The organism is Kocuria salina, assembly GCF_013368965.1.
GTDB classification, from domain to species: domain Bacteria; phylum Actinomycetota; class Actinomycetes; order Actinomycetales; family Micrococcaceae; genus Kocuria; species Kocuria rosea.
In genome coordinates this window covers 445,909-549,497 of sequence record NZ_SSSF01000002.1, presented here as the reverse complement: position 1 = coordinate 549,497, position 103,589 = coordinate 445,909, and the positions used below count along the sequence as shown (strand labels likewise).

97 protein-coding genes, 1 tRNA gene and 1 riboswitch (1 of these 99 running past the window's edge) are annotated in these 103,589 nt (G+C 73.0%); of the genes, 48 read left to right on the top strand and 50 right to left on the bottom strand.

Going from position 1 to position 103,589, the window contains the following annotated elements:
• Positions 1 to 302 precede the first annotated feature (302 nt).
• Positions 303 to 1,973 (top strand): L-lactate permease, encoded by a 1,671-nt coding sequence (locus E7Z53_RS06685; RefSeq protein ID WP_031282543.1) that lies wholly within the window; start codon positions 303 to 305, stop codon positions 1,971 to 1,973.
• An 89-nt stretch (positions 1,974 to 2,062) separates the two neighbouring features.
• Positions 2,063 to 2,782 carry a FadR/GntR family transcriptional regulator gene (locus E7Z53_RS06680; RefSeq protein ID WP_176337442.1) on the top strand — a complete coding sequence of 240 codons (720 nt, stop codon included), beginning with the start codon at positions 2,063 to 2,065 and terminating at the stop codon, positions 2,780 to 2,782.
• A gap of 444 nt (positions 2,783 to 3,226) precedes the next feature.
• On the opposite strand, the gene E7Z53_RS06675 is transcribed toward E7Z53_RS06680, so the two are convergent.
• Positions 3,227 to 3,910, bottom strand: coding sequence for a response regulator (locus E7Z53_RS06675; protein WP_176337423.1), 684 nt, complete (start codon positions 3,908 to 3,910; stop codon positions 3,227 to 3,229).
• A gap of 220 nt (positions 3,911 to 4,130) precedes the next feature.
• Between E7Z53_RS06675 and E7Z53_RS06670 the strand changes: the two genes are divergently transcribed.
• The 3 genes from E7Z53_RS06670 to E7Z53_RS06660 are packed head-to-tail and all read left to right on the top strand — an operon-like array spanning position 4,131 to position 5,875.
• Positions 4,131 to 4,289 (top strand): hypothetical protein, encoded by a 159-nt coding sequence (locus tag E7Z53_RS06670; RefSeq protein WP_172604378.1) that lies wholly within the window; start codon positions 4,131 to 4,133, stop codon positions 4,287 to 4,289.
• A 36-nt stretch (positions 4,290 to 4,325) separates the two neighbouring features.
• Positions 4,326 to 5,537 carry a sensor histidine kinase gene (locus tag E7Z53_RS06665; protein ID WP_176337422.1) on the top strand — a complete coding sequence of 404 codons (1,212 nt, stop codon included), beginning with the start codon at positions 4,326 to 4,328 and terminating at the stop codon, positions 5,535 to 5,537.
• Entirely contained in the window at positions 5,534 to 5,875 is a 342-nt protein-coding gene (locus tag E7Z53_RS06660; protein WP_176337421.1) for an MGMT family protein, read from the top strand. Before E7Z53_RS06665 ends, E7Z53_RS06660 begins: the two co-directional genes overlap by 4 nt.
• A 21-nt stretch (positions 5,876 to 5,896) precedes the next feature.
• Here E7Z53_RS06660 and E7Z53_RS06655 read toward each other — a convergent pair whose 3' ends face one another.
• On the bottom strand, positions 5,897 to 6,877 hold the full coding sequence (locus E7Z53_RS06655; RefSeq protein ID WP_176337420.1) for a phosphoribosylaminoimidazolesuccinocarboxamide synthase: 981 nt from the start codon (positions 6,875 to 6,877) through the stop codon (positions 5,897 to 5,899).
• The gene (gene purD, locus E7Z53_RS06650) at positions 6,874 to 8,196 is read right to left on the bottom strand and encodes a phosphoribosylamine--glycine ligase (RefSeq protein ID WP_126350354.1); all 1,323 of its coding nucleotides are present in this window, start codon (positions 8,194 to 8,196) and stop codon (positions 6,874 to 6,876) included. Before purD ends, E7Z53_RS06655 begins: the two co-directional genes overlap by 4 nt.
• Positions 8,197 to 8,302: 106 nt before the next feature.
• On the opposite strand from purD, the gene E7Z53_RS06645 reads away from it, so the two are divergent.
• From E7Z53_RS06645 to purM, 5 genes are read left to right on the top strand one after another with little or no spacing between them, the layout of a single operon-like run.
• Positions 8,303 to 9,334, top strand: coding sequence for an asparaginase (locus E7Z53_RS06645; protein WP_017832570.1), 1,032 nt, complete (start codon positions 8,303 to 8,305; stop codon positions 9,332 to 9,334).
• A gap of 3 nt (positions 9,335 to 9,337) precedes the next feature.
• Entirely contained in the window at positions 9,338 to 9,703 is a 366-nt protein-coding gene (locus tag E7Z53_RS06640; RefSeq protein WP_017832571.1) for a sterol carrier family protein, read from the top strand.
• Between the two features lie 10 nt (positions 9,704 to 9,713).
• Positions 9,714 to 10,148: a hypothetical protein gene (locus E7Z53_RS06635; RefSeq protein WP_176337419.1), complete on the top strand. Its 435-nt coding sequence runs from the start codon at positions 9,714 to 9,716 to the stop codon at positions 10,146 to 10,148.
• Between the two features lie 5 nt (positions 10,149 to 10,153).
• The gene (gene purF / locus E7Z53_RS06630) at positions 10,154 to 11,935 is read left to right on the top strand and encodes an amidophosphoribosyltransferase (RefSeq protein WP_052133019.1); all 1,782 of its coding nucleotides are present in this window, start codon (positions 10,154 to 10,156) and stop codon (positions 11,933 to 11,935) included.
• 1 nt (position 11,936) lies between these two features.
• Positions 11,937 to 13,097 (top strand): phosphoribosylformylglycinamidine cyclo-ligase, encoded by a 1,161-nt coding sequence (purM, locus tag E7Z53_RS06625; RefSeq protein ID WP_035928308.1) that lies wholly within the window; start codon positions 11,937 to 11,939, stop codon positions 13,095 to 13,097.
• 144 nt (positions 13,098 to 13,241) lie between these two features.
• Here the strand turns inward: purM and E7Z53_RS06620 are convergent, their stop codons facing one another.
• From E7Z53_RS06620 to E7Z53_RS06610, 3 genes are all read right to left on the bottom strand, one after another.
• A complete protein-coding gene (locus E7Z53_RS06620) occupies positions 13,242 to 13,466 on the bottom strand; it encodes a DUF3073 domain-containing protein (RefSeq protein ID WP_031282554.1) in 225 nt (74 codons plus the stop codon).
• 254 nt (positions 13,467 to 13,720) lie between these two features.
• The gene (gene clpB / locus E7Z53_RS06615) at positions 13,721 to 16,336 is read right to left on the bottom strand and encodes an ATP-dependent chaperone ClpB (RefSeq protein ID WP_176337418.1); all 2,616 of its coding nucleotides are present in this window, start codon (positions 16,334 to 16,336) and stop codon (positions 13,721 to 13,723) included.
• Positions 16,337 to 16,597: 261 nt separating this feature from the next.
• A complete protein-coding gene (locus E7Z53_RS06610; RefSeq protein ID WP_176337417.1) occupies positions 16,598 to 17,173 on the bottom strand; it encodes a hemerythrin domain-containing protein in 576 nt (191 codons plus the stop codon).
• Between the two features lie 225 nt (positions 17,174 to 17,398).
• Here E7Z53_RS06610 and E7Z53_RS06605 point away from each other — a divergent pair, with 225 nt between their 5' ends.
• The 9 genes from E7Z53_RS06605 (at position 17,399) to ppgK (ending at position 28,105) form a co-directional block, all read left to right on the top strand.
• Positions 17,399 to 18,751, top strand: a complete 1,353-nt coding sequence (locus tag E7Z53_RS06605) for an MFS transporter (protein ID WP_043738673.1) — start codon at positions 17,399 to 17,401, stop codon at positions 18,749 to 18,751.
• 147 nt (positions 18,752 to 18,898) lie between these two features.
• Positions 18,899 to 19,870 (top strand): CapA family protein, encoded by a 972-nt coding sequence (locus tag E7Z53_RS06600; RefSeq protein WP_176337416.1) that lies wholly within the window; start codon positions 18,899 to 18,901, stop codon positions 19,868 to 19,870.
• A gap of 276 nt (positions 19,871 to 20,146) precedes the next feature.
• A complete protein-coding gene (locus tag E7Z53_RS06595; protein WP_095650384.1) occupies positions 20,147 to 21,832 on the top strand; it encodes a ribonuclease J in 1,686 nt (561 codons plus the stop codon).
• A 91-nt stretch (positions 21,833 to 21,923) separates the two neighbouring features.
• The gene (locus E7Z53_RS06590; RefSeq protein ID WP_017832581.1) at positions 21,924 to 22,292 is read left to right on the top strand and encodes a MerR family transcriptional regulator; all 369 of its coding nucleotides are present in this window, start codon (positions 21,924 to 21,926) and stop codon (positions 22,290 to 22,292) included.
• Complete coding sequence (locus E7Z53_RS06585; protein ID WP_176337415.1) at positions 22,289 to 23,860, top strand: acyltransferase family protein; 1,572 nt, start codon at positions 22,289 to 22,291, stop codon at positions 23,858 to 23,860. The genes E7Z53_RS06590 and E7Z53_RS06585 overlap by 4 nt, the downstream gene beginning before the upstream one ends.
• A gap of 3 nt (positions 23,861 to 23,863) precedes the next feature.
• Positions 23,864 to 24,406, top strand: a complete 543-nt coding sequence (locus tag E7Z53_RS06580; protein ID WP_176337414.1) for an SGNH hydrolase domain-containing protein — start codon at positions 23,864 to 23,866, stop codon at positions 24,404 to 24,406.
• Positions 24,407 to 24,609: 203 nt separating this feature from the next.
• Positions 24,610 to 26,133 (top strand): SulP family inorganic anion transporter, encoded by a 1,524-nt coding sequence (locus tag E7Z53_RS06575; protein WP_176337413.1) that lies wholly within the window; start codon positions 24,610 to 24,612, stop codon positions 26,131 to 26,133.
• 602 nt (positions 26,134 to 26,735) lie between these two features.
• On the top strand, positions 26,736 to 27,059 hold the full coding sequence (locus tag E7Z53_RS06570; protein WP_051063728.1) for a hypothetical protein: 324 nt from the start codon (positions 26,736 to 26,738) through the stop codon (positions 27,057 to 27,059).
• A 209-nt stretch (positions 27,060 to 27,268) separates the two neighbouring features.
• A complete protein-coding gene (gene ppgK / locus E7Z53_RS06565) occupies positions 27,269 to 28,105 on the top strand; it encodes a polyphosphate--glucose phosphotransferase (RefSeq protein WP_255219444.1) in 837 nt (278 codons plus the stop codon).
• Here the strand turns inward: ppgK and E7Z53_RS06560 are convergent.
• Positions 28,075 to 28,683 carry a CDP-alcohol phosphatidyltransferase family protein gene (locus tag E7Z53_RS06560; RefSeq protein ID WP_176337412.1) on the bottom strand — a complete coding sequence of 203 codons (609 nt, stop codon included), beginning with the start codon at positions 28,681 to 28,683 and terminating at the stop codon, positions 28,075 to 28,077. The genes ppgK and E7Z53_RS06560 overlap by 31 nt on opposite strands.
• A gap of 342 nt (positions 28,684 to 29,025) precedes the next feature.
• Between E7Z53_RS06560 and E7Z53_RS20735 the strand changes: the two genes are divergently transcribed.
• Complete coding sequence (locus E7Z53_RS20735; RefSeq protein WP_017832587.1) at positions 29,026 to 29,442, top strand: VOC family protein; 417 nt, start codon at positions 29,026 to 29,028, stop codon at positions 29,440 to 29,442.
• Positions 29,443 to 29,490: 48 nt separating this feature from the next.
• Here E7Z53_RS20735 and E7Z53_RS06550 read toward each other — a convergent pair whose 3' ends face one another.
• Both E7Z53_RS06550 and E7Z53_RS06545 read right to left on the bottom strand, forming a co-directional pair.
• Positions 29,491 to 30,042: a DinB family protein gene (locus tag E7Z53_RS06550; protein ID WP_176337411.1), complete on the bottom strand. Its 552-nt coding sequence runs from the start codon at positions 30,040 to 30,042 to the stop codon at positions 29,491 to 29,493.
• Between the two features lie 67 nt (positions 30,043 to 30,109).
• Positions 30,110 to 30,643, bottom strand: a complete 534-nt coding sequence (locus tag E7Z53_RS06545) for a hypothetical protein (protein ID WP_146200261.1) — start codon at positions 30,641 to 30,643, stop codon at positions 30,110 to 30,112.
• A 68-nt stretch (positions 30,644 to 30,711) separates the two neighbouring features.
• Between E7Z53_RS06545 and E7Z53_RS06540 the strand changes: the two genes are divergently transcribed.
• On the top strand, positions 30,712 to 31,425 hold the full coding sequence (locus E7Z53_RS06540; protein WP_095650380.1) for an HAD family hydrolase: 714 nt from the start codon (positions 30,712 to 30,714) through the stop codon (positions 31,423 to 31,425).
• A complete protein-coding gene (locus tag E7Z53_RS06535; RefSeq protein WP_176337410.1) occupies positions 31,422 to 32,081 on the top strand; it encodes an HAD family hydrolase in 660 nt (219 codons plus the stop codon). The genes E7Z53_RS06540 and E7Z53_RS06535 overlap by 4 nt, the downstream gene beginning before the upstream one ends.
• Positions 32,082 to 32,171: 90 nt before the next feature.
• Here E7Z53_RS06535 and E7Z53_RS06530 read toward each other — a convergent pair whose 3' ends face one another.
• From E7Z53_RS06530 to E7Z53_RS06520, 3 genes are all read right to left on the bottom strand, one after another.
• Positions 32,172 to 33,698, bottom strand: a complete 1,527-nt coding sequence (locus E7Z53_RS06530; RefSeq protein WP_052133012.1) for a DEAD/DEAH box helicase — start codon at positions 33,696 to 33,698, stop codon at positions 32,172 to 32,174.
• 362 nt (positions 33,699 to 34,060) lie between these two features.
• Positions 34,061 to 34,813 carry an SDR family NAD(P)-dependent oxidoreductase gene (locus E7Z53_RS06525; protein ID WP_017832593.1) on the bottom strand — a complete coding sequence of 251 codons (753 nt, stop codon included), beginning with the start codon at positions 34,811 to 34,813 and terminating at the stop codon, positions 34,061 to 34,063.
• A 133-nt stretch (positions 34,814 to 34,946) separates the two neighbouring features.
• On the bottom strand, positions 34,947 to 35,723 hold the full coding sequence (locus E7Z53_RS06520; protein WP_017832594.1) for a type 1 glutamine amidotransferase domain-containing protein: 777 nt from the start codon (positions 35,721 to 35,723) through the stop codon (positions 34,947 to 34,949).
• Positions 35,724 to 35,911: 188 nt separating this feature from the next.
• On the opposite strand from E7Z53_RS06520, the gene E7Z53_RS06515 reads away from it, so the two are divergent.
• Together E7Z53_RS06515 and E7Z53_RS06510 are read left to right on the top strand one after the other, a co-directional pair.
• Positions 35,912 to 36,307 (top strand): hypothetical protein, encoded by a 396-nt coding sequence (locus tag E7Z53_RS06515; RefSeq protein ID WP_017832595.1) that lies wholly within the window; start codon positions 35,912 to 35,914, stop codon positions 36,305 to 36,307.
• A 134-nt stretch (positions 36,308 to 36,441) separates the two neighbouring features.
• A complete protein-coding gene (locus E7Z53_RS06510; protein ID WP_176337409.1) occupies positions 36,442 to 38,100 on the top strand; it encodes an HNH endonuclease signature motif containing protein in 1,659 nt (552 codons plus the stop codon).
• Positions 38,101 to 38,230: 130 nt separating this feature from the next.
• Here E7Z53_RS06510 and E7Z53_RS06505 read toward each other — a convergent pair whose 3' ends face one another.
• From E7Z53_RS06505 to E7Z53_RS06495, 3 genes are all read right to left on the bottom strand, one after another.
• The gene (locus E7Z53_RS06505) at positions 38,231 to 39,106 is read right to left on the bottom strand and encodes a D-hexose-6-phosphate mutarotase (RefSeq protein ID WP_176337408.1); all 876 of its coding nucleotides are present in this window, start codon (positions 39,104 to 39,106) and stop codon (positions 38,231 to 38,233) included.
• 66 nt (positions 39,107 to 39,172) lie between these two features.
• Positions 39,173 to 40,618 carry an alanine/glycine:cation symporter family protein gene (locus E7Z53_RS06500; RefSeq protein ID WP_017832598.1) on the bottom strand — a complete coding sequence of 482 codons (1,446 nt, stop codon included), beginning with the start codon at positions 40,616 to 40,618 and terminating at the stop codon, positions 39,173 to 39,175.
• Between the two features lie 155 nt (positions 40,619 to 40,773).
• Complete coding sequence (locus E7Z53_RS06495; protein ID WP_229587879.1) at positions 40,774 to 42,039, bottom strand: multidrug effflux MFS transporter; 1,266 nt, start codon at positions 42,037 to 42,039, stop codon at positions 40,774 to 40,776.
• Positions 42,040 to 42,191: 152 nt separating this feature from the next.
• Between E7Z53_RS06495 and E7Z53_RS06490 the strand changes: the two genes are divergently transcribed.
• Genes E7Z53_RS06490 through E7Z53_RS06480 form a run of 3 tightly spaced genes read left to right on the top strand, consistent with a single transcriptional unit; the run spans position 42,192 to position 44,126 of the window.
• Complete coding sequence (locus tag E7Z53_RS06490) at positions 42,192 to 42,806, top strand: TIGR00730 family Rossman fold protein (protein ID WP_109221893.1); 615 nt, start codon at positions 42,192 to 42,194, stop codon at positions 42,804 to 42,806.
• 4 nt (positions 42,807 to 42,810) lie between these two features.
• Positions 42,811 to 43,602: a tRNA (guanosine(46)-N7)-methyltransferase TrmB gene (gene trmB / locus E7Z53_RS06485; protein ID WP_176337407.1), complete on the top strand. Its 792-nt coding sequence runs from the start codon at positions 42,811 to 42,813 to the stop codon at positions 43,600 to 43,602.
• A complete protein-coding gene (locus E7Z53_RS06480) occupies positions 43,599 to 44,126 on the top strand; it encodes a GNAT family N-acetyltransferase (RefSeq protein WP_369597959.1) in 528 nt (175 codons plus the stop codon). Before trmB ends, E7Z53_RS06480 begins: the two co-directional genes overlap by 4 nt.
• A 26-nt stretch (positions 44,127 to 44,152) precedes the next feature.
• On the opposite strand, the gene E7Z53_RS06475 is transcribed toward E7Z53_RS06480, so the two are convergent.
• The 4 genes from E7Z53_RS06475 to dnaK all read right to left on the bottom strand — a co-directional run bounded on the left by E7Z53_RS06475 (position 44,153) and on the right by dnaK (position 48,300).
• Complete coding sequence (locus tag E7Z53_RS06475; RefSeq protein ID WP_017832603.1) at positions 44,153 to 44,593, bottom strand: heat shock protein transcriptional repressor HspR; 441 nt, start codon at positions 44,591 to 44,593, stop codon at positions 44,153 to 44,155.
• 1 nt (position 44,594) lies between these two features.
• Positions 44,595 to 45,620 (bottom strand): DnaJ C-terminal domain-containing protein, encoded by a 1,026-nt coding sequence (locus E7Z53_RS06470; protein ID WP_109221681.1) that lies wholly within the window; start codon positions 45,618 to 45,620, stop codon positions 44,595 to 44,597.
• A gap of 164 nt (positions 45,621 to 45,784) precedes the next feature.
• On the bottom strand, positions 45,785 to 46,447 hold the full coding sequence (locus tag E7Z53_RS06465; RefSeq protein WP_176337406.1) for a nucleotide exchange factor GrpE: 663 nt from the start codon (positions 46,445 to 46,447) through the stop codon (positions 45,785 to 45,787).
• Positions 46,444 to 48,300, bottom strand: a complete 1,857-nt coding sequence (dnaK, locus tag E7Z53_RS06460; protein ID WP_031282565.1) for a molecular chaperone DnaK — start codon at positions 48,298 to 48,300, stop codon at positions 46,444 to 46,446. Before dnaK ends, E7Z53_RS06465 begins: the two co-directional genes overlap by 4 nt.
• A gap of 325 nt (positions 48,301 to 48,625) precedes the next feature.
• On the opposite strand from dnaK, the gene E7Z53_RS06455 reads away from it, so the two are divergent.
• The 4 genes from E7Z53_RS06455 to E7Z53_RS06440 all read left to right on the top strand — a co-directional run bounded on the left by E7Z53_RS06455 (position 48,626) and on the right by E7Z53_RS06440 (position 52,712).
• Positions 48,626 to 50,599 (top strand): BCCT family transporter, encoded by a 1,974-nt coding sequence (locus E7Z53_RS06455; RefSeq protein WP_241482885.1) that lies wholly within the window; start codon positions 48,626 to 48,628, stop codon positions 50,597 to 50,599.
• A gap of 84 nt (positions 50,600 to 50,683) precedes the next feature.
• Positions 50,684 to 51,211: a low molecular weight protein-tyrosine-phosphatase gene (locus tag E7Z53_RS06450; protein ID WP_035928265.1), complete on the top strand. Its 528-nt coding sequence runs from the start codon at positions 50,684 to 50,686 to the stop codon at positions 51,209 to 51,211.
• Positions 51,208 to 51,801 (top strand): uridine kinase family protein, encoded by a 594-nt coding sequence (locus tag E7Z53_RS06445; RefSeq protein WP_035928261.1) that lies wholly within the window; start codon positions 51,208 to 51,210, stop codon positions 51,799 to 51,801. Before E7Z53_RS06450 ends, E7Z53_RS06445 begins: the two co-directional genes overlap by 4 nt.
• Positions 51,802 to 51,830: 29 nt before the next feature.
• Positions 51,831 to 52,712 carry an aminotransferase class IV gene (locus E7Z53_RS06440; protein ID WP_035928258.1) on the top strand — a complete coding sequence of 294 codons (882 nt, stop codon included), beginning with the start codon at positions 51,831 to 51,833 and terminating at the stop codon, positions 52,710 to 52,712.
• Positions 52,713 to 52,720: 8 nt separating this feature from the next.
• Here E7Z53_RS06440 and E7Z53_RS06435 read toward each other — a convergent pair whose 3' ends face one another.
• The 10 genes from E7Z53_RS06435 to E7Z53_RS06390 all read right to left on the bottom strand — a co-directional run bounded on the left by E7Z53_RS06435 (position 52,721) and on the right by E7Z53_RS06390 (position 63,284).
• Positions 52,721 to 53,518 carry an energy-coupling factor transporter transmembrane component T family protein gene (locus E7Z53_RS06435; protein ID WP_017832611.1) on the bottom strand — a complete coding sequence of 266 codons (798 nt, stop codon included), beginning with the start codon at positions 53,516 to 53,518 and terminating at the stop codon, positions 52,721 to 52,723.
• Positions 53,515 to 55,305: an ABC transporter ATP-binding protein gene (locus E7Z53_RS06430; RefSeq protein WP_217905476.1), complete on the bottom strand. Its 1,791-nt coding sequence runs from the start codon at positions 55,303 to 55,305 to the stop codon at positions 53,515 to 53,517. The genes E7Z53_RS06435 and E7Z53_RS06430 overlap by 4 nt, the downstream gene beginning before the upstream one ends.
• Positions 55,302 to 55,922: an ECF transporter S component gene (locus E7Z53_RS06425; protein ID WP_035928249.1), complete on the bottom strand. Its 621-nt coding sequence runs from the start codon at positions 55,920 to 55,922 to the stop codon at positions 55,302 to 55,304. Before E7Z53_RS06425 ends, E7Z53_RS06430 begins: the two co-directional genes overlap by 4 nt.
• 90 nt (positions 55,923 to 56,012) lie before the next feature.
• A riboswitch (TPP riboswitch) is annotated at positions 56,013 to 56,132 on the bottom strand.
• Between the two features lie 137 nt (positions 56,133 to 56,269).
• On the bottom strand, positions 56,270 to 56,548 hold the full coding sequence (locus tag E7Z53_RS06420) for a DUF4235 domain-containing protein (RefSeq protein WP_176337405.1): 279 nt from the start codon (positions 56,546 to 56,548) through the stop codon (positions 56,270 to 56,272).
• A 60-nt stretch (positions 56,549 to 56,608) separates the two neighbouring features.
• Positions 56,609 to 57,076: a monovalent cation/H(+) antiporter subunit G gene (mnhG, locus tag E7Z53_RS06415; protein WP_017832615.1), complete on the bottom strand. Its 468-nt coding sequence runs from the start codon at positions 57,074 to 57,076 to the stop codon at positions 56,609 to 56,611.
• Positions 57,073 to 57,342, bottom strand: a complete 270-nt coding sequence (locus E7Z53_RS06410; RefSeq protein WP_172604427.1) for a monovalent cation/H+ antiporter complex subunit F — start codon at positions 57,340 to 57,342, stop codon at positions 57,073 to 57,075. Before E7Z53_RS06410 ends, mnhG begins: the two co-directional genes overlap by 4 nt.
• Positions 57,342 to 58,049 carry a Na+/H+ antiporter subunit E gene (locus E7Z53_RS06405; RefSeq protein ID WP_035928246.1) on the bottom strand — a complete coding sequence of 236 codons (708 nt, stop codon included), beginning with the start codon at positions 58,047 to 58,049 and terminating at the stop codon, positions 57,342 to 57,344. Before E7Z53_RS06405 ends, E7Z53_RS06410 begins: the two co-directional genes overlap by 1 nt.
• A complete protein-coding gene (locus E7Z53_RS06400) occupies positions 58,046 to 59,686 on the bottom strand; it encodes a Na+/H+ antiporter subunit D (RefSeq protein ID WP_176337404.1) in 1,641 nt (546 codons plus the stop codon). Before E7Z53_RS06400 ends, E7Z53_RS06405 begins: the two co-directional genes overlap by 4 nt.
• Positions 59,683 to 60,177: a Na(+)/H(+) antiporter subunit C gene (locus E7Z53_RS06395; RefSeq protein ID WP_017832622.1), complete on the bottom strand. Its 495-nt coding sequence runs from the start codon at positions 60,175 to 60,177 to the stop codon at positions 59,683 to 59,685. The genes E7Z53_RS06400 and E7Z53_RS06395 overlap by 4 nt, the downstream gene beginning before the upstream one ends.
• Positions 60,174 to 63,284: a Na+/H+ antiporter subunit A gene (locus E7Z53_RS06390; RefSeq protein ID WP_109268221.1), complete on the bottom strand. Its 3,111-nt coding sequence runs from the start codon at positions 63,282 to 63,284 to the stop codon at positions 60,174 to 60,176. The genes E7Z53_RS06395 and E7Z53_RS06390 overlap by 4 nt, the downstream gene beginning before the upstream one ends.
• Before the next feature lie 265 nt (positions 63,285 to 63,549).
• On the opposite strand from E7Z53_RS06390, the gene E7Z53_RS06385 reads away from it, so the two are divergent.
• Positions 63,550 to 64,893 carry an MFS transporter gene (locus E7Z53_RS06385; protein ID WP_035928236.1) on the top strand — a complete coding sequence of 448 codons (1,344 nt, stop codon included), beginning with the start codon at positions 63,550 to 63,552 and terminating at the stop codon, positions 64,891 to 64,893.
• A gap of 79 nt (positions 64,894 to 64,972) precedes the next feature.
• Here the strand turns inward: E7Z53_RS06385 and dcd are convergent, their stop codons facing one another.
• The gene (gene dcd / locus E7Z53_RS06380; protein ID WP_017832625.1) at positions 64,973 to 65,548 is read right to left on the bottom strand and encodes a dCTP deaminase; all 576 of its coding nucleotides are present in this window, start codon (positions 65,546 to 65,548) and stop codon (positions 64,973 to 64,975) included.
• Between the two features lie 133 nt (positions 65,549 to 65,681).
• Here dcd and E7Z53_RS06375 point away from each other — a divergent pair.
• The 7 genes from E7Z53_RS06375 to E7Z53_RS06345 all read left to right on the top strand — a co-directional run bounded on the left by E7Z53_RS06375 (position 65,682) and on the right by E7Z53_RS06345 (position 72,125).
• Positions 65,682 to 65,752, top strand: a tRNA-Gly gene (locus tag E7Z53_RS06375).
• Positions 65,753 to 65,916: 164 nt separating this feature from the next.
• Positions 65,917 to 66,363, top strand: a complete 447-nt coding sequence (gene panD / locus E7Z53_RS06370; protein ID WP_017832626.1) for an aspartate 1-decarboxylase — start codon at positions 65,917 to 65,919, stop codon at positions 66,361 to 66,363.
• A 92-nt stretch (positions 66,364 to 66,455) separates the two neighbouring features.
• Positions 66,456 to 67,382, top strand: coding sequence for an AEC family transporter (locus E7Z53_RS06365; protein WP_109221685.1), 927 nt, complete (start codon positions 66,456 to 66,458; stop codon positions 67,380 to 67,382).
• A gap of 283 nt (positions 67,383 to 67,665) precedes the next feature.
• The gene (locus tag E7Z53_RS06360) at positions 67,666 to 68,988 is read left to right on the top strand and encodes an extracellular solute-binding protein (RefSeq protein WP_109221686.1); all 1,323 of its coding nucleotides are present in this window, start codon (positions 67,666 to 67,668) and stop codon (positions 68,986 to 68,988) included.
• Positions 68,985 to 69,977, top strand: coding sequence for a carbohydrate ABC transporter permease (locus E7Z53_RS06355; protein WP_109221687.1), 993 nt, complete (start codon positions 68,985 to 68,987; stop codon positions 69,975 to 69,977). The genes E7Z53_RS06360 and E7Z53_RS06355 overlap by 4 nt, the downstream gene beginning before the upstream one ends.
• A gap of 3 nt (positions 69,978 to 69,980) precedes the next feature.
• Positions 69,981 to 70,814 (top strand): carbohydrate ABC transporter permease, encoded by an 834-nt coding sequence (locus E7Z53_RS06350; protein WP_017832630.1) that lies wholly within the window; start codon positions 69,981 to 69,983, stop codon positions 70,812 to 70,814.
• Between the two features lie 51 nt (positions 70,815 to 70,865).
• A complete protein-coding gene (locus E7Z53_RS06345; protein WP_017832631.1) occupies positions 70,866 to 72,125 on the top strand; it encodes an ABC transporter ATP-binding protein in 1,260 nt (419 codons plus the stop codon).
• Between the two features lie 132 nt (positions 72,126 to 72,257).
• Here E7Z53_RS06345 and E7Z53_RS06340 read toward each other — a convergent pair whose 3' ends face one another.
• Positions 72,258 to 72,908 carry a hypothetical protein gene (locus tag E7Z53_RS06340; protein ID WP_035928227.1) on the bottom strand — a complete coding sequence of 217 codons (651 nt, stop codon included), beginning with the start codon at positions 72,906 to 72,908 and terminating at the stop codon, positions 72,258 to 72,260.
• Positions 72,909 to 73,055: 147 nt separating this feature from the next.
• On the opposite strand from E7Z53_RS06340, the gene E7Z53_RS06335 reads away from it, so the two are divergent.
• The gene (locus tag E7Z53_RS06335) at positions 73,056 to 74,039 is read left to right on the top strand and encodes a hypothetical protein (RefSeq protein ID WP_176337403.1); all 984 of its coding nucleotides are present in this window, start codon (positions 73,056 to 73,058) and stop codon (positions 74,037 to 74,039) included.
• Between the two features lie 6 nt (positions 74,040 to 74,045).
• Here E7Z53_RS06335 and E7Z53_RS06330 read toward each other — a convergent pair whose 3' ends face one another.
• The 14 genes from E7Z53_RS06330 to E7Z53_RS06265 form a co-directional block, all read right to left on the bottom strand.
• A complete protein-coding gene (locus E7Z53_RS06330; protein WP_095650362.1) occupies positions 74,046 to 75,938 on the bottom strand; it encodes an NHL domain-containing thioredoxin family protein in 1,893 nt (630 codons plus the stop codon).
• A 74-nt stretch (positions 75,939 to 76,012) separates the two neighbouring features.
• A complete protein-coding gene (locus E7Z53_RS06325) occupies positions 76,013 to 78,169 on the bottom strand; it encodes a cytochrome c oxidase assembly protein (protein WP_176337402.1) in 2,157 nt (718 codons plus the stop codon).
• A gap of 107 nt (positions 78,170 to 78,276) precedes the next feature.
• Positions 78,277 to 79,545 carry a Dyp-type peroxidase gene (locus E7Z53_RS06320; protein ID WP_176337401.1) on the bottom strand — a complete coding sequence of 423 codons (1,269 nt, stop codon included), beginning with the start codon at positions 79,543 to 79,545 and terminating at the stop codon, positions 78,277 to 78,279.
• Positions 79,538 to 80,326, bottom strand: a complete 789-nt coding sequence (locus tag E7Z53_RS06315; RefSeq protein WP_176337400.1) for a copper chaperone PCu(A)C — start codon at positions 80,324 to 80,326, stop codon at positions 79,538 to 79,540. Before E7Z53_RS06315 ends, E7Z53_RS06320 begins: the two co-directional genes overlap by 8 nt.
• A 147-nt stretch (positions 80,327 to 80,473) precedes the next feature.
• A complete protein-coding gene (locus E7Z53_RS06310) occupies positions 80,474 to 81,034 on the bottom strand; it encodes a copper resistance CopC family protein (RefSeq protein ID WP_176337399.1) in 561 nt (186 codons plus the stop codon).
• A gap of 127 nt (positions 81,035 to 81,161) precedes the next feature.
• Complete coding sequence (locus E7Z53_RS06305; RefSeq protein WP_176337398.1) at positions 81,162 to 81,836, bottom strand: hypothetical protein; 675 nt, start codon at positions 81,834 to 81,836, stop codon at positions 81,162 to 81,164.
• A 213-nt stretch (positions 81,837 to 82,049) separates the two neighbouring features.
• A complete protein-coding gene (locus E7Z53_RS06300) occupies positions 82,050 to 82,334 on the bottom strand; it encodes an HU family DNA-binding protein (protein WP_031282576.1) in 285 nt (94 codons plus the stop codon).
• 73 nt (positions 82,335 to 82,407) lie between these two features.
• A complete protein-coding gene (gene rpsN, locus E7Z53_RS06295; RefSeq protein ID WP_017832641.1) occupies positions 82,408 to 82,713 on the bottom strand; it encodes a 30S ribosomal protein S14 in 306 nt (101 codons plus the stop codon).
• 4 nt (positions 82,714 to 82,717) lie between these two features.
• Positions 82,718 to 82,885: a 50S ribosomal protein L33 gene (rpmG, locus tag E7Z53_RS06290; RefSeq protein ID WP_017832642.1), complete on the bottom strand. Its 168-nt coding sequence runs from the start codon at positions 82,883 to 82,885 to the stop codon at positions 82,718 to 82,720.
• A gap of 1 nt (position 82,886) precedes the next feature.
• Positions 82,887 to 83,123, bottom strand: coding sequence for a 50S ribosomal protein L28 (rpmB, locus tag E7Z53_RS06285; RefSeq protein WP_017832643.1), 237 nt, complete (start codon positions 83,121 to 83,123; stop codon positions 82,887 to 82,889).
• A 325-nt stretch (positions 83,124 to 83,448) separates the two neighbouring features.
• On the bottom strand, positions 83,449 to 84,318 hold the full coding sequence (locus tag E7Z53_RS06280) for an SGNH/GDSL hydrolase family protein (protein WP_176337397.1): 870 nt from the start codon (positions 84,316 to 84,318) through the stop codon (positions 83,449 to 83,451).
• 58 nt (positions 84,319 to 84,376) lie between these two features.
• Complete coding sequence (gene malQ, locus E7Z53_RS06275) at positions 84,377 to 86,587, bottom strand: 4-alpha-glucanotransferase (RefSeq protein WP_109221692.1); 2,211 nt, start codon at positions 86,585 to 86,587, stop codon at positions 84,377 to 84,379.
• A 58-nt stretch (positions 86,588 to 86,645) separates the two neighbouring features.
• Positions 86,646 to 87,692, bottom strand: a complete 1,047-nt coding sequence (locus tag E7Z53_RS06270) for an NAD(P)-dependent alcohol dehydrogenase (RefSeq protein ID WP_115163015.1) — start codon at positions 87,690 to 87,692, stop codon at positions 86,646 to 86,648.
• Between the two features lie 109 nt (positions 87,693 to 87,801).
• Complete coding sequence (locus tag E7Z53_RS06265; RefSeq protein WP_017832647.1) at positions 87,802 to 88,794, bottom strand: LLM class flavin-dependent oxidoreductase; 993 nt, start codon at positions 88,792 to 88,794, stop codon at positions 87,802 to 87,804.
• 147 nt (positions 88,795 to 88,941) lie between these two features.
• On the opposite strand from E7Z53_RS06265, the gene E7Z53_RS06260 reads away from it, so the two are divergent.
• Positions 88,942 to 89,658 (top strand): HAD family hydrolase, encoded by a 717-nt coding sequence (locus E7Z53_RS06260; protein ID WP_017832648.1) that lies wholly within the window; start codon positions 88,942 to 88,944, stop codon positions 89,656 to 89,658.
• An 18-nt stretch (positions 89,659 to 89,676) separates the two neighbouring features.
• On the opposite strand, the gene E7Z53_RS06255 is transcribed toward E7Z53_RS06260, so the two are convergent.
• Both E7Z53_RS06255 and E7Z53_RS06250 read right to left on the bottom strand, forming a co-directional pair.
• Positions 89,677 to 90,522, bottom strand: a complete 846-nt coding sequence (locus E7Z53_RS06255; protein ID WP_017832649.1) for an HpcH/HpaI aldolase/citrate lyase family protein — start codon at positions 90,520 to 90,522, stop codon at positions 89,677 to 89,679.
• 122 nt (positions 90,523 to 90,644) lie between these two features.
• Entirely contained in the window at positions 90,645 to 91,721 is a 1,077-nt protein-coding gene (locus E7Z53_RS06250) for a glutathione S-transferase family protein (protein ID WP_017832650.1), read from the bottom strand.
• A 194-nt stretch (positions 91,722 to 91,915) separates the two neighbouring features.
• Here E7Z53_RS06250 and E7Z53_RS06245 point away from each other — a divergent pair, with 194 nt between their 5' ends.
• The gene (locus E7Z53_RS06245; RefSeq protein ID WP_176337396.1) at positions 91,916 to 92,611 is read left to right on the top strand and encodes a hypothetical protein; all 696 of its coding nucleotides are present in this window, start codon (positions 91,916 to 91,918) and stop codon (positions 92,609 to 92,611) included.
• A 59-nt stretch (positions 92,612 to 92,670) separates the two neighbouring features.
• A complete protein-coding gene (locus tag E7Z53_RS06240) occupies positions 92,671 to 93,153 on the top strand; it encodes a MarR family winged helix-turn-helix transcriptional regulator (protein ID WP_017832652.1) in 483 nt (160 codons plus the stop codon).
• 400 nt (positions 93,154 to 93,553) lie between these two features.
• Here E7Z53_RS06240 and catA read toward each other — a convergent pair whose 3' ends face one another.
• Positions 93,554 to 94,438, bottom strand: a complete 885-nt coding sequence (catA, locus tag E7Z53_RS06235) for a catechol 1,2-dioxygenase (RefSeq protein ID WP_176337395.1) — start codon at positions 94,436 to 94,438, stop codon at positions 93,554 to 93,556.
• Positions 94,439 to 94,818: 380 nt separating this feature from the next.
• On the opposite strand from catA, the gene benA reads away from it, so the two are divergent.
• The 5 genes from benA to E7Z53_RS20620 all read left to right on the top strand — a co-directional run bounded on the left by benA (position 94,819) and on the right by E7Z53_RS20620 (position 102,196).
• Positions 94,819 to 96,201, top strand: coding sequence for a benzoate 1,2-dioxygenase large subunit (benA, locus tag E7Z53_RS06230; RefSeq protein WP_017832654.1), 1,383 nt, complete (start codon positions 94,819 to 94,821; stop codon positions 96,199 to 96,201).
• Positions 96,202 to 96,239: 38 nt separating this feature from the next.
• A complete protein-coding gene (gene benB / locus E7Z53_RS06225) occupies positions 96,240 to 96,776 on the top strand; it encodes a benzoate 1,2-dioxygenase small subunit (RefSeq protein ID WP_017832655.1) in 537 nt (178 codons plus the stop codon).
• 124 nt (positions 96,777 to 96,900) lie between these two features.
• Positions 96,901 to 98,475, top strand: a complete 1,575-nt coding sequence (gene benC / locus E7Z53_RS06220; RefSeq protein ID WP_176337394.1) for a benzoate 1,2-dioxygenase electron transfer component BenC — start codon at positions 96,901 to 96,903, stop codon at positions 98,473 to 98,475.
• Positions 98,475 to 99,302: a 1,6-dihydroxycyclohexa-2,4-diene-1-carboxylate dehydrogenase gene (locus tag E7Z53_RS06215; RefSeq protein WP_109221697.1), complete on the top strand. Its 828-nt coding sequence runs from the start codon at positions 98,475 to 98,477 to the stop codon at positions 99,300 to 99,302. The genes benC and E7Z53_RS06215 overlap by 1 nt, the downstream gene beginning before the upstream one ends.
• Positions 99,303 to 99,364: 62 nt before the next feature.
• On the top strand, positions 99,365 to 102,196 hold the full coding sequence (locus E7Z53_RS20620) for an AAA family ATPase (RefSeq protein ID WP_109268231.1): 2,832 nt from the start codon (positions 99,365 to 99,367) through the stop codon (positions 102,194 to 102,196).
• A gap of 89 nt (positions 102,197 to 102,285) precedes the next feature.
• On the opposite strand, the gene catC is transcribed toward E7Z53_RS20620, so the two are convergent.
• Positions 102,286 to 102,564: a muconolactone Delta-isomerase gene (catC, locus tag E7Z53_RS06205; protein WP_017832659.1), complete on the bottom strand. Its 279-nt coding sequence runs from the start codon at positions 102,562 to 102,564 to the stop codon at positions 102,286 to 102,288.
• A gap of 78 nt (positions 102,565 to 102,642) precedes the next feature.
• Positions 102,643 to 103,589, bottom strand: partial view of a mandelate racemase/muconate lactonizing enzyme family protein gene (locus E7Z53_RS06200; protein ID WP_035928199.1) — the 3' portion only. Its footprint extends 157 nt past the window's final position; 947 of the gene's 1,104 nt are visible here — the last part of the coding sequence; its start codon lies beyond the right edge, outside the window; it ends in the stop codon at positions 102,643 to 102,645.

The following is a 103,589-nucleotide window of genomic DNA, read 5'->3' as shown; positions in this document are numbered from 1 at the left end:
CCGCGGATACATCGCGTCCACGATGCACGTGGCGAACAGGGCGATTCTCATGCGACCTCCGGAGTCGGGAGCGGGAAGACGGGACGACGACGCCGGGCCGCCTGTGGTCTGACCATGCTAGACCGGTGAACCCCGTCACACAATCAACCGGCGCAACGATCGCGCCACCTCGGGAGAGCGGTTGGCCGTGTGACGTGGCTCATGTACTCTTCGTGGTCAGACCATTGTGGTCCGACCATAGCCGTGACGCGTTCCCCGTCGGCCACGCACCGTTCCGTCCGTCCCCGTCCCTGGGAGTCCGAGTGACCACCTTTACCGCGATGACCGATGCCGTCGGCGGGAGCGTCGCGCTCTCCGCCCTCGTCGGCACCATCCCTCTGCTCACGTTTTTCGTCATGCTGCTGGGCGTCAAGGCCCGCGCCCACGTCTCGGGCGCCACCGCGCTGCTGGCGGCGATCGTCGTCGCCGTCCTGGCCTTCGGCATGCCGCTCTCCCTCACACTGCTCTCCGCCACCCAGGGCGCGGTCTACGGCCTGTTCCCCATCGTGTGGATCGTGGTCATGGCGCTGTGGTTCTACCAGGTGACCGTCCTCAGCGGCCGCTTCGAGGACCTGCGGACCATCTTCGACACCATCGGCGGCGGGGACCTGCGCATCCAGGCCGTGCTCATCGCGTTCTGCTTCGGCGGCCTGCTCGAGGCCCTCGCCGGCTTCGGCGCGCCCGTCGCGATCACCGCGACCATGATCCTGGCGCTGGGGCTCAAGCCCCTGAAGACGGCCACCGTGGTGCTCATCGCCAACACCGCGCCCGTGGCGTTCGGCGCGATCGCCATCCCGATCACCACCGCCGGCGTGCTGACCGGTCTGGACCCCGCGCGGATCGGCGCGGTCGTCGGCCACCAGGCGCCGTTCTTCGCGGTCATGGTGCCGTTCATCCTGCTGTTCATCATCGACGGCGTGCGCGGGCTCAAGGAGGCGTGGCTGGCCGCGCTGGTCATCGGCGTCTCCTTCGCGGTCGCCCAGTGGTGGTGCGCCACGTACTTCTCCTACGAGCTCACCGACGTGGTTGCCTCCCTCACCGGCCTGGCCGCCGCGGTGATCCTCCTGCGCTTCTGGCGCCCCAAGGGCGCCGACGCCGTCCGCACCCGCCTCGGCGTGGAGAAGCCTCCCGCGCCCGAGGGGCTGACCCCGGCACGCGTGTGGATGGCCGTGCTGCCCTACGTCCTGGTGGTCGCGGTCTTCGGCCTGGCCAAGCTGTGGACCCTCGGCGTGAGCATCCCGGGGGCCCTGGCCGCCACCGACATCTCCATCCCCTGGCCGGGCCTGCACGGACACCTCCTCAACGCAGCCGGCGAGCCGGTCACGAGCACCATCTACAAGTTCCAGTGGCTCTCCAGCCCGGGCACGCTGCTGCTGATCACAGGCCTGCTCGTCGCCGTCATCTACTCGGTGTTCCACGGCAACGGCCGCTTCCGGCTCTCGGTGGGCAACGCCGTGGCGGAGATCGGGCGCTCGTTCTGGAAGATGCGCTTCTCCGCCCTGACCATCATGAGCGTGCTCTCCCTGGCCTACGTCATGAACACGTCCGGCCAGACCATCTCGATCGGCACCTGGGTGGCCGGTCTGGGCGCGGCCTTCGCGTTCCTCTCCCCCGTGCTCGGCTGGCTGGGCACCGCGGTCACCGGCTCCGACACCTCCGCCAACGCGCTGTTCTCCAACCTCCAGAAGACCGCCGCCGAGGGCACCGGCCTCGATCCGCACCTCATGACGGCGGCGAACACCTCCGGCGGCGTGGTGGGCAAGATGATCTCGCCGCAGTCCCTGGCCATCGCCGCGACCGCGGTGGGCATGGAGGGCAAGGAGTCCGCCATCTTCCGCTCGGTCATCTGGTGGTCCCTCGGCCTGCTCCTGCTGCTGTGCACCCTGGTGTTCCTGCAGTCCAACGTGCTGGCCTGGATGCTCCCGACCTCGTGAGCACAACGCCCCGGGGCCCCGCCGCCTCCCTAGACTGGTCCGCGTCCCGCGCACCCCCTGAGGAGCCCCCCGTGCCCGCAGCCGCACGCATGTACACCGTCGTCCTCGACTGGCTCGAGGAGCGCCTGCGCTCGGGCGAGATCTCGGTGGGCGACAAGCTGCCCGGGGAACGCCACCTGGCCGAGGAGTTCGGCATCTCCCGCGCCTCGGTGCGGGAGGCGATCCGGATCCTCGACGCCATGGGACTGGTCCGCTCGTCGACCGGGTCCGGGCCGAACGCGGGGGCGATCGTCATCGCGGAGCCCTCGGCCGCGCTCGGGTGGGCGCTGCGGATGCACGTGGCCAACCGGTCGCTGCCGGTGCGGGACCTGGTGCAGACCCGGCTGCTGCTCGAGACCCAGTCCGCCCGCGAGGCGGCCGCCGCGGCGGAGACCCCGGGGCGGGCGGCGGTGCTCGGGCGCGCCGCGGAGCTCGTGGCCGCCATGGAGGACCCGGACCTGCCGGACGAGCGCTTCCACGCCCACGACGCGCAGTTCCACATCCTGCTCGCCTCCCTGGCCAGCAACGTGGTGGTCGAGACGATCATGGCCTCGCTGCGCCAGGCCACCATCGGGTACGTGCAGGAGACCGTCGCCGGCCTGGACGACTGGCCGCAGGTGCGCCGCACCCTGCAGGAGCAGCACCGCGAGATCCTGCGCGCCTTCCAGGAGCGCCGGGGCGAGGACGCCGCCGCCGCGCTGCGGGAGCACATCACCTGGTTCTTCGGCCACAGCGCCGCCGCTCAGGAGGGGCAGGACCGGCGGGCGTGACCGGACGACCCTGAGGGCTCGGGCCCCGGGCCCGGCCGGACGATCCGGCAGAGGCGCCGGACGCACGAGAACGGCCCCACCGGTTCCGGTGGGGCCGTTCTCGTCTGCGAGGTCCGCGGAGCAGATGTTGCACGGTAGGGGGCCATCGGCCGAGGGGGGGGTGCAAGGTGATCCAGGCCTTGCGCGGCCACATCCCGGGTCCAGGGGGGACTGTCCCGGGGCGGCCCCCTACCGTGAGCAGGTCGGTGGACCATCCGGTCCGGGGTACGGCCTCATGGGGGGTTGGGCCGTGCGCCGTGGGGATGTCTCTCACTCATCCACCGACTTTTCTTCTCTGCTCGCACTGATCACTATGCCGGGTTTGCTAATGCAGATGAATGCACTTTCGTCTACAACTTTCCTGGACTTCCGTCCGGCCCTGGGACCGCAGACGGGGCCAGGGACTCAGAGATCGCGCAGCTGCGGATCGACGAGTCCGCTCTGGTACGCCTTGATCAGCGCCTGCACCCGGTCGCGGACGCCGAACTTCTCACAGACCCGCCCGAGATAGGCCTTCACGCTGCCCTCGGAGACGTGCATCTGCTCGGCGATCTCCCGGTTGCTCAGCCCCTGGGCCAGGAGCGTCACGGTCTCCATCTCCCGGTCGGTCAGGAGGGAGCGCAGGCCGGTGTCCGCCGACCGCGCCGGCTGCTGCTGGTCCGGCACGGAGATGACGTTGTCCGCGAGCGCCCGGGCGATCGCCGGGGAGAGGGCGATCTCGTTGTTGAGCACCTGGTGCACGGCGTCGATGATCTCGTCCGGCCGGGCGTCCTTGACCAGATAGCCGGCCGCGCCGGCCCGCAGGGCCGGCACCACGAACTCCAGCGTGGAGAACGTGGTGAGGGCCAGCACCTTGGACCGGGGGCTCCGCGAGGTGATCTCCCGGGTGGCCTCGATCCCGTCCATCACGGGCATCTTCATGTCCATCAGCACCACGTCCGGGTCGATCGCCAGACATCGGTCCACGGCCTCCCGGCCGTTGGACGCCGTCCCGATCACCTCGAACCCGGGCTCAGCGGAGAAGAAGGACTTCAAGGCCTCCAGCATCAACGGCTGGTCGTCCACGACGAGCACTCTGCATTCAGTCACTCGCACAGTCTATTTTTCGATGTCCCCCAAAGTGCAACACGTCATATTCGACAAAAGTCACAAATGATCTGGACAAAGGTCGATAGGTTCGTTCGGTTAACGTTGGCAAAATGGAATGTACCAGGGCAGCACACCCCCCTGGCAGCCGGGAGATCTCTCCCCCCACCCCGGCCGCCACCCCCCGATCCGGTGCTGTTCTCGTGATCCAAGGAGCCACCCCATGTCCAAGAAGAAGCTTGCCACCGCCGTTGCCTCTGCCGCCCTCGCCGCGTCCTTCATCGTCGGCCCCGTGGCCCCCGCGAACGCCGGCGCGATGGTCCAGACCCCCCAGTTCAGCCGTTACGTGTGGTGCAACTGGTGGTCCTCCTTCTGCCGGTGAGCTAGACCTGTGGGTGTGACTGATGTAATTGCACCCATGCGCCGACCACCACGCACCACCGGACCCACGTCGTTCTTCGACGCCGAGCCTGTCGCTCGCTGGTTGTGCGTGGTGATCATTCTTTGCGCGGTGGTCTGGTTCGCCGCGGACATCAGAGCCCTGGCCGAACAGTTCCGAGAGGGCGAACTGGTCGACGTCTGGTACGCGGTGAACGCGATCCTGACGTACGGCGCGCTCGCGATGGTCGCCTGGCGGAGCACCTGGGCGTCGATCTTCTCCGGAAGCTGTCTCCTGCTGTCCTTGATCCTGGGCGACTACGGCTCGGTCAACACAGCGGTGGTCGTGGTGACCATCGCCGTCCTGGCCACCGCCACGACAGCCTTCGTGAAGGCTCACCTGATCATCTACGCGGTGTGGGTCCTGATGGCCTGGTGGCGACGTCCGGATCAGCCCTCGGTCTTCTGGGGGCTGGTTGCCGTCCTGCTCGTCTCCTTCCTCGTCGGCGCGGCCCTCCGCTACTTCAGCCAGCAGCGGCGGCGCAACGAGCAGCAGGTCCGGGACCTCGAGATTCTCAATGAGCGGCTCCGGGAGGCCGAGCGGAGGGCGCTGGCGCGCGACCTGCACGACGTCGTCGCCCACGAGCTCACCCTCATCACCATGCAGACCATGAGCCGGCGCCGCTCCGGGAACGTCGGCGAGCTGCACCGAGTTCTCGAGACCGTGGAGGACGCCGCCCGCTCGGCACTGCACGAGCTGCGCGTGATGCTCCGATTGCTGCGCGACGAGAACGACGGGGAGCACCCCCGGGACGTCACGGGCGCCGGCCTGGCCATCGGCAGCCTGGAGCACGTGGTCACGTCCCTCGCGGCCAGCCTGCGGGACCTGCGCTTCGAGCCGGAGGTGGTCATTACGGGCGACCTCGAGGCCATGCCCACCACCGTGCGCGGCACGGCCGCCCGCATCCTGCAGGAGGCGGTCACGAACATCATCAAATACGCCCCGGCCGGGTCCCGCTGCCGGATCGAGGTGACGGCGGACGAGCACGAGCTGTGCCTGCGCGTGGCGAATCCCCTGCCGCGCAGCACCCAGCGCACGGGCGCCCACTCCTCGGAGATGTCCTCGGGACTCGGCCTGCGCGGCATCGCGGAGCGCGTCTCCCTGCTGGGCGGCCACGCCGAGAGCGGTTCCGCGGACGGACAGTGGGTCCTCGACGTGTGCCTGCCGGTGGACGGCCGGGACGCCCTGTGAGCCGCCGGGCCGCGCCGGACCCCGGCCTGGCACGGCGCGTGGCGGACGTCGTGGCCGCCATCCCCCCGGGCCGGGTGCTGTCCTACCGGGACGTCGCGGAGCTCGCGGAGTGCCGCTCCGCACGCCTGGTAGGCACGCTCATGGCACGCAACCCCACCGGCGAGGACCTCCCGTGGTGGCGGGTGGTCACCGTGCAGGGCACCCTCGCCGACCACCTGCAGGCCGAGGCCCGGGACCGGTACCGCGAGGAGGGCACTCCCCTGCGGGAGGACGACCGGCACCTCGTGCGCGTGGCCATGGGCCGCGCCCTGTGGACGCCCGACTCCCCCGGCGCCTGACGCCGCCCGGTGCCCCCGCCGTCAGTACTCGAGCGGGCCGGCCACCTCGAAGAAGTTGCCGTCCGGGTCGAAGGTGCGGCCGGTGAGCCGCTCGAACGCTTCGACGTAGCGCGCGCGGGTCCGCTCCACCACCTGCTCCGGCAGCGGGGGCACGGGGCCGGTCCCGTTCCAGCCGGACTCGTCCGAGCGCAGCCAGTCCCGCACGTACTGCTTGTCGAACGAGGGCTGGGCCTTGCCGGGCTCGTACGTCTCGGCGTCCCAGAAGCGGGAGGAGTCCGGGGTGAGGACCTCGTCCCCGAGGGTGATCGCCCCGCGGTAGGAGTCCAGGCCGAACTCCACCTTGGTGTCCGCCACGATGATCCCCCGCTCGCGGGCGATCCGCTCGGCGGCGGTGTAGATCTCCAGGGTCAGCTCGCGCAGCCGGTCCGCCACCGCGTGGCCCACCCCGTCGGCCATCTCCTGGAAGGTGATGGGGAGGTCGTGCTCGCCCACCTCCGCCTTGCCGGTCGGGGTGAAGATCGGCTCGGCGAGCCGGGAGCCGTCCACGAGCCCCGGGGGCAGCTCGATCCCGCAGACCTCACCGGTCTCGCGATAGTCCTTGAGGCCGGAACCGGTCAGGTAGCCGCGGGCGATGCACTCGACGGGGAACATCGACAGGTTCTTGCAGACGATGGCCCGCCCCCGGACGGACTCGTGCACGTCGGTCGACAGGACGTGGTTGGGCACGGCCGCGAGCTGCTCGAACCACCACAGGGACAGCTGCGTCAGGATCTTGCCCTTGTCCGGGATCTCCGTGGGGAGGATCTCGTCGAAGGCGCTGATCCGGTCGGTGGCCAGCACCAGGACCGAGCCGGCCCGGTACTCGGCGTCGTCGTAGATGGCCACGCCCGTGGCCCGCAGCCGCGACTCGTCGGGGACGTAGAGCTCCCGGACCTTGCCCGAGTAGATGTGCCTCCACCCGGGGATCTCGGGTGGGGTGGTGACGGTGCCCTGCTCGCTCATGCCTGCTCCTGACGGGGACGGGGGGCGGAGGCGCCGGGAACGGTGACCAGCCCCCGGGCGGCCTTCAGCGCGATGTCGGTGCGGTGCTGCGAGCCCTCGAGCGCCACGAGCCCCACGCCCCGGTAGGCGCGCTCGCGGGCGTCGTCGAGGTCCGCGCCGAGGGCGACGACGGCGAGCACCCGCCCGCCGGCGGAGACGATCCGCCCGGCGTGCTCGCCCTCCGGGGCCACCGCGGTGCCGGCGTGGACCACGTGCACGCCCTCGAGCGCCTCGGCGTCCTCCAGCCCGCCGATCGGGTCGCCCTTCCGGGGGCTGTCCGGGTAGTCCTGCGCGGCGACGACCACCGCGACGGCCGTCTCGGGTCGCCAGCGCAGCCGCTCGGCCTCGTCGAGGCGCCCGGCGGCGGCGGCGTGCAGCAGCCGCCCGAGCGGGGTGGTGAGCCGGGCCAGCACGGCCTGGGTCTCGGGGTCCCCGAACCGGGCGTTGAACTCGATGACCCGCAGACCGCGGGTCGTCACGGCCAGCCCGCAGTACAGCACGCCCACGAACGGGGTGCCGCGGCGGCGCATCTCGTCGACCGTGGGGCGGGCCACGCGCTCCACGACCTCCTCCACGAAGCCCTGCGGCAGCCACGGCAGCGGCGTGTAGGCGCCCATCCCGCCGGTGTTGGGGCCCTCGTCGTCGTCGTGGATCCGCTTGAAGTCCTGCGCGGGGCTCAGGGGGATCACGCGGGAGCCGTCGGTCAGCACGAACAGGGACACCTCGGGCCCGTCGAGGAACTCCTCGATCACCACGCTGCCGCCCGCGGCGAAGCAGGCGGCGGCGTGCTCGAGCGCCTCCGCGCGGTCGGCGGTGACGACCACGCCCTTGCCGGCGGCGAGCCCGTCGTCCTTGACCACGTAGGGGGCGCCGAAGGTGTCGAGGGCGTCGGCGGCCTCCTCCTCCGTGGTCGCGACCCGCGCCATCGCGGTGGGCACCCCCGCGGAGGCCATGACCTCCTTGGCGAACGCCTTGGAGCCCTCGAGCCGCGCCGCGGCCCGCGAGGGACCGAAGACGAGGAAGCCGGCCTCGCGCAGGGCGTCGGCCACCCCGGCCACCAGTGGGGCCTCGGGGCCGACGACGACGAGGTCCACCGCGAGCTCGCGCGCCAGCGCGGTGGCCGCGGCGGGGTCGTCGGCGTCCACGGCGTGCACCGGGACGAGCTGCGCGATCCCGGCGTTGCCCGGCGCGCAGTGCACCTGCTCGACCTCGGGATCTGCCAGCAGTGCGCGGATGATTGCGTGTTCGCGGCCTCCGGGGCCCAGTACCAGAACCTTCACGCCCTCAGGCTAGTTGGCGGCACCGGGAAGTGGCACATCGTTCCCGGCATGCGGGCACGGCCTCGGACCCGCCGGGAATTCCCGTCCCCGCTGACATACTGGGGCGATGCAGACCTTCACCTCGGACCGTGCCGTGGACCTCGCCGTGCTCGAGCGCAGCGGCTTCGTCGAGTCCCGCCACCGCGGCTCCGCCGTGGTCCTGGACCCGGACGGGGCCGTGGCCGTCGAACTCGGCGACATCGGCACCCCGATCTTCCCCCGCTCCACGCTCAAGCCGTTCCAGACCATCGCCGCCATGAAGGCCGGCGTCCCGCTGCGCGGGGCCCAGGTGGCCATCGCCTCCGCGTCCCACATCGGCTCCTTCGAGCAGCTCGACGCCGTGAGCTCGATCCTGACGGCCGCCGGTCTGACCGAGGACGCGCTCCAGTGCCCGCCCGACTGGCCCGAGGACGAGGAGGTCCGCACGGAGCTCGTGCGGGCCGGCCGCGGCAAGAGCCGGATCTGCATGAACTGCTCCGGCAAGCACGCCGCGTTCCTGTGGGCCTGCACCGAGAACGACTGGCCCACGGACAGCTACCTGGACCCCGAGCACCCCCTGCAGCGGACCGTGCTGGAGACCGTCGAGGAGTTCTCCGGCGAGCGCGTGGCCCACGTGGGCGTGGACGGGTGCGGCGCCCCCCTCGCGGCGATCTCCCTGACCGGCCTCGCCCGGGCGTACTCGACGCTGGGCCGGGCCGCGGGCAACCTCGACGCCGACGCCCGCGCCGCCACGGTCTCCCAGTGCATGCTCGACTACCCGGAGCTCGTGCACGGGCGGGGCAGGTACAACACCGTGGTCATGGAGGAGCTGGACGTCGTGGCGAAGCTCGGCGCGGAGGGCGTGCTCGCGCTCGGCACCCGCACCGGGTGGTCCGTGGCGCTCAAGGTCCTCGACGGCGGGTCCCGCGCCAACGCGCTCATCGGCCTCGCCCTGCTCGCCCACGCCGGGGCCGTGCCCGCCGCGGCGGCCGCCGCGGTGATCGGGCAGGTGGTGCGCCCGGTCATGGGCGGGTCCCGCCCCGTGGGCCGGCTGCGCCTGGCGGACCCCCTCCTGGAGCTGCTCGGCCCGGAGCTGGTCCGGGCGCTCGGGCAGGACTAGGCCGTGGCCCGCCGCCGCGTCGACCCCGCGGACGGGACCCTGGCCCTGAGCGCCTGGCGCGCGGACCCGGACGGCACCCCCCGCCGGACCGTGGCCACCGCCGTGCGCTACACCCTCGAGGAGCTCGCCGAGCGGGTGCCCGGCAACAGCGTGGAGGTGCGCGTCCCGCCCTTCGGCGTGACCCAGTGCGTGGCCGGTCCCCGGCACACCCGCGGGACCCCGCCCAACGTCGTCGAGACCGACGCCCGCACGTGGCTCGGCCTGGTGACGGGGGCCGTGACCTGGCCGGAGGCCGTCGCCTCGGGCGCCGCTGTGGCCTCGGGCACAAGGACCGATCTCGCGGACGCCCTCCCCCTGTTTCCCCGGTAGCCTTGAGGGCATGAGCTCCACTCCCTCCTCCCCCTCCGCGCGCCCGTCCCCGCGGAAGCTCCCGCGCCGGCGCCGCCGGGTGCGGACGGCCGTGCCGCTGGCCGCCTCCGGCAGCCAGCAGATGACCCTGCGCCGCGCCCCGAACATCTGGGCGTTCGTCCTGCTCGGCGGCGTCCTCGGCGCCGTGGTGGGCGTGCTCGTGGGGCTGTCCGGCGGAGGGAGCGCGGAGTTCACCCAGGGGGCCGTGACCCTGTTCATGGTCTCCGTCTGCACGGTCCTGGGCCTGGCGGCCGGCGCCGTCCTGGCCCTCGTGCTGGACCGGGTCTCCGTGGCCCGGGCGCGGGCCGTCACCACCGAGGTCGTGGACGGGGACGACGACGCCCCGTCCGGGGCGTCGGGCGACGCGCCCCGGCCCACCGACCCCCGAAGCTCGAGAGAAGGCTGATCGACGTGGTTCGCCCTGATGGACAACTCAGCCACGACCTGCTCCCCGGAGAGAAGGGCCCCCAGGACGCGTGCGGCGTGTTCGGCGTGTGGGCCCCCGGCGAGGAGGTCGCGAAACTGGCCTACTACGGCCTCTACGCCCTGCAGCACCGCGGCCAGGAGTCGGCCGGCATCGCCGCGAGCGACGGCAACCGCATCGCGGTGTACAAGGACATGGGCCTCGTCTCGCAGGTCTTCGACGAGGCAACCCTCACCACCCTGACCGGTCACCTGGCCGTGGGCCACTGCCGGTACTCCACCACGGGCGGGTCCCACTGGGCCAACGCCCAGCCCACGCTGGGCGCCACCCCGCACGGGACCGTGGCGCTCGCGCACAACGGCAACCTCACCAACTCGGCGGAGCTCTACGAGAAGCTGATCGACAAGTCCGGGTTCCCCTCCCAGGGGGAGATGGCCCAGGGCAACACCACGGACACCGCGCTGGTCACCGCGCTGCTGGCCGAGCACCCGCACGGCTCCCTCGAGGACGCGGCCATGCACCTGCTCCCCCAGCTCGTGGGCTCCTTCTGCCTGGCGTTCATGGACGAGAACGCCCTCTACGCCGCCCGCGACCCGCAGGGCATCCGGCCGCTGGTCCTCGGCCGGCTCGAGCGCGGCTGGGTGGTGGCCTCCGAGACCGCGGCGCTGGACATCGTGGGCGCGTCCCTGGTCCGGGAGATCGAGCCCGGCGAGTTCGTGGTGATCGACGAGCACGGCCTGCGCTCCCAGCGCTTCGCCGAGACCCGCCGCGCCGCGTGCGTGTTCGAGTACGTCTACCTGGCCCGCCCGGACACCACCATCAACGGCCGCTCCGTGTACGAGTCCCGCGTGGAGATGGGCCGCCGGCTCGCCCGGGAGCACGGCATCGACGCGGACCTGGTCATGCCCACCCCGGAGTCCGGGACCCCCGCGGCCATCGGCTACGCGGAGGAGTCCGGCATCCCGTTCGGCAACGGCCTGGTCAAGAACGCCTATGTGGGACGAACGTTCATCCAGCCCTCGGACACCATCCGCCAGCTGGGCATCCGGCTCAAGCTCAACCCCCTGAAGTCCGTGGTGGCGGGCAAGCGGCTCGTGGTCATCGACGACTCGATCGTGCGCGGGAACACCCAGCGGGCCCTCATCCGGATGCTGCGGGAGGCCGGGGCCGCCGAGATCCACGTGCGGATCTCCTCCCCGCCCATCAAGTGGCCGTGCTTCTACGGCATCGACTTCGCCTCCCGCGCGGAGCTGATCGCCAACGGGCTCGGGGTCGAGGAGATCAGGGCGTCCCTGGGCGCCGACTCCCTCGGCTACATCTCCGAGGACGGAATGATCGCGGCCACCCTGCAGGAGCGCGGCGAGCTGTGCACCGCGTGCTTCTCCGGGACGTACCCCACCCGGCTGCCGGACGCCGACAAGCTGGGCAAGAACGTCTTCGAGGTCCGCACGCCCGTGGACTCCTCGCCCCGCCGCGCCCCGGGCGGATCCGCCGTGGCGCAGCGGCCGGAGCACGCCTCCGCCGTGTCCATCGACACCCGCCCCTCGGCCACAGACGGCCTCTCCCGCCGGCCCGCCGAGCGCACCAGCATCTCCGACGAGGACCCCGGCGTCCAGGAGACCTCCACCGGGTGCGACCCCGGGCCCGACGCCGACCTCGAGGACCTCATCCTGCCGGAGGACCGGGTCCCCGCCGCCCGCACCACCACGGGGCCCGCCGGGCCCGGATCCCAGCACGCCGCCCAGCCCGAGACCGCGAAGGACGCCTGACATGGCCCAGCCCCCCTCCTCCACGAACCGCACCGTCACCTACGCCAGCGCGGGCGTGGACGTCGAGGCGGGAGACCGCGCCGTCGAGCTCATGAAGAGCGCGGTCAAGGCCACGCACACCCCCAACGTGATCGGCGGGGTCGGCGGGTTCGCGGGACTGTTCGACGTCTCGGAGCTGCTCACCTACCGCAAGCCCTACCTCGCCACCTCGACCGACGGGGTGGGCACCAAGGTGGCGATCGCCCAGACCCTCGACGTGCACGACACGATCGGCTTCGACCTCGTGGGCATGGTCGTGGACGACATCGTGGTGGTCGGCGCCAAGCCCCTGTTCATGACCGACTACATCGCCACGGGCCGCGTGGTGCCCGAGCGGATCGCGGACATCGTGCGCGGCATCGCCGCGGCCTGCGAGCAGGCCGGCACCGCCCTGGTCGGCGGCGAGACCGCCGAGCACCCGGGCCTGCTGGCCCCGGACGAGTACGACGTGGCGGGGGCCGCCACCGGTGCGGTCGAGGCCGACGAGCTGCTGGGCCCGGACCGCGTGCGCGCCGGCGACGTGGTCATCGGCATGGCCTCCTCCGGCCTGCACTCCAACGGGTACTCCCTGGTCCGCAAGGTCATCAACGTGGCCGGGTGGTCGCTGGACCGGCAGGTCTCGGAGCTCGGCCGCACCCTGGGCGAGGAGCTGCTGGAGCCCACCCGCGTCTACGCCGCCGACGTCCTCGACCTCGCCGCCGCCTTCCCCGTCAACGGCGCGGACCGGACCACGGGCCGCGGTGTCCGCGGCTTCAGCCACGTGACCGGCGGCGGCCTCGCCGCGAACCTCGCCCGGGTGCTCCCCGCCGGGCTCGAAGCCACGGTGGACCGCAGCACCTGGGAGCTGCCCGCGATCTTCCAGCTGATCAGCCAGCTCGGCAACGTCCCCCTCCCCGACCTCGAGCGGACCCTCAACCTCGGCGTGGGCATGGTCGCGATCGTCGACCCGTCGGCGGCCGACGCCGCCGTGGCCCACCTCACGGCCCGGGGCCTGCCCTCGTGGGTCATGGGCACCGTGGACGGGATCGACCCGGACGCGGACCACGGCGGGCCCGACTGGGTGCAGGGCGCCAAGGGCGTGGACGGCGGCGCGGTGCGCATGGTCAACGCCTACACGGGCTGATCCGGCCTGCAGAGCCCCGGAGGAACAGCGAACGCCCCGCCGGCCGGCGGGGCGTTCGATGTTCGCGGGGACGCGAAGAAGGTGCTCGTCCTGGACGGGCACCTTGTTGCGTCGTGCGGTGGAGACGAGCGGAGTTCCCGGTGGCTACCGGCGGAAGTCCTCGTCGTAGTCGTCGGCGTACTTGTCGACGTAGGCCGAGTAGTCGTCCTCGTCCTCCTCGACGGTCTCCTGGACCGGCTCCCGCAACGGGGGCATCTGCTCGCTGCCGCGCAGTTCCCGCTGGAGTGCCGTGAGGTCGGTCTGCGGGCTGAAGTACTTCATCTCCCGCGCCTGCCGTGTCGCCTTCGCCTTTTGACGGCCGCGCCCCATGGCGTGACCCCCTCTGTCTCTTGGTCCGGACGGCGGCACTCTGGCACAGAGTACGGCCCCGGAAATGTCGTATGAATGGTTCGTGAGACCAGGGTACATGGTTTGTCAGCCCGTTGCGCCCGGCCCGGGACCGGCGCGGTGGACTGTCGGCAACCTCACGGGAGGCGGGCGGAACGCGGTCGGGGAGCCCCGGCGGCGGGCCGTCGCCGGGACTCCCCGACGGCGACCCGCCGGCCGGCGGCGCGCCCCGCAGCTCAGTCCGCGGCGTGCGCCCGCTCGGACACGGCGGTGACGGTGAGCCCGTCCGCCACGACGTCGGCGTCGACGTCCACCCGGACCGCGTCCCCGTCCACGACCGCCCCGGAGAGGATCGCCCTGGCGAGCTTGTCCCCGATCTCCCGCTGCACCAGCCGGCGCAGCGGCCGGGCACCGTAGGCCGGGTCGTAGCCGGTGAGGCCCAGCCACTCGGTGGCCGCGGGCGTGACCTCCAGGCGCAGGCGGCGCTGGTCCAGGCGCTCGGCGAGCTGGGCGACCTGGATGTCCACGATCTTCGACAGGTCGGACGTGGACAGCGGGTCGAACAGGATCACGTCGTCGAGCCGGTTCAGGAACTCGGGCTTGAACGAGGCGTTGACCACGTTCATCACCGCCTGCTTCTTCGCCTCCGGCTCGATGGTCTGGTCCACCAGGAACTGGCTGCCCAAGTTGGAGGTGAGGATCAGGATCACGTTGCGGAAGTCCACCGTGCGTCCCTGCCCGTCGGTGAGCCGGCCGTCGTCGAGCACCTGCAGCAGGATGTCGAAGACGTCCGGGTGGGCCTTCTCGATCTCGTCCAGCAGGACCACCGAGTACGGGCGGCGCCGCACGGACTCGGTGAGCTGGCCGCCCTCCTCGTAGCCGACGTAGCCCGGAGGGGCGCCGACCAGCCGGGAGACCGTGTGCTTCTCCCCGTACTCGGACATGTCGATCCGCACCAGCGCGCGCTCGTCGTCGAACTGGAACTCCGCGAGGGACTTCGCGAGCTCGGTCTTGCCCACGCCGGTGGGACCCAGGAACAGGAAGGAGCCGATCGGCCGGTTCGGGTCGGAGATGCCGGCGCGCGAGCGGCGCACGGCGTCGGCGACGGCCTGCACGGCCCGGTGCTGGCCGATGAGCCGCTTCCCGAGCACCTCTTCCATGTGCAGCAGCTTCTCGGTCTCGCCCTGGAGCATGCGCCCGGCGGGGATGCCGGTCCAGGCCGAGATCACCTCGGCGACGTCGTCGGCCGTGACCTCCTCGGAGACCATGGTGTCGTGCGGGGCGGAGGTGTCCTCCTGCTCCTGGGCGGCGTCGAGCTCCTTCTGCAGCGCCGGGATCTCGCCGTAGAGCAGCCGGGAGGCCTCGGCGAGGTCGCCCTGGCGCTGGGCCATCTCCGCCTGCGAGCGCAGGTTGTCGATCCGCTCCTTGAGGTCGCCGACGCGGTTCAGGCCGGCCTTCTCGGCCTCCCACCGGGCGTTGAGGGCGTCCAGGTCCGCCTTCTTGTCGGCCAGCTCCTGGCGCAGCGCGGCGAGGCGCTCGACGGACGCGGGGTCGGTCTCGCGCTCCAGCGCCAGCTCCTCCATGGTCAGGCGGTCGACGGCGCGGCGCAGCTGGTCGATCTCCTCCGGCGCGGAGTCGATCTCCATGCGCAGCCGCGAGGCTGCCTCGTCGACCAGGTCGATGGCCTTGTCCGGCAGCTGCCGGCCCGGGATGTACCGGTTGGACAGCGTGGCCGCCGCGACGAGCGCGGCGTCCGCGATCTGCACCTTGTGGTGGGCCTCGTAGCGCTCCTTGAGCCCGCGCAGGATCGCCACGGTGTCCTCCACGGAGGGCTCGCCGACGTAGACCTGCTGGAAGCGGCGCTCCAGGGCGGCGTCCTTCTCGATGTTCTCGCGGTACTCGTCCAGGGTGGTCGCGCCGATCAGGCGCAGCTCGCCGCGGGCCAGCATGGGCTTGAGCATGTTCCCGGCGTCCATCGAGCCCTCGGCGGCGCCGGCGCCGACCACGGTGTGGATCTCGTCGATGAAGGTGACGATCTGCCCCTCCGAGTCCTTGATCTCCTCGAGCACGGCCTTGAGCCGCTCCTCGAACTCGCCGCGGTACTTGGCGCCGGCCACCATGGACCCGAGGTCCAGGGAGATCAGCGTCTTGCCGCGCAGCGACTCGGGGACGTCCCCGGCGACCATGCGCTGGGCGAGGCCCTCGACGACGGCGGTCTTGCCGACGCCGGGCTCGCCGATCAGAACGGGGTTGTTCTTGGTGCGGCGGGACAGCACCTGCACCACGCGCCGGATCTCGGAGTCCCGCCCGATGACGGGGTCCAGCTTGCCCTCGCGGGCCATGGCGGTCAGGTCGGCGCCGAACTTCTCGAGCGCCTGGAAGGTGCCCTCGGGGTTGGGTGTGGTCACGCGGCGGTCTCCTCTCACGGACGGGACGGCGGTCCTCAGCTGGTCGGGTCCGGCGCCCGCGCCCCGCAGGATCTCCCCGACCTTCCCCTCCTGCTGGGCGAGGCCGTACAGGAGGTGCTCGGTGGAGATGTACTCGTCGCCGAGGGACTGGGCGAACTGCTCCGCGGCCTGGATGACCTGCAGCGCGCCCCGGTTGAACTGGGCCTGAGCCGTGGAGGAGCCGGACGCGGAGGGCAGGGCCTTGATGGCGGCGCTGGCCTGCGCGGAGACGGCGTCGACGTCGGCCCCGGTGGCCTTCAGGACGGCGACGGCCACACCCTCCCGCTGGTCCATGAGGGCCTTGAGGAGGTGGGCGGGCTCGACCTGCGGATTGCCCGCGGTCGAGGCGTTGGTGGAGGCGGCGGAGAGCGCCTCCTGGGACTTGGTGGTGAACTTGGTCTCCACTGCGGCTCCTTGGCGAGGGACGTTCTGGAACGGATCGGGGACGAACCGGCCCGGCGCCGATCACCAGTGGATGCGGCCGGGCAGTTCAGCTAACTTGAGTTTAGCGCACTCAACTCCCGGGCAACAGGGGTCTGTGCCCGCTCGGTGCCGGCGACCCGCCGTGGTCCCACGGAACAGCACGGACCCCCGCCGGGCGAGCCTCGCGAGGCGCTCGTCCAGCAGGGGTCCGTGCAGTGCTGTCCGCGGGGGACCGTCGCCCGGCTAGCCGGTGCTCCGGTCCGTCAGCCGGTCCCGGAGCCGGTCGACCATGCCGACGCCGGGCCCGACGGTCTTGTGGAACAGCTCCGAGTGCGGCGCGGAGGGGTGCGGCCGGGTCGGCGCCACCTTCTTGGCGTTCTGCACCTTCCGGCCCAGTTCCACGAGGTCCTCGGCCGGGATGTGCGCCCGCAGCTTCGGGAACTGGTCGGACTCCTCGTCCTCGATGTGGTGGCGCAGCTGCGACTGCATCTCGCGGATCAGCTCCATGAACGCCGGCTCGGAGGCGTCGACGCCCTCCACCTGCTTCATGACCCGGACGAGATCGTCGTGCTCCTTCTTGTCGTGCTCGACCTCCTCGGCGCCGCCGGGCAGGTGCTTCTCCATCACCGGGTAGACGTGCATCTCCTCCGCGACGGCGTGGCGCATGACCTCCGCGATCACGGTGTCGGCCAGGTCCCTGCGCCGGGCGGCGTCCGGGGCGCCCCCGATCTGGCCGAGCAGTTCGAGCATCTCCCGGTGGTCGGTGGTGAGGATGTCGATGACATCGGTGTCCGGACCCGCAGCGTGGGTGTCGGTCATGGGACGCGCCTCCTTGAAGTCGTGGTTCCCGGTTTCGTGGGCGGCATGACGAGGCCCTGGAACCCGAGCGCGACACATATCACACGGATGCCCGATTTGTCCAAGATCACAGGCCCGAACCGTTGGATGCCCTCGACATCCTCCGTAGCATCGAGGTTTCCACCCGTTCGGCCCGACGACGCGCCTTCCACCCGCACGCCCATGTTCCGCACGGAAGGATCCGCCATGTCCGCACCTCGCACTGCCGTGCTCCAGGTGATCAACGCCCCGGACCGCACCGGCACCCGCTTCGCCCTCTTCGCCCTCGCCCTCGGCGGCTTCGGCGTGGGCACCACCGAGTTCGCCTCGATGGGCCTGCTCCCCTTCATCGCCGAGGACCTCGACGCCTCGATCCCCTCCCTCGGGCACGCCATCTCCCTCTACGCCCTGGGCGTGGTCGTCGGCGCACCCCTCATCACGTCCCTGACCGCCCGGGTGGAGCGCAAGAGGCTCCTGCTCGGACTGATGGTCGCCTTCACCGCCGGCAACGTCCTGTCCGCGGCCGCGCCGTCCCTCGAGTGGCTGTACGTGGCGCGCTTCCTCTCCGGCCTGCCCCACGGCGCCTACTTCGGGGTCGCCGCGGTGGTGGCCTCCTCCCTGGTGCCGCGCGAGCGGCGCGGCACCGCCGTGGCCCGCGTGGCGCTCGGCCTGACGGTCGCCAACATCGTGGGCGTCCCCCTGGCCGCCGTGCTCGGCGGGAGCCTGGGCTGGCGGGCCGGGTACGGGCTCGTGGTGGTCATCGGCCTGCTCACCGTCGCGGCCCTCGCCCTCTGGATCCCCCGCACCCGCAAGGGCGGCGGCGTCTCCGTGGCCCAGGAGGTCCGTGCCCTGGGGCGGCCCCAGGTGGCCCTGACCCTGCTGGCCGGGGCGGTCGGCTTCGGCGGCATGTTCGCGGTCTACACGTTCGTCTCCCCGATCCTGACCGAGCTCAGCGGCCTCGACATCTCGATGGTGCCGTGGGTGCTGGCCGTGTACGGCGTGGGCATGACCGCGGGCTCCCTGCTGGCGGGCCCGCTGCTGGACCGGTCCATCGAGAAGACCGCCCTGGGCGCGGGGGCCGTCTCCGGGGTGGCGCTGGCCTTCTTCGGCCTGTTCGCCCACTCCGCGGTCGCGGCCGTGCTCGGCGTGCTCTGGATCGGCGCCATGGGCGCCCTCTTCAGCACCGCGCTGCAGATGCGCCTGCTGCGCGAGGCCAAGGACGCCCCGTCCCTGACCGCCGCCATGAACCACGCGGCGTTCAACCTGGCCAACGCGATGGGCGCCTTCCTCGGCGGCGCCGTCATCACCGCCGGCTGGGGCTACCGCTCCCCCGCCTGGGTGGGCGTCGGACTGGCCGTGGCCGGTCTGCTCATCCTGGGCTACGCGACCCGCCTGCACCGCACGGGGGGCGTCCCCGCCTCCTCGCCCGTGCGCACCGGGCCCTCCTGGGCCTACCAGGCCGTCTCCGACCTGTCCGTGCTCCTGCCGGAGCCGGCGCAGCTGCGCCCGGCCGCGGCGAACAGCGCCCGGATGACCGACTGGGCCGATCTGGGCCGGTGACCGGTGGCCGCCGGCGCCTCCTGCCTCCCGGGCGGGCGGCGCCGGCGGAGCCGCGTGGTCCCCGTGACCGGGACGGCCACCACCGGCCGCTCTTGTCCGCCCGCGGGCCAGGGACCACGATGGGAGCGTCCGGACAGGAGGCGGCTCATGCGGATCGCACTCGTCGGCGATGTCATGCTCGGCCGGCTGGTCGACGAGCGGCTGCGCCACGAGGGCCCGGCCCATCCGTGGGGGGACGTCCTCCCCCTGCTCGCACCGGCGGACCTGCGGTTCGCGAACCTCGAGTGCGTGCTCGCCGACGACGGCCCGCCCTGGCCCGGCAAGCGGTTCCACTTCCGCTCGGACCGAAAGAACGTCGCGAGCCTGGAGGCCGCCGGCGTCGACGTCGTCTCGCTGGCGAACAACCACGTGCTCGACCACGGCGTGGAGGCCATGCGGGAGATGCTCCCCCTGCTCGACGAGCACGGCATCCTGCACACCGGGGCGGGCCCGGACGCGGAGGCGGCACGACGCCCCGCGGTCTGCACCCGGGCCGGGACCGCGGTGGGCTTCCTCGCCTTCACGGACAACGAGCCGGGCTGGGCTGCGGGCTCCGCGTCCCCCGGCGTCCACCACGTGCCCGTCGACCTCGCCGACGACCGCGCTCGGGACCTCCTGCAGCTCGTCCGGCGGACCCGGGAGCGCACCGGCCTCCTCGTCGTCTCCGCCCACTGGGGACCCAACTGGGGCGCGCAGGTGCCGCCGGAGCACCGCGCGTTCGCCCACGCGCTGGTGGAGGCCGGGGCGGACGTGGTCTTCGGCCACTCCCCGCACGTCTTCCGCGGCGTCGAGGTGCACCGCGGCCGGCCGGTGATCTACGGCGCCGGGGACTTCGTCGACGACTACGCCGTCCGTCCCGACGAGCGCAACGACCAGTCCTTCGTCTTCCTGCTCGACGTCCGGGACGGCCTGCCCCGCCGCCTGCGCCTGCACCCCACGGTGATCGAGGACCTCCGGGCGAGGACGGCCACCGCCGAGGCCCGGGGCATCGCACGGCGGATGGAGCGGCTCAGCGCCGCGCTCGGCACGCGGTGCACGTGGCGCGACGACGAGCAGTGCCTCGACCTCGCGCTGGACTGAGGCCCTCCCGCTGTCCCGCCGCGAGCGCGCGGAGGACCCGCACCGGCCCCCCTTCCCGCCCGGCCGACGACCGGTCACCGCCTCCTGCGGGCCCTCGCCGGGGCGGTCCGTTCCCCGTCCGCGCCGCCCGGCGGTCCGCCGCGACCCTGACCCGACGTTAGAGTTGTCCCAGACTTCTCGGGGCCGTCAGGTCCCGGACGCGGCCCCGGCTCGACGCGAGCCGCCCGCACGACCTTGCTCCACCCCACGTTGAACCCACGATGAAAGCGGAATCCTTTGACCATTTCCTCCCGCAAGCTCAAGTCCCCGCCCCCGCTGCCCTCCGGGGGCCTGCGGATCACCCCGCTGGGCGGTCTGGGCGAGATCGGACGCAACATGACCGTCTTCGAGCACGCCGGCAAGCTGCTCGTCGTCGACTGCGGCGTGCTGTTCCCCGAGGAGCACCAGCCGGGCATCGACGTGATCCTGCCCGACTTCACCTCCATCCGGCACCGGTTGGGCGACATCGTCGGCATCGTGCTCACCCACGGCCACGAGGACCACATCGGGGGCGTGCCGTACCTGCTCAAGGAGCGCCCGGACATCCCGGTCATCGGCTCCGAGCTGACCCTGGCATTCATCACGTCCAAGCTCAAGGAGCACCGGATCACCCCGAAGGCGGTCCACGTCGAGGCCGGGGACACCCACAAGGCGGGCCCGTTCGAGTGCGAGTTCGTCGCGGTCAACCACTCGATCCCGGACAGCCTGGCCGTGGCGATCCGCACGGACGCCGGGCTGGTGCTGCACACCGGGGACTTCCGGATGGACCAGTTCCCGCTGGACGACCGGATCACCGACCTGCGCCACTTCGCCCGCCTGGGCGACGAGGGCGTGGACCTGTTCCTCACCGACTCCACCAACGCCGAGGTCCCCGGTTTCACCACCTCGGAGCAGGAGCTGACGCCGGCGATCAACCAGGTCTTCGCCACCGCCCCGAAGCGGATCATCGTCTCCAGCTTCGCCAGCCACGTCCACCGGATCCAGCAGGTCCTCGACGCCGCCCACGCCCACGGGCGCAAGGTCGCCTTCGTGGGCCGGTCCATGGTCAAGAACATGGGCATCGCCCGGGACCTGGGCTACCTGAAGATCCCGCGCGGGCTGGTGGTCGACTTCAAGAAGCTCCAGTCCATGCCGGACGCCAAGGTCACCCTGGTGTGCACCGGCTCCCAGGGCGAGCCCCTGGCCGCGCTCTCGCGCATGGCCAACGAGACGCACCAGATCCAGCTCAACGCCGGGGACACGGTGCTCATGGCGAGCTCGCTGATCCCGGGCAACGAGAACGCAATCTACGGCATCATCAACAAGCTCACCGATCTCGGCGTGAAGGTCGTGCACAAGGGCAACGCCAAGGTCCACGTCTCCGGCCACGCCTCGGCCGGGGAGCTGGTCTACTGCTACAACATCGTCAAGCCCACCCACGTGCTGCCCGTGCACGGGGAGTCCAAGCACCTGCACGCCAACGCCGAGCTGGCGGTCCGCACCGGTGTCGACCCGGAGAACGTGCTGATCGGCCGGGACGGCACCGTCATCGACCTCGTCGACGGCCGGGCACGGATCTCCGGGCAGGTGGAGGCCGGTCTGGTCTACGTCGACGGCCACACCGTGGGCAAGGTCACCGAGGAGACCCTGGTGGAGCGCCGGCTGCTGCAGGAGGGCGGCGTGGTCACGGTCGTGGCCATCGTCGACGCCGACACCAACGCGCTCGCCGAGCCGCTGGAGTTCCTGGCGAAGGGCTTCGTCCACGACGAGCACGTCTTCGACGGGGCCGCCGACAAGGTGAAGAACGCCCTGGCGCGCCCGGCCACGTCCAAGGTCGCCGATCTCGAGAAGCTCGAGTCGATCATCGCCGAGACCGTCTCCCGCCACCTGGAGCGCGCCTACCGGCGGGCCCCGCTGGTGACGGTCGTCGTCGTCGACGCCTGAGCCGCACGACCGCCCGGTCCCGGCCCCGGCCCCGGGGCCGGGACCGGGCGGTTGGTAGACTCGGGGTCCCCTGATTCCTGGAGGTCGTTCGATGCCGCAGCGCGTCCGCGGAGGCACCATGCAGATCGGCGAGCTCGCCGATCGGACCGAGCTGTCCCTGCGCACCATCCGCCACTACGACGAGGTGGGCCTGCTGCCGGCCTCGCGCACCGAGGGCGGGTTCCGCGTGTACACGGAGCGGGACGTGGAACGGCTCACCCACATCAAGCGGATGAAGCCGCTCGGCTTCTCCCTGGAGGAGATGGCCGAGCTGCTCGAGCTGCTCGGCGCCGACGAGCCCGCAGAGGCCCGGCTCGCCGACTACCTCGAGCGGGCCCACCCCGAACGGGACCGGCTGGCCAGGAAGCTGGCCCAGGCGGACGAGTTCATCGCGATGCTGGAGCAGCGGCTCCGGCGATGACCGAGCGCTCGACGAGCTGCGCCGCCGTGCCCGTGGCGGTCCTCCGCAGCCCGTCCCCGCGGACCGCCCACCGCCCGGACCTGCAGGGTCTGCGCGGGGTGGCCGTGCTGCTGGTGGTGGTCTTCCACGTGTGGACCGAGAAGGTCTCCGGCGGGGTGGACATGTTCTTCGTGCTCTCCGCGTTCCTGCTCACCGGCTCCTTCGCCCGCCGGATCGAGCACGGCCGGCCCCTGGCACTGCCGGCCTACTGGGCCCGGACCTTCGCCCGGCTGCTGGGCCCGGTGGCGGTGCTGCTGCTGGCCGTGCTCGCCGCGGTGTTCCTCTGGTTCCCGCCCAGCCGGTGGGCCGAGCTGCTGGCCCAGGCCTGGGGGTCGCTAATCTACGTCGTGAACTGGGTGCTGGCGGACCAGGCCGTGGACTACTACGCCGGCAACTCCGCGGCCACGACCCCGCTGCAGCACATGTGGTCGCTGTCGGTGCAGGGCCAGGTGTTCCTGGTGTGGCCGCTGCTGCTGGCCGGGGCCGCCGTGACGGCCCGGCGGACCGGGACCGGGTTCCGCCCGGTGGCCTGGGTCGTGTTCGCCGCCGTGTTCGCCGGCTCGCTGGCCTGGTCGGTGGTGGCCACCGCGGCCGGGCCCGAGGCGGCCTACTTCAGCACCCTGACCCGGCTGTGGGAGTTCGCCCTGGGCTCCATGGCAGCCCTGGCCCTGGCCGGCTCCGGCACCGCGCGGACGGCCTCCCGGCGCCGGAGCGCCCCGGCCCGGGTGACCGGGGTGGTCCTGGGCTGGGCCGGGCTGGCCGCGATCCTGGCCACCCCCTTCCTCATCGGCCCCGACACCCGCTTCCCCGGCACCGTCGCCCTGGCCCCCACCCTGGGGGCCGCGGCGATCCTGCTCGGCGGTGCCCTGGCACCCGACGCCCGGACCGGCGCTGCCCGGCTCCTGTCGGCGCGTCCGCTGCAGTGGTTCGGGGACCGCGCCTACGGGATCTACCTGTGGCACTGGCCGTTGCTGATCACCTATCTGCTGCTCACGGCCCGGGACACCGTGCCGGTGCCGGCCGGACTCGGGATCCTGGCCGCCTCGGTGGTCCTCACCCGGGTCACCGCGCTGCTGCTGACCGGCTGGCGCGCCCTGCCCGGGATCCGTGCTCGCAGCGGGATCCGGCTGATCGCCACCGCCCTGCTCGTGGCGGTACCGCTCACCGGCGCCCACCAGTACACGGTGCTGCGCGACCCCACCGCCGGGGCGGAACGCACCGCGCAGAACTACCCCGGCGCCGCGGTGCTGCGCGGGGAGGCGAGCGAGGTCCCGGACGTGCCGATCATCCCCACCGAGGACGAGCGCGACCAGGAGTGGGGCGACACCGGGGACCCTTGTCCCCCCGAGCGGACCCCGCCGGGCATCGCCGAGCTGGGCGAGTGCAGGATCATCGCCCCCGACCCGGACCCCGCCGGCGGCACCGATCCGGGCGGCACCGACCCCGGTCTGACCCTGGTGGTCCTCGGGGACTCCCACGCCCGGCAGCTGCTCACGCCGATCCACCGGGTCGCCGACGCCCAGGGCTAGACGGTGGTCTCCTATCTGCGCAACGCCTGCCGCTACACGAGCGAGTCGGAGAACTACCAGGCCGAGTGCAACGACTTCAACACCGCGGCCCGGGAGGCGGTCCTGGAGACCGAGCCCGACGCGGTGCTGACCATCGGCACCCTCAGCCTGCCCGAGGCCCCGCACGAGAAGCTCGTCGAGGGCTACGAGGCCGGTGTGCAACCGTTCCTGGACGCCGGCATCCCGGTGCTGGCCTTCCGCGACAAACCGCGCTTCCCCTACGACATGTTCGAGTGCGTGGAGACCTACGGGCCCGACCGCGACCGCTGCAACGTCCCCCGCTCCGAGTCGCTGCTCCCCGTCAACCCGCTGGAGGAGCTGGCCGCCCGGCACGAGGACCTGCACAGCATCGACCTCACCGACCGGCTGTGCACCGGGACCACCTGCCCCGGGGTGGTCGGCAACATCATGGTCTCCCGCGACCTCGACCACGTCACCTCCAGCTACGGCGAGACGCTGGTGCCCGACGTCGAGGAGCGCCTGCTGGCCGCCCTCGACCGGACGTGAGCCACCTCTCCCCCGCCCCGCGGCCGAGGACCCTACCCTCACGTTAGGATAGGGTGACGACGCGGTCCCCGCCGGAGCGCCTCCGCACCCGGACGCCGCACCGCCCGCGCGACGCCGTGTCCACCCGCATGCGCAGCACCCGGGACGACCCCAGCCCTTCCGCCCAGCCTCCCCCGCCCTCCTCCCCTGCGAACGGAGCCTCCTTGGCCACCACGACAGCCGGCCCCGCGGCCGACCTCACGCCCGAGCAGCGCCAGTCGGTGCGCCTGACCCTCCGGTCCCCCCGTCACCTCAAGACCGAGGTCCTGGCCGGGCTCGTGGTGGCCCTGGCGCTCATCCCGGAGGCGATCGCCTTCTCGATCATCGCCGGGGTGGACCCCCGCCTGGGCCTGTTCGCGTCCTTCACCATGGCCGTGACCACCGCCGTGCTGGGCGGCCGGCCCGCGATGATCTCCGCTGCCACCGGCGCGGTGGCGCTGGTGATCGCCCCGCTGGTGGCCTCCCACGGCATCGACTACTTCATCGCCGCGGTGATCCTGGCCGGGGTCTTCCAGGTGGTCCTGGCCCTGATCGGCGCGGCGCGGCTGATGCGCTTCATCCCGCGCTCGGTCATGGTGGGCTTCGTCAACGCCCTGGCCATCCTGATCTTCAGCTCCCAGATCCCCGAGCTGATCGGGGTGCCCTGGGCCGTCTACCCACTGACGGCCCTGGGCCTGGCCATCGTGTTCCTGTTCCCCCGGCTGACCGGCGCGGTCCCCGCCCCGCTGGTGGCCATCGTGGTGATCACCGCGATCGTGGTGCCGATGGGCATGGACGTGCCGAGCGTCGGCGACAAGGGCGAGCTGCCCGAGTCCCTGCCGTCGCTGTTCTTCCCCGACGTCCCGCTGGACCTGGAGACCTTCCGGATCATCGCCCCGTTCGCCCTGACCATGGCGCTGGTGGGCCTGCTCGAGTCGCTGATGACGGCCAAGCTCGTCGACGACATCACCGACACGCGCTCGAACAAGACCCGAGAGTCCTGGGCGCAGGGCGCGGCCAACATCGTGACCGGCTTCTTCGGCGGGATGGGCGGGTGCGCGATGATCGGCCAGACGATGATCAACGTGCGCGCCTCGGGGGCCCGCACCCGCATCTCCACCTTCCTGGCCGGGATCTTCCTGCTGCTCCTCGTCGTGACCCTCGGCGAGGTCGTGGCGGTCATCCCGATGGCGGCCCTGGTGGCCATCATGATCTTCGTGTCCTGGGCGACGTTCGACTGGCACTCGGTCCGCCCCTCGACCCTGGCGCGGATGCCCCTCCCGGAGACCCTGGTGATGCTCTCCACCGTGGCCGTGACCGTGTGGACGCACAACCTCGCCCTCGGCGTGATCGTGGGGGTGCTCGTGGCGATGGTCGCCTTCGCCCGCCGGGTGGCCCACTTCGTCACCGTCGACCGTGCGCTCGAGCGGCGCGACGGCCGGGAGACGGCGGTCTACACCGTGCACGGGGAGCTGTTCTTCGCCTCCTCCAACGATCTCTACACGATGTTCGACTACGCCGGGGATCCCCAGCGGATCGTCATCGACTTCTCCGACTCCCATCTCTGGGACGCCTCCACCGTCGCCGCCCTGGACTCCGTGACGGACAAGTACGCCCACTACGGCAAGGACGTGGCGATCGTCGGGCTCAACCAGGCCAGCCGCCGGATGCGGGTGCGCCTGGGCGGAATGCTCAACTCCGAGCACTGACCCGGCACACCCGCCCGGCGCCGCGGCACGGCGCCCGAGCACACTCTGCCGGGCTGTGCATTTGCGATCACAACCCTTTGTGTCTGCATGTGAACTGGGTCACACGACGGGTCTTGCCGTACGCCGTGGGATGGAGCATCGTTGCTTCTCACCAGGGGATTCTGTGGTCCGCCAAGGATCATCCCCCGGCTCCCGCACCGTCGACCGACAGCGCGCCGCCTCCGGACTCCGGGGGGCGTCACCCGCATCGGGTCCGGGCGCGGGAGCAGTAGGGAGCGGGGCCGGCTGGGGGGCCGCCCCGCTCACCTTCTGTGTGCCGGCCTCGTCCGCTTCTGTGTGCCGGCCTCGTCCGCCGGCACCCCCGCACCCCGCTCCGCCCGGCCCCGTCGGTGGTGCCGTCCGGCCCCGGGCGTCCGGAGGAAGCACCGACGGTCCGGAAAACGCACGCACCCGGGCTCCGTGTGGTGCCCCGAGGGCCCACCCGGAACCATGATGGGGGCGGCGGCGCCACCGCGCCGCCACGGACGGTCCCGGACCGCTGCGCAGCGTCGCGCCCGGTCCGGGACCGTCCTCGGAGCGACGCACCGCAGTGAGGGGGGACCGTGGACGACGACAGGATCGGAGCCGTGCAGGCACGCCTCGCCCGGCACGCCGTCGAGCGCGCCGGTCTCGACGCGGCCCGGGTCTGGTGGCACTGCTTCCAGCTCGGCGGCGAGGCCGGGATGCTGGAGGTCGACGCGTACCTGCACGGGTGCCTGAGACTGCCGGCCGCCCACCGCGACCTGCTCGCCCGCGCGGTCAACGGACTCGTCCGGGACGCGCCCGTCGCCCGGGTGCCGTTCTCGTGGGAGATCGACGCGGGCTCCCGGGACGACGCCGGCCCGCAGGACCGCGGCAGCGCACCGGGCCTCTGGCCGCGCGCCTGAGCCGGCACCTCCACCGCGACGGATCCTCCTCGGAGCCCCCCGAGCCGTGCCTCGCGCGCGGCGCCACCTCCACGGCCCCGGCGGCCGCGGTGGCAGAATGGTCCGGGGTGCCGGCCCCGACGACGGCCCGCACCCGGTCGGGCGCAGCAAGCCGGACGCAGCGCGCCCGTCGTCGTCCCCGTGCCCCCACCTCGACCCTAGGATGTCGGATGGCCCATCTCTCGCCCCGCCCCGTCCCAGCCCCCGCGCCGACCGGCTGGTCGACCCTGCACCGGCACCACATCGGGGTGGACGTCGGCGGCACCCTGATCAAGTACGCGGCCGTGGACATGGCCGACGGCGAGCTGACCACTCCGGTCCTCCAGCGCCCCACCCCCGTCCCCGCCACGCCGGATGCCCTGGCGGAGCAGCTCGTGCTCATCGTGCAGGAGCTCGCCGCCGGTCCCCAGGCCCCGCACCCGGAGGCCAGCGTGGGAGTGGCGCTCCCCGCGATCATCCGCCACGGCGTGGCCCGCTCCGCCGCGAACATCGACGACGCGTGGATCGGCCTGGACGTCCACCGGTTCCTCACGGAGCGGCTGGGACGCACCGTCCACGTCCTCAACGACGCCGACGCCGCGGGCCTGGCCGAGCTCCGCTACGGCGCCGGGCGCGGGGCCAGCGGCACCGTCCTGGTCATCACCCTGGGCACCGGCATCGGCTCGGCGCTGTTCGTGGACGGGAAGCTGGTGCCCAACGTCGAACTGGGCCACCTGGAGCTCGGCGGGGTCGACGCCGAGGTGCGGGCCTCGGCGGTGGCCCGGGAGCGGGAGGGACTGGACTGGCCGGACTACGCCGAGCGTCTCCAGCAGTACTTCGCGCACCTGGAGTTCCTCTTCTCACCGGACCTGATCGTGGTCGGCGGCGGGATCTCCGCCCGGCACGAGGACTTCCTGCCCCGTCTGCGCCTGGACACGCGCGTCGTCCCGGCCGAGCTGCGCAACGCGGCGGGCATCATCGGCGCCGCCCGGCACGCCTACCTCGCCGTGCCGCCGGCGTCGGCCTGACCTCGGAGGGCCTGGCGGAAGTACTGCACGCCCGCCAGGACGTGCAGGACGGCGGCCACCTGGACCATGACCCGGCCGACGTCCGTCACCTCGGGGGTGGACCAGGCGGGCCCCGCCAGGACGAGCACGGTCCCCACCATGAGCAGGGCGGTCTTCGCCTTGCCGACCGTCGTGACCCGCAGGGTGCCGAGGGACCGCCGGACCAGGGTGGCGATCCCCACCACGACGTCGACGACCGCGATGACGATCAGCACCCACCAGGGGAACAGCCCGACGATGCTCGCGGCCACGGCGATCGCCACGGTCCCCAGCCGGTCGGCGATGGGGTCCATGACCTCCCCGACCCGGCTGCGCTGCCGGAGCGCCCGGGCCAGGGCGCCGTCGACCCAGTCCGTCAGGGAGAAGAGGGCGACGAGGACCAGCGCGCGCACCGGCCGCTCGTCGATGTCGAGGACGGCCAGAACGGCCGGGACGATGAGCGCGAACCGCACCACCGAGACCACGTTGGGCACCGTGAGCACCCGGTCGTAGTACGGCGACTCCGCCGGCTCGACCGCGTTCTGGTGCTGCTGTGCCATGTGCCTCGTCCCGTCCTCCGGCGCTCCCGGGCGAACGGTCCGCGCCCGTCGGTGCTGCCCTCGAGACTATCTGGTCGGCGCCGGGCGGCCCGGGAGATGACGCCGCCCGGCGCGAGGGCCGGCACGGTCCCTGGCCGCACACGGGCCGCCCGGGCAGAATGGGGCGGGAGCCTCGTCGCCGGTCGTCGGTGCGCCCGCAACGGCTCCGCCGGCGCACCCTGTGCACCCTCGCCCGGTGAGCTCCGACCCGGTGCGCGTCCTCGGCCCGACACCGGGCGCGCCACCCCGTCCGTCCCGCTCACCGGGGCCGGGCCCGACCGAAGGACCGCTGTGGATCCTCGCGTGCACTTCCTCACCCTGTCCACCCCGGACCTCGACGCCGCCCGCGAGTTCTACGCGCGGGGTCTCGGCTGGGAGCCGCTGCTCGACGTCCCGGGCGAGATCCTCTTCTTCCAGATCGCCCCGGGGACGGTCCTGGGTCTCTTCGACGCCGGGAAGTTCGCCGAGGACCTGGGCCTCCCATCGGCCACCCCGGCGCAGGGCGTGACGCTCGCGCACAACGTGGACGGCGAGGCCGCGGTGCGCGCGAGCGTCGACGCGATGAGCGCCGCGGGCGGGACCGTGCTCACGAGCCCGCGGCCGGGCGCCTTCGGGGGCGTCTTCCACGCGCACGTCGCCGATCCCAACGGCGTGGTGTGGGAGATCGCGCACAACCCTGGGTGGCGGATCGACGACGACGGGACCGTGCACCTCGGCTGAACGTGCCCGCCCGGCCCGTCCGCGCCGGGAGGTGCGGCCGGGGCCGGCTCAGCCGCGGACGTCGACGCGCAGGTGGTGCTCGACGTCGTGCAGGAAGTACGCCGCGAAGCTCGCCACGGTGAAGTCCTTGCCGTCCCCGCGCCTGCCGGTCCGGGCCCACTGCTCCCCGGTCACGGCGTCGAAGGCGTCCGCGGTGGCGCGGACCTCCTGCGCGAGCTCCCCGGAGACCTCGTAGGGGTCCTGCAGGTTGTACTGCCCCTCGACCGCCGCGGCGTCCTGGTCCCAGTCCGCGAAGACCGGGTCCTGCTCGTCGAGCATGAGCCGCAGCCGCTCGCGGAAGACCCGGCAGAGGTCCCGGACGTGGCAGGCGTACTCCAGCGGGGACCACGTCCCCGGGCTGGGCCGGTCCGTCATGCCCAGGCGGTCGAGGACCGCCGCCCAGCGCTCGACCGTGGCCCGCGCCCGCTCCCCCGTGCTCGTGACGTCGTAGTCCGGGTCGAACCCGCAGTCGGGACAGCCCCGGTCGAGCACCACGGTCCAGTCCTTGGTCTCCGGAGGGACCGGGGAGGTGTCGGGGGTTCCGGGGCGCTCGGTGGTCATGCGGCCAATGTACCCGGGCCCACCGGGTGCGGCGAGGTCCCGCGGCGGACGGGGCGGGCCGGGCGGGTCACAGCCCCTGCCGGTCCAGGATCTCGTCCTCGTCGAGCGGCTCCCCGCGCTGGACCCGGCGGGTCCGGCGCAGGTCGGTCGCGGCGAGCACCACGGCGGCGGTCGCCAGGACGAACGAGAGGATGCCGAGGGTGTTGGCGAACCCCGCGGACAGGCCCAGGTGGACGGGGTCGGCGGCCCGGGTCAGCACGGACGCGCCGGCGCCGTCCACGCGGTCCGGGAGGACGGCGCCGAAGCCGAGGAGCACGGCCCATGCGGCGAGCACCGTCAGCGAGGACCGCAGGGACGCCCCGGCAGGGACGTGGGCGCGGGCGTCCCGGCGCAGCAGCACCCCGGCCACCACGAGCAGCGCGGTCAGCGGCAGGGCCAGCGTCAGCGTGTAGAGCAGCACCAGGTCACCGGCGGCTCCGGCCAGGCCGCGGCCCACGGCCACCCACACCCCGAGCAGCAGGGCCGCGGGGACCCCGAGGACGGGCACGGCGCGCTGCAGGACGGCGGGACGGTGCGGCACGCGGTCGAGGGCTGTTTCCACGCCCGCCAGTCTATCGACGGGCCTCCCGCCGGAGACCCGCCCGCGGGCGCCCCGGTAGGCTGGAGCGCATGCCCTCCCCCGGATTCCCGCACGCCGTCCTCTTCGACCACGACGGGACCCTCGTCGACACCGAGCCGCTCTGGGACCGCGCCAAGCAGAACCTCGCCGCCGAGCACGGACGGCTCTGGACCCCCGAGGACTCGCTCGCGACCCTGGGCCGGCCGGTCGCCGCGACGATCGACCGGCTGCAGCGGGTCGGCGTGCCGCTCGGTCCGGACGAGCTGTTCCGGGCGGTCTTCGAGCACAGCGTCCGCGTCCTGGAGGACACCGAATTGACCTTCATCGACGGGATCGCGGAGCTCCTCGAGGAGCTCTCGGCCGCGGGGATCCCCGCGGCGATCGTCACCAACGCGAGCTCGGCGATGGGCCACCACACCGCGGCCACCGCCCCGGAGGACCTGTTCCAGGTCGTCATCGGCACGGACGAGTACGCGCAGGGGGTCCGCCCCAAGCCGGACCCGGACGCATACCTCACGGCGGCGCGCCGCCTCGGGGTCGACCCCCACCGGTGCGTCGTGGTCGAGGACTCCCCCGCCGGGGCCGCCGCGGGCGTCGCGGCGGGCATCCCCACGGTGGTCGTCCCCGGCGAGCTGGAGGTCGAGCGCGGCCCCGGGCTGCTGCACCTGGGATCCCACCGGGAGCTGACCCTGGAGCTGCTGCGCTCGCTGGACCCGCAGTCCCCGTCGTCGCCCTTCCACCCCGTGCAGGAGACCCGCCCGTGAGCGCCCCCGACTTCCCCGCCGCCGTCCTGTTCGACCACGACGGCACCCTCGTGAACTTCGAACCGCAGTGGGCCGTGACCAAGCGGGCGGTGGCCGGCCGGTACGGCGTCGGCTGGAGCACCGAGGACGACCTCGCCACGCTGGGCCGGACGGTGCCCGCGTCGGCGCGGCTGATGGTCGAGCGCGGCGCCGAGGGGACCGTCGAGGCCATCACGGCCGAGCTCGGGCGGGAGGTCGCGGCCTCGCTCACGGGCGAGGTCCCGTTCCTGCCCGGCATGCGCGACCTGCTGGCCGAGCTCGAGCGGGCCGGCATCCCCGGCGCCGTGGTGACGAACGCCCTGACCGTGGTCGCGGAGGGCACCGCGTCCGGGGCGCCCGAGGTGCTGCGGGTGGTCGTCTCGCAGGAGGACGTGGAGCACGCCAAGCCGCACCCGGAGCCCTACCTGCTCGCGGCGCGGCGGCTGGGCGTGGACCCGGCACGGTGCGTGGCGGTCGAGGACTCGCAGACGGGGGCGGCGAGCGCGGCGGCCGCCGGGATGCCCGTGGTGGTGGTGCCCGGGGAGCTGCCCGTGGAGCCCGCTCCCGGCCTGGTGCTCGTGGACGCCCACACGGACGTCACCCTGGAGTTCCTGCGCGGGCTGGGTCCGGCCGTCTGACGAAGTCCACCACGACGACGAGGGCCCGTTCCCTGCCGTCCGCGCGATGCGGGGCGGCAGGAAACGGGCCCTCGTGCGAGGTGCCTAGGCTCAGCGGGTCGCGGTGCCCTGGGGGGAGGACGCGCGGCGCGGGCTCCGGGTGCGGCGACGGGCCGCGGCCTGGGTGGAGCGGTCCGGCGCGGACTCGGTCGAGTACGCAGGCGCCGCGGAACGGCTGGGCGCGGCCGAGCGGGCCGGTGCCGCCGAGCGGGAGGCCGAGCCGTTGCCGGGGCGGGAGCCGCCGCGGCTGCCGGTCTCGCCGCGCTGGTCGCGGGAGGCGCTGCGCGGCTGCTCGGAACGGTTCTGTCCGCCGCGGCCGCGGTTGCCGCCGGAGCCGGCACGGCCACCGGAACGGCCGGCGCCGGAGCGCTGACCGCTCGCCGGGCGGCCCTGCGCCTGGACGGGCGGCGCCACGTAGGCGACCTTGTCGGCGAGCTCGCCCACGAGCGCCGTGACGGCCGGGGAGCCGACGGTCACGGTGTCGAAGTTCGCGGTGACGCCCGCGGCCTTCATGAGCTGCGTGACCTCGCGGCGCTCCTCCTTGGTGGCCACCGTGACCACGGAGCCGGAGGCGCCGGCGCGGGCGGTGCGCCCGGAGCGGTGCAGGTAGGACTTGTGCTCGGTGGGCGGGTCGATGTGCACGACCAGCTCGACCTCGTCCACGTGCACGCCGCGGGCGGCGACGTCGGTGGCGACGAGCACGCGCACGTCACCGGCGGAGAACTGGGCCAGGTTGCGGTCGCGGGCGTTCTGGGACAGGTTGCCGTGCAGGTCCACGGCGGGGATGCCCATCTGGCTGAGCTTGCGGGCCATCTTCTTGGCGCGGTGCTTGGTGCGCGTGAACATCACGCGGCGGCCGGTGCCGGAGGCCAGGGCCTCGATGAGCTCCTGCTTCTCGTCCGCGTCCACGACGAGCACGTGGTGGTCCATGGTGGACACGGACGCCTGCGGGGCGTCCACGGAGTGCTTGACCGGGTTGGACAGGAACTGCTTGACGAGCTTGTCCACGCCGCCGTCGAGCGTCGCGGAGAACAGCAGCCGCTGGCCGCCCTGGGGGGTGCGCTTGAGGATGCGGGTCACCACGGGCAGGAAGCCCATGTCGGCCATGTGGTCGGCCTCGTCGATGACCGTCACGCGGACGTCGTCGAGCGTGAGGACGTTCTGCTTCAGCAGGTCCTCGAGCCGGCCGGGGCAGGCGATGACGATGTCGGCGCCCTTGGCGAGCGCCTTCTCCTGGTTGCGCTGGGAGACCCCGCCGAAGATGACGGTGGTCGTCTGCCCGGCGGCCTCGGCCAGCGGGGCGATCGCGCGGTCGATCTGGGTGGCCAGCTCGCGGGTGGGGGCCAGGACCAGGCCGGTGGGCCGGTTGGCCCGCCGGGCGGCGCGGGCGCCGTTGCCGGTCAGTCCGGCGAGACGGGACACGAGCGGCAGCGCGAACGCCACGGTCTTGCCCGAGCCGGTCTTGCCGCGGCCGAGCACGTCACGGCCGGCCAGCGAGTCGGGGAGGGTCTTCTCCTGGATGGGGAACGCCTGCTCGATGCCCTGCTGGGCGAGGACGGCGGAAAGGGCCTCGGGCACGCCAAGGTCGGTGAAAGTAGCCAAAACTGGGATACGTCTTTCGATCGGATGTCCCGGCAAGGGGGTAGCGCGCCGGGTTGCGCCGAATGACTCCTGGAGCCCCTGCGAGCGGGCTGAGACCGTCTGGAACGGTGCCACGCTGGAAGAAGAACGGGGTGCTCGACGCCTGCCTGCTCACCCGGGAACGGGGAGCAGTGCCATATGCAATACGCCTCACCCTACAGCACCGGCGGCACGCCACCACCCGGATGTGGCGGAGGGCACGGCCGCGCCCTGACGGCGCCGGGCCCACCGCGCCGGTGCGGGACGCGGTGACGCGTGCACGCATCCGGCGCCGGTGCGGTGGGTCCGCGGTGCGGGGACTACAGCGCGGTGTAGCCGCCGTCGACCAGGTAGTACCCGCCCGTCATGAAGGAGGCCTTCTCCGAGAGGAGGAACGTCGTCAGGGCGGCGACCTCCTCGGCGCGGCCCAGCCGGCCGAGGGGGTGCTTGGCGGTGAGCCCCTCGAGGACGGACGCCGGCGCGGTCCTGAGCAGCGGGGTGTCGATGTAGCCGGGGCCGACGGCGTTGATCCGCACCCCGCGCCGGCCGTACTCCACGCCGGCCTGCTTGGTGAGCCCGACCACACCGTGCTTGGCGGCGGTGTAGGCGCTGTTGCCCGCGGCCACGGCCACGGTGCCGTGCACGGAGGCCATGTTGACGATCGCCCCGCCGCCGGCCTGCTCGATGGCGGGCAGCTGGTAGCGCATGCCGAACATGACGGAGTGCAGGTCGATCTGCACGGTGCGCACCCACGCGTCGAGGTCCGACTCCCCCACCGCGTCCGCCGCGCCGGCGACCCCGGCGTTGTTCACCGCCAGGTGCAGGGCGCCGTAGGTCTGCTGGGCGAACTCGACCGCGGCCTCGCAGTCCTCGGGCTTCGCCACGTCCTGCCGGAAGCCGGCGGCGTCGCCGCCGGCGGCCATGATCGCCTGGACGACGTCGTCGATCCGCCGGGTGTCGATGTCCGTGACGACGACCTTGGCGCCCTGCGCCGCGAGGTCCTTCGCGCAGGCCTCGCCGATGCCGGAGGCGGCGCCGGTGACGAGCGCGACCTTGTCCTTGAGGTCAGCCATGTGGTTCTCCTGCCGTGTGTCCGCTGGGCCGGGCCGGACGGCCCGACGCTCCCAGTCTGTCCGGAAACGCCGGGGCCCGCGAGGGGTGGCACGGGCGCCGCCTGCCGTGCCGCCCCTCGCACCGGACGGAGGCTCAGCCCTCGGCGTCCTCGGACTTCTCGGCGTCGTGCGCCTGGCGCAGCGCGGCGGAGTCCGCCTCCTGGGCGGCCTTCTGCTCGCGCACCACCTCGGTCAGGAGCTTGGTCATCTCCTTGGCCACGCCGGCCGCGGACTGCGGGTTCTGCCCGGTGACGAGGCGGTCGTCCACGACGACGTTCTCGGTCCAGTTCGGCGCGGTCCGCACGTCCGCGCCCTGCTCGACGAGCTTGTCCTCGAGCAGGAACGGGACGACGTCCGACTTGCCGACCTCGTCCTCCTCGGCGTTGGTGAACGCGGCCACCCGGCGTCCCTCGACGATGCGCAGGCCGTTGGCGAGCTCGACGTCCACGAGCCCGGCGGGTCCGTGGCAGACGGCGCCGACGACTCCCCCGGCGTCGTGCACGGCGGCCACGAGCGCCTGCAGGTCCGCGTTGCCCGCGAAGTCCCACATGGTGCCGTGCCCGCCCACGAGGTAGACCGCGTCGTACTGGGCCGGGTCGACCACGCTGATCCGCGGGGTGTTGTAGAGGGAGGCCCGCACGGTCTCGTCCTCGAGGTACTGCCGCTGCACCTCGTCCTCCTCGTCCTTGCCGTCCTGCGGGGGCTGCCCGCCGGCGATCGAGGCGAAGTCGACGAAGTAGCCGGCGTCCCGGAACACCTTCCACGGGTGGGCGGCCTCCCCCACGAAGTAGCCGGTGGGCTCCCCGGTGTCGCCGAGGGAGTCGTGGCTGGTGAGAACGAGCAGAACCTTCTTCATGGTCTCGATGTCCATGTCTGTCCTTCCGTCGGGTGGCGGGACGCGGAGGGCGTCCTGCGAGCGGGTGGCCAGCCTAGGCGGCGGGGGCCGCCCCCGGGGCCGGTGTTCGCTCCCGGCCCCTCCTGCACGGAGGGCGCGATCCCTCCCCTGATAGGGTCGTTGACGACTCAATGACCCTGTTCGCCCTCCTGAAAGGACCGACCATGAGCCTCTCCAACGCGATCCTGCGCGGCGTCTCCGGCGCCTACCTGCTGCAGTCCGGCTACGGCAAGAAGGACCTCCCCACGGAGGCCGCCGCGGGTCTCCAGCAGTTCGCCGCCACCGGCGTCCCCCAGTTCGAGGAGTGGGACGCCGACACCTTCGGCAAGTTCGTGGCGTACTCGGAGATCGGCATCGGCGCCGCCCTGCTGACCCCGTTCGTCAACAAGCGCCTCGCGGGTCTGGCCCTCGGCGCGTTCTCCGCCGGGCTGCTCGCGATGTACTTCCGCAACCCCGAGATGACCCAGGAGGACGGCGTCCGCCCGTCCGAGGCCGGCACGGGCCTCTCGAAGGACGCCTTCCTGGCCGCGATCGCCGCGGCCCTGGTCGTCTCCAAGTAGGCACGGCCCCGCAGGACCCCACGGGTGCAGCCCGTCCGCACGGACGGGCGGCACCCGTTCTGCATTCCCGGTGGCCTTTCCGGAGTCCTACTCCGAAGTCCTAGAACGTCCGAGGCGCCCGGGAGAACGCGCCCATGACGACGACGGCGCACCGCCGGGCCCGTCCTGCTCCGGGTCCGCACCGAGCCGCTCCCGCCGGGGAGCGGGTGCTGGACGCCGGCGTCCGGGCCGAGGTGCGGGCGGTCGTCGGGGAGCTCGTGGACTCGGCGGCCGCACAGGCGCGGGAGGCGGGGCGCCAGCTGCGCTGCATCGTCCGGCTGTGGCTGCTGGCCTGGGAGGACCACGAGATCGACTGGGTCTCCACGGCAGGGCTGATGCCCTACGAGGCCGATGAGCTCGTCTGCTCCCTCCTCGAGACCGAGGACCAGATGGTGCGTGATCTCGCCGACGAGATCGGCCCGGCGCTGCGCCTGCCCGCGGGCACGGCCCTCGGGCGCGTCCGCGAGGCCCTCGTGCTCGGGCTGCACCTGCCCGAGGTCCTCGAGGCGCTGGAGGCGGGCCTCTTCAGCGCCCGGCACGCCTCGGTGATCGCCGACCAGTGGCGCGAGCTGGTCGAGGACGTCCCGGCGGGCCAGGAGGCACCGTCCGCCGTCGTGCAGCGGCTCGCCGCCGAACTGGTGGAGCGGGCTCCGCACTGCACGGTGGCGCAGCTGCGCGCGTGGGCCCGGCGCCGGCGCGCGGCGCTGCTGGCCGGGACGCAGGAGGCGAGGCACCGGGCGGCCCGGGCCGGACGCCACGTGTGGGTCGAGCACGATGAGGACGGCATGGCGTGGCTGCACGCCCTGCTGGACGCACCCACGGCGCTCGCGGTCCAGGACCGGCTCGACACGCTCGCGTCGCTACTGGAGCCCGTGGAGGAGACCGCCCGCGCGGGGACGGAGCGAGAGCCGGACCGGTGCGGCCCGGCGCAGTTCGGTCCAGTGCAGTTCGGTCCGGTGCAGTGCGGTCCAGTGCAGTTCGGTCCGGAGGAGGATGGCCCGGACGGGTTCGCGCCGGGTGCCAGGACTGCCCGGACGGACGCGCAGCTGCGGGCGGACGTCCTCACCGATCTCCTGCTGGAGGGGGAGCTCCCCGACGACCCCGGGTTCCCGCGCGGTGTGCGCGGCCGGGTCTGCGTGACGGTCCCCGTGCTCACGCTGCTGGGGTGCCGCCCCGGCGGCCCGGCCACCGGCGTGCCCGCGGACGCCCCGGTGCTCGAGGGTCACGGCCCGATCAGCGCGGACGTCGCCCGGGAGCTGGCCGCCGGTGCCTCCTCGTGGCATCGCGTGCTGACCCATCCCGTCACCGGAGCCGTCCTCGACCACGACCGCACCACCTACGCGGTGCCCGCTGATCTGCGCCGCCGGCTGCGGCTGCGCGACGGGACCTGTCGTTTTCCGGGGTGCCGGCGGCGGGCCGAGCGCTGCGACCTCGACCACACGGTGGCGTGGCAGGACGGCGGCCGGACGGCTGCGGACAACCTGGCCCACCTGTGCCGCCACCACCACCTCGTCAAGCACCGCCGCGGTGCCCTCGGCCGCTGGTCGGTGCGGCAGCCGGGGCCGGCGCCCGCCGGCGGAGTGCTCGAGTGGACCTCACCGGCCGGACGGACCTACCGGACCGTGCCGGACCCCTCGGCCGGTGCCACATCGGTCGGTGCCACGTCGGGCGGTGCCACATCGGGCGGACCGGTCCCGGATGTCGGGGAGCGGGGCAGCTCCGTGCCCGAGGACGCAGACCCTCCCCCCTTCTGACCGCCCGACCGAGCGCACGCACGGTGCGGGTGGCGCTGGGCGTGCGGCCTCCCGGTCGGTGCTGCCGCGGGACACGGGCGCGGACCGGCCCTCCGACAGCGCTGTGCCGAGCGCCGGACGGTCCCGAGGATCAGGCGGGTGGGCGGCCCGGGTCCTCCGCCGTGGTCTCCACCGACAGGCGGTAGCCCATGCTGTGGGTCTCCTCGGGCTCGAGGTGCACGGCGTCGGCGTGGGTGTTGGCGCCCTCCACGCACACGAAGTCCGTCCATCCGTCCGGCCCCACGTCGGGCATCGCCGCCGCCGTCTCCGCCCCGGGGTTCCACACCACGGTGGTGCCGGAGTTCTTCTTCCGGATCCGCAGCACCCGCCCCAGCACGGGGTCCACCACGGCGACGTCGCCGGTCGAGCGGTACACCCGGTCGGTCTCGCCGTCGAACCGGAGGTCCCCCTCCTGGACGCAGTCCTCCCGGTCCAGGACCTTGTCGCGGTAGGACGCGCCGTCCAGCCCCTCGACCCGGATCTTCCGCACGTCCCCCACCACCAGATAGGCGTGCAGGGCCTCCTCGAAGTCGAACGGGCGCTCACCGGTGTTGGTGACGCTCAGCTCGAGGGACAGCTCGGTGCCGAAGCGCACCACGCAGTAGGCCTCGAACTGGTACGGGAACTGCTCCTGGTGCGCGGGATCGGTGACGTCCGCGTCCGAGAGCCGGTAGACGATCATCGCCTCGTGGTCCGAGGACTCGCGCGACTCGACGTGCCACGGGAGCGTGCGGGCGAAGCCGTGCTTGGGCTCGCGCCCGCCCTCCGCCCCGTCCGCGAACCAGGGGAAGCAGATCGGGACACCCCCGCGCACGGGCTTGCCCGTCTCGAGCGCGGTGCTCGGGGACAGCCACAGCACCGGGGCGTGGCCCGTGGGGATCCAGTCGATCACGTGCGCGCCCTGGTCGTGGACGGCGCCGGTGGCGTCCGCGCAGGAGAACAGGCGGGGCTCGGGGAGTTCGCTCATGCCCCTCAGGCTAGACCGAGGGCCCGGTCCCCGTCAGGAGGCCGGGCCCTCGTGCGCCGACAGCCGTCAGACGCCGGTGCGCTCGTACGAGTCGATCGCTCCGGGATGGCCCTCCATGAACGCGTCGACCTGGCGGCGGTCCGCCCGCAGCTTGGGGTCGTGGTCCAGGTAGTGCCTGGTCTCGCGGACGACCAGCCCGGAGAGGAGCAGCAGCCCGAGGAGGTTGGGCAGGGCCATGAGGCCGTTCATCACGTCGGCGAAGTTCCACACCACCGCCAGCGGCACGGTGCAGCCCACGAACACGACCAGGGAGAACACGACCCGGTAGGGCATCACGGCCGGCCGGCCGAAGAGCCGCTCCATGCACCGCTCGCCGTAGTAGGCCCACCCGAGGATCGTCGAGTAGGCGAACATCACGAGCCCGATGGTGACCACGTAGTGGCCCCACTGCCCGGGCAGGCCCTGGCTGAAGGCGTCGCCGGTCATGGTCGCGGCGAAGTCCGCCCCCTGCTCCCAGACCCCGGTGGTGATGAGCACGAGTCCCGTGCAGGTCACCACGATGATGGTGTCGATGAAGGTCTGGGTCATGGAGACCAGCCCCTGGCGGACCGGGTGGGTGGTCTGGGCCGCGGCCGCTGCGATCGCGGCCGATCCCATGCCGGACTCGTTGGAGAAGATGCCGCGGGCCACGCCCATCTGCACGGCCAGCATGATCGCCGATCCGGCGAACCCGCCGACGGCCGCCGTGCCGGAGAAGGCGTCGGTGAAGATCAGGACGACCGCCTGCGGGATGGCCGCGACGTTGACGACGAGGATGAACAGGGCGCCCAGGACGTAGAAGAGGATCATGACGGGGACGAAGCCCGCCGTGACCTTCCCGATGGACTTGATCCCGCCCACGAGCACGGCGAGCGTCAGCACGGCGAGCACCACACCGGTGATCCAGGTGGGGACGCTGAACGAGCTCTCCAGGTTGGAGGCGATGGAGTTGCCCTGGGTCATGTTGCCGATGCCGAACGCGGCCAGCGCGGCGGCGACGGCGAAGAAGATCGCCAGGAACTTGCCGAACCCGTTGCGGATGCCGCGCTCCAGGTAGTACTGCGGGCCGCCGGAGATCTCACCCTTGGCATCCGTGGTGCGGAACCGCACGGCCAGGAACGCCTCGGAGTACTTGGAGGCCATGCCGAGCAGGCCGGTGACCCACATCCAGAACAGGGCGCCGGGCCCGCCGATCGAGATCGCGGTGGCCACGCCCACGATGTTGCCGGTGCCCACGGTGGCCGCGAGCGCCGTGGTCAGCGCCTGGAACTGGGAGACGTCGCCGCCGCGGGCGTCCGCGTCCTTGCGGTCGAACAGGGCCAGTCGCAGCGCGGAGCCCAGCTTGTGGAACTGCAGCCCGCCCAGCCGCACGGTCAGGTACAGACCGGTGAGCAGCAGCAGGGGGATGAGGACGTAGGGCCCCCAGATGATGCCGCCCAGCTCGCCGAGGGCAGTCTCGATGGTTTGGAGCATGTGTTCTCCCGTGGGTGCCGGGTGGATCAGGAATCGGGCCGGAACGGGACTGTGACCTCGGTCTCGGCAGAAGGCATCTAATCACAGGTCCGCTGCTCCCCCGGTCAGGGACCGATGGATCGGCCACAGTGTGGCTCCTGCCCGTTTCCGCCCGGTTACGGGCCGGACGGGGCGGCGGGGCCCTCCGGCGCCCGCCGCGAGAGGCGGCGCGCGAGCAGCACGGCTCCCGCGGCGAGCAGCGAGCACACCGCCATGGACACGGCCATCGGGACGGCGGTGTGCTGACCAGCCAGGCCGGTCAGCGGGCTCACGAGCCCGCCCAGGAGGAACTGGACCAGTCCGAGCACCGCCGACCCGGCCCCGGCCCGGCCCGGGACCCGGCCCTGGGCGAGGGCCACGGCGTTGCCCATGACGAAGCCGATGCAGGTCTGGCTCACGAAGAGGTGCGCCAGGGTGGTCCACCCGGTGATCCCGGCCAGCACCAGGCCCAGGCCCACCACGTTGACGGCGGCCATGACCACGATCGCGGTGCGGAGGATCGTGCCGGGCTCGACCCGGTCGACGAGGCGGGTGTTGACGACCGCGCCCAGGATGGAGCCGCCCGCGTTGACGGCGAACACCACGGAGTAGCCGAGCGCCGAGTAGCCGAGCACGTTCTGCAGCACGAAGGAGGAGGCGGAGATGTAGGAGAACAGGGCGCCGAACGCGAGTCCGAAGGCGAGGGCGTAGGCCATGAAGGACGGGGTGCGCAGCACCCGCCAGGACCCGGTGACGACGGCGCCGACCCCGCCGCGGTGGCGCCGGTGCGGGGGCAGGGTCTCGGGGACCACGAGCACGGAGCACGCCAGCATCAGCAGCCCGAACGCCGCGAGCACCCAGAACACGGTCTGCCACGGGGCCACCGTGGCGATCACCCCGCCCAGGAGCGGGGCCACCACCGGGGCGAGGGAGGTGATGGTCGCGAGGACCGAGAACAGCTTCGCGGCCCCGCGGCCGGAGGCGATGTCCGAGACCACCGCGCGGGCGATCACGACGCCGGCCGCCCCGGCGAGTCCCTGCACCGCGCGCAGGACCAGCACCGTCCCGATGGTCGGGGCCAGGACCACGGCGACGGAGCTGAGCAGGAACAGCGCGTTGCCGGCCACCATGAGCCGGTGCCGGCCCAGCACGTCGGACACGGGCCCGAGCAGGAACTGCCCCACGGCCATGCCGACCATGTACGTGGTCAGCGTCAGCTGCACCGCGGAGGCCGACGCCCCGAAGTGCCCGGCCATGGCAGGCATCGAGGCCAGGTACATGTCCGTGGCCATCGGGCTCACCGCGCTGAGGATCCCCAGCGCCGCCACCAGCACCACCCGGTCCTTGCCGCCGGAGAGGCGCAGGCGGGAGCGCACGGGGTCGTCGGGCGGCGATGAGCTCACGGGAGGTCCTTCGGCACGGGTCGGCAGGGCGGGCGCGGGGCGCGCCTCATGCTATCGACGCCGCGACGTGGCGAAGGACGAGGGAGAGACATGCGGGACGAGGACGAGGGGCGGGGACGAGGGACTGCGACTGCGACAGCGACAATGTCCTCATGAGACTCGCCGTGTACACCGGGGCATCCCTCGGCTCCGACCCCCTGTTCCCCGAGGCCGCCCGGGCCTTCGCCACCACCCTCGCCCGCCGCGGCGTGGGCGTCGTCTACGGCGGCGGCCACGTGGGGCTGATGGGCGTCGTCGCCGACGCCGCCCTGGCCGCCGGGGGCGAGGTGGTCGGGGTCATGCCGCAGTCGCTCGTCGACGACGAGACGGCCCACACGGGGCTGACCGAGCTGCGCATCGTCCGGACGATGCACGAGCGCAAGGCGGAGATGGCCGCCCTCGCCGACGGGTTCGTCGCCCTGCCGGGCGGCCTGGGCACCCTCGAGGAGATCTTCGAGGCGTGGACCTGGCTGCAGGTGGGGGTGCACGCCAAGCCGGTCGGCTTCCTCGACGTGGCCGGCTACTGGAGGCCCCTGCTGGACGCGGTGGCCTCGATGTCCGCGGCCGGTCTCGTGCGCCCCGAGTACCGGGACGCAGCCGTGGTCGCCCAGGACGCCGACGAGCTGCTCGCCCGGTTCGCGGCGTGGGAGGCGCCCCGCCGGCGCTGGTCCGAGCCGCCCGTTCCCGGCGCCGACGCGCCCGCCGTCCGCCCATCCCCTAGGATGTAGGGCGATGAGCGAGCACACCCCTTCCCCCGCCGAGGGCCCCGCACAGGACCCCGTCCCCGAGGCGTTCCACCGCCGGCCGTACTCCTTCGTGCGCCGCGGCGACCGCCTCACCGCCCGCCGCCAGAAGGCCTGGGACGACTGGGCGCCCACCCGGGTGCTCGACGTCCCGCGCGTGCGCACGGACACCTCCGTCCACCCCGACCACGAGTTCGACGCGGCCGCGGCCTTCGGGCGCGAGGCGCCGCTGGTCGTGGAGGTCGGCTCCGGGCTCGGCGAGGCGGTCGTGCACGCCGCCGCCCAGGACCCGGCGCGGAACTACCTCGCCGTCGAGGTGTACAAGCCCGGGATCGCGGATCTGCTGCTCAAGGCGGCCCAGGCCGGGGTGGACAACGTCCGCGTGGCGCAGGCCAACGCGCCCGAGGTCCTGGAGCACATGCTCGCCCCGGCCTCGGTCGACGAGCTGTGGGTGTTCTTCCCGGACCCCTGGCACAAGACCCGCCACCACAAGCGGCGCCTGGTCTCCCCCGCGTTCGCCGAGCTCGCCGCCCGGGTGCTCGTCCCGGGCGGGCTGTGGCGGCTCGCCACGGACTGGCAGGAGTACGCCCTGGTGATGCGCGAGGTCCTCGACGCGTCCCCGCAGTTCGAGAACGTCCACCCGGGCCCGCTCGCCGACGACGAGCACCCGGACACCGGATGGGCCCCGCGCTGGGAGGGACGGGTCCTCACGAGCTTCGAGCGCAAGGCGCAGGAGGCGGGCCGCGTCCCCCGCGACCTCGTCTACCGCCGGACGGCGTGAGCGCCGTCCCCGGCGCGGAGCGCAACGGCGTGCCCGCACTGCCCGGCCCGGAGCGGGACGGCTTCGTCGTCGTGCCCCCGGGCGATCCCCGCACGCAGCCGCTGCTCGAGGGCCTGCACCACGAGTACGTGGAGCGCTACGGTCCCGAGATCGGGGCGGAGGAGATGGCCGAGCACCCCGTCGACGACTTCACCGCCCCCGCCGGAGCGCTCCTGCTCCTCCTCGAGGGCGGCACGACGGTGGGCGGCGGCGCGTTCCGCCGGCACGACGACGCCACGGCCGAGCTCAAACGGGTGTGGACCGCCCCGGCGCACCGCCGGCGCGGGATCTCGCGGCGGGTCCTGGCCGAGCTCGAGCGGCTCGCCGCCGCGGCGGGCTACCGTCGCATCCACCTCACCACGGGCAGCCGCCAGCCCGAGGCGTCCGCCCTGTACCGCAGCAGCGGGTACGTCCTGCTGCCCGGGACCGCCCGGGTCTATCCGGGCGGCGTGTACGACGTGGGCTTCGAGAAGCACCTGCGCTGACCGCCCGGCCCGGGCGCCGGTGCGGCTCAGCGCTCCTGCTGGCGCGGGGGCCGGTACAGCACCACGGCCTGCGAGATCTTGCGGGCCCGGGGGCGGGCGCCGCGGGCCATGCGCACCACGTCCCCGCCGACGCCGGCGGCGAAGATCCGCGAGGACTCCTCGGCCCGGTCCCGGGCGTCCTCGAGCTCCCGGGACAGCTCCGCCACCCGCGACCGCAGGGCCGCGACCTGGTTCTCCAGCTGGAGGATGCGCCGGATGCCCTCGAGGGACACGCCCTGCTGGGACAGCACCTGGATCTGCTGCAGCTTCTCGATGTCGCGCTGCGAGTAGCGGCGGGCGCGGCCGGGGGCCCGGGACGGCCTGACGAGGCCGAGCCGGTCGTACTGGCGCAGCGTCTGCGGGTGCATCTCCGCGATCTCCGCGGCCACGGAGATCACGAACAGCGGCTGGTCGGCGTCCAGTGCCATCTCACACCCGTGCCTTCTCGGCCAGGCGGGCCCGGGGGTCCTCGTCCGCGGTCGCCTCGGCGAACGCCCGGACGGCGGCCTGCGCCTGCTCGTCCAGCTCGGCCGGCACGTGCACCTCGACCGTCACGATCAGGTTGCCCGTGCCCTTGGCCGTGCCGAACCCGCGCCCCTTGACGCGGAAGCGCCGGCCCGAGGACGTGCCCGCCGGGACCTTCACGCGCACGGTGCCGCCGTCCAGCACGGGCACCTCGATGGTGGCGCCCAGGGCCGCCTCGGGGAACGTGATCGGCACGGTGACCTCGACGTCGTCCGTGCCCTCGACGCGCCGGAAGAAGGGGTGCGGGGTCACGTGGACGGTGACGTAGAGGTCGCCGGCGCCGCCGGCACCCGAGTGGCCCTTGCCGGCGAGCTTGAGCTTCTGCCCGTCGCGCACGCCGCGCGGGATCCGCACCGTGGTCTCCTGGCCGTTGCCCCGGCGCAGCTTGACCGTGGTGCCGTGCACCGAGGAGCGGAACGGGATAGTCGTCTCCGTCCGGATGTCCTCCCCGCGCGCCGGCGGGGCCTGGTAGCCGCCGTAGCCGCCCGGCGCCCCGTACCCGGTCTGACCGCCGAACTGGGCGAACAGGTCCTCGAACCCGCCCGGGCCGCCGGGGCCGCCCGCGCCGCCGGTGGAGTAGGTCGTGCGGCGGCGGCGTCCTCCGCCGCCTCCGCCGAAGATGTCGCCGAAGAGGTCCTCGAAGTTGGCCGAGCCCCCGGCGCCGCCGGGGCCGCCGGCGGTGAAGCGCGCCCCGGAGCCCATCGCGCGGATCGCGTCGTACTGCTTGCGCTCCTCGGGGTCGGAGAGCACGGAGTTCGCCTCGGTGATGTCCTTGAACCGCTGCTCGGCCTCCGCGTCCCCCGGGTTCTGGTCCGGGTGGTACTGGCGGGCGAGCTTGCGGTAGGCCTTCTTGACGTCGGCGGCGGACGCGTCCTTGGAGACGCCGAGAATGCTGTAGAAGTCCTTGTCGATCCAGTCCTGGCTGGCCATGACGCCTCCTTTCTGTGGGGCCGGTCGGGGTCCTGCGGAGCGGGACCCGGTGGTGGTCCGGGGGTCGTCCCCGGCGCCGCGGCGCCGGGGACGGGTGGACGGGTCAGGGGAGGCCCGAGGGACGGGCCTCCCCTGACGTCGCCGGGATCAGGCCGGGTCCGGCCTCACTCGGCGACCGCGACGGCGACCTGGGCCGGCCGCACCACGCGCTCGCCGATCCGGAAGCCGGAGCGCAGCACCATCGAGACCTGGTCCGGCTCGACCTCGCTCGTGGGCTGCTGCAGCACCGCCTCGTGGACGTTGGGGTCGAATTTCTCCCCGACCTCCCCGAGGCGCACCAGCCCGTGCCGCACGAGGGTCTCCTCGAGCTTGTTCGCGATCGCCGCGAACGGGCCGTCGGTGAGGTCGCCCGCCTGCCGGGCCGCGTCGATGTCGTCGAACACCGGCAGCAGCGTCTGCAGGAGGTCGCCCGTCACGAAGGTCCGCAGCTGCTCCTTCTCGCGCGCCGTGCGGTGCTTGAAGTTCACGAACTCGGCCTGCAGCCGGCGCAGCTCCTCGAGCCGCTCCTCGGCGAGGGCGGCCGCCGGGGACTCCTCCGCGGCGGCCGGCGCCGGTGCGGCGTCCCCGGACTCCGCCTCCGTCGACTGGGGCGTCGAGAGGATGTCGTCCACCGTCAGGCCCTCCGGCCCGGCCTCCTCGCGGGGGCCGGCGCCGGAGTCCTGTGCGGACTGCTCACGGGGGTGCGCGGCGGGGTCGCCGGGAACGCTCCCGGCGCCGTGGTCGTCCGCGTTCTCGTCGGGTCCTGGCGTGGGGTCGGGCATGCTCACTTCTTCTCGTCCTCGTCGTCGACGACCTCGGCGTCGACGATGTCCTCGTCACCGGTGGCACCGGTGGCGCCCGCACCCGGGGCGCCCTCGGCGCCCTCGGTCTGCGACTGCGCGTAGAGGGCCTCGCCGAGCTTGGTCTGGGACTGCTGCAGCTTGTCGTAGGCCGACTTCACGGCGTCCTCGTCCTCGCCCTCGAGCGCCTTCTTCAGGGCGTCGACGTCCGCCTGCACCTCGGACTTGACGTCCGCGGGCAGCTTCTCGTCGTTGTCCTTCAGGAGCTTGTCGACGGAGTACGCCTGCTGCTCCGCGTTGTTGCGCAGGTCGGCCGCCTCGCGGCGCACCCGGTCCGCCTCGGCGTTGGCCTCGGCGTCCTTGACCATGCGGTCGATGTCCTCCTTGGAGAGGGAGGACCCGCCCGTGATGGTCATCGACTGCTCGGTGCCGGTGCCCTTGTCCTTCGCGGAGACGTGCACGATGCCGTTGGCGTCGATGTCGAAGGTGACCTCGATCTGCGGCATGCCGCGCGGGGCCGGGGCGATGCCGGTCAGCTCGAACGTGCCCAGGTTCTTGTTGTCCCGGGTGAACTGGCGCTCGCCCTGGAAGACCTGGATGGACACGGACGGCTGGTTGTCCTCCGCCGTGGTGAAGGTCTCGGACCGCTTGGTGGGGATGGCCGTGTTGCGCTCGATGAGCTTGGTCATCACCCCGCCCTTGGTCTCGATGCCCAGCGACAGCGGCGTGACGTCGATCAGCAGGACGTCCTTGCGGTCGCCCTTGAGCACGCCGGCCTGGATCGCGGCGCCGACGGCCACGACCTCGTCCGGGTTCACGCCCTTGTTCGGCTCCTTGCCGGCCAGGCGCTGGACGGTCTCGGCGACCGCGGGCATGCGGGTCGAGCCGCCGACGAGGACCACGTGGTCGATGTCGGACACGGAGATCCCGGCCTCGGCGATGACGTCCTTGAACGGCTTCTCGGTGCGCTCGAGCAAGTCCCGGGTGAGCTCCTCGAACTTGGCGCGGGTGAGGCGCTCGTCCAGGTGCACCGGGCCCTCGGGGGTCACGGACAGGTACTGCAGGGAGATGCTGGTGCTGGTCGCGGAGGACAGTTCCTTCTTGGCCTGCTCCGCGGTCTCCTTCAGGCGCTGCAGGGCGATCTTGTCCTTGGACAGGTCCGCGCCGGTCTTCGACTTCACCTGCGCCAGCAGCCAGTCGACCACGCGCTGGTCCCAGTCGTCGCCGCCGAGGCGGTTGTCGCCGGCGGTCGAGCGGACCTGGATGGTGGAGAAGTCGTCCTCGTCCTTGCCGACCTCCAGCAGGGAGACGTCGAAGGTGCCTCCACCGAGGTCGAAGACCAGGATGAGCTCGTCCTCCTTGCCCTTCTCCAGGCCGTAGGCGAGCGCCGCGGCGGTGGGCTCGTTGACGATGCGCAGCACGTTCATGCCGGCGATCTCACCGGCCTCCTTGGTGGCCTGGCGCTCGGCGTCGTTGAAGTACGCCGGGACGGTGATCACGGCGTCGGTGACCTTGTCGCCGAGGTAGGACTCGGCGTCGGTCTTGAGCTTCATCAGGATGCGCGCCGAGATCTCCTGCGGCGTGTACTTCTTGCCGTCGATGTCGGTGGACCACCCGGTGCCCATGTGGCGCTTCACCGAGGCGATCGTGCGGTCCACGTTGGTGACGGCCTGGCGCTTGGCGATGTCGCCCACCAGGGTCTCGCCGTCCTTGGAGAAGGCGACGACGGACGGCGTGGTCCGGTTGCCCTCGGCGTTGGCGATGACGGTGGGCTCGCCGCCCTCCAGCACGGACACCACGGAGTTGGTGGTGCCGAGGTCGATTCCTACTGCACGAGACATGGACGTGTTCTCCTTCGGGTCGAGCTGAACCGGGCGGGCCGTACCGGCCCCGTTGGGGTCCCGGAGGTCTCAGTTCTTGAGTTTTCCTGGCTCAAGTCTGCCACGTGAGCCGCTGATGTCAACTTAAGTTGAGCCACATCGACTCAACCCGGGGTGCCGGGGATGTGAGACGCCGCGCACTCCCTCCCGGCGGGGCAGGACGTCGGATACCGTGGAGTGTTTGAGCCCGTTCCCGCGGGCCACCGCCACACCCCCGGGTCCGCCCCGCACGTCACCGCACGCACCGACACGACACCGCACGCACCCCGACACCTCAGGAGCCACCGTGAGCACCACGCCACCCCATTCGCCGCATCCGTCCAGTGAGGCCGACGGCTCCCGCCGGCCGAAGCCGCGGGAGGTGCTGCGCGAGATCAACTACCCGCACGGCATCCACCCCGCCCTCGTCCCCGGCATCGCCGTCGAGGACCAGAAGCTGCACTACGGCACGGACAAGGTGGTCTTCACCGTCACCGCCGCGCTGATCGTGGGGTTCATCGCCTGGGGCGTGCTCTCCACCGAGTCCCTGACGGCCGCCTCCACCGCGGCCCTGGGCTGGGTGACCGGCAACACCGGGTGGTTCTTCACCGCCCTGTCCACGGCCGCCGTGCTGTTCATGCTCGTGGTCGGCTTCACCCGGACCGGGCGGATCCCCCTGGGCATGGACGACGAGAAGCCCGAGTACTCCTTCTTCTCGTGGCTCGCCATGCTCTTCGCCGCCGGCATGGGCATCGGCCTGATGTTCTACGGCGCCTCCGAGCCGCTGAGCCACTTCGGCGCGGGCGTCCCCGGATTCGGGGCGGAGCCCGGCTCCGAGGAGATGACCGTCTACGCCCTCGTCCAGACCGCCTTCCACTGGGGTCTCAACCCCTGGGCCATGTACGCCGTGGTCGGCGCGGCCGTCGCGTACGGCGCCTACCGGCGCGGACGCTCCCCGCTCATCAGCCGGATCTTCGTGCCGCTGATCGGCCAGCGGCGCGCCGAGGGCGGCCTGGGCCGGCTCATCGACGTGTTCGCCATCTTCGCGACCCTCTTCGGCACCGCTGCCTCGCTCGGGATCGGCGCGCTGCAGATCTCCCGGGGCCTCGAGATCGTCGCGGGCTGGGGACCGCTCGGCAACGGCGGGCTCATCGCGATCATCGCCGTCCTCACCGCCGCCTTCGTGGTCTCCGCGGTCTCCGGCGTGGCCCGCGGCATCCGCTACCTCTCCAATACGAACCTGCTGCTGGCGTTCCTGCTCGCCCTGTTCGTGTTCGTGGCCGGGCCCACCGTCCTGATCCTGGACCTGGTCCCCGCCGTGTTCAGCACCTACCTGCAGGAGTACCTCTGGATGACCGGGCAGACCGGCGGCTGGGGCGAGGACGCCACCGCCTTCGCCGGCGGCTGGACCGTCTTCTACTGGGCCTGGTGGCTGTCCTGGTCCCCGTTCGTCGGGATGTTCATCGCCAAGATCTCCCGCGGCCGCACGCTGCGCCAGTTCGTGACCGTGGTGCTCGTGGTCCCCTCCTCCATGTGCGTGCTCTGGTTCGTGGTCATCGGCGGCACGTCCATGTATCTGCAGCGCACCGGGACCGACCTGGCCGCCGCGGGCGGCCAGGAGGCCGCGCTGTTCGGCATGCTCGACGCCCTGCCCTTCGGCGCGATCACGTCGGTGCTCGCCATGGTCGTCATCGGCATCTTCTTCGTGACCAGCGCGGACTCCGCGTCCATCGTCATGGGCACGCTGTCCCAGCGGGGCCAGCCCGAGCCGAACCGGCCGATCGTCGTGTTCTGGGGCCTGTGCCTCGGCGGCATCGCAACGGTCATGATGCTCGTGGGCGGCGACGACGCCCTGACCGGGATGCAGAACCTCGTGACCGTCTCGGCCCTGCCGTTCGCGGTGATCGTCGCCTTCCTCATGGTCGCCTTCTACAAGGACCTGCGCAGCGACCCCGCCACGATCCGCCACGCGTTCGCCCTCACGGCGGTGCGCAAGGCCGTGATCCACGGCATCGAGGAGCACGGCGACGACTTCGCCCTGCAGGTGGAGCACGCCCCCGGCGCCCGTGCCGCCGGCGAGACCTTCGACTCCCACGACCCGGCCGTCACCGACTGGTACCGGCGGGTCGACGAGAACGGCGAGGAGATCGACCTCGCCGCGGAGACCGGTTCGAGCTCCGGCCAGCAGGCCGACCAGGAGCCGGAGCGCCCGGACGCCGGTCAGGAACGACTGGACCCGGACGAGCAGCGACCGCTCGACCCGACCGTCCGCCGGTCCTGACCGGACCCGCGCCGTGCGGCCGTCGCCCCCTCGGGCGGCGGCCGCACTTCTCGTGCCGGGACCGGACGGCTTAGACTGCGCGCTATGTATTCGATCGTGGCCGTGTGCACCGGCAACATCTGCCGCTCGCCCATGGCGGAGTTAGCCCTGCGCCGCGCCTTCGAGGCCGCAGGACTGGCCGGGCGCGTGCGGATCGACTCGGCCGGCGTCAGCGACGAGGAGCTCGGCAACCCCGTGGACCCCCGCGCCGGCGACCTCCTGCGCCGCGAGGGACTCGACGCCTCCGCGCACGCGGCCCAGGTCTTCGACCCCGTCCGCTTCGGCGACCGGGACCTCGTGCTCGCCCTGGACGTGGTGCACTGGCAGCGCCTGCGGGCGCTCGCACCGGACCGGTCCGCCGCCGCCAAGGTGCGGCTGCTGCGGGAGTTCGACCCCGCCGTCGAGGGCCTCGAGCACGGCGACCTGGGGATCTACGACCCCTGGTACGGGGGCCCCGAGGACTTCGAGTCCACCTGGGGCATGATCGACGCCGCCGTGCCGGGCGTGGTCCGCGCCGTCGCCCGGGAGCTCGGCGCCGACCGGGGATCCGCGCAGGACGCCGGGCGCGCGTGATCGACATCGAGCTCGAGCTGGATCCGGCGCTCGCCGCGGCCCACCCCGCCGGCACCAACCTGGCGCGGCTGCTCCCCTCCCCCACCCGCCGCCCCTACCTCATCGGCATCGACGGGCGTTCGGGGGCCGGCAAGACCAGCCTCGCCGAGCAGCTCGGCGCGGTGCTGCGCCCGGTGCGGGACGTGACGCTCTTCCACCTCGAGGACCTCTACCCGGGCTGGGACGGGCTCGGCCCCGGCCGCCGCACCTACGTGGACGAGGTCCTCACACCCCTCGACCAGGGCCGGGACGCCGAGTGGAGCGCCTGGGACTGGGTCACCGGCTCCCCGGGGACCCCGCGGCTGACCCGTGTGGCGGAGGTCGTGATCCTGGAGGGCGTCGGCGCGTGCAGCGCCGAGGCCCGGGAGCTGCTGGACGTCTCCGTGTGGGTCGAGCTGCCCACCGCCCTGCGCTACGACCGCGCGCTGAGCCGTGACGGCTCCTACTACGCCGAGCACTGGGACCGCTGGGCCGCCCAGGAGGACGCCTACCTGGCGGAGGACCACGTCTGGGAACAGGTGGACATCCTGCACCCCGGCCCGGTCTGCTGAGCCCCGCGGCCGCACCGACAGGAGGATCCGTGACCAGCACCGTCGTCGTCCTCGACGCCGCCCACCCGGAGGGCGTCCTCGCCGATCCGTCCGTTCCGCTCGTGCGGATCGACGACCAGGGGCTCACCCGGGGGGACGGCGTCTTCGAGACCATGCGCGCCGTCGACGGGCTCGTGCAGAAGTTCGAGGCCCACCACCAGCGGCTGTCGGCCTCCGCGCGGCTGGCGCAGCTGCCCGTGCCGTCGGCGCGGGACGTGCGCGGGGCGGTGGAGCTGGCGCTCGCCCACGCCGCCCCCGGCGGGGACGGCGGTCTGGGGGCCGAGCACGCCGTCAAGGTGGTGATCAGCCGCGGCACCCCGGCGGACGGCCCGTGGTCCTGGATCGTGGTGAGCCCCGTGCCGGAGACGACGTTCCGGCAGCGCCGGGACGGCGTGACCGCGGTGCTGCTGCCGCGCGGCCACGACCCCGCCCAGGACGCCGGGTACCCGTGGCTGCTCCCGGGGGCCAAGACGCTCTCCTACGCGATCAACATGGCCGCCCTGCGCCACGCCCGCTCCCTCGGCGCGGACGAGGCGGTCTTCACCACGGAGGGGCGCAGGGTCCTGGAGGGCGCGACGTCCTCCGTGGTCTGCGCCCGGGTGCGCGTCGGCCGCCGCACCCTGCTGACGCCGGAGCCCTCGCACGGGATCCTGCCGGGCACCACGCAGGCCAAGATCTTCGCCGCCGCCCGCCGGGACGGCTGGGAGCTCGGCTACGGGCCCCTGTACCCGGCGGACCTCATGGAGGCCGACGCCGTGTGGCTGGTCTCCAGCGTCCGGCTCGCGGTGCCGGTGCGCCGGCTCGACCACCAGCCGCTGCCGGTGGACCCGGACCTGACGAGGCTCGTCACGAGCTGGGTCCAGCAGGCCTGATCCTTCGCTCAGGCCCAGATGAACCGGTGCGTCCCGAGCAGGACGGACACCGCCGGGCCCGCCGCGGCGGCCGCAGCGCAGCCCGTGAGGACCGCCGCGTCCCGCCAGGAGTACCCCGGGACGCGGGCCCACGTGCGCGGACCCGCCCCGAAGCCGCGGGCCTCCATGGTGACCGAGAGCCGGGTGGCCCGTCGCAGGGACTGCACCAGCAGCGTGAAGGCCTGACCGCCGAACTCCCGCAGCGCGCCCACCGGACCGTGCCCGGACCCCGCCCCGCGCGCCCGCCGCGCCATCGCCAGGGTGGCCCACTCGGAGACCATCACCCCCACCAGCCGCAGCGCGGCCAGGGACGCGAGCACGAAGCGGGCCGGCAGGCGCAGCGTCTGGGCGAGGCCGTCGGCGAGGTCCGTGGGATCCGTGGTGAGCACCAGCATCAGCCCGGGCAGCGCCAGCGCCAGCCCGCGCAGGGCGATCGCCGCCCCTGCGGCCACCGAGCCGGACGAGATCCCGGTGACCCCCAGGTCGAGCAGCACCGGCCCGGAGTCCTCGGCGAGCAGGGCCGTGCCCCACCCGCTCACGAGTGCCGCCACGACCACCGGCCACGCCCGGCGCAGCAGCGCGAGCGGGCGCTGACCGGCCAGCGCCAGCAGCAGCACCTCGCCCAGCAGCACGGTCCCCGACGTCACGGGGTCCGCGCTGAGCAGCAGCACCACGGTCAGCAGTAGCGCCCCGGCCAGCTTGACCACCGCGTTCGTGCGCCCCAGCAGCGAGGTCCGGGCCGACGGCGCGATCGCGGCGGCGCTCACCGGACGGGCTCCCGCCGGACGGGGACGACCCGCACCGCGCCGGCGCCCGGCGCCGCCGGGGCACTCCCGGCCGCGGCCGCGGACCGCGCAGCAGGAACGGCCGGCGCTCCTTCCGCCGCCGGTGCCGTGCGGGCGGCGCGGCCCCGCTCGCACGGGGTGCCCAGCGCCAGCACCTCGGCGCCGAGCGCCCGCACGAAGTCCTCGTCGTGGGTCACGGCGAGGACCGACGTGCCGGCGTCGACGAGCTCCACGAGCAGGTCCACGAGCTCCGCCCACGTCAGGGCGTCCTGACCGAACGTCGGCTCGTCGAGCACCAGCAGATCCGGGTCCGTGGCGAGCACCGTGGCCACGGACAGCCGCCGCTTCTCGCCCCCGGAGAGGGTGAACGGGTTGGCGTCGGCCAGGTGCGAGAGCCGCAGCCGGCGGAGCAGTTCGTCCGTGCGGCGCTCCCGCTCGGCCACCGGCGTGCCGGCCAGCCGGGGGCCCAGTTCGAGCTCGGCCCGCACGGTGGCGCGCAGGAACTGGTGCTCGGGCTCCTGGAAGACCGTCCCCACGCGGGCCACGAGCTCCCGGCCGCTCCACTCGAGCGGGTCGGGGCCCGCGCCTCGGTCGAGGACCGGGTGGGCCCGCACGGTGCCGCGCACGGGGGCGAGCAGACCCGCCAGCGTCAGCGCGAGCGTGGACTTGCCGGCGCCGTTGGGCCCGGTCAGCGCGAGCGCGCGGCCGCGGCGCAGGGTCAGCTCCACGCCGGCCACCGCCGTGGGGAGGTCCCGGCCCGCGGCGGCGTCGTCCAGCGGGCGGCCGCGCCGCCGCGCCCGCCGCCGGGCGCGCAGCTGCCGCGCCGACGGCTGGCTGCGCGAGACGCCCAGACCGGTGGCGCTCAGCAGCGGTGCGCCGTCCGCCCCGGAGCCGGCGGCCCGGGTTCCGGCGGGACCCCCGGCGGAACCGGCACCGGAGCCTGCACCGGGACCCGCGGCGGGGCGAGCGGGCGCACGCGTGGCAGGCACCCGGCCGGGCACCCACACCCCCGCGCCGCTGAGCTCGTCGGCCGCGGCGCCGAGCACCCGGCCCGGCGCGCCGTCGTGGGTGATGCTCCCGTCCCGGCCGAGCACGACGACGCGGTCCACGACCTCGGCCCACACGGCGACACGGTGCTCCACGACCACGAGCGTGGCGCCGCTGCGGTCGAGGCAGGACACCACCGCGTCGCGGACCTGCCGCACGCCGGCGGGGTCCAAATTGGCGGTCGGCTCGTCGAGCAGCAGCAGCCCGGGGCTCATGGCCACGGCGCCCGCGAGCGCCAGACGCTGCTTCTGCCCGCCGGACAGGGCCGCGGTGGAGTGGTCGAGGGGGAGGTCCAGCCCCACGTCCTCGAGCGCCGCGCGCACCCGCGGCCAGATCTGCTCCCGGGGCACCGCGAGGTTCTCGAGGCCGAAGGCGGTGTCGTCCCCGATCCGGGACAGCACCACCTGGGACTCGGGGTCCTGCTGCACGAGACCGGCGCGGCCGCGCGCCTGCTCCGGCGGCATGCCGTCGAGCAGCAGCTCGCCGGAGGCGGACTGCCCGTCGTCGTCGTGGAGGACTCCCGCCAGGGCGTGCAGGAGGGTGGACTTGCCCGCCCCGCTGGGTCCCAGCAGGAGCACGCGCTCCCCCGGCTCCACCACGAGGTCGAGGCCGCGCAGCGCCGCCGCGTCCCGCCCGGGGTGGTGCCAGCCGAAGCCGCGGGCCTCGACCCGCGCCCCGCGGCCGGCGGGCACCACGGGGCCCTGGGTCGTGAAAGCCGTCATCGCCGCACGGCCCGCCCCGACGCGAGGCCCTGCAGCACGCCGGTGGCCGCGAGGGCCCGCACCACGGCCTGCATCAGCAGGCCCGCGAGCACCGCCCCGGAGACGGCCGCCAGGACCACGTAGACCACCTGGTGGCTCAGCGCCCACTCGTAGTTGTAGACGATGTTCTCGTGGACGCCGAGGAAGATCCCGCTCACGGCGCCCGCCACGGCCGCCGCGAGGGCGTCGAACCGGCGGTACCGGAAGGCGGCGAAGGCCAGTTCCGCGCCGATGCCCTGGACGAGACCGGAGAGCACGACCAGCAGGCCGAAGTGGGTGCCCAGGAAGCTCTCGATCACGGCGGCGAGCAGCTCGCAGAACAGCGCGGCGCCGGGCTTGCGGATGATCAGCCCGCCGAGCACGCCGGCCACGAGCCAGCCGCCGGCGATCAGCCCCACGGCGGGCGGGTAGGCGACCGCGGCCGTGCCGACCACGGGGTAGAGCAGGTTCGACCACGCCCAGAAGACGACCGCGCACACGGCGGCGAGGACGGCGGCCACGACGATGTCGACGACGCGCCAGGACGACGCGCGGGACGTGCCGGGGCGGCGGGCGGGGCGGTGGGTGGTGGTGTTCACGGTGGATTCCTCCTGGGCTCAGCGAGCCGTCGGTGCCAGGAGGGGACGGGGTTCCGCGGGCCGCGCCGGTGGCGCGTTCCCGGGGAAGCACCCCTGAGATGCTCGACTCCCTTCGCCGGTGCTAACCGGAGCAGGTTCGAGGGTCTGCGGCGATCCGCACTCTCAGCGCCGCGCCGGTCTCACCGGCGGGGCGCTCCCCTGTCGTTCAGTGGCACCGAGTGTACCCCTCCCCCGCCCGCCCCGTGCACTGCCGGCGCACGGCCGGTGAACGACGCAGGGGCCCGTCCGGCCGGACACCGGTGCGGTGTCCGGCCGGACGGGCCCCTGAGCGAGGTGCTCGCCGGGCCTCAGACCTCGGCCTGGCTCGAGGCCTTGGGGTTCGTCCGCGGCCTGTTCTCCATCTTCGCGATCTGGCGGGAGATGCCGACCTTGATGACGGTGCCCACGAGACCGGTGACGAGCGACCAGATGATGATGCCCGTCCAGGCCTCGTCCGGGTCCGGGTTCTTGGCGGGGGGCGCGTCGCCGGTGATGCGCGTCCACGCCGCGCCGAGCACCTTGTGCGAGAGCGCCACGCCGCCGAGCGAGAGGCCGGTGCCCACGAGTTCGAGGACCTTGGTGTTCATGGAGTGCTGCTCCTTGTCGTCCGAGGGGGACGCGGGTGCGCCCTGTCGATCCTGCCCAGCCTAACGCGTCCCCGGCGATCCGTCAGTCTGCTGTCCGTCCGCCCGCCGGCCGTCCGGGCTCGGCACCGGCGGTCCCGCGGCGACGCCCTCCGCGGAGCCCTCCGCCCCGCCCTCCGCGGCGCGGTTGAGGACCTTCTGCAGGTCGTCCTGGGTCAGCGTGGTCCGGTTCAGGTGCTTGGTGCGGTACGTCGAGCGTCCCACCATGTGCGCCGAGACGGGCACGGTGAGCAGCTGGAAGATCCAGCCGAGGGCGATGAGCGGGATCATGACGGGTTCGCGGTTCTCGAGGGCGACTGCCGTGAGCATGAGGAGCAGCCCGAAGACCTGGGGCTTGGTGCCGGCGTGCATGCGCGTCAGGAGGTCCGGGAAGCGGACCAGGCCGATCCCTGCGGCGAGGGACATGAGCGCGCCGACCACGAGGCACACGGCCGCGGCGGCGTCCAGGACAGTGTCCAGCACGGCGCTCACCGCCCGTGCTCGGCGGTCTGGGTGGCGAAGCGCGCCACCGTCACGGAGCCGATGAACCCGACCAGCGAGACGATCACCATGAGGATCAGGTTGTTGAGGTGGCCGTGGTAGGCCATGTCCACGGCGAGGGCGGCCGCGACGATGGCCAGCAGCACGTCCGTGGCCACCACGCGGTCCAGCAGGGAGGGGCCCTTGGCGAGGCGGTAGAGGGTGCCCGCGGCGGCCGCGCTGAGCAGCACGGCCGCGACGGCCACGGCGATCTGCATCACGGGTGGTCCTCCTCGTGGGTGTCGGTGGGGGTGGATCCCGGGGCGTCCGCCGGGGACCCGGTGGGCACCTCGTCCCGGCGGCGGCCCACGATCTGCAGGCTCGCGGTGATCGGCGAGCTGAGCGCGGCGCTGTCCGGCCGGTCCGTGCCGGAGGCCCGTCCGCCGCCCCGCTCGGCCCGCAGGGCGGCGAGCTCCTCCGGGGTGCCCATGATCCGGATCCAGGCCGCCTCCACCCGGAGGGCGGACCGGCGGAAGTCCTCGGCCTCCTGAGCGCTGCGGACGTTGAGCGCGTGGAAGTACAGCGTGCCGGAGGCCCGGTCCACCTCCACCACGAGCGAGCCCGGGATCAGGGTCATGGTGTGGCCGGTGGCCGTCAGGAGCAGGTCGGAGCGCGTGCGCAGCTGGACGCCGACCACGGCGTTGCGCGCGCGCGGGCCCACGAGGATCGCAATGAGCATCACCTCGAAGCTCGCCTTGGCGACCTGCCACACGAACGTCACGGCGAAGAGGGCGAACTGGAACGGGTTGAACCGGCCGGACAGCTGGACGGGCGGCAGGTAGAGCACCCAGGTGACGAGCAGGGCCAGGACCAGTCCGACCAGCAGGTTGCCGGGGCCGAAGTCGCCCCAGAGGGCGCCCCACACCACCACGAGCCACACCAGCAGCGGCAGCTCGACGAGCAGGGAATTCTTGGGGCGGGTCACGGGGCCTCCTCCACGACGGGCCGCGGCGCGGACGCGGGGTCCAGCACGGCCTCGACGTAGCGCTCGGGGCGGACGAGGTTCTCCGCGGCGTTGTCCGCGAGCTGGAACAGCGGCCCGGCGAACACGGTCAGGGCCACCCCCGCGGCGACGAGGGCCGAGGCCCCGCCCAGCATCGAGGGGGACATCAGGCGCACGTCGCCCTTGCCCGCGAAGCGGCCCGCCTGGTCGTCGACGGCACCCGAGGTCAGCAGGAACCGGGAGCCGGCGGGCACCGGGGCCAGCAGGATGGGGTCCGGGTACTCCGCGTCCTCCGGGGCGCGCAGGAACACGCGGTTCCACACCCGGATCAGGGCGAGCAGGGTCAGGAGGGACACCGCCACGGAGCCGGCGACGAGGGCGTAGGCCAGCCCGTCGCCCTGGTCCACGCCGGCCTGCAGCAGACCGGTCTTGCCCAGGAAGCCGGAGAACGGCGGGATCCCGCCGAGATTGAGCGCGGGCACGAGGTAGAGCAGCGCGAGCAGCGGCGAGATCCTGGCCATCCCGGCCAGCCGGTCCACGTTGGTGGACCCCCCGCGGCGCTCGATCAGCCCGGCCACGAGGAACAGGCTCGTCTGGATCACGATGTGGTGGGCCACGTAGTAGACCGTGGCGGAGAGCGCCTCCTGGGTGCCCACGGCCACCCCGAAGATCATGTACCCGATGTGGCTGATCAGGGTGAAGGACAGCATGCGCTTGATGTCGATCTGCGCGAGCGCGCCCAGGATGCCGACCACCATGGTGAGCAGCGCGACCCACATCAGGAGGTCGTCGAGCCGCTCCCCGGGGAAGAGCACGGTCTCGGTGCGGATGATCGAGTACACGCCCACCTTGGTCAGCAGGCCGGCGAACACGGCGGTCACGGGCGCGGAGGCGGTCGGATAGGAGTCCGGGAGCCAGAAGGACAGCGGGAAGACCGCGGCCTTGATGCCGAACGCGATGAGCAGCATCAGGTGCAGCTGCATCTGCGTCCCCACCGGCAGGCCCTCGAGCTTGACCGAGAGATCGGCCATGTTGATGGTGCCCGTGGCCGCGTAGATCATCGCGATGGTGATCAGGAACAGCACGGAGGAGATCACCGAGACCACCACGTAGGTCACGCCGGTGCGGATCCGCTGCACGGTCCCGCCCATCGTCATGAGCACGTAGGACGCGGTCAGCAGGATCTCGAACCCCACGTAGAGGTTGAACAGGTCCCCGGCGAGGAAGGCGTTGGAGACCCCCGCCACGAGGATCAGGAATGAGGGGTGGAAGATCGAGATCGGCCCCTCCTCGTCGCCGTCGGCCACGCCCTGCCCGCTCGCGTAGACGAGCACGGCGAGGGAGACGACCGTGGAGACCACGAGCATCAGGGACGAGAGCTGGTCCACGACCATGACGATGCCCCAGGGCGCCTCCCAGCCGCCGAGGTGGACGGCCTGCGGGCCGAGGTTCCACGTGGTCCCGAGGATGAGCGCCTCGACCGCGAGGGTGAGCACGAGCGAGCCGATGGCCACGGTCCGCTGGAGGGCGTTGCGCCGCAGGAGCAGGAGGCTCAGGGCCGCCCCGAGGAACGGGATGATGACGGCCAGGGGGGCCAGCTGGGCGAAGTCGACGGTCACCGCCTCCCTCCCCACTCGTCGACGCCGCGCACACCCGGGGTCTCCAGGGACTCACCGGGGTCCTGGGGCCGCGGGGCGTCGTCGAACTCCGTGGTGTCGGCGGGGACGTCGGCGTCGTCCTCCATGTCGTAGGAGGACTGCCGCGCCACGCGCCGGTCCTCGACGTCGTCCTGGATCTCGTCCCGGCGCCCGAGGACCCAGGACCGGTAGATCATGCCCAGCAGGAACGCGGTGACGGCGAGGGAGATCACGATGGCGGTGAGGATGAGGGCCTGGGGCAGCGGGTCGCTGTAGTCCTCCGCGGCGATCGACCCCTCGTACAGGGGCGCGGAGCCGGCGGCCCCGCCGGCGTGCAGGATCAGCAGGTTCGTGCCGTTGGTCAGCAGCATCAGCCCGAGCAGCACGCGGGTGAGCGAGCGCTCGAGCAGCAGGTACACGCCCACGGCGTAGAGCACGCCCATCACGACCAGCAGGGTCAGGTTCACGGTCATCGGTGCTCGTTCCCTCCGTCGGTGCGGATCCGGGCGATCGCGGTCGGCGATGTCGCGGAGGCCGCCGCGGTCGCTCCCGCGGGGGCGCCGGCGGACACCTTCCGCTGCCGCGTGACGCGGATGCGCGTGCCGCGTCCAGGGGTGCGCCGCCGCCGGCGGACCGCGTCCTCCTCGATCCGCTGGTCGATCCGGCCGCCGAGCGAGCGCAGGATGTCCAGGATGAGCCCCACCACGATGAGATAGACCGCGATGTCGAAGATCAGGGCGGTCACGAACTTCTCCGCCCCGAAGAGTGGCAGCTCGGCCTCGAAGGTGTAGCTCTGCATCACCGACCCGCCGAAGAACACCGGGGTGACGGCGTAGAGCGCGGCGAGCGCCAGGCCCGTCCCGAGCATCGTGCCCGCGTTGATCGGCGTGGCCAGCTCCAGCTCGTAGCGCCCGCCCGCGAGGTAGCGCACGGTCAGGGCGAGGCCGGCCATGAGACCGCCCGCGAACCCTCCGCCGGGGTCGTTGTGCCCGGCGATCAGCAGGTAGAGGGAGACCATCATGAACGTGTGGAACAGCAGCCGGGTGACGACCTCGAAGACGATCGAGCGCCGCTCGGGGGCCATCGTCCGCCCGGCGAGCAGGTAGGGGTCCTCGAGGTCGTCGTCGCGGCGAGCCAGCCCCACCTCCAGGGGCTCGCCGCCGGGCGAGACGGCCGCGGCGTTGCGCCGCCGGATCACCCGCAGCTGGTCGGTGGTGGGATCGTCCCCGGAGCGGACGATGCGGTCCCCGCGACCCGTGACGAAGATCAGGGAGGCCACCCCGGTGGCGGCGAGCACGAGCACGGAGATCTCCCCGAACGTGTCCCACGCGCGGATGTCCACGAGGATCACGTTGACGACGTTCTGGCCGTCGCCGAGCTCGTAGGCCATGCGGGGCAGCTCCAGGGAGATCGGGTCGGCCGTGCGGGAGGAGATGCTGAAGGCCGCGAGCGCCATCATGAACAGCCCGAAGGTGACCGCGATGGTGCCGCGCAGCAGCCGGCGCCCGGCCGGGTTGCGGTGCCACAGGGGGGCGGGCAGCGAGCGCAGGGCGAGCACGAACGCCACGAGCAGGATGGTCTCGACGAGCGTCTGCGTCAGGGCGAGGTCCGGTGCGCCCTGCAGGGCGAAGATGAGGGCCAGCCCGTAGCCCGTGACCGACACGAGCAGCACCGCGAGGAAGCGCTTGCGGGCCAGGGGCACCAGCAGGGCCGCGACGACCATGGCCACGCCGGCGATCAGCTGCCCGGGGCCGTCGGAGACCCGCAGCGCCCCCAGGGGCGGGGTCTCCTCCGCGATCAGCGCCACCAGCGGCACGACGATCGCCGTGATCAGGATGACCGAGAGGTAGAACATGAGCGAACCGCGCTGGGTGCGGCCGGTGATCCACACGGCGGCCAAGTCCAGCACGTTGACGACCCGCCGGTAGAGGAGCTCCCCCGGGGGCAGGGACGGCAGGGCCCGCTGGAGGTCCGCGACCTGGCTCCGGAAGCGGTGGAGCAGGATCCCGCCCGCGACGATGAGGGCGGAGAGCCCGAGGGCCGGGGTGAACCCGTGCCACAGGGCCAGGTAGAAGTCGTGCTCCACGGCCGGGAACTGGTCGACGTAGGGCTGCAGCATCGCGTCGACCGGCTGGGGCCAGAGGCCGAGGACCACCGTGAGGACGGAGAGCACGAGCGGCGCGGCGAGGAACGCGGGCTCGACCCGATGCATGTCGCTGACCACGGCCCTGCCGCCGACCCCGGCGTCGAGCTCGGAGAACTCGGCGGACTTGTGGGCGAACCCGCCCCACACGAACCGGGCGCTGTAGGCGAAGGTCAGCACGGAGCCGACCACGAGCCCGGCGAGCACCACGGTCCCCGCCGTGCCCTCGACGTCGTGGGCGAAGGCGGTCAGCACGGCCTCCTTGGCCACGAAGCCGGCCAGCGGGGGCAGCCCGGCCATGGACGCCGCGGCCACGAGCGAGACGGCGAACAGGACGGGCACGCGGCCGGCGAGCCCCGATAGGCGGCGGATGTCCCGGGTGCCCGCCCGGTGGTCGATGATCCCGACCACGAGGAACAGCGTGGCCTTGAACAGCCCGTGCGCGAGGAGCATGGCCATGCCCGCCTGCGCCGTGTCCGCGGAGCCGCGGCCCACGATGACCATGAGGAAGCCGAGCTGGCTGACGGTGCCGTAGGCGAGGATCAGCTTCAGGTCGTACTGCTTCAGGGCCGCCCAGCCGCCGAAGAGCATGGTGCCCAGCCCCAGCACCGCGATGGTCGGCTGCCACAGCGCCGTCTCGGCGAAGCCCGGGGCGAAGCGGGCCACCAGGTAGATGCCGGCCTTGACCATCGCGGCGGCGTGCAGGTACGCGGACACCGGGGTGGGCGCGGCCATCGCGGCCGGCAGCCAGAAGTGCAGCGGGATCAGCGCGGACTTCGTCACGGCGCCGACGAGGAGCAGGAGGATCGCCACGTCCACCACGGTCCCGCGCTGCGCCAGCTCGGGGGCCGCCGCGAGCACCTCGGAGATCCGGTAGGTGCCCGCGGCCTGGCCCAGCATCACGATGCCGACCAGCATGGCCAGGCCGCCGGCGGTGGTGAGCACGAGGGCCTGCAGCGCCGCGCGCCGGGCGGACAGGCGGGTCCGGCTGTAGCTGATGAGCAGGAACGACAGGACGGTGGTGATCTCCCAGAAGACGAACAGCACCAGCATGTCGTCGGCGGTCACCAGGCCGAACATGGCGCCCGCGAAGGCGAGCAGCTGCGCGCCGAAGCCGCCGATGCCGCTCGCGCCGGACTTGAAGTAGCGGGCGCAGTAGAACAGCACCAGGGAGCCCACGCCGAGCACGAGCAGGGACATCGTCCACGAGAGGGCGTCCATGCGCAGCACCAGGTCCAGGCGCAGGGACGGGATCCACTCGCCGCCCTCGGTCCAGCCGCCCTCCGGGCCGTAGACCCGCGGGCCGGAGCCCAGCAGCCACAGGAAGCCGGCGAACGGGACCGCCGCCAGGAGGTAGAAGGCGCTGCGTCCCATCCGTGCGAACAGCAGGGGCGCGACCGCGGCCACCACTGCGTGGAGCAGGAGCACAGCGGTCATCAGGCGCCTCCGGGGGTCGGGGAAGAGATCGGCGGGCGGGCGTCGAGGGGCCCGGACGCGGGCACGGACGACCTGTGCGAGCACGGGGTGGCCGGGGCGCACCCGGGTGTTCCACCCTATCAAAGGGGTGTTGCCGCTCCCGCTCGCATGTCCTGACAGCACCTGTACGTTCCCGGACGGTTTCCTGGGCGGAACCCGGATTGCCGGGCGGTCCTCCGGCGAGGCCGCCCTCCGCGACGGGCACCGCGGGCCTAGCATGACTGCCATGGACGCCACGCCCCCCGGCCCTCCCGCCCCCGTCCCCTCCCTCCCGGCGACGGCGTTCGTGCCGCGCCGCTCGCACGTGTGGGCCTGGAGCCTGTGGGACGCCGGATCCGCCGCCTTCAACGCCGTGATGACCACGTTCGTGTTCACCGTCTATCTCACGAGCGACCCCTTCGGCGGGGAGGACCGCGCCTCGGAGGTGCTGGGCTACGGGATCGGGGCCGCCGGCGTGGTGGTGGCCCTGCTGGCCCCCGTGGTGGGCCAGCGCAGCGACGGCGCGGGGCGGCGCAAGCTGTGGCTCGGGATCAACACGATGCTCACGGCGCTGCTCACGGCCCTGTGCTTCCTGGTCCTCCCCGACCAGCCGTACCTCTACCTCGGGGTGGGCCTGCTGGCGCTGGCCAACGTCTTCGACGAGTTCGCGGTGGTCAACTACAACGCGATGCTGCCGGGGATCGCGGGCCGCGAGCACATCGGGCGGGTGAGCGGCCAGGGCTGGGCGATGGGCTACTTCGGCGGGATCGTGGCGCTGACGATCGTGCTGTTCGGGTTCATCACCCCGGGCCTGCTCGGCATCCCCGAGGAGGACGCCCTCAACGTGCGGGCCGTGGCCCTGTTCTCGGGGCTGTGGATCGCGCTGTTCTCGATCCCCGTCCTGCTGGTGGTGCCCGAGATCCGCCCCACCCGCCGGGGACCGCGCCCGTCCGTGGCCCGCTCCTACCGCCAGCTGTGGCAGACCCTGCGGGAGCTGTACCGTGACGCCCCGCAGACGCTGTGGTTCCTGCTCTCCTCCGCCGTGTTCCGGGACGGGCTCAACGCGGTGTTCACCTTCGGCGGCGTCATCGCGGCCGGCACGTTCGGCTTCACCCTGAGCGAGGTCATCGTCTTCGCGATCGTCGGCAACGTGGCGGCCGGGGCGGGCGCCCTCGTGGGCGGGCGGCTCGACGACCGGGTGGGGCCCAAGCGCGTCATCGTGGCGTCGCTCGTCGGCATCCTGCTGGCCGGGACCCCGCTGCTGTTCCTCGAGGGCACGGCGGCGTTCTGGGTCTGCGGGCTGCTGCTGTGCCTGTTCGTGGGCCCCGCGCAGTCCGCCTCCCGCACGTTCCTCGGCCGGCTCACGCGGACCGGCGAGGAGGGCGCCCTGTTCGGCCTCTACGCCACCACGGGGCGGGCCGTGAGCTTCTTGGCGCCCACCCTGTTCGCGGTGTTCGTCTCCGTGCTCGGCGCGCAGCGCTGGGGGATCCTCGGGATCCTCCTGGTGGTCGGCGCCGGCCTGCTCCTGCTGCTGCGTGCGCGCGACCCGAAGACCGCGGCGTCCCCCCACCACGGCGCCGGCGGTTCGTGAGCCGACCGGTTCGTGGGCCCGCCGGTTCACGGGCCGCGGGGCGCCGGCACACCGCCGGGCGCGGCCGGGCCGTGCGGGGTCAGATGCGGGTGCGGGAGAACCCGAGGTGGCTGCGCGAGGCCGTGGGTCCGCGCTGCCCCTGGTACCGGTTGCCGTAGGCGCCGGAGCCGTACGGGTGCTCCGTGGGCGAGGACAGCCGGAAGAAGCACAGCTGGCCCACCTTGGAGCCCGGCCACAGCTTGATCGGCAGCGTGGCCATGTTGGACAGCTCGAGCGTGACGTGCCCCGAGAAGCCCGGGTCGATGAACCCCGCCGTGGAGTGGGTCAGCAGGCCCAGGCGCCCCAGCGAGGACTTCCCCTCGAGACGGGCGGCGATGTCGTCCGGGAGGGTCACCTTCTCGTAGGTGGAGCCGAGCACGAACTCCCCCGGGTGCAGCACGAAGGCCTCCTCGGGGTCGACCTCCACGAGCCGGGTGAGCTCCGGCTGCTCCACGGACGGGTCGATGTGCGCGTACTTGTGGTTGTCGAAGAGCCGGAACCAGCGGTCCAGCCGCACGTCGATGCTGGCGGGCTGGATCAGGGCGGGATCGTAGGGCTCGAGGACGACCCGGCCGCCGTCGAGCTCCCGGCGGATGTCGCGGTCAGAGATCAGCACGGTCCCCAAGGTATCGCACGGCCGGGCGCCGGACCGCGCTGCGCCGCCGCCCCGTGCCCACCCCCGTCCCGGCGGGTGGTGTAGAGTGTGTGCTGTCCTCGTCCGGTGCTCGCCCCGGACGGACCACGGATGCGCGGCTGTAGCTCAATGGTAGAGCGCACGCTTCCCAAGCCTGATACGCGGGTTCGATTCCCGTCAGCCGCTCTCGCACCGAACGCCCCGAGCCCACCCGGCCGGGGCGTTCGTCGTCTCCCGGGACCGCGCGGTAGGATGTCCCCGCGCCCCGTTCCCCGCATCCGCACCGGGGCGACCGCCCGGGCCCCGCGCCCGTCACCCGCACCCCGCTCACGAGGAGCACATCTCCCGTCATGCTGCGCACCATGTTCAAGGCCAAGATCCACCGTGCCGTCGTGACCCAGGCCGACCTCCACTACGTCGGCTCGGTCACCGTCGACCAGGACCTCCTCGACGCCGCCGACATCCTCCCCGGCGAGCTCGTCTCCATCGTGGACGTCACCAACGGCGCGCGGCTGGAGACCTACACGATCGCCGGCGAGCGCGGCTCCGGCGTCGTCGGGATCAACGGGGCCGCCGCCCACCTCGTGCACCCCGGGGACCTCGTCATCCTCATCAGCTACGCGCAGATGGACGACGCCGAGGCGCGCGCCCACGTGCCGTCCGTGGTCCACGTGGACGCGGACAACCGGATCGTCGACCTCGGGTCGGATCCCGCCGAGGCCCTGCTCGACGGCGTCGCCCGCCCGCCCCACTCCCGGACGCTGAGCGCCGCCCGCGCCGACCTGCCCGCCGCGTGACCCGCCCCGGCCCGACCGCGGACGGGCCGGTGATGGGATAGAACTGTATGGGCCCGCGGACGCGGACCCGCAGCAGCGCGAGGGAGGGTCCCGTGACCGGAGTGTTCTCGGGGTTCTTCATCGTCTGGGCCGTCATCCTGACCGGCTACGCCGTGGGCCGGAGGGGCGTGCTGGGTCCCCAGGGGCAGCTCGTGCTGAGCAAGTTCGCCTTCTACGTGGCCAGCCCGCCGCTGCTGTTCCTCACCATCTCCGAGGCGGACATCGCCCAGATCCTCTCCGCGCCGCTGCTGGTGGCCGCCGTGTCCGCCGTGGCCACGACCCTCGTCTACGCCGGGATCGCCCGGTGGGTGCTGCGCCGGGACGCGGCCAGCACCGTGATGGGCGCCCAGGCCGCCTCCCAGGTGAACTCGGCCAACCTCGGCATCCCGATCGCCGTCTTCGTGCTCGGGGACGCGTCCCAGGTGGTCCCCGTCATCCTGTTCCAGCTGGCGCTCAACACCCCCGTCTACCTGACCGTCATGGACACCCTCACCGACGGCCGCCGCCCCAGCCTCGGCAGCGTCCTGGGCAATGTGGTCACCAACCCGATGATCGTGGGCTCCGGGCTGGGCATCCTCTTCGCCGTCACCGGGTGGCGGCTGCCGGAGGTGGTGCACGAGCCCGTGGAGCTGGTGGCGGGGGCCTCCATCCCGGCGATGCTGATGGCCTTCGGCATCTCCCTGGTGGGCGCCTCTCCGCTGCGGCGGGGTGCCGGGCCGCGCCGGGACGTGGTGCTGGCCAGCACGCTCAAGCTGCTGCTCCACCCGGCGCTGGCGTTCCTGTTCGCCCGGTTCGTGCTGGGCCTGGACGGCCACCTCCTCTACGCCGTGGTGGTGATGGCGGCGCTGCCGACCGCCCAGAACATCTACGTGGCGGCCGTGCGCTACGGCCGGGCGGAGCAGCTGTGCCGGGACACCGTGCTCGTCACCACGGTGGTCGCCATGCTGACCATGGCGGTCGTGGCCCTGCTGCTCTCCTGAGCCGCCCCGCCGCGCCCCAGAACCTCCCGGCGCGGGGCCGCACCCGGTGCCGTTCAAGGCGGGAACAGCCGGGCGCACCGGGACACGCCCGGACCCACGGCGGCACACCGATGCAAACCGTCAGGTTACTGGTATGTGAGGTAGCGCACTCATAGACTGAAGGCTCCGTGCAGGGGTGGTCGACCGGCAGCACCCGCCGCCGACCGTCCCGCCGACCGGGTCCCACAGGATCCCCTCGACGCCCCTCGCGGACCGCCACATCGCCGAAGGGGAGGAACGACCGTTGACCACCACCTCACACCCCCACAGAGCACCGGGCAGGCGGCGGCTCAGCGCCGCCGCGGCCCTCGGTGCCGTGGGTGCCCTGCTTATGACGGGGTGCGGTGACGCCGACGCCGGCGCCACCCCCACCCTGACCTGGTACATCAACCCCGACGCCGGCGGTCAGGCGGAGCTCGCGCAGCAGTGCTCCGAGGAGTCCGGAGGCCGGTACAACATAGAGACCTCGCTGCTCCCGCGCGACGCCGCGTCGCAGCGCGAGCAGCTCGCCCGGCGCCTGGCCGCCGGGGACAGCTCGATGGACATCATGAGCCTGGACCCGCCCTTCATCCCCGAACTGGCCGAGCCGGGCTTCCTGTCCCCCGTGCCGGGGGACGTGGAGGAGGCCACGACCCAGGACGTCCTGGCGGGGCCCCTCGAGGGCGCGAAGTGGAAGGACGAGCTGGTCTCGGTGCCGTTCTGGGCCAACACCCAGCTGCTGTGGTACCGGGAGTCCGTGGCGGAGGCCGCCGGTCTGAACATGGACGAGCCGGTGACCTGGGAGCAGATCATGGACGCCGCGCGGGAGCAGGACAAGTACCTCGGGGTGCAGGGCACGTCGGCCGAGTCGATGACCGTGTGGGTGAACGCCCTCGTGGCGTCCGCGGGAGGCTCGATCGTGGAGAACCCGGAGGCCCCCTCCGACGAGATCTCGATCGGCCTGGACTCCGACGCCGGCCGGAAGGCGGCCGAGATCGTCGGGACCATCGGCCAGGACGGGCTCGGCGGCCCCGGCCTGCCGACCGCCGACGAGAACGCCTCGATGATCCAGTTCCAGTCCGACGACGGCTCCTTCATGGTCAACTGGCCCTTCATCTACGCGGCGACCGCCGCCGCCGTGGAGGGCGGGACGGTCGACCAGTCCGTGTACGAGGACATCGGCTGGGCCCTGTGGCCGCGGGTGGACCCGGACGAGCCCTCCGCTCCCCCGCTGGGCGGGATCAACATCGGCGTGGGCGCCACGTCCGAGCACCAGGAGCTGGCGTGGGAGGCGGTCGAGTGCATCGTCCAGCCCGAGAACCAGGCCTACTACTTCGTGAGCAACGGCAACCCGGCGGCGTCCGAGGCCGCCTACGAGGACCCGGAGGTCCGGGAGGCCTACCCGATGTACGCCACGATCCGCGAGTCCCTGGACAACGCGGCCCCGCGCCCGCAGACGCCGTTCTACAACGAGGTCTCCACCGCCATCCAGCAGGAGTGGACCCCGCCGGCGTCCGTCACCGAGGACACGCCCCGGCTCACCGCCGAGTTCATCGAGTCCGTCCTGAGAGGAGAGCGGCTGCTATGAGCACCGTCGTCAACCCCAACGCCCCCGGCACCGGGCCCCGGGAGGTCTCCCCGGCCCCCGTGACCGGCCGCCGCAGCGCGAAGCCGGTGATGTCCGACCGGGCCCGGTCGGAGCGCAAGCTCGGCTGGATGCTCGCCGGTCCGGCGTTCATCGTGATGCTGCTGGTCACGATGTACCCGATCCTGCAGGCGCTGTGGGACTCCTTCTTCTCGTTCCGGCTCACCGCCCCCGGGGAGAAGGAGTTCGTCTTCCTCGGCAACTACGCCACGGTCCTCACCGACGGGGTGTTCTGGCGGGACCTGTGGATCACGGTGCTCATCACGATCGTCACCGTGGTCGTGGAGCTCGTCCTCGGCTTCGCCCTGGCGCTCGTGATGAACAACGCGATCCGCAGCACCAAGGGGCTGCTGCGCACCGCGATCCTGGTCCCCTACGGCATCATCACCGTGGTCTCCGCGTTCGCCTGGTTCTACGCGTTCGACATCACGACCGGCTACATCAACAACTGGTTCTCCTGGGTCCCGGGCATCGGCCCGGACTTCAACTGGTTCGCGTCCCAGTGGCCGGCCCTGTTCGTGATCATGGCCTCCGAGATCTGGAAGACCACGCCGTTCATCTCGCTCCTGCTGCTCGCCGGCCTGGCCCAGGTGCCGAGCGAGTACACCGAGGCGGCGCGGGTCGACGGCGCCACGTGGTGGCAGCGGATGTCCCGGGTGGTCCTGCCCAACATGAAGGCCGCGATCATGGTGGCCGTGGTGTTCCGCGCCCTGGACGCGTTCCGCATCTTCGACAACATCTTCATCATGACCCAGGGGCAGTACGGCACGGAGACCCTGTCCCTGCTCGCCTACCGCACCTCCATCGGCCGACTGGAGATCGGGCTCGGCTCGGCGATCTCCGTGATCCTGTTCGTCTGCGTGCTGCTGATCGCCTTCGTCGCCATCAAGGTGTTCAAGGTCGACCTCGCCGGCGCCGGGAAGGGAAGGTAACCCATGACCACCAAGCAGAAGGTCGGATGGGGCGTCGTCACGGTCCTGGTCCTCATTTACGCCCTGTTCCCCGTCGCCTCGATCCTCATGACGTCCTTCAAGACGCCCGCGGACCTGACCTCCGGGAAGTTCCTGCCCACGCAGTGGGTCGGGGAGAACTACTCCTCGATCTTCGTGGGGCAGGCGCGCGAACTGTTCGTGCCCTCCCTGATCAACTCGATCGGCATCTGCCTGATCGCCACGGCCGTGGCCGTGGTGCTCGCCACGCTCTGCGCCTACGCCATCGCCCGGCTGGACTTCCCGGGCAAGAAGATGATCCTGACGGTCGCCCTGGCGGTGTCCATGTTCCCCGTGGTCTCGATCGTGACCCCGCTGTTCAACCTGTGGCGCCAGATCGGGCTGTACGACACCTGGCCCGGCCTGATCATCCCCTACCTCTCGCTCACCCTGCCGATCTCCATCTGGACGCTGACCGCGTTCTTCCAGCAGATCCCGTGGGACCTCGAGCGGGCGGCCCAGGTGGACGGCGCCACCACGTGGCAGGCGTTCCGCAAGGTCATCGTGCCGCTGGCCCTGCCCGGCGTCTTCACCACGGCGATCATCGCGTTCTTCATCGCGTGGAACGACTTCGTCTACGGCATCGGCCTCACCTCCACCGAGGCGGCCCGGCCCGTCCCGGCGGCGCTCGCGTTCTTCACCGGCGCCTCACAGTTCGAGGACCCGGCGGGCGCGATCTCCGCGGCGGCCATCGTCGTCACCATCCCGGTGGTGCTGCTGGTGCTGCTGTTCCAGCGCCAGATCGTCTCCGGCCTCACCCAGGGCGCGGTCAAGGGCTGAGCCCGCGCCGCCTCCCGCATCTTCCGAACCGAACGAAGGACTGAGTCCCAGATGGCATCCATCACCCTCAACCACCTCGTCAAGAAGTACGGCGACGGCTTCCCGGCCGTCAACGACGTGTCGATCGACATCGCCGACGGCGAGTTCCTCATCCTCGTGGGGCCCTCCGGCTGCGGCAAGTCCACGCTGCTGCGGATGATCGTGGGCCTCGAGGACATCACCTCCGGGGACCTCCTGATCAACGGCCAGCGGGTCAACGAGAAGGAGCCCCGCGAGCGCAACCTGTCCATGGTGTTCCAGAACTACGCGCTCTACCCGCACCTGACCGTGTACGAGAACATCGCGTTCCCGCTGCGGCTGTCCAAGGGCAAGTTCTCCGACGAGGAGATCGACCGCAAGGTGCGCACGGCGTCGTCGACCCTGGACCTCGACGACCACCTCGAGCGCAAGCCGGCCAACCTCTCCGGCGGCCAGCGCCAGCGCGTGGCGATGGGCCGGGCGATCGTGCGGGACGCCGACGCGTTCCTGTTCGACGAGCCCCTGTCCAACCTGGACGCGAAGCTGCGCGGCCAGATGCGCACCGAGATCGCCCAGCTCCAGCGCCGGATGGGCATCACCTCGGTCTACGTGACCCACGACCAGACGGAGGCCATGACCCTCGGCGACCGCGTGGCGGTGCTCAAGAAGGGCATCCTGCAGCAGATCGCCTCGCCCCGTGAGCTCTACGAGCAGCCGGCGAACCTGTTCGTGGCGGGGTTCATCGGCTCCCCGTCGATGAACTTCCTCCCGGCGCACGTGAAGGGCAGCGTGTTCGACACCCCGCTGGGCGAGATCCCGGTCCCCGAGAAGGCCGCCGGGAAGCTGCCCGCGGACGGGTCGATCGTGCTGCTCGGCCTGCGCCCCGAGCACTTCAACGACGCCAAGTTCGTGGACGAGGCGATCGCCTCCCGCGGCACCGTCTTCGACACCGAGTTCACCCACACCGAGTGGATGGGCAACGAGCAGTACGGCTACATCAACTACCGGCAGGACGACTCGGTCAAGGCGAAGCTCGACGAGCTGGCGCAGGAGCTGGACGGGGACGAGATGCACCCGCAGATCGTCGTCTCCCTCGACGCCACCTCCCGCATCCGCGGGGGGACGAAGGGCAGGATCTGGGTCGACACCCGCCGGATGCACGTCTTCGACCCCGAGACCGGCGCGAACCTGACCCGGGACGAGGAGGCCGGCGCCGAGCTGACCCGCGAGGCCGTCGAGGAGCGCAAGGCCGAGATCGAGCGGGCCCGCCAGGAGCTGGCCGCCGCCGGCTGAGCACGAGGCGCTCCGCACGGTGCCCGAGGAGCCCGCCGCCCGCTGCCGGGGCGGCGGGCTCCCGCGCGTCCGGGGCGCGGCAGGTGCACGGGAGCCTGGGGGCGCCGCAGGAGCCGGCGAGCCCCGGGGGGCTCAGCCGGTGCCCGGAAGACCGAGCGAGAACCACCCCACGAGGGCGAGGACGGCGAGCAGGCCCGCGGAGGACGCGGCCGAGCGCAGCCGCGGGTGCCGGAGCCCCCAGGGCACGAGCCGGGGCCAGCGGGCCGCGGCCTCCCGCGCCGTCGCGCGCTCGAGGTGGGTGCGGGGCGCTCCCAGCGCCACGGCGACGTCCTCGAGGGCGCGGGCGTCCCACACCGCGCCGTCGAGGCCCAGGACCCGGCGGCCCGAGCGGCCCGCCGCCCACAGGTGGGGGCGGGCGTCCGAGCGCGGGGCGCCGGCCGCCCGGTGCAGGGCCCCGACCGTGACGACGTGCTCCACCTCCGCGAGCGGCGTGGCGGCGAAGCCCACGGTGCGGGAGCGCAGGACGTGGCTGTCCGTGCGGACGACCAGGACGGGACGCAGCCGGACCCAGCACGCGGCGGCGGCGACGAGCACCAGCGCGAGCACCACCGCCGCCACGCCGGGGGCCGGGCGCCGCGCCCAGAGGAACAGCACGAGCACCACGACCACCAGCAGCGGGCCCAGGCAGGAGAGCAGGCGCCGGCCGTAGGAGCCCAGCCGGGGACGCAGCACGGCGCGGACGGGTCCGTACTTCTCGGGGACCTGGCGGACGGAGTCGGCCATGGGGAGTCAGCTCCAGACGGGGGACGATCGGGCGGGGAAGGGGTGCGGCACGTAGCGTACCCGTCCTGGGGCGGACCGCGCCCCCGGACGGGCCCCGCCCGGCCCGGTGCACGCGCAGGCCGGGGGGCGATCGGCTAGCGTGATCGGATGGAGTCCAACGTCCGCGTGCTGAAAGCCCTCGGGGCCTGGCTGTTCCTCGTGCTGCTCGGGGTGGCGGCCGCCGCCGTCACCATCGCCCTGGTGAACAAGTACATGTACGGCCCGGAGACGGACGTCCGGGCCTACGTCGAGGACCTGCGGGACGGGGACGGCGGCGAGGCCCTGGGGCTGCTCAACGCCCGCGTCCCGGAGGCCAACGCGGCGATGCTGGACGGCGACCCGCTCGAGGCCGCGGCCGAGGACCTCGAGGACCTGGAGGTCTCCACCGTCTCGGAGGACGGCGAGCGGGCCGTGGTCCGCGCGGACTACACCCTCAACGGCGAGCCGCACAGCTCCGAGTTCGCCCTCCACCCCGTGGACACCCAGTGGGGCTTCTTCACGGTGTGGGCGTTCGACGAGACCCCCCTGCCCACGGTGACGGTCAGTCTGCCGGGGGCCACCTCGGTCGACATGAACGGCATGTCCGTGGCCCTGCCGGAGTCCTCCGCGGAGTTCTCCGCCTTCTTCCCGGGCGTCTACACGGCCTCCTACACGTCCGAGCTCGTGGCTGCCGACCCGGTGCGCACCGTGCTGACCGACCCGGGCCAGCAGGCGGAGATCGTCCTGGAGGCCCGGCCGACCGAGGCCCTCGAGCAGGAGGTGGACCGGCAGCTGAAGGAGCACCTGGACGGCTGCGCCGGGCAGGGCAGCCTCTTCCCGTCCGGCTGCCCGTTCTCCTTCGAGTTCGACGGCCGGGTCTCGGGGGACGTGGAGTGGACGATCGAGTCCTATCCGGACCCGGAGATCGTCGTGGGGGCCGAGGGCGGCCGGGGCTGGGCCCTGGAGCCCGCGCAGGGCACCGCGCGGATCGCCTTCGACTCCCTCGACCTGTTCACCGGCGACGTCGAACGGCTCGAGCGCACCGTGCCGTTCGAGGTCGCCGCCGACCTCGACATCGACGGCTCGACGGTGCGGGTCGACCCGCGCGGCTGAGCCCGCTCAGTTGACGCCGCGCAGGTCCAGGACCAGCTCGCTCTCCCCGTCGGCGTCCAGCACGAAGGGGATGCCCCAGTCCTGCTGGTAGAGGTGGCAGGCCGCGTGGTCGGGGATCTCCCCGCCCGGCTCGCCGTCGCACGCCGCGGCGCGCGCGGTGATGTGCAGCACGCCCTCGGTGACGCCGTCCGCCAGCACGAGCTGCCGGCGCAGGCCCTGGGCCGTGCCGGCGCCCTCGGCCAGCGCCTCCTCGGGGGAGGACGAGATCCTCAGCTGCGTCGGGTCCCCCCACCGGTCGTCGAGCTTCTGCCCGGTCGGCGCCGCGAAGCGCACCTCGACCGCGAGCGCGCCCGGGGCGAGCCTGGTGCGGGCCCGCTGGGTCCGCGACGCCCCCTCGTCGACGCGCTGGGCGGCGGCGGGGATCGGCACGCGCACCAGGCGGTGGGCGTTGGCCTCGACGACGACGAGCAGCGGCTCCTCCCCCGAGACGTCCAGCAGCACGTCGGAGGGCTCGGCCAGGCCGCGGGCCAGCGTGGCCACCTGCCGGGTCCGGGGGTCGTAGTGGCGCACGGCGCCGTTGTAGGTGTCCGCCACGGCGACCGAGCCGTCGGGCAGCTGAGCCACGCCGAGGCAGTGCTGCAGGCGGGCCCCGCCGGCGTCGCCGTCGCGGAAGCCGAAGTCGAACAGCCCCTCGCCCACGGCGGTCTCGACCGCGACGGCCCCGTCGTCGTCGAACCGGAGCACGCGCAGGGCGGAGGTCTCCGAGTCGGCGATCCACACGTTGCCTTCGTGGTCCTCCGCGAGCCCCGAGGACTGCGCGAACCACGCCTCGGCGCCGGACCCGTCCTTGAGCCCCTCGTCCCCCGTGCCCGCGAGCACGGCGAGCCGGCCGGTCCGGGGGTCGAACGAGAACAGCTGGTGGGTGCCCGCCATGGCCACCACGAGCCGGTCGGCCCGCGCGGACCACACGACGTCCCACGGGGAGGACAGCGCGACCTCCAGCGGGTCGGCCTCGGGGTCGATGTGGTTCGGCTCCGCCCCCCGCGCGCGCTCCTCGTCGAGCAGCCGCTGCACCCCGCTGCCGGCCACCGTGCGCACCTGCCCCGTGGCGAGGTCCACGCCCCGGAGCCGGTGGTTGACGGAGTCCGCCACGACCACGTCGTAGCCGGCGGCCGCGCGCACCTCCTCGGGCAGCAGCGTGAGCCCCTGGGGCTCGGTGAAGCGCGCGGTCCCCGGGTCGCCGTCCGCGTGGCCCTTGCCCGCGCCGATCACCCGGCGGACGGTCTCGAGGTCGTTGTCGAGCTGGACCAGACGGTGGTGGCCCGTGTCGGAGACCAGGAACGAGCCGTCCGGCAGCGGCAGCACCTTGCCCGGGAAGCGGAGGTCCCCCTCGGGCGCCGGCCGGGGCACGTACGGCCCGTCGCCGCGGTGCAGGGTGCCCCGGGCCTCGTGCTCGGCCACGAGCTCCTCCACGAGGGTGACGAGGCCCTGCACGTGGCCCTCCCCCGAGAGGTGCGCCACGATGTAGCCCTCCGGGTCCACCACCACGAGCGTGGGCCACGCGCGGGCCGTGTAGGCGTCCCAGGTGGTCAGCTCGGGGTCGTCGAGCACGGGGTGGTGGACCTCGTAGCGGTCCACGGCGGCCGCGAGCGCGTCCGGGTCGGCCTCGTGCTCGAACTTCGGGGAGTGCACGCCCACCGTGACGAGGACGTCGGAGAAGCGCTCCTCGAGGGGGCGCAGCTCGTCGAGCACGTGCAGGCAGTTGATGCAGCAGAAGGACCAGAAGTCCAGGACCACGACCTTGCCGCGCAGCGCGGCGAGGTCGAGGTCCCTGCCGCCGGTGTTGAGCCAGGCACGGCCCTGCAGCTCGGAGGCGCGGACGCGGGAGGTGAGGCGCATGGAGGGGGATCCTTTCGGGGCGGAGCAGGACGGGGTGGACGGGGCGGACCAGGCGGCAGGACGGGCGGCGGGGCTCAGGGCCGGGCGGCGCGGTCGTCGCGCTCGGCGAGCCCGGCCATCATCTCGTTGTAGGCCTTGAGCTCGGCGTCGTCCGTGCGATCGGCCTTGCGGTCCGCACGGCGGTTCTCCTTGGTGCCCTCGATCGCCCACATGATCGCGACGACGACGGCGACGACGACGGTGGGGAACTCGCCGATCCCCCACATGAGGGCCCCGCCGAGCTGCTGGTCCTCGATCGCGGTGCGGCCCCAGTCCCGGCCGGTGTTGCCGAACCAGGAGGCCTGCAGCAGGGTGTCGGAGCCCATGAGGGCGACCCCCACGAAGGCGTGGTAGACCATCGTGGCCAGCAGCAGGACCAGGCGCATCATGTGGCCGGGGCGGTACGGGACGGGGTCCGTGCCGATCAGCACCAGCATGAACAGGTACCCGGTGATCAGGAAGTGCACGACCATGAACACGTGGCCCACGTGGTAGTGCAGGGTGAAGTGGAACAGCGGGGTGAAGTAGAAGACCACGATGGAGCCGGCGAAGTTCACGGCCGCGAAGATCGGGTGCGTCACGACCCTGCCGAACCCGGAGTGCACGAGCCGCAGGATCCACTCGCGGGGCCCGCGGGTGCCGTCCGGGCGGGACTCCAGGGCCTTGAGCAGCAGGGTGACCGGCGCGCCCAGGACCAGGAAGATCGGCACGACCATGGTCAGTGCCATGTGCTCGACCATGTGCGCCGAGAACAGGACCCGGCCGTAGACGGCGAACCCGCCCGAGGTGATGAAGAACAGCACCCCGACCCCGGTGAGCCACGAGAGGGTGCGCAGCACGGACCAGGAGTCCCGGCGCCGGCGCACGCGCACGAACGCCCACAGGTAGACGGCCGCGAGGAACACGCAGACCGCGAGCCACAGCCAGTCGACGCGCCACGTGGTGAACCACGAGGCCGCGGTGGGCTCGGGCGGCAGCTCGTACCAGGTGAGGATCAGCGCCGGGGAGGCGTCCGGGGCGATCTCCTCGGGCACCGGCGGGGCGGTCCGGGACAGGGCCACGGCGACGCCCATGACGGCGCCCATCACCAGCAGCTCCCCGAGCACGAGCTGCCACACGGCGCGGCGGGCCGTGAGCCGGCCGGCCTCGAGCGCGGGCACCAGCCACCGGCGGTGCGCGAGGCCCGCCAGGCCCAGGCCCAGCGTGAGGACGAACTTGACCAGCACGAGCCACCCGTAGCCGCTGAGGAGCTGCTCCCAGGAGCCGATGCGCACGGCCGCGTTGACCGTCCCGGAGAGCAGGACGAGGAGGAAGGCGCCGAGGGCGACCGCGGAGAAGCGGCGCAGGACCACGGCCGCGATCGGCACCCGCCGCCGCGGGCCGGCGGACGGACGGCCCCGGGCGGCGCCCTCGGGGAGCGTGCCGGTGCCGGCGTCCGGGGCGCTCAGCTGCGGGGAGAGCCAGGCGAGCACCACGAGCCCTCCCGTCCACAGCCCCGCGCCCAGCAGGTGCAGGCCCAGGGAGTTGACGGCGCCCATGTGGTCGTTGCCGCCGGCGGAGTGCCCGTTGAGGGCCATGGCGACGAGGGCCGCGCAGGACAGGGCCAGGGTGAGCAGCAGCCCGAGCAGCGCCCGGATGCCGAAGACCAGGGTGGTCACGACGGCGGCCACCACGACGATCGCCGCCTGGGCCTGTCCGGTGGGGATGTCCGTGGTGTAGTGCAGCAGCTGCTGGGTGTAGGTCCCGTCCCCGCCCACGGGCACGCCCGCGACGTCGGAGTAGGACAGGACGAGCACGGCCACGGCGGCCACGGTCCAGACCACGGCCGCGGCCTCGGCGAGGCGCAGAGTGTGGCGGAACAGCGGGTGCTCGGGGGCCGCGGCGCGGTCCCGGGTGCCCCGGCGGCGCCCGTCGACGGTGGTCGGCACGACGCCCACCGCGAACAGCAGGGCCCCCATGACCACCACCAGCGCGCCGTTGTGCACGAGCTCCGCGGCGGGCAGCCCCCAGCGGACCAGCGCCCCGGGGTCGGCGGCGAGCCGGGCCGCGCCGGAGCCGGTCCACAGCATCGCCGCGATGAGCGCCGCGAGGGCCACGAGGGGCACGGCCGCGAGCCACCAGGGGTCGATCCCCCGGTCGCCCGGCCGGGCGGCGGTGCCGTGGTCGGCGCGCTCGGCCGTCCTCGAACTCATGGTCAGTCTCCTTCATCCGCCCCACGACGACGGGGCGGCCCGTCTCCATTGTCCCTCCCCGAGCGCACCGGCCCGTGCGCGTGTGCCGGATCCCACACGGGCGGTCCTCAGTCCTCGAAGAGCACGTCCCCCACGAACCCTCCCTCCGCGCAGCCCGGGGGCACGGCGAAGACCGCGGACCCGACCGGGGTGGTCCAGGCGTTGAGCATGTCGAGCTCGTCGAGCCGGCGCTGGATCGGGACGAACTGGCGGTCGACGTCCGCGCAGTACGCCGCGAAGACCATCCCCGCGTCGCTGACCCCTCCGGTGGTCGCGCCCCGGCCCCGGGTGCCCGAGGCACCCGCCACGGGCAGGTCGTAGTTGTAGACCCGCCGGTTGATCCGCTCGAGGGGGTCCTCCGAGCGGGAGCGGCGCACGTGGGCGTAGTCCGCGATGACGGGGAAGCCCAGCGGCCCCCGCGCGGCGAGGTCCGGCTCGTCGTGCTCGGCGCCGCCCGTCAGCGGGGCCCCGTCGCGCAGGCGCCGCCCGACGGCGTCCTCCCGCGCCGGCGTGTCCGCCTCGTCCCAGGTGTCCAGGTTCATGGCGATCCGGCGGACGACCAGGGCCGTGCCGTCCGGGACCCACGGCGCGAAGCCGTCCCGACCGTGGACCACCCGCTCGTACTCCTCGCTGCCGCCCCGGGGGTTGACGGTGCCGTCCACCTGACCGAAGAGGTTGCGCATGCTCTGCCCGTCCGGGACGGAGCCCACGGTGTGCCGGAAGCCGTCCTGCACCCAGCGCACGGCGGCGAAGGAGCGGGCGGCCTTGAGCAGCACCCGCTGGGCGTGCGAGACCGCGAGGCGGTCGTCGGCGCAGATCTGCAGCAGCAGGTCGCCGTCGCTCCACCGCTCCTCGAGCCGGTCGATCGAGAACGGGGGCAGGGGCCGCAGCCAGGCCGGCACCCGGTCCGGGGCGACCAGTCCGAGCAGCCGCCGCCCGAAGCCGAGGGTGACCGTGAGCCGCGCGGGGTGCTCGGCGAGCCACGGCTCCTGGTCGGCGACCGGCGCCCGCCCCTGGGTCAGGGCGGCGGCGTCCTCGGAGAGCACCCGCAGCAGGCGCCGCACCGCGTCCCGGGTGGTGTCCCGGTTCAGGTCCAGCGCCACGAAGGCGGCGAACGCCTGCGGCGCGGTCGCCACCCCGGCCTGCCGGGGGCCGTGGAAGGGCTCGACGGCCTGCCCGTGCCCCTGCGGTGCCACCCGGGCGGTGTCCTGCGGGGCCGCGGCGGGGGCCCCGGCGCGGCGGGCCGACTCCAGGCCCAGGGCGGAGGCGGCGCCGACGCCGGCGGCGCCGCCCGCCACGAGCAGGCGCCGCCGGTCCAGGCCGCGGGCCTCACCCACGGCAGCCCGGCAGGTCCGCCGCCGGCGTGGCCCCGGAGGGCGACCCCGTCCCGCTCGCGTGGCCCCCGGCGTGCCCCTCGCCGTCGTCCGCGTGGTCGTCCTCGCCGGCGTCCTCGCCTGCGTCCTCGTCCTCGCCGTGGCCCGGGGCGTACTCCTCCTGGGCGCCCGCGTAGTCGCGGACGGCCGCCGTGACCGTCTGCTGGGTCCCGTCCTCGAAGCGCAGGACGAGCTCGAGGTCGTCCCCGGCACGGAGCCCGCAGCGCAGGTCCAGGAGCATGAGGTGGTCCGCCCCGGGCTCGAGGGCGTAGGACTCCCCCGGCGCGATGCCGACCGGGTCCTGCATCCGCTGCATGACCGTGCTGCCGGTCTCGGGGTCGAGCACGGTCTCGTGCAGCTCGACCGCCCCGGCGACGCCCTCGGCGGACGCGCCGGTGAGCACGACCGGGGCGTCGCCCTCGTTGACGAGGGTGCCGAACACCCCGGTCATCCCCCCGGCGGGGCCCGCCTTCGCCCAGGGCTGCTCCACGGTGAGCGGTTCGTGCGCGGCGGCGCCCCCGGCGTCGTGCGGGGAGGGAACGCCGGAGGCGGAGGTGGACGCGGCGGACGGTGCCGGCTCCTGGGCGGAGGACGCGCAGCCCGTGAGCGCGAGGGCGCCGAGGGCGAGGACGGTGCCGGTGCGCAGCAGCGCGGCGGGCAGGGAGGTGGGCAGGGAAGTGGGCAGGGAAGTGGGCAGGGAAGTGGGCAGGGAAGTGGGCAGGGAAGTGGGCAGGGAAGTGGGCATGGGTGCTCCTGGGAGTCGATGACGAGGATGCGCGGGGCGGGCACGCGCAGAAGGGTGCACGGCGGCAGCCCCCGGGGGCGCGGCGGCGCCCGGCGGGCTGCGGCCGGGAGGTGCGGACGGTGCGGAAGCGGGGCGGACCCCGGGAGCTCAGCCCTTGCGGCGCCGGCTCGAGACGAGGCTCACCACGCCGAGCACGGCGAGGGCCACGGCCCCGCCCGCGACCGCGACGAGCCAGAGCGGGACGTCCCCGGACGAGGCGCGGTCCGCGGCGTCCTGGGCGCTCGCGGCGGCGTCCTCGACCGCGGCGCTCGGGTCCGCCGAGGGCTCGCCGCCGGAGCCGACGTCGTAGCTGAACGTCCCCTCGATGGGGTGCCCGTCGCCGGAGACCACGCGCCAGACCACGCGGTAGGTCTCGTCCTCCGCGCCGGCCGCGGCCAGGGGCTGGACGACCGTGTTCCCCTCCGGCTCGAGCGGGCCCTCCGTCACGGAGCGTCCCTCGGAGTCGGTGACCAGGATCTGGTGGCCGATGTCCATGATCTCGCCGGAGAAGGTGAGCTCGAGCTTCTCCGGCGCGGTGGTCAGGACGGAGTCGGGCTCCGGCGTGACGGCGGTCAGCTCGTCGTGCGCGGCTGCGGGCAGCAGGGGCAGGAGGGTGAGGGCTCCCGCTGCCAGCAGGGCGGCGGTGCGGCGGGTGGTGGACGTGGGCATGGGGTCTCCTCGGAGGGCCGGGCGGCGGTGGGCGGGGCCGCCGGGCCGGGAGGGCCGGCGGCGGGCACGGGCCGTCGGACGTCCTGCCGAGGTCGGTGGCCCGGGCGGCGCCCCGCGGCCGTCCGGCTCAGCCGGCGGGCAGCGTGGCGGGTCCCGGGAGGAGGACCGGCAGCAGGGGTCGACGGCGGGCGCGCGGCGGCCCGCGGTGGGAGCGCACGGGACGCAGGAGCGTCTGGTCGGTCAGCACGTGCGGGCGCCCGGCCCGCACGGCGCGCGGGCGGCCGACGACCACGGGGGCCGGCAGCACCTGCCGCCGGCGGCGCACGCGCAGCCGCAGCGCCTCCAGGAGGACCACGGCCGCGACCTCGCCGTGGCGCATGAGCACGTAGGAGGCCAGTGCGGCGAGCGCGTGGGCGACGAGCATGGCGGTTCCGCCGTGCTCGGCGTGGGACTGGACCTCCAGCACCAGGGCGGGGCCGGGCGCACCCCCCGTGGCGCCGTGCTGCGCGGCGTGGTCCAGGGAGGGGTGGGCGGCGTGGGCGACCGTGCCGGCACCGCCGGAGGCCGCGAACAGGGCGTGCAGCACGGACTGGCTGAGCAGCACGCCCAGCAGCAGGGACGACCGCGAGAGCACCCGGCCGGCCAGGGCCATGCACAGCGGCCCGGACAGGGCCAGCGAGAGGAGCACGAGCACGACGGGCGGGGCCTGCCCGCCGGCGGCCGCGTGGGAGAGAGCGGCGGCGGAGGTGGCGATGGCCGCTCCGGCCCAGCCGCGGGCGAGGCGCCGTGCACGTGGGCTCACGCCGCACCTCCCGTCTGGATCGCCGGCCGCTCGGCCCGGTGGTCCCATTATGCGCGCCGCACCCGGCGCCGGACCAATTGCGGTGCCGGGGGCCGCGCTGCCGGTCGTGTCCGCGGCGCGGGGCCCGGGCACGCCGAAGGGGCGGCCCCGGTGCGGGGCCGCCCCTTCGGACGAAGCCATGGGACGGGGTCCGGAACGGACCCGCGGGTGTCCTTACTTCTTGGACACGGCCGCCTTGAGCTTGGAACCAGCGGTCAGCTTGACGCCGTGGCCGGCCGGGATCTCGATGGTCTCGCCGGTCTGCGGGTTGCGACCGGTGCGGGCGGCACGGTCGGTGCGCTCGACGGCCAGCCAGCCCGGGATGGTGATCTTCTCACCGGCGGAGACGGACTCCTCGAAGACCTGGAACATCGCGTCCAGGACGCCGTTCACGGCGGCGTTGGTGGTGCCGGCCTTCTCGGCGACCTCTGCGACGAGTTCACTGCGGTTCTTAGCCATGTTCATGTCCTCCTGGACTTGGGGTCGTGGGGAAGCGCGGCACGGGGGACCGATCGCGCTCCTGCGTCAGAAATTACCAGCTGGACTTGGTGATGCCGGGCAGTTCGCCGCGGTGAGCCATGTCGCGGAACCGGACGCGGGAGATGCCGAACTTCTGGAGGGTGCCGCGGGGGCGGCCGTCGATCTGGTCCCGGTTGCGCAGCCGGACCGGGGAGGCGTCCCGGGGCAGCTTCTGCAGGCCCAGGCGGGCCTCCTCGCGGGCCTCGTCGGTGGCGTTCTCGTCGACGAGGGTCTTCTTGAGCTCGGCACGCTTCGCGGCGTAGCGCTCGACGACGACCTTGCGCTGCTCGTTCTTGGCGATCTTGGACTTCTTGGCCATGGATTCAGCGCTCCTCGCGGAAATCGACGTGCTTGCGGACGACCGGGTCGTACTTCTTGAGCACCATGCGGTCCGGGTCGTTGCGGCGGTTCTTGCGGGTCACGTAGGTGAAACCGGTGCCGGCGGTGGACTTCAGCTTGATGATGGGACGAACGTCCTTGTCCTTGGCCATGCTAGATCTTCTCCCCACGTGCGAGAATGTCGGTCACGACGGAATCGATGCCACGGGCGTCGATGACCTTGATGCCCTTGGCGCTGACGTTGAGCGTCACGCTGCGGCGCAGCGACGGCACCCAGTACCGCTTCTTCTGGATGTTCGGGTCGAACCGGCGCTTGGTACGGCGGTGCGAGTGCGAAATGCTGTGCCCAAAGCCCGGCTGAGCTCCGGTCACCTGGCAGTGCGCTGCCATAGTGTTCTCCTCCAATGTTGACGAAATGACGGCACGCAGTGGGTGCCGCAGTTGATCACTCAGCTGCGGCAACGAGCGTCCCGCCACCTTCAGAATTGCCACCGTTCGCCAACCGGGCCCTCTCGTAAGGCCCGCGGCCGGAACCGGCGAAGGCCTCGCCACGATGAAGACGGTGAAGATCAAGGTGCCGGAAGGTGGACTCCACCACACGACAGCCTTGAAGTCTAGGCCCGGACGGACTTCCCCGCAACCTGACGTCAGGTGTGACCAGCTTCGGGTCAGTCTACCGGCTCCCCGGACCCCCGCAAACCGGGGGACTCCCTGCTCAGCCGCACCGGGCGGGGGCCGACGGCTCCGCGGGGGCCGCGGGACCGGCGGGGAGCACCGGGCGCGGGAGCAGCGTCGTGTACCCGGGGTGGCGGGCGGCGACCGCGTCCCCGGAGGAGGTCCCGCGCAACCGCCGCCCGACCCAGGGCAGCAGGTACTCGCGGGCCCAGAGGAGGTCCTCCTTCAGCACCCCCGGGCTCGCCGTGACCGGCAGCCGGTCGGTGGGCGGCAGCTCCAGGGCGTGCTCCACGCCCAGCAGCTCGAGCACCCGGGCGGCCACGCGGGTGTGCCCCGCGGTCGACATGTGCAGCCGGTCCACCGCCCAGTAGCGCCAGTCCTGCAGGGTGCGCATCCGCCAGTAGTCGAGGACCAGGCACCCGTGCCGGTCGGCGATCTCCCGGACGTGCTCGTTGTAGAGCGCCTGCCGGGGGCGGGTCCAGGACGTGGGGGCGTTTCGGCCGGGGTCGAAGGCCGTGAACAGCACCACCTGGGCGCCGGAGCCCCGCAGCCGGGCGACCGCCTGCTCGTAGACCCCCATGAGGGCGTCCACGTCCGCGCGGGGGCGCAGCAGGTCGTTGCCCCCGGCGTAGAGGCTCACCAGGGTCGGCTCCAGGGCCAGGCACGCCTCGAGCTGCTCCTCGACGATCCCGCGGAGCAGCCGCCCCCGGACCGCGAGGTTCGCGTAGCGGGTGTCCGGGTGGGCCGCGGTCAGCTGCTCGGCCACGAGGTCGGCCCAGCCGCGCACCCCGTTGGGGCGGGCGGGGTCGGGGTCGCCCACGCCCTCGGTCATGGAGTCGCCGAGGGCCACGTAGCGGATGGGCGGTGCGAGCGGCACGGTGGCCGGGCGGGGCGTCGTCGGCTCCGTCATGCGGTGTTTCCTCCGTTCGGGGCAGGGGGGTGCTGCGGGCGGGGCCGCGGGGGCGCGGTCAGGGCGCCGTGCGGTCGGTGTGCTCGGGCTGCCCCGGCTCCCCCACGGACCGGAGGCGGGAGCGGTTGCCGAGCGCCTCGTTGACGGCGCGCACCAGGGAGTTCGCCCGCGCGTTGTCCGGCAGCTGCTCGATCAGCACCGGGTTGCCCGCGGAGTCGGCCAGGGGCACGCGCCAGTTCGGGTACTCGTCCCCCGTGCCCGGCTGGTTCTGCATCCGGCGCTCGCCGACGGCGTCCACGAGGGAGACGTTGAACAGCAGCGCCGGGGACTGGGCGAGGTAGCGGTGCAGCGCCTCGACCAGGCCCTGCTCGTCCGTGGCGTCCCCGTCGGGGAGCAGCCCGTCCGCGGCGACGGCCGCGAAGAACGTGTCGAGCTGCCGGCGGGCCTCGGCCCGCTCCTCCTCCACGGGCCGGGCCAGCAGGCCCAGCTCCTGGCGCACGTCCACCTGCACGCCCTCCAGGAAGCCCGCCGTGGGCGGGAAGTCGTGGGTGCTGACCGAGGCCATGCTCAGCTCCCGGTACTGCGCCGGGGGGAGCGGCTCGTCGCCGTCCACCTCGAACCACAGGATCGAGGTGCCCAGCACGCCGCGCTCCGCGAGGTACTCCCGCACCCACGGCTCGAGGGTGCCCAGGTCCTCCCCGACCACCACCGCCCCGGCGAGCTCCGCCTCGAGCGCGAGGATGCCGACCATCGCCTCGTGGTCGTAGTAGACGTAGGCGCCCTCCGAGGCCTCCTGGCCGTCCGGGATCCACCACAGCCGGAACAGGCCCAGGACGTGGTCCACCCGGATGCCGCCGGCGTGCCGGAAGATCGTGCGCAGCATGTCCCGCCAGGGCAGGTAGCCGGCCTCGGCCAGGCGCTCCGGGTGCCACGGGGGCTGGGACCAGTTCTGGCCCTTCTGGTTGTACATGTCCGCGGGCGCGCCCACGCTGACGCCCAGGGCCAGCACGTCCTGGAGCGTCCACGCGTCGGCGCCCTGCTTGTGCACGCCCACGGCGAGGTCGTGGATCACGCCGATGTCCATCCCGGCCAGGTGCGCCGCGCGCTGGGCGGCCTCGAGCTGCTCGTCCAGCAGCCACTGCATCCACACGTGGAAGTCGATCCGGTCGGACAGCCGGGTCCGCGCCTCCACCGCGTACGGGGCGTCGGGGCGCGCCGCGGCGTCGTCCCACTCGGGGGCGTCCTCGCCGAGCTCCTCCCGCAGCGCGCACCACAGGCCGAAGTCCTGCAGGCCCTGCCCGCCCTCGGCCACGAAGCGGCGCAGCTGCTGCTGGCGGTGCGGGGAGCGGCGGACGGTGAACAGCAGCTCGAGGCTCTTCAGCTTGGCCGCGTACGCCTTGTCCCGGTCGATGGTGCTGGTGTCGAGGTTGTCCTTGCGCTGGATGGCGGCCAGCGTGTTGACCACCTCGAGGTCGCCCGGGCGCAGGTAGGCGTACTCGGGGACCTCGGCGATGCGCAGGTAGAGGGGGTTGAAGAAGCGGCGGCTGGTCGGCAGGTACGGCGAGGGCTCCACCGGCGGTGCGGGCTCGGCGGCGTGCAGCGGGTTGACCAGCAGGTAGTCCGCCCCCTGCTCGCCCGAGATCGCGGCGAGGCTCGCGAGGTCCGAGGCGTCGCCCACGCCCCACGAGCGCCCGGAGGTCACCGAGTAGATCTGCGCCATGTAGCCCCAGCGGTGCCGGCCGTGCAGCCGGTCGGTGCTGGCGAGGCGCCGCGGGGTCACGGCCAGCGGCGTCGTGACCGCGCGTCCGCCGTCGACCTCGGGGCACTCGGCGCGGACCTCGTACCAGCCCACGGCGAGGCCCTCGGGCACCTCGAAGGTGGCCTGGCCGGTGAGGACGCCGTCCACGTCCCGCGGGGAGCGCCAGTTGTCGACCTGGGGGGCGGTGGTCCGGGCGCCGCCCTCCGCCACGAGGGTCACGCGGACGGTGGAGCCGTGCGGGACGTGCACGGCGAAGCGGGTGCGCTCCCCCGCGACGGCGACGACCACGGGCGGCAGGACCCGCCGCCAGGGCGCCAGCTCCCGCTGGGCGAGGCACGCCTCGATCGCGGCGTCGTCCCCGGCGTCCGCGCCCAGCGCGTCGAGCACGGCGCGCAGCGTCGGCTCCGGGACCTCCCGCTCCTGTCCGTCGAACCCGGAGTAGGTCGTGGAGACCCGGTAGGCCTCGGCGAGCCGGCGCAGCGCGCCGTCGGTGGTGGTGGTGTGGGCCATGGACCCCACTCTAACCACCGGCGCGGCCGGAGCCGCAGGCTGCTGATGATCCGGGCGGCTACGCCAGGGTGCGGGCGACGTCGACGACGAAGCGGTACCGCACGTCCGAGGCGACCACCCGGTCGTAGGCGGCGTCGACGTCGTCGGCGCCGATCAGCTCGATCTCGGCCTCCACGCCGTGCTCGGCGCAGAAGTCCAGCATCTCCTGCGTCTGCGGGATCCCGCCGACCATCGACCCGGTGAGCACGCGCTGGGGGCCGATCAGGGCGCCCGGGCGGACGCTGTACGGCTCGGTGGGCAGCCCCACGGAGCACAGCACGCCGTCGACCCGCAGCAGGGACAGGTACTGCTCGACCGGCAGGTCCGCGGAGACGGTGTTGAGGATCAGGTCGAAGCGGCCCTTGTTGCGCTCGAAGGTCTCGGGGTCCTTCGTGGCCCAGTAGTCGGTCGCGCCGAAGGCCAGGCCGTCCTCCTGCTTGGACAGGCTCTGGCTCAGGACGGTGACCTCGGCGCCCATGGCGGCGGCGATCTTCACGGCGACGTGGCCGAGCCCGCCCATGCCCAGGACGGCCACCCGCCGGCCCGGTCCGGCGCCCCAGCGCTTGAACGGGGCGTACGTGGTGATCCCGGCGCACAGCAGCGGGGCGGCCCGGGCGGGGTCGAGCGCCTCGGGGACGCGCAGGACGAACCGCTCGTCGACCACGATCCCGCCGCTGTAGCCGCCCCGGGTGGGGGTGCCGTCGGCCTGGGGCGTGTTGTAGGTGGCGGTCACGCCCTCCGTGCAGAACTGCTCCTGGCCGCCGGTGCAGTACTCGCAGCGGCCGCAGGAGTCGACGAAGCAGCCGACGCCCACCGTGTCGCCGGGGGCGAAGCCGGTCACGGACTCCCCGACCGCGCGGACGCGGCCGACGATCTCGTGCCCCGGGGTGACGGGGTAGTGCGTGCCGCCCCACTCGTCGCGCGCGACGTGGATGTCGGAGTGGCAGATGCCGGCGAAGTGGATGTCGATCTCGACATCACCCGGGCCGACCGGGCGACGCTCGATCGTGGTGCGGCGGAAGCCCGAGTCGGCGGAGACGGCCTCGAGGGCGGGGACGGTGGTCATGGGGTGCTCCTGTCGTGGTGCGGATGACGCCCGGCGGGGGTCGCCGGGCGGTGGTCGTGGGGTCCGGGGGCGTGCGGCCGGCGGGACGGCCGGCGCCGGGACGGTGCGCTCACCAGGCGTGGGCGACGAGCTCGTAGGACCGGGCGCGCACCTCGGGGTCGTGGGCGTAGCTGTTGAGCATCAGCTCGTCGGCCCGGGTGAGCTCGACGATCTGCTCGAGATCGGCGACCACCCGCTCGGGCGTGCCGACCGCCGATACGGCGAGGTGCTCCTGCACCATGCCCGCCTCCGCCGCGGTGAGCTCCACGCGCTCGACGGGCGGCTGGAGCGGCCGGCGGTCGTTGCGGGCGATCCCGCGCACCAGCAGCTGGTGGGTGCTGAACTGGCGCCGCGCCTCCTCGTCGGTGTCGGCGGCGAGGATGTTCGCCGCGACCATCACGTGCGGGCGCTCGACCGTGGCGGTCGGGGCCTGCGCGTCGAAGCGCTGCCGGTACAGGGCGATGGCGTCCATGATCCTGGCCGGGGCGAAGTGGGAGGCGAACGCGTAGGGCAGGCCGAGCCGGGCGGCGACCTCAGCGCCGCCCGTCGACGAGCCGAGGATCCACAGGGGAACGTCAGTGTGCCGGGCCACGGGCGCCCGGACGACCTCCTGCTCCTGCCCGCCGAACAGCCGCACCAGACGGCGTACGTCGGCCTCGAAGGTGTCGTGGCCGGCGTGGCCCCGCCGCAGCTCCAGGGCGGTGCGCATGTCGGTGCCGGGCGCCCGGCCCAGGCCCAGCTCCACGCGGCCGGGGTAGAGGTTGGCGAGCGTGCCGAAGGCCTCGGCCACGGTCAGCGGCACGTGGTTGGGCAGCATGATCCCGCCGGAGCCCACGCTGAGGCGCTCCGTGGCGGCGAGCGCCTGCCCGACGAGCACCGCCGTGGCGGAGGACGCGAACGCCTCCGTGTTGTGGTGCTCGGCGTACCACAGGCGCCGGTAGCCGGAGGTGTCGAGCCGGCGGGCGAGGTCCAGCGCCTCGCGGAGGGCGTCCGCGGTGGAGCGGCCCTCCGAGAGGGGCACGAGGTCGAGGGCGGACAGCGGGACGCGGGGCGTGGCGGGCAAGGGCGGGGCTTCTTCCGTCGGGGATGGCACGAAGGGGTTCGGTGGCGGCAACACCCCCGGCCGGGGTGCTTATTCCGGGCGTCCTCCCGGGCGTTGTCCTGCTCACACCCCCGCCCCGGACGGCGCCCGGTGGGGCACCATGGGAGCATGACGTCCTTCCCCGCCCCCACGCCGTCGCCGCCCACGTCCTCCCCCGAGCTGCCGGCGCCCGCCCCCGGGTGGGCCCCGGCGTGCGTGGTCTTCGACTGCGACGGCATCCTCATGGACACGGAGGCGAACTGGGCCCGGGTCCAGCGCGCCGTCTCGGAGCGCTACGGGCTCGAGTTCACCGAGGCCATGGAGCGCCGGATGATGGGCTGGTCCGCGGCGGACGTCGCCACGGCGATCGCCGAGGCCGCCCGGGCCGACCGCGCCGCGGTCCACGCAGACGTGCTGCGCACCGAGGAGGAGACGCTGACCGGGCACATCGTGCCCCTGCCGGGCGCGCTCGAGACGGTGCGCGCGTTCGCCGAGCGGCTGCCCGTGGCCGTGGCCAGCAACTCCACGAGCACGATCCTCGGCGTGAAGCTGGAGGAGGCCGGCTTCGCCCCCCACCTCAGCACCTGGGTCTCCTCCGAGGACGTGCCGCGCGGCAAGCCGGCCCCGGACATCTACACCGAGGCGGTGCGGCGGCTGGGCTTCGCCCCGGGTGAGGCCCTGGCCGTGGAGGACTCCGTGGTGGGCGCGACCTCGGCCGTGGCGGCGGGACTGGTGGTCGTGGCCGTGCCGTCCGTCCCGGACGGGGACCCCGTGCCCGCCCACCACCGGGCCGCGACGCTGACGGACCCCGTGTTCCGGGAGCTCATGACCCGCTGGCTGGGCTGAGCCGGGCGCCCGGAGCGCTCAGCGGTTCCAGAGACCGTAGGTCTGCGCCAGCTCGGAGACCTTGCGGGCCCGGGCCAGGCGGGGCAGATAGCTGCCGTCGCCCACCACGTGCCCGGAGTCGTGCTGCGTGATGAGCTCGCGGGCCCAGGTGATCTCCTGCTCGCTCGGAGCGAGGTGGCGGTTGATCCCGTCGGTCTGCTGCGGGTCCAGGCACAGCTTGCCGGTCATGCCCATGGACTGTGTCACGGCGCACGCCTCGGCGAGGCCCTCCTCGGAGGCGCCCAGGGTCGGCCCGTCGATGGGACCGGGCAGCTCCCCCACCCGGGAGGCCACCACGAGGCTCGAGCGCGCGAACGCGAGCGCCAGGGGGTCCGCGCTGACGCCGGTGTCCCGGCGGAAGTCGCCGACCCCGAAGGCGAGCCGGAACACGCCCGGGGCGCGGGCGATGTCGTTGGCGTTCATGATCCCCACCGCCGACTCGATGAGCGCCACCACGGGGGTGCCGGCCGGGGCCATCATGGCCGTCTTGGTGATGTGGTCGGGGTGCTCCGTCTTGGCCAGCATGATCCCGCGCAGGTGGCCGACCCGGCTGAGCGCGGCGAGGTCCTGCTCCCAGTACGGCGTGGTGATGTCGTTGATCCGCACCCACGCGCTCGCCCCGGCCTCGAAGGCCTCGACGACGTTCTGCCGGGCCTGGTCCTTGCCCTCGGCGGGAATGGCGTCCTCGATGTCGAAGACCACGGAGTCCGCCTCGGAGGCGAGGGCCGCGGGGAAGACGGACGGGTCGGCGGCCGAGGTGAGCAGCCAGGAGCGGGACAGGCGGGCGGGCAGCGCGGCGGCGCGCTGGTTGCGGTAGGGGGCCACGTGAGGGTCCTTTCCGGGATGAGGTCAGCGGGGACGGGAGACCCCTGGGCACCCGTCCCCGTGAACGGGCCCGGGCCGTAGGAGCTGTCCAGTCTAGGCCGCGCGCCGATCCGGCAGAACGCTCAGACGGTCAGGGGCGTGTGACGTCCGTCAACCCGCTCCTCCGGCCGGACGGGGCCCGGCGCGGTCCCCGCCCCGAAGGGCGAGCCGCCGAGGGCCTCCCGGCCGTGCGCGGACACCCAGTTGGCCAGGTCCGGGCCCACGGGCACGATCTGGTTCGGGTTGATGTCCTCGTGGACCACGAAGTAGTGCTGCTTGATCTGCTCGAAGTCCACGGTGTCGCCGAAGCCCGGCGTCTGGAAGAGGTCCCGGGCGTAGCCCCACAGGTGGGGCATCTCGGTGAGCTTGTTGCGCGAGCACTTGAAGTGCGAGTGGTAGACCGGGTCGAAGCGCACCAGGGTGGTGAACAGCCGCACGTCCGCCTCGGTGATGTGCTCCCCCATGAGGTAGCGGCGGGTCGAGAGGCGGTCCTCGAGCCAGTCCATGGCGACCCACAGCCGCTCGTAGGCCTTCTCGTGGGCGCGCTGGGAGCCGGCGAAGCCGCACCGGTAGACCCCGTTGTTGACCTCGGTGTAGACCCGCTGCATGACCTCGCGCATCTCGTCCTCGAGATCGGCCGGCCAGAGGTCGGGGGCGCCCTCGCGGTGGAAGGCGCCCCACTCCTTGGCGAGGTCCTCCGTGATCTGCGGGAAGTCGTTGGTCACCACCTGGCCGCTCGCGATCTCCACGACCGCCGGCACGGTGATGCCCCGCGGGTAGTCGGGGTAGCGGGCGAAGTACGCCTCCTGGAGCCGCTCGATGCCCAGCACCGGGTCCCTGCCGTCCGCGTCGAGGTCGAAGGTCCACGACCGGACGTCGTGGACGGGACCGGGCAGCCCCACGGAGAGGGCGTCCTCGAGCCCCAGGAGCCGTCGCACGATGAGGGTGCGGTTGGCCCAGGGGCAGGCCCGCGCGGCGACGAGCCGGTAGCGGCCGGCTTCGACGGGCCAGGCCCGCGCCCCCTCGGGCACGTCGGCGCGCGCCGGGTCGCGGACGATACGGTCCTCGATGTAGGCGGTGTCCCGGGTGAACTCCTCGCCGGGATGCACGTAGGCGCCGGCGGTGCTGTGCTCGGACCGCTGGGTGCTGCGCTGTGACATGGTGGCTCCTCGCGGTGCGGCGGGACGGGGCGCCACCGGCCGGGACGACGGTCGGCGGCGGGACGGCCGCACCTCCCGCCCCTCGGTTTTGATGATATGTCAATCACAGAGAGGGCGCCAGCGGGAGCTCCCGTCGGAGGCGAGGTCTACAGTGGAGGCGTCCGGCACCCTCACACCACGGAAACAGCCCGCCCATGAGCACCCACGGCAACGAGCCCGAGTACGGCCAGCGCCTTACCCCGCAGCACGTCCCGCCCCGGACCGCGCCCCGGGCGGCCCGCGGGCCTGCGACCTCGCCCCGGGCCGCCCGGCGGATGGCGCGCGGGCTCTCCTTCACCCTCATCCTGCTGGGCCTCCTGCTCGGCGGCGGACTCGCCGCCCTGGGCCATGTGTGGGGGTGGGCGGTCGGAGCGCTGCTCGGGCTGCCCGGGCTCGCGGGCTTCGTCGTCGTCCAGGCCCAGCTGCACCCGGCCCTCCGGGACGCCTCGGTGCCCCCGCTGCGGAGCCGCTCGAAGCTGTGGCTCGTCCCCGCCGCCCTGCTGCTGCTGGGCCTCCTGCCCCTCGCCGGGGCGTTCGCTGTCCAGCCGCTGCTGGCGGGCACCACGGGTGCGCACCTGGCCGACGAGTACGTCAGCGTCCTGGTCGTCTCGGGGATGACGCTGGTCGTCGCGGCCGGCCTGGGCTTCGGACTCGTCGCCATGGCCTCGTTCACCCCGGTCGACGACGACGACTCTCCGCTGCGCCCCACCGGCTACGCCGAGCGGCTCCGGCGGCCCGCGCGCGGGCCCGGCGACCTCTACGACTCGGAGTGGATCCACCGCCGCCCGGCACGGTACGGCCGCGACGCCGGCGACCGCCCGGACCCACCGGAGGACCCTGTCGGCGGTTGACATTTGTTGACACGTCAATTTATAGTGGGGGTTTTCCCGCGCCACGAGAGGACCGCCGCATGAGCCACCCGGAGACCGATGAGGTCAACTGGCTGTCCGACGAGGAGCAGCGCGTCTGGCGCGGCTTCCTGGCCCTGAGCCGCGGCATGCAGACCGCGGTGGACCGCCAGCTGTCCCGGGACAGCGCGCTGTCCGGCTCGGAGTACGAGGTCCTCGTCCAGCTGTCCGAGAGCAGCACCGGCGTGATCCGCTCCCGCGACCTGCTCCACGAGCTCGGCTGGGAGCGCAGCCGCCTCTCCCACCTGCTCTCCCGCATGGCCCGGCGCGGGCTGCTCGAACGGCTGCCGTGCGACAGCGACGCCCGCGGCCTCGACGTGCGGATCACCCCGGAGGGGCGGCGTGCCATCGAGGCCTCCGCCCCCGGCCACCTGGAGCTCGTGCGGGCGGCGCTGATCGACCACCTGACCCGGGAGGAGATGGACGCGCTGCTCTCCGTCTCCGGCAAGGTGCTCCCCCGGCTCGAGGAGCTGGGGCTGTGCTGACGCCGGGCGCCTGAGCCGCCCACCGGCCGAGGCCGTCCGCGGCCCGGAACCGCCCCGCGCAGGGGACAGGCCCTGCCGCATGGGGGGATCGGCAGGGCCTGTCAGGCATCCCGATCGGGGGAATGGGACACCAGTCGCCGGCAGGAACCATCCGGAGGCAGATGGGGGGATCACCTCCGGGCCATCGCCGACGACAGATTTACCTTAGACCCAGTGATCTGCATGAGCAAGCCGCCTGTGCGTTTTGTGTCCTCGACGGCCGCGGCGGCCCGGGAGGCGACTTCGGGCGCGCTCGGCGCCGTGGCCGGACGGCCCGGCCGGGACACAGGAGCACCCCCGCGGGCCGAGGCCTGCGGGGGTGCTCCTGTGCGCCGCGGGCGGTGCGCCCGCGGCCGGCGTCCTACTTGGTCTGGCCCTCCTTGGCGAGGACGTAGTCGTAGACGACCTCTTCGCCCGCGCCGCCGTCGGTGCGCGGCTTCGGGTCCAGCATCAGCTCGGGCTTGACCGCCGAGGCGATGTCGTCCGCGTTGTGCGGGTCGCCGGGGAAGTACAGCTGCTGGGTGACCAGCTGGTGGCCCGGGGCCGAGACCTTGATGTGGATGTGCGCCGGGCGCCAGGCGTGCCAGCCGGCCGCACCGATGAGCTGCCCGCAGGCCCCGTCGGTGGGGATCTGGTACGGGGCCGGGCGCTTGGTGTTGATCTCGAAGTACCCGTTCTCGTCGGCCTTCACCGTGCCGCGGAAGAGCCACTCGGGCAGCTCCGGGGCGTACTGGGAGTAGAAGCCGTTGGCGTCGGCGTGCCAGATCTCCACCTGGGCGCCCTGCAGCGGGTTGCCGTCGGTGTCGGTGAACCGGCCCTTGAACAGCAGCGGGGTGCCGGGCTCGTCCTCGCGCATCTGCAGGGTCGCGGGAGTGGGCAGCACCGGGGAGTCCGGCACGTAGTAGGGGCCCTCGATGGTGCCGACGGCGCCGGGGCGATCCTGGGAGTTGACGTCCTCGATGGTGTGCTCCAGCCACACGTCCAGGAACAGCGGCCACTCCCCGTCGGTGCCGACCTTGATCAGCCACGCCTTCAGCGCGTTGTACTCCTCGTAGGTGACCTGGTGCTCGACCGCGATGTCGTTGATCGCCTTGATCGCCGCACCGGCCAGCAGGGACACCCGCTCCTTCGGCACGTCCAGCTTCGCCAGCTTGCCCGAGGCGGTGAACCGCTCGGTCGCCTTGGACCCGGCCTCGACCGCGGTGCCCTCGTTCTCCTTGCGCGTTGCCGCGTGGGTCTCCGTCATGGTGTGCTCCACATTCCTCGTTGAACGGTGATCAGGGACGCCCCTCGTGCCCGCCGCTCCCGACGCGGCTCGCGGCCGCCGGCTCGGGCCCTCCGGCTGTGACACCGGACACGTCGACGTCTCCACCAGCCTAGGGGCGCGATCAGGACGCGACAAATATCAATTGGGCGTCTTTTCTGCACCCAATAAGGCATAAAGACCCCCTGGGTTAGTCCTAGGGGTTTGCCTGATGTGAGCGGAGTCACGGCGCACCAGACTGGCTCCGTACCGTCCGGCAGGAGCCGGTCGCAGACTTCGGCCCGCACGTCCCGAGCAGACGTCCCGCCCAGACATCCCGAGCAGACAGCCCGACCAGGCAGCCCGACCAGAAGGAGCACGTCATGACCGAGAACCTGACCCACGTCCGCGAGGTCCTCTCCGACGCCGTGGTGGACGACCGCGAGAACGGGCTCATCCGGGCCAAGCGGGAGATCTTCACCGACCAGGAGATCTTCGAGCTGGAGATGAAGTACATCTTCGAGGGCAACTGGGTGTACCTGGCCCACGAGTCGCAGATCCCCAACGTGGGCGACTACTTCACCACCTACATCGGCCGCACCCCGGTGGTCATCACCCGTGACAAGGAGGAGAAGCTGAACTGCATCGTCAACGCGTGCTCCCACCGCGGTGCGATGCTCTGCCGGCGCAAGACGGACAACCGCACCACCTTCACCTGCCCCTTCCACGGGTGGACGTTCAAGAACTCCGGCGAGCTGCTCAAGGTCAAGGACGGCCGCAACGGCGGCTACCCGGAGAACTTCAACAAGGAGGGCTCGCACGACCTGACCAAGGTCGCCCGCTTCGACTCCTACCGCGGCTTCCTGTTCGGCTCCCTCAACCCGGACGTGCTGCCCCTCGAGGAGCACCTCGGCGACGCCACCACGGTGATCGACTCGATCGTGGACCAGTCCCCCGAGGGCCTCGAGGTGCTGCGCGGCGCCTCGACCTACACCTACGACGGCAACTGGAAGGTCCAGGCGGAGAACGGCGCCGACGGCTACCACGTGACCTCGGTGCACTGGAACTACGCCGCGACCACGGCCCGCCGCACCGCCGGCGACTCCGCCAACAAGACCAAGGCCATGGACGCCGGCAAGTGGGGCAAGGTCAAGGGCGGGTTCTACTCCTACGAGCACGGCCACCTGCTGCTGTGGCAGGAGTGGACCAACCCGCAGGACCGCCCGCTGTGGGACCGCCGCGAGGAGCTCGTCGACAAGTACGGCGAGGAGATGGCGAACTTCATGATCAACATCTCGCGCAACCTGTGCCTGTACCCGAACGTGTACATCATGGACCAGTTCTCCTCGCAGATCCGCCACTTCCGGCCGATCTCCGCGGACCAGACCGAGGTCACCATCTACTGCATCGCCCCCAGAGGCGAGTCCCAGGAGAACCGCTCCAAGCGCATCCGCCAGTACGAGGACTTCTTCAACGCGACGGGCATGGCGACCCCGGACGACCTCGAGGAGTTCCGCTCCTGCAACAAGACCTACTGGGCCACCTCCGCCCCGTGGAACGACATGTCCCGCGGCGCCGCGCACGAGATCCAGGGCCCGGACGAGCAGGCCCAGGCCCTCGGCATGACCAAGGTCATCGCCTCCGGTGTGCGCACCGAGGACGAGGGCCTGTACCCCGTCCAGCACGGCTTCTGGAAGGACGTCATGGACAAGGGTCTGGCCGCGGAGGAGCGCGCCGCCGCGCAGTCCGCCCCCGTGACCGCCTGACCCGGACTCCCCGAACCACAGAAAGAGTGCAGAACACCATGACCAACCTGCTGAACCCCCTGGCGGCGCTGAAGACCGCCGAGGAGATCGCGACCCTCGAGACCGTGCGCGCGTTCCTCTACAAGGAGGCACGCCTGCTGGACGACCGGCAGTTCGACGAGTGGCTCGAGTGCTACCACCCGGACTCCGAGTTCTGGATGCCGTCCTGGGACGACGACGACCGGCTGACCGAGGACCCCCAGAACGAGATCTCCCTGATCTACTACGACAACCGCGGCGGCATCGAGGACCGCGTGTTCCGCATCAAGACGGACCGCTCCTCCGCCACGTCCCTGCCGGACCCCCGCACCGGGCACAACATCACCGACGTGGAGGTCCTCGAGCACGACGGCGACCGGGTGCAGGTCCGCTTCAACTGGTTCACGCTGTACTTCCGCTACAACACGACGGACACGTACTTCGGCACCAGCTTCTACACGATCGACCTCTCGGGCGACGAGCCGCTGATCCTGAAGAAGAAGGTCGTCCTGAAGAACGACTACATCCACCACGTCGTGGACGTCTACATGATCTGACGCCGGCCGTGGCCGGTCCCGCGCCGGGGCCGGCCACGACGGACCGTCCGCACTCCGTGCTCACCGAGCACCCCCGCACTTCCCACGGGCCGCGACGACGCGGCCCCCCACCCAGGAGGAAATCATGGGCCACCAGGTAGCCCTCAGCTTCGAGGACGGCGTCACGAAGGTCGTCAAGGTCGGCGACTACGAGACCGTCCTCGACGCCGCCTACAAGGCGCGCATCAACATTCCCGCGGACTGCCGGGACGGCGCCTGCGGCACCTGCAAGGCCTTCTGCGACTCCGGCTCCTTCGACCCCGGGGACTTCATCGACGACGCCATGACCGAGGAGGAGCTCGAGAAGGGCTACCTGCTGACCTGCCAGGCCGTCCCCGAGTCCGACATGGCCATCCAGATCCCGGCGACCGCCGAGTCCGCGAAGACCTCCGCGGCCACGTACACCTCCACGCTCCAGGAGCTGGACAAGCACTCCGAGACGACGATCTCCTTCACCCTCGACGTCGAGAAGCGGGAGGACCTGGCGTTCCTGCCCGGCCAGTACGTCAACATCAAGGTGCCCGGCACCGACGCCGAGCGCTCCTACTCCTTCAGCAGCGGCCCCGAGGTGGAGGGCGCGGCCTTCATGGTCCGCATCACCCCGCAGGGCGCGATGTCCGAGTACCTGCGCGACCGCGCCCAGGTCGGCGACACCGTCGAGTTCAGCGGCCCCTACGGCTCGTTCTTCCTGCGCGCACCCAAGCGCCCCCTGCTGCTGCTCGCCGGGGGCACCGGCCTGGCCCCGCTCCTGTCGATCCTGGAGAAGCTCGCCGAGAACCCGCCCAGCACCCCCGTGCACCTGATCTACGGCGTGACCCGCGAGGCCGACATCGTGGGCCTGGACCGGCTCCGCGCCTACGAGGCGAAGCTGCCGGACTTCACCTGGGACCACATCGCCTCGGAGGAGGGCACCTCCGCCCCCCACACCGGCTACGTCACCCAGATCATCGAGCCGGCCCACCTCAACGACGGCGACGTCGACATCTACCTGTGCGGCCCGCCCCCCATGGTCAACGCCGTCTCCGCGTGGCTGGACCGCGAGGGGATCGAGCCCGCCAACTTCTACTTCGAGCGCTTCGCGCCGAAGGAGACCACCGGCGGCGACGCCGAGACCGGCGCGCCGCCCTCCCCCGAGACGATCGCCGCCGAGGGGGACACCATGACCCGCTCCGAGGCGCTCTCCTCGCTGGAGACCGGCCGGCTGGAGTTCCGCAAGGAGGACAGCTTCGCCCACCTCGACGCCCGCATGGGCCTCGAGCTCGCCGTCACCGAGCTCGTGATGGGCCGGCTGACCGAGGAGCAGCTGGAGCAGTTCCGGCGCCTCGCCGAGGCCACCACGCGCTCCGTGGGCGCGGGCACCGTGCAGGACCCCGAGGAGTACGTGCGGACCAACGAGGAGTACCACGAGTACCTCTTCATGGTCTGCGACAACCCCACGCTGCTGGAGTCCTACCGCCGGCTCGACGTGCGCGAGCAGATGGCCGCGACCTTCGAGCGGGGCACGGAGATCTTCGCCCGGGTCGCCCAGGACCACCTGGACGTCGTCGAGGCCTTCGAGCGCAACGACAAGGAGCGCGCCCGCGAGGTCATCATGGCCCACGCCCGCGACGCCAAGCAGACCATGTCCACGGCGATCGACGCCAAGGAGGCCGGCCGCTGATGGGCGCACCGTACGCGGGACAGTTCCTCACCCCGGGCCGCTTCGCCGGCAGGGTGGCGGTCGTGACCGGCGCCGCGCAGGGCATCGGGCAGAAGGTGGCCGAGCGGATCGGCGCCGAGGGCGGCGCCGTCGTCCTCGTGGACCGCGCCGAGCTGGTGCACGACGTGGCGCAGGGCATCGTCCGCGCCGCCGAGGCCTCGGGCTCGGGCGGTGCCGCCACGTCCGTGACCGCCGACCTCGAGACCTGGGCCGGGGCCCAGCAGGCCGTCGAGGCCGCGCTCGCGGCCCACGGCCGGGTGGACGTGCTCGTCAACAACGTGGGCGGCACCATCTGGGCCCGCCCCTACGAGGAGTACGACGAGGAGAAGATCGAGAAGGAGATCCGCCGCTCGCTCTTCCCCACCCTGTGGTCCTGCCGCGCGGTGCTCCCGGCCATGCTCGAGCAGGGCTCGGGCACGATCGTCAACGTCTCCTCGGTGGCCACCCGCGGCATGCACCGGGTGCCCTACGCCGCGGCGAAGGGCGGGGTGAACGCGCTGACCCAGTCCCTGGCCATGGAGGTCGCCGGCCGCGGGATCCGCGTGGTCGCCACCGCCCCCGGCGGCACGGAGGCCCCGCCCCGCAGGGTCAAGCGCGGCCCCGAGGCCGAGAGCGCCCAGGAGCGGTCCTGGTACCAGGTGATCGTCGACCAGACCGTGGACTCCTCGTTCGTGAAGCGCTACGGCACGCTCGACGAGCAGGCCGCGCCCATCGTGTTCCTCGCCTCCGACGAGGCCTCCTACGTCACCGGCAGCGTCCTGCCGGTCGCCGGCGGGGACCTCGGCTGAGCCGTCTCCGGGCGGACGCCCGCCGCCGTGGCCGCGCCCCCTCCACGGGTAGACTCGCGGCCATGACGGCGGGCCTGCAGCACGGAGAACCCGGCGAGGAGCTCCCGCTGGTCGGGCGGGCGGCCGCGCTCGAGGAGCTCCTCGAGGTCCTGCGGACCGTGCGCAAGGGCCACGTCCGCACCGTGGTGCTCGAGGGTCCGCTGGGCTCGGGCAAGACGGCCCTGCTCGAGCTGTTCCTCGACCACTGCCGCTCCGCCGCGCGCGGCGTCCGCGTGCTCAGCGCCACCGGCGACGAGTGGGAGTCCCAGCTCGCCCTGGCCGGGTACAGCCAGCTCATGCTCGCCACGCCCCTGCGCTCCTCCCGGGGCTTCGACGGCGAGCCCGCGCCGCCCTCGGCCCCGGTCGCGGAGCTGAGCCCCGCGCAGGCCGTGAACTACGCCGCCACCCTGAGCACCCACCTCGAGAGCCTGCAGACCCGCGGCAGCGTGGTGGTCACCGTCGACGACGCCCACCGGCTGGACGATCAGACCCTGCGGATCCTGGTGTTCGTGATGCGCCGGCTGCACGGCAAGCGGGTCATGTTCGTGCTGACCCTCGACCCGGCGCAGGCGTGGCACGTCCCGGCGGGGGTGCTGGACTTCCTCACCGGCCACCAGGTCCAGCGCCTCCCCCTCGAGCCCCTCGGGGCGGAGGAGGTCCGGGCCGCGGCCCGGCAGTTCTTCGGCCTCGACCTCGGCGCGACCGCCGCGCACCGGCTCGTCCGGCACACCGGCGGGCTCCCCCAGCAGGTGCTCGAGCTGCTGCGCGAGCTGCCCGAGGACACCTGGCACTCCTGGTTCGCGGACCTGCCGGCGAGCTCCCGGGTGCGCGCCCGCGTGCACAGCGTCCTCACCGGGGCCTCGCCCGGCCTGATCCGCACGGCCGAGGCCGTCTCCGTGCTGGGGCGCAGCGCGGGCCTGTCCGAGGTGGCCCACGTCAGCGGGGTGGACGCCCTGATGGACGCTCTCGACGAGGGCCACCGCGCCGGGCTGCTGGACCTCTCCGTGGACCAGGCCCGCTCGGTCGTGCAGTTCTTCGAGCCGGGGGCCGCGGAGGCCGTCTACGGGCTGATCGTGCCGAGCCGGCGGATCGCGCTGCACCGGCGGTCCGCGACCGTGGTGCAGGAGGAGGGCGAGCGGCTCGGCCACCGCGTCTCGGCCACCCCGGGGCCCGACGAGCCGCTGGCCGTGGAGCTCGAGGCCTTCGCCGCGCGGCAGGCGACGGTGGGCGCCTGGCAGGACGTCGCCACGGCGCTGTTCTCGGCGTCCCGGCTCTCCGCGGACACGCGCGCCCGCAACGACCGTCTGCTCCGGGCCGTGGACGCCCTGGTCGGCTCGGGCAACATCGCCCAGGCCGGCATGTGGGCGGCCGCCGTGGACGCCATGCCGTCCTCCCCGCTGCGCTCGTCGGTGCTCGGCTACCTCTCCACGGTGTCCGGGCAGAACCGCAGCGCGCAGACCCAGCTCGAGATGGCCTGGCGCACGAGCAACCGGCAGCGGGACCCCGCGGCCGCCGCGCAGATCGCCCAGCGCTTCGTGCTGCACGGCGTGGCCTCCTGGGACGGACCCGTCATCACCCGGTGGGCGGAGACCGCGATGTCCCTCACCGCCCCCGGCACCCCCGCCCACATCGAGTCCGAGGCGATCTACGGCCTGGGCCTCTTCGCCCAGGGGCGGCTGCGGGAGGCCGAGGCCTCCTACGAGCGCGCCTTCGAGCACGCGGCGGAGAACGCCCAGAAGCAGCGCGTCCAGATGGGCGCCGGGTGGCTCGCGCTGCGCGCCGACGACGTCGAGACGGCGCTCGTCAACTTCCAGGCGGCCGCCCCCACCGAGTACCGGGGCGGGTCCCTGCGGATCTCCCTGTGGGCGGAGGCCTGGCTGGCCCGCACCCAGCTGGTCCTGGGCGACTGGGACGCCGCGGCGGCCACCGTCTCCCGCGCCTCGGTGCGCCTCGAGACCTCGCAGATGCCGCTCATCCGCCCGCTCCTGTACTGGACCGCCGCGGAGCTGTGGTCGATGCGCGGGGACTGGGACCGGGCCCGCCACTACGTCTCCCAGGCCGCCGTGCAGCCGGGCACCTACCGGGCCATGCAGGTCCCGGCCAGTCTCGCGCGGGCCCGCTTCCACGAGGCCCGCGCCGACTACGAGAGCGCGCTGGGGGTGCTGCAGCCGCTGACGGACCTCGACCCGTGGACCGACGAGCGGGTCTCCTTCTGGCCGTGGCAGGACACCTACGTCAACGCCCTCGTGATGACCGACCGGCTCGAGGACGCGGACGCGTTCCTCACCGTGTTCGAGCGCGTGCGCCGCGAGCGGCGGATCCCCTCCGACGACGCCCGCATCTCCTGGGCCCGGGGCCGGATCCTCGCCGCGCAGGGGGACCCGGACACGGCGCGGGAGCACTTCGAGGCGGCCCTGGGCCACCTGCGCGGGCTCAACCGCCCGTACCTGCGCGCCCGGATCAGCTTCGCCTTCGGGCAGAGCATGCGCCGTGCGGGCAAGCGGCGCCTGGCGTCCACCGTGCTGCGGACCGCGCGGGACCTCTACGACTCGCTGGGCGCCGCCACGTACGTGGAGCGCTGCGACCGCGAGCTGAAGGCCACCGGTCTCGACGTCGGGAACCTGCCGGACCCCTCCGACCCGGTGCTCGCCGCCGTGGGCCGCACCGCCGTGCAGCTCACCGCCCAGGAGCAGGCGGTGGCGGAGCTGGTCTCGGGCGGGGCCACCAACAAGGAGACCGCGCGGGCCCTGTTCCTCGCGGAGAAGACCGTCCAGTACCACCTGACGCGCATCTACGGGAAGCTGGGGATCCGCTCCCGCAGCGAGCTCGCCGCCCGCTACCGCTCCACCGACTGACCGTCCCCGGACGACCGCGAGGTGGCGGACGACGGCGACAGCCGGTGGCCGGGTCGCCGTCGTCCGCCACCTCGCGGGGCGGGCCGGTGCTACTTCACGTCGGAGGGGTGCTTGGCCAGGGGCACCACGGTGATGTCCATGTAGGGGAACAGCGGCAGGTTCTGCAGGATGTCGTGCAGCTCGTCGTGGGAGTCGACGTCGAAGACCGAGTAGTTGGCGTACTCGCCCACCACGCGCCAGATCTCGGGCCACTTCCCGGAGCGCTGCAGCTCCTGCGAGTAGGCCTTCTCGGTGGCCTTGATCTCCGCGGCCTCCTCGGCGGGCATGTCGGTGGGGAGGTCGATGTCCATGTGGACCAGGTACTTCACGGTGCGTCCTTCCGTCGGGATGGGTTCTCGGGCTGAGATCTCGGGCTGGGTTCCCGGGCCGGGTCTACCGGGCCGGGTCTACCGGTCGGTGCGGTAGCGGGTGAGCTTGTCCTCGTCCACGGCGGTGCCCACCCCGGGCACGTCCGGCACGCGGATCCGGCCGTCGGCGATGACCACGGGCTCGGCGAGGAGGTCGTCGGACATGTCCAGGAAGTTGGACAGCTCCCCGGCCCGCTTCGAGGTGTGGGCCAGGGCCGCGCCGAAGACCACGGAGGCGATCGTGCCGACCTGGGTGTCGATCTGGTTGCCCACGTAGACGTCCACCCCCATGCCCTCGGCCATGCCCACGATCTTCGCGGCCTCGGTGAAGCCGGAGCGGGCGGTCTTCACCGCCAGCAGGTTCGCCCCGCCGGTGAGGATCTCCTTTGCGGCCTCCCCCAGGTTCGGGGCGGACTCGTCGGCGGCGATGGGGATCGTCGAGCGCTCCACCAGGCGGCGGCGGCCGAGCACCTCGCGGGCGTCGTCGGGCTCCTCGAGGAACTGCAGGCCCAGGTCGGCCGTGCGGCGCAGCACCTCCATGGCCTCGTTGGCGGACCAGCCGCGGTTGGCGTCCATGTAGAGCTCGGCGTCCTCGCCCAGGCCCTCGCGCAGCACGGCCGCGGCCTCGACGTCGAGGCCGATCGGGTGCCGGCCGGTCTTGAGCTTGAACGTGGTGATGCCGTAGGTCTCGCGGAACCGAAGGGCGAGGTCCAGCAGCTCCTGGGCCGGCTTGAAGCCCAGCATGTGGGAGACCCGCATGGAGTCGGTGAACCCGCCCAGCAGTCTGGTCACCGGCTGCCCGAGGAACTGGCCGATGACGTCCCACAGGGCGATGTCCACGGCGCCCTTGGCGGTCTGGTTGTGGACGGTGCGGGCCAGCACGGCCTGGACCTTCTCGCGGTCGAGGACGTCCAGGCCCACCAGCTGCGGGGCGAAGAGGTCCTCGACGACGGCCACGATGGACTTCTGGGTCTCGCCGTAGGTGT

Coding starts and splice junctions, on each gene's coding strand:
- E7Z53_RS06680 (WP_176337442.1), top strand. CDS start 2,063: ATGTACACCGTCGTCCTCGACTGGCTCGAGGAGCGCCTGCGCTCGGGC.
- E7Z53_RS06670 (WP_172604378.1), top strand. CDS start 4,131: ATGTCCAAGAAGAAGCTTGCCACCGCCGTTGCCTCTGCCGCCCTCGCC.
- E7Z53_RS06665 (WP_176337422.1), top strand. CDS start 4,326: ATGCGCCGACCACCACGCACCACCGGACCCACGTCGTTCTTCGACGCC.
- E7Z53_RS06655 (WP_176337420.1), bottom strand. CDS start 6,877: ATGAGCGAGCAGGGCACCGTCACCACCCCACCCGAGATCCCCGGGTGG.
- E7Z53_RS06645 (WP_017832570.1), top strand. CDS start 8,303: ATGCAGACCTTCACCTCGGACCGTGCCGTGGACCTCGCCGTGCTCGAG.
- E7Z53_RS06635 (WP_176337419.1), top strand. CDS start 9,714: ATGAGCTCCACTCCCTCCTCCCCCTCCGCGCGCCCGTCCCCGCGGAAG.
- purM (WP_035928308.1), top strand. CDS start 11,937: ATGGCCCAGCCCCCCTCCTCCACGAACCGCACCGTCACCTACGCCAGC.
- E7Z53_RS06620 (WP_031282554.1), bottom strand. CDS start 13,466: ATGGGGCGCGGCCGTCAAAAGGCGAAGGCGACACGGCAGGCGCGGGAG.
- E7Z53_RS06610 (WP_176337417.1), bottom strand. CDS start 17,173: ATGACCGACACCCACGCTGCGGGTCCGGACACCGATGTCATCGACATC.
- E7Z53_RS06605 (WP_043738673.1), top strand. CDS start 17,399: ATGTCCGCACCTCGCACTGCCGTGCTCCAGGTGATCAACGCCCCGGAC.
- E7Z53_RS06600 (WP_176337416.1), top strand. CDS start 18,899: ATGCGGATCGCACTCGTCGGCGATGTCATGCTCGGCCGGCTGGTCGAC.
- E7Z53_RS06590 (WP_017832581.1), top strand. CDS start 21,924: ATGCCGCAGCGCGTCCGCGGAGGCACCATGCAGATCGGCGAGCTCGCC.
- E7Z53_RS06585 (WP_176337415.1), top strand. CDS start 22,289: ATGACCGAGCGCTCGACGAGCTGCGCCGCCGTGCCCGTGGCGGTCCTC.
- ppgK (WP_255219444.1), top strand. CDS start 27,269: ATGGCCCATCTCTCGCCCCGCCCCGTCCCAGCCCCCGCGCCGACCGGC.
- E7Z53_RS06560 (WP_176337412.1), bottom strand. CDS start 28,683: ATGGCACAGCAGCACCAGAACGCGGTCGAGCCGGCGGAGTCGCCGTAC.
- E7Z53_RS06550 (WP_176337411.1), bottom strand. CDS start 30,042: ATGACCACCGAGCGCCCCGGAACCCCCGACACCTCCCCGGTCCCTCCG.
- E7Z53_RS06540 (WP_095650380.1), top strand. CDS start 30,712: ATGCCCTCCCCCGGATTCCCGCACGCCGTCCTCTTCGACCACGACGGG.
- E7Z53_RS06525 (WP_017832593.1), bottom strand. CDS start 34,813: ATGGCTGACCTCAAGGACAAGGTCGCGCTCGTCACCGGCGCCGCCTCC.
- E7Z53_RS06520 (WP_017832594.1), bottom strand. CDS start 35,723: ATGGACATCGAGACCATGAAGAAGGTTCTGCTCGTTCTCACCAGCCAC.
- E7Z53_RS06515 (WP_017832595.1), top strand. CDS start 35,912: ATGAGCCTCTCCAACGCGATCCTGCGCGGCGTCTCCGGCGCCTACCTG.
- E7Z53_RS06510 (WP_176337409.1), top strand. CDS start 36,442: ATGACGACGACGGCGCACCGCCGGGCCCGTCCTGCTCCGGGTCCGCAC.
- E7Z53_RS06505 (WP_176337408.1), bottom strand. CDS start 39,106: ATGAGCGAACTCCCCGAGCCCCGCCTGTTCTCCTGCGCGGACGCCACC.
- E7Z53_RS06500 (WP_017832598.1), bottom strand. CDS start 40,618: ATGCTCCAAACCATCGAGACTGCCCTCGGCGAGCTGGGCGGCATCATC.
- E7Z53_RS06490 (WP_109221893.1), top strand. CDS start 42,192: ATGAGACTCGCCGTGTACACCGGGGCATCCCTCGGCTCCGACCCCCTG.
- trmB (WP_176337407.1), top strand. CDS start 42,811: ATGAGCGAGCACACCCCTTCCCCCGCCGAGGGCCCCGCACAGGACCCC.
- E7Z53_RS06475 (WP_017832603.1), bottom strand. CDS start 44,593: ATGGCACTGGACGCCGACCAGCCGCTGTTCGTGATCTCCGTGGCCGCG.
- E7Z53_RS06470 (WP_109221681.1), bottom strand. CDS start 45,620: ATGGCCAGCCAGGACTGGATCGACAAGGACTTCTACAGCATTCTCGGC.
- dnaK (WP_031282565.1), bottom strand. CDS start 48,300: ATGTCTCGTGCAGTAGGAATCGACCTCGGCACCACCAACTCCGTGGTG.
- E7Z53_RS06450 (WP_035928265.1), top strand. CDS start 50,684: ATGTATTCGATCGTGGCCGTGTGCACCGGCAACATCTGCCGCTCGCCC.
- E7Z53_RS06430 (WP_217905476.1), bottom strand. CDS start 55,305: ATGACGGCTTTCACGACCCAGGGCCCCGTGGTGCCCGCCGGCCGCGGG.
- E7Z53_RS06420 (WP_176337405.1), bottom strand. CDS start 56,548: ATGAACACCAAGGTCCTCGAACTCGTGGGCACCGGCCTCTCGCTCGGC.
- E7Z53_RS06410 (WP_172604427.1), bottom strand. CDS start 57,342: ATGCAGATCGCCGTGGCCGTCGCGGCCGTGCTGCTCAGCGCGGCCGCC.
- E7Z53_RS06395 (WP_017832622.1), bottom strand. CDS start 60,177: ATGACCGTGAACCTGACCCTGCTGGTCGTGATGGGCGTGCTCTACGCC.
- E7Z53_RS06390 (WP_109268221.1), bottom strand. CDS start 63,284: ATGACCGCTGTGCTCCTGCTCCACGCAGTGGTGGCCGCGGTCGCGCCC.
- E7Z53_RS06385 (WP_035928236.1), top strand. CDS start 63,550: ATGGACGCCACGCCCCCCGGCCCTCCCGCCCCCGTCCCCTCCCTCCCG.
- panD (WP_017832626.1), top strand. CDS start 65,917: ATGCTGCGCACCATGTTCAAGGCCAAGATCCACCGTGCCGTCGTGACC.
- E7Z53_RS06355 (WP_109221687.1), top strand. CDS start 68,985: ATGAGCACCGTCGTCAACCCCAACGCCCCCGGCACCGGGCCCCGGGAG.
- E7Z53_RS06350 (WP_017832630.1), top strand. CDS start 69,981: ATGACCACCAAGCAGAAGGTCGGATGGGGCGTCGTCACGGTCCTGGTC.
- E7Z53_RS06345 (WP_017832631.1), top strand. CDS start 70,866: ATGGCATCCATCACCCTCAACCACCTCGTCAAGAAGTACGGCGACGGC.
- E7Z53_RS06340 (WP_035928227.1), bottom strand. CDS start 72,908: ATGGCCGACTCCGTCCGCCAGGTCCCCGAGAAGTACGGACCCGTCCGC.
- E7Z53_RS06335 (WP_176337403.1), top strand. CDS start 73,056: ATGGAGTCCAACGTCCGCGTGCTGAAAGCCCTCGGGGCCTGGCTGTTC.
- E7Z53_RS06330 (WP_095650362.1), bottom strand. CDS start 75,938: ATGCGCCTCACCTCCCGCGTCCGCGCCTCCGAGCTGCAGGGCCGTGCC.
- E7Z53_RS06325 (WP_176337402.1), bottom strand. CDS start 78,169: ATGAGTTCGAGGACGGCCGAGCGCGCCGACCACGGCACCGCCGCCCGG.
- E7Z53_RS06315 (WP_176337400.1), bottom strand. CDS start 80,326: ATGCCCACTTCCCTGCCCACTTCCCTGCCCACTTCCCTGCCCACTTCC.
- E7Z53_RS06310 (WP_176337399.1), bottom strand. CDS start 81,034: ATGCCCACGTCCACCACCCGCCGCACCGCCGCCCTGCTGGCAGCGGGA.
- E7Z53_RS06300 (WP_031282576.1), bottom strand. CDS start 82,334: ATGGCTAAGAACCGCAGTGAACTCGTCGCAGAGGTCGCCGAGAAGGCC.
- rpsN (WP_017832641.1), bottom strand. CDS start 82,713: ATGGCCAAGAAGTCCAAGATCGCCAAGAACGAGCAGCGCAAGGTCGTC.
- rpmG (WP_017832642.1), bottom strand. CDS start 82,885: ATGGCCAAGGACAAGGACGTTCGTCCCATCATCAAGCTGAAGTCCACC.
- rpmB (WP_017832643.1), bottom strand. CDS start 83,123: ATGGCAGCGCACTGCCAGGTGACCGGAGCTCAGCCGGGCTTTGGGCAC.
- E7Z53_RS06280 (WP_176337397.1), bottom strand. CDS start 84,318: ATGACGGAGCCGACGACGCCCCGCCCGGCCACCGTGCCGCTCGCACCG.
- malQ (WP_109221692.1), bottom strand. CDS start 86,587: ATGGCCCACACCACCACCACCGACGGCGCGCTGCGCCGGCTCGCCGAG.
- E7Z53_RS06270 (WP_115163015.1), bottom strand. CDS start 87,692: ATGACCACCGTCCCCGCCCTCGAGGCCGTCTCCGCCGACTCGGGCTTC.
- E7Z53_RS06260 (WP_017832648.1), top strand. CDS start 88,942: ATGACGTCCTTCCCCGCCCCCACGCCGTCGCCGCCCACGTCCTCCCCC.
- E7Z53_RS06250 (WP_017832650.1), bottom strand. CDS start 91,721: ATGTCACAGCGCAGCACCCAGCGGTCCGAGCACAGCACCGCCGGCGCC.
- E7Z53_RS06245 (WP_176337396.1), top strand. CDS start 91,916: ATGAGCACCCACGGCAACGAGCCCGAGTACGGCCAGCGCCTTACCCCG.
- E7Z53_RS06240 (WP_017832652.1), top strand. CDS start 92,671: ATGAGCCACCCGGAGACCGATGAGGTCAACTGGCTGTCCGACGAGGAG.
- catA (WP_176337395.1), bottom strand. CDS start 94,438: ATGACGGAGACCCACGCGGCAACGCGCAAGGAGAACGAGGGCACCGCG.
- benA (WP_017832654.1), top strand. CDS start 94,819: ATGACCGAGAACCTGACCCACGTCCGCGAGGTCCTCTCCGACGCCGTG.
- benB (WP_017832655.1), top strand. CDS start 96,240: ATGACCAACCTGCTGAACCCCCTGGCGGCGCTGAAGACCGCCGAGGAG.
- benC (WP_176337394.1), top strand. CDS start 96,901: ATGGGCCACCAGGTAGCCCTCAGCTTCGAGGACGGCGTCACGAAGGTC.
- E7Z53_RS06215 (WP_109221697.1), top strand. CDS start 98,475: ATGGGCGCACCGTACGCGGGACAGTTCCTCACCCCGGGCCGCTTCGCC.
- E7Z53_RS20620 (WP_109268231.1), top strand. CDS start 99,365: ATGACGGCGGGCCTGCAGCACGGAGAACCCGGCGAGGAGCTCCCGCTG.